The organism is Micromonospora sp. NPDC005707, assembly GCF_040631005.1.
In the GTDB taxonomy this organism is placed as follows: Bacteria; Actinomycetota; Actinomycetes; order Mycobacteriales; family Micromonosporaceae; genus Micromonospora.
Genome location: NZ_JBEXYR010000001.1, coordinates 342,639 through 454,605, shown reverse-complemented (window position 1 = coordinate 454,605; position 111,967 = coordinate 342,639). Strand labels below are relative to the sequence as shown.

General features: G+C 74.3%; 109 protein-coding genes, 2 tRNA genes and 1 pseudogene (2 of these 112 only partly in view). 60 read left to right on the top strand and 52 right to left on the bottom strand.

The window, feature by feature from the left end:
- Positions 1-1,224, top strand: the 3' portion of a protein-coding gene (locus ABZ452_RS02125; protein ID WP_357937956.1) for a pentapeptide repeat-containing protein. 1,167 nt of this gene lie to the left of the window's left edge; only the last 1,224 of its 2,391 coding nucleotides appear in the window; the start codon falls outside the window, past its left edge; the stop codon is at positions 1,222-1,224.
- Positions 1,225-1,326: 102 nt separating this feature from the next.
- Positions 1,327-2,175: an alpha/beta hydrolase gene (locus tag ABZ452_RS02120; protein ID WP_357937953.1), complete on the top strand. Its 849-nt coding sequence runs from the start codon at positions 1,327-1,329 to the stop codon at positions 2,173-2,175.
- A gap of 151 nt (positions 2,176-2,326) precedes the next feature.
- On the opposite strand, the gene ABZ452_RS02115 is transcribed toward ABZ452_RS02120, so the two are convergent.
- A complete protein-coding gene (locus tag ABZ452_RS02115; protein ID WP_357937950.1) occupies positions 2,327-3,091 on the bottom strand; it encodes an SDR family NAD(P)-dependent oxidoreductase in 765 nt (254 codons plus the stop codon).
- Between the two features lie 99 nt (positions 3,092-3,190).
- On the opposite strand from ABZ452_RS02115, the gene ABZ452_RS02110 reads away from it, so the two are divergent.
- From ABZ452_RS02110 to ABZ452_RS02095, 4 genes are all read left to right on the top strand, one after another.
- Positions 3,191-4,045, top strand: a complete 855-nt coding sequence (locus ABZ452_RS02110; RefSeq protein WP_357937947.1) for a helix-turn-helix transcriptional regulator — start codon at positions 3,191-3,193, stop codon at positions 4,043-4,045.
- A gap of 160 nt (positions 4,046-4,205) precedes the next feature.
- Complete coding sequence (locus ABZ452_RS02105; RefSeq protein ID WP_357937944.1) at positions 4,206-4,913, top strand: hypothetical protein; 708 nt, start codon at positions 4,206-4,208, stop codon at positions 4,911-4,913.
- 13 nt (positions 4,914-4,926) lie between these two features.
- Positions 4,927-5,187 carry a hypothetical protein gene (locus ABZ452_RS02100; protein ID WP_313722807.1) on the top strand — a complete coding sequence of 87 codons (261 nt, stop codon included), beginning with the start codon at positions 4,927-4,929 and terminating at the stop codon, positions 5,185-5,187.
- Entirely contained in the window at positions 5,184-5,588 is a 405-nt protein-coding gene (locus ABZ452_RS02095; RefSeq protein WP_357937940.1) for a hypothetical protein, read from the top strand. The genes ABZ452_RS02100 and ABZ452_RS02095 overlap by 4 nt, the downstream gene beginning before the upstream one ends.
- A gap of 4 nt (positions 5,589-5,592) precedes the next feature.
- On the opposite strand, the gene ABZ452_RS02090 is transcribed toward ABZ452_RS02095, so the two are convergent.
- Together ABZ452_RS02090 and ABZ452_RS02085 are read right to left on the bottom strand one after the other, a co-directional pair.
- Positions 5,593-5,913 (bottom strand): GYD domain-containing protein, encoded by a 321-nt coding sequence (locus ABZ452_RS02090; RefSeq protein ID WP_357937937.1) that lies wholly within the window; start codon positions 5,911-5,913, stop codon positions 5,593-5,595.
- Position 5,914: 1 nt separating this feature from the next.
- A complete protein-coding gene (locus ABZ452_RS02085; RefSeq protein ID WP_357937934.1) occupies positions 5,915-6,136 on the bottom strand; it encodes a hypothetical protein in 222 nt (73 codons plus the stop codon).
- 96 nt (positions 6,137-6,232) lie between these two features.
- Here ABZ452_RS02085 and ABZ452_RS02080 point away from each other — a divergent pair, with 96 nt between their 5' ends.
- Together ABZ452_RS02080 and ABZ452_RS02075 are read left to right on the top strand one after the other, a co-directional pair.
- Complete coding sequence (locus ABZ452_RS02080; protein ID WP_357937932.1) at positions 6,233-6,433, top strand: hypothetical protein; 201 nt, start codon at positions 6,233-6,235, stop codon at positions 6,431-6,433.
- A gap of 109 nt (positions 6,434-6,542) precedes the next feature.
- Positions 6,543-9,947 carry an AAA family ATPase gene (locus ABZ452_RS02075; protein ID WP_357937930.1) on the top strand — a complete coding sequence of 1,135 codons (3,405 nt, stop codon included), beginning with the start codon at positions 6,543-6,545 and terminating at the stop codon, positions 9,945-9,947.
- Between the two features lie 104 nt (positions 9,948-10,051).
- Here ABZ452_RS02075 and ABZ452_RS02070 read toward each other — a convergent pair whose 3' ends face one another.
- The 3 genes from ABZ452_RS02070 to ABZ452_RS02060 are packed head-to-tail and all read right to left on the bottom strand — an operon-like array spanning position 10,052 to position 12,494.
- Complete coding sequence (locus tag ABZ452_RS02070) at positions 10,052-10,906, bottom strand: ABC transporter permease (protein WP_357937927.1); 855 nt, start codon at positions 10,904-10,906, stop codon at positions 10,052-10,054.
- A complete protein-coding gene (locus ABZ452_RS02065) occupies positions 10,903-11,916 on the bottom strand; it encodes an ATP-binding cassette domain-containing protein (RefSeq protein WP_357937924.1) in 1,014 nt (337 codons plus the stop codon). The genes ABZ452_RS02070 and ABZ452_RS02065 overlap by 4 nt, the downstream gene beginning before the upstream one ends.
- 23 nt (positions 11,917-11,939) lie before the next feature.
- Entirely contained in the window at positions 11,940-12,494 is a 555-nt protein-coding gene (locus ABZ452_RS02060) for an NAD(P)H-dependent oxidoreductase (RefSeq protein ID WP_357937921.1), read from the bottom strand.
- A 131-nt stretch (positions 12,495-12,625) separates the two neighbouring features.
- Here ABZ452_RS02060 and ABZ452_RS02055 point away from each other — a divergent pair, with 131 nt between their 5' ends.
- Positions 12,626-13,126 carry a GNAT family N-acetyltransferase gene (locus tag ABZ452_RS02055; protein ID WP_357937918.1) on the top strand — a complete coding sequence of 167 codons (501 nt, stop codon included), beginning with the start codon at positions 12,626-12,628 and terminating at the stop codon, positions 13,124-13,126.
- Between the two features lie 44 nt (positions 13,127-13,170).
- Here the strand turns inward: ABZ452_RS02055 and ABZ452_RS02050 are convergent, their stop codons facing one another.
- A complete protein-coding gene (locus ABZ452_RS02050; protein ID WP_357937915.1) occupies positions 13,171-14,154 on the bottom strand; it encodes an aldo/keto reductase in 984 nt (327 codons plus the stop codon).
- Between the two features lie 65 nt (positions 14,155-14,219).
- The gene (locus ABZ452_RS02045; protein ID WP_357937912.1) at positions 14,220-14,969 is read right to left on the bottom strand and encodes an SDR family oxidoreductase; all 750 of its coding nucleotides are present in this window, start codon (positions 14,967-14,969) and stop codon (positions 14,220-14,222) included.
- Between the two features lie 102 nt (positions 14,970-15,071).
- Between ABZ452_RS02045 and ABZ452_RS02040 the strand changes: the two genes are divergently transcribed.
- Complete coding sequence (locus ABZ452_RS02040) at positions 15,072-15,908, top strand: helix-turn-helix transcriptional regulator (protein ID WP_357937909.1); 837 nt, start codon at positions 15,072-15,074, stop codon at positions 15,906-15,908.
- Positions 15,909-15,957: 49 nt separating this feature from the next.
- On the opposite strand, the gene ABZ452_RS02035 is transcribed toward ABZ452_RS02040, so the two are convergent.
- Together ABZ452_RS02035 and ABZ452_RS02030 are read right to left on the bottom strand one after the other, a co-directional pair.
- Entirely contained in the window at positions 15,958-16,812 is an 855-nt protein-coding gene (locus ABZ452_RS02035) for an aldo/keto reductase (RefSeq protein WP_357937906.1), read from the bottom strand.
- 128 nt (positions 16,813-16,940) lie between these two features.
- Positions 16,941-17,930 (bottom strand): LysR substrate-binding domain-containing protein, encoded by a 990-nt coding sequence (locus ABZ452_RS02030; protein WP_357937903.1) that lies wholly within the window; start codon positions 17,928-17,930, stop codon positions 16,941-16,943.
- 48 nt (positions 17,931-17,978) lie between these two features.
- Here ABZ452_RS02030 and ABZ452_RS02025 point away from each other — a divergent pair, with 48 nt between their 5' ends.
- Together ABZ452_RS02025 and ABZ452_RS02020 are read left to right on the top strand one after the other, a co-directional pair.
- Positions 17,979-18,860 (top strand): serine hydrolase, encoded by an 882-nt coding sequence (locus ABZ452_RS02025; protein WP_357937900.1) that lies wholly within the window; start codon positions 17,979-17,981, stop codon positions 18,858-18,860.
- Positions 18,861-19,015: 155 nt separating this feature from the next.
- Positions 19,016-20,005 carry an MBL fold metallo-hydrolase gene (locus ABZ452_RS02020; protein WP_357937897.1) on the top strand — a complete coding sequence of 330 codons (990 nt, stop codon included), beginning with the start codon at positions 19,016-19,018 and terminating at the stop codon, positions 20,003-20,005.
- 43 nt (positions 20,006-20,048) lie between these two features.
- Here ABZ452_RS02020 and ABZ452_RS02015 read toward each other — a convergent pair whose 3' ends face one another.
- The gene (locus tag ABZ452_RS02015; protein ID WP_357937894.1) at positions 20,049-20,588 is read right to left on the bottom strand and encodes a DUF1697 domain-containing protein; all 540 of its coding nucleotides are present in this window, start codon (positions 20,586-20,588) and stop codon (positions 20,049-20,051) included.
- Positions 20,589-20,847: 259 nt separating this feature from the next.
- Between ABZ452_RS02015 and ABZ452_RS02010 the strand changes: the two genes are divergently transcribed.
- Both ABZ452_RS02010 and ABZ452_RS02005 read left to right on the top strand, forming a co-directional pair.
- Positions 20,848-22,971, top strand: coding sequence for a hypothetical protein (locus ABZ452_RS02010; RefSeq protein ID WP_357937890.1), 2,124 nt, complete (start codon positions 20,848-20,850; stop codon positions 22,969-22,971).
- A 176-nt stretch (positions 22,972-23,147) separates the two neighbouring features.
- The gene (locus tag ABZ452_RS02005; RefSeq protein ID WP_357937886.1) at positions 23,148-25,175 is read left to right on the top strand and encodes a helix-turn-helix transcriptional regulator; all 2,028 of its coding nucleotides are present in this window, start codon (positions 23,148-23,150) and stop codon (positions 25,173-25,175) included.
- Here ABZ452_RS02005 and ABZ452_RS02000 read toward each other — a convergent pair.
- The 6 genes from ABZ452_RS02000 to ABZ452_RS01975 form a co-directional block, all read right to left on the bottom strand.
- Positions 25,114-26,253 (bottom strand): oxalate decarboxylase family bicupin, encoded by a 1,140-nt coding sequence (locus ABZ452_RS02000; protein ID WP_357937883.1) that lies wholly within the window; start codon positions 26,251-26,253, stop codon positions 25,114-25,116. The genes ABZ452_RS02005 and ABZ452_RS02000 overlap by 62 nt on opposite strands.
- A gap of 140 nt (positions 26,254-26,393) precedes the next feature.
- The gene (locus ABZ452_RS01995; protein ID WP_357937880.1) at positions 26,394-26,888 is read right to left on the bottom strand and encodes a hypothetical protein; all 495 of its coding nucleotides are present in this window, start codon (positions 26,886-26,888) and stop codon (positions 26,394-26,396) included.
- A gap of 71 nt (positions 26,889-26,959) precedes the next feature.
- Positions 26,960-27,523 carry a heme-binding protein gene (locus ABZ452_RS01990; RefSeq protein WP_357937877.1) on the bottom strand — a complete coding sequence of 188 codons (564 nt, stop codon included), beginning with the start codon at positions 27,521-27,523 and terminating at the stop codon, positions 26,960-26,962.
- A 36-nt stretch (positions 27,524-27,559) separates the two neighbouring features.
- Positions 27,560-28,279, bottom strand: coding sequence for a hypothetical protein (locus ABZ452_RS01985; RefSeq protein WP_357937874.1), 720 nt, complete (start codon positions 28,277-28,279; stop codon positions 27,560-27,562).
- Positions 28,280-28,281: 2 nt separating this feature from the next.
- Entirely contained in the window at positions 28,282-29,064 is a 783-nt protein-coding gene (locus ABZ452_RS01980; protein ID WP_357937871.1) for an ABC transporter permease, read from the bottom strand.
- Positions 29,061-29,960, bottom strand: coding sequence for an ATP-binding cassette domain-containing protein (locus tag ABZ452_RS01975; RefSeq protein WP_357937868.1), 900 nt, complete (start codon positions 29,958-29,960; stop codon positions 29,061-29,063). The genes ABZ452_RS01980 and ABZ452_RS01975 overlap by 4 nt, the downstream gene beginning before the upstream one ends.
- Positions 29,961-30,093: 133 nt before the next feature.
- Here ABZ452_RS01975 and ABZ452_RS01970 point away from each other — a divergent pair, with 133 nt between their 5' ends.
- From ABZ452_RS01970 to ABZ452_RS01960, 3 genes are all read left to right on the top strand, one after another.
- Entirely contained in the window at positions 30,094-31,332 is a 1,239-nt protein-coding gene (locus ABZ452_RS01970) for a histidine kinase (protein WP_357937865.1), read from the top strand.
- Entirely contained in the window at positions 31,329-32,006 is a 678-nt protein-coding gene (locus tag ABZ452_RS01965) for a response regulator transcription factor (RefSeq protein ID WP_357937862.1), read from the top strand. The genes ABZ452_RS01970 and ABZ452_RS01965 overlap by 4 nt, the downstream gene beginning before the upstream one ends.
- 104 nt (positions 32,007-32,110) lie before the next feature.
- Positions 32,111-32,563 carry a hypothetical protein gene (locus ABZ452_RS01960; RefSeq protein WP_357937859.1) on the top strand — a complete coding sequence of 151 codons (453 nt, stop codon included), beginning with the start codon at positions 32,111-32,113 and terminating at the stop codon, positions 32,561-32,563.
- Between the two features lie 74 nt (positions 32,564-32,637).
- Here ABZ452_RS01960 and ABZ452_RS01955 read toward each other — a convergent pair whose 3' ends face one another.
- Positions 32,638-33,414: a M15 family metallopeptidase gene (locus tag ABZ452_RS01955; RefSeq protein ID WP_357937856.1), complete on the bottom strand. Its 777-nt coding sequence runs from the start codon at positions 33,412-33,414 to the stop codon at positions 32,638-32,640.
- Between the two features lie 223 nt (positions 33,415-33,637).
- Here ABZ452_RS01955 and ABZ452_RS01950 point away from each other — a divergent pair, with 223 nt between their 5' ends.
- The gene (locus ABZ452_RS01950) at positions 33,638-34,279 is read left to right on the top strand and encodes a hypothetical protein (RefSeq protein WP_357937853.1); all 642 of its coding nucleotides are present in this window, start codon (positions 33,638-33,640) and stop codon (positions 34,277-34,279) included.
- A 31-nt stretch (positions 34,280-34,310) separates the two neighbouring features.
- Positions 34,311-34,775 (top strand): PPOX class F420-dependent oxidoreductase, encoded by a 465-nt coding sequence (locus ABZ452_RS01945; protein ID WP_357937851.1) that lies wholly within the window; start codon positions 34,311-34,313, stop codon positions 34,773-34,775.
- A 2-nt stretch (positions 34,776-34,777) separates the two neighbouring features.
- On the opposite strand, the gene ABZ452_RS01940 is transcribed toward ABZ452_RS01945, so the two are convergent.
- Positions 34,778-35,419, bottom strand: coding sequence for an NAD(P)H-binding protein (locus ABZ452_RS01940; RefSeq protein ID WP_357937848.1), 642 nt, complete (start codon positions 35,417-35,419; stop codon positions 34,778-34,780).
- Between the two features lie 68 nt (positions 35,420-35,487).
- Positions 35,488-36,720 (bottom strand): serine hydrolase domain-containing protein, encoded by a 1,233-nt coding sequence (locus tag ABZ452_RS01935; RefSeq protein ID WP_357937845.1) that lies wholly within the window; start codon positions 36,718-36,720, stop codon positions 35,488-35,490.
- 66 nt (positions 36,721-36,786) lie between these two features.
- On the opposite strand from ABZ452_RS01935, the gene ABZ452_RS01930 reads away from it, so the two are divergent.
- The 4 genes from ABZ452_RS01930 (at position 36,787) to ABZ452_RS01915 (ending at position 40,009) form a co-directional block, all read left to right on the top strand.
- Complete coding sequence (locus ABZ452_RS01930; protein WP_357937842.1) at positions 36,787-37,380, top strand: pentapeptide repeat-containing protein; 594 nt, start codon at positions 36,787-36,789, stop codon at positions 37,378-37,380.
- Between the two features lie 117 nt (positions 37,381-37,497).
- Positions 37,498-38,616 (top strand): hypothetical protein, encoded by a 1,119-nt coding sequence (locus ABZ452_RS01925; RefSeq protein ID WP_357937839.1) that lies wholly within the window; start codon positions 37,498-37,500, stop codon positions 38,614-38,616.
- Between the two features lie 119 nt (positions 38,617-38,735).
- Positions 38,736-39,614: a hypothetical protein gene (locus ABZ452_RS01920; RefSeq protein ID WP_357937836.1), complete on the top strand. Its 879-nt coding sequence runs from the start codon at positions 38,736-38,738 to the stop codon at positions 39,612-39,614.
- An 83-nt stretch (positions 39,615-39,697) separates the two neighbouring features.
- Positions 39,698-40,009, top strand: a complete 312-nt coding sequence (locus tag ABZ452_RS01915; RefSeq protein ID WP_357937833.1) for a hypothetical protein — start codon at positions 39,698-39,700, stop codon at positions 40,007-40,009.
- A gap of 6 nt (positions 40,010-40,015) precedes the next feature.
- Here ABZ452_RS01915 and dacB read toward each other — a convergent pair whose 3' ends face one another.
- Positions 40,016-41,599 (bottom strand): D-alanyl-D-alanine carboxypeptidase/D-alanyl-D-alanine-endopeptidase, encoded by a 1,584-nt coding sequence (dacB, locus tag ABZ452_RS01910; protein WP_357937830.1) that lies wholly within the window; start codon positions 41,597-41,599, stop codon positions 40,016-40,018.
- Between the two features lie 306 nt (positions 41,600-41,905).
- On the opposite strand from dacB, the gene ABZ452_RS01905 reads away from it, so the two are divergent.
- Positions 41,906-42,187 carry an iron-sulfur cluster biosynthesis family protein gene (locus tag ABZ452_RS01905; protein WP_357937827.1) on the top strand — a complete coding sequence of 94 codons (282 nt, stop codon included), beginning with the start codon at positions 41,906-41,908 and terminating at the stop codon, positions 42,185-42,187.
- Between the two features lies 1 nt (position 42,188).
- Here the strand turns inward: ABZ452_RS01905 and ABZ452_RS01900 are convergent, their stop codons facing one another.
- From ABZ452_RS01900 to ABZ452_RS01885, 4 genes are all read right to left on the bottom strand, one after another.
- Positions 42,189-43,292: a hypothetical protein gene (locus ABZ452_RS01900; RefSeq protein WP_357937824.1), complete on the bottom strand. Its 1,104-nt coding sequence runs from the start codon at positions 43,290-43,292 to the stop codon at positions 42,189-42,191.
- A 130-nt stretch (positions 43,293-43,422) separates the two neighbouring features.
- Positions 43,423-43,962, bottom strand: a complete 540-nt coding sequence (locus tag ABZ452_RS01895; protein WP_357937821.1) for a PepSY domain-containing protein — start codon at positions 43,960-43,962, stop codon at positions 43,423-43,425.
- A 57-nt stretch (positions 43,963-44,019) separates the two neighbouring features.
- Positions 44,020-45,315 (bottom strand): HAMP domain-containing sensor histidine kinase, encoded by a 1,296-nt coding sequence (locus ABZ452_RS01890; protein WP_357937818.1) that lies wholly within the window; start codon positions 45,313-45,315, stop codon positions 44,020-44,022.
- On the bottom strand, positions 45,312-46,004 hold the full coding sequence (locus tag ABZ452_RS01885) for a response regulator transcription factor (protein WP_357937815.1): 693 nt from the start codon (positions 46,002-46,004) through the stop codon (positions 45,312-45,314). Before ABZ452_RS01885 ends, ABZ452_RS01890 begins: the two co-directional genes overlap by 4 nt.
- 103 nt (positions 46,005-46,107) lie before the next feature.
- On the opposite strand from ABZ452_RS01885, the gene ABZ452_RS01880 reads away from it, so the two are divergent.
- The 4 genes from ABZ452_RS01880 (at position 46,108) to ABZ452_RS01865 (ending at position 49,337) form a co-directional block, all read left to right on the top strand.
- Positions 46,108-46,581, top strand: coding sequence for a septum formation initiator (locus tag ABZ452_RS01880; protein WP_357937812.1), 474 nt, complete (start codon positions 46,108-46,110; stop codon positions 46,579-46,581).
- Positions 46,582-46,706: 125 nt separating this feature from the next.
- On the top strand, positions 46,707-47,108 hold the full coding sequence (locus ABZ452_RS01875; protein ID WP_357937810.1) for a hypothetical protein: 402 nt from the start codon (positions 46,707-46,709) through the stop codon (positions 47,106-47,108).
- A gap of 253 nt (positions 47,109-47,361) precedes the next feature.
- On the top strand, positions 47,362-47,754 hold the full coding sequence (locus tag ABZ452_RS01870) for a cupin domain-containing protein (protein WP_154230262.1): 393 nt from the start codon (positions 47,362-47,364) through the stop codon (positions 47,752-47,754).
- A 215-nt stretch (positions 47,755-47,969) separates the two neighbouring features.
- Positions 47,970-49,337, top strand: a complete 1,368-nt coding sequence (locus ABZ452_RS01865; RefSeq protein WP_357937807.1) for a pectate lyase — start codon at positions 47,970-47,972, stop codon at positions 49,335-49,337.
- 39 nt (positions 49,338-49,376) lie between these two features.
- On the opposite strand, the gene ABZ452_RS01860 is transcribed toward ABZ452_RS01865, so the two are convergent.
- Together ABZ452_RS01860 and ABZ452_RS01855 are read right to left on the bottom strand one after the other, a co-directional pair.
- Positions 49,377-50,564, bottom strand: a complete 1,188-nt coding sequence (locus tag ABZ452_RS01860; RefSeq protein WP_357937804.1) for a threonine synthase — start codon at positions 50,562-50,564, stop codon at positions 49,377-49,379.
- Positions 50,565-50,572: 8 nt separating this feature from the next.
- The gene (locus tag ABZ452_RS01855; protein ID WP_357937801.1) at positions 50,573-51,607 is read right to left on the bottom strand and encodes a DNA polymerase ligase N-terminal domain-containing protein; all 1,035 of its coding nucleotides are present in this window, start codon (positions 51,605-51,607) and stop codon (positions 50,573-50,575) included.
- 118 nt (positions 51,608-51,725) lie between these two features.
- Between ABZ452_RS01855 and ABZ452_RS01850 the strand changes: the two genes are divergently transcribed.
- The gene (locus ABZ452_RS01850; RefSeq protein ID WP_357937799.1) at positions 51,726-52,508 is read left to right on the top strand and encodes an aldo/keto reductase; all 783 of its coding nucleotides are present in this window, start codon (positions 51,726-51,728) and stop codon (positions 52,506-52,508) included.
- Positions 52,509-52,553: 45 nt separating this feature from the next.
- Here ABZ452_RS01850 and ABZ452_RS01845 read toward each other — a convergent pair whose 3' ends face one another.
- Positions 52,554-53,690: a cellulose binding domain-containing protein gene (locus tag ABZ452_RS01845; protein ID WP_357937797.1), complete on the bottom strand. Its 1,137-nt coding sequence runs from the start codon at positions 53,688-53,690 to the stop codon at positions 52,554-52,556.
- Between the two features lie 319 nt (positions 53,691-54,009).
- Between ABZ452_RS01845 and ABZ452_RS01840 the strand changes: the two genes are divergently transcribed.
- Together ABZ452_RS01840 and ctaD are read left to right on the top strand one after the other, a co-directional pair.
- The gene (locus ABZ452_RS01840) at positions 54,010-55,116 is read left to right on the top strand and encodes an FAD-dependent monooxygenase (RefSeq protein ID WP_357937795.1); all 1,107 of its coding nucleotides are present in this window, start codon (positions 54,010-54,012) and stop codon (positions 55,114-55,116) included.
- A 128-nt stretch (positions 55,117-55,244) separates the two neighbouring features.
- Complete coding sequence (ctaD, locus tag ABZ452_RS01835) at positions 55,245-57,002, top strand: cytochrome c oxidase subunit I (protein ID WP_357937793.1); 1,758 nt, start codon at positions 55,245-55,247, stop codon at positions 57,000-57,002.
- Between the two features lie 252 nt (positions 57,003-57,254).
- Here ctaD and ABZ452_RS01830 read toward each other — a convergent pair whose 3' ends face one another.
- The 4 genes from ABZ452_RS01830 to ABZ452_RS01815 are packed head-to-tail and all read right to left on the bottom strand — an operon-like array spanning position 57,255 to position 63,104.
- On the bottom strand, positions 57,255-58,490 hold the full coding sequence (locus ABZ452_RS01830; RefSeq protein WP_357937791.1) for an MFS transporter: 1,236 nt from the start codon (positions 58,488-58,490) through the stop codon (positions 57,255-57,257).
- A 40-nt stretch (positions 58,491-58,530) separates the two neighbouring features.
- The gene (locus tag ABZ452_RS01825) at positions 58,531-59,112 is read right to left on the bottom strand and encodes an isochorismatase family protein (protein WP_357937789.1); all 582 of its coding nucleotides are present in this window, start codon (positions 59,110-59,112) and stop codon (positions 58,531-58,533) included.
- Between the two features lie 10 nt (positions 59,113-59,122).
- A complete protein-coding gene (locus ABZ452_RS01820) occupies positions 59,123-60,409 on the bottom strand; it encodes a nicotinate phosphoribosyltransferase (protein WP_357937787.1) in 1,287 nt (428 codons plus the stop codon).
- Positions 60,410-60,425: 16 nt separating this feature from the next.
- A complete protein-coding gene (locus ABZ452_RS01815; protein WP_357937785.1) occupies positions 60,426-63,104 on the bottom strand; it encodes a LuxR C-terminal-related transcriptional regulator in 2,679 nt (892 codons plus the stop codon).
- Between the two features lie 199 nt (positions 63,105-63,303).
- Between ABZ452_RS01815 and ABZ452_RS01810 the strand changes: the two genes are divergently transcribed.
- From ABZ452_RS01810 to rdgB, 9 genes are all read left to right on the top strand, one after another.
- Entirely contained in the window at positions 63,304-64,869 is a 1,566-nt protein-coding gene (locus tag ABZ452_RS01810) for a hypothetical protein (protein ID WP_357937784.1), read from the top strand.
- Positions 64,870-64,984: 115 nt separating this feature from the next.
- Entirely contained in the window at positions 64,985-65,275 is a 291-nt protein-coding gene (clpS, locus tag ABZ452_RS01805) for an ATP-dependent Clp protease adapter ClpS (protein WP_091269570.1), read from the top strand.
- Positions 65,272-65,775: a DUF2017 domain-containing protein gene (locus ABZ452_RS01800; protein ID WP_357078644.1), complete on the top strand. Its 504-nt coding sequence runs from the start codon at positions 65,272-65,274 to the stop codon at positions 65,773-65,775. The genes clpS and ABZ452_RS01800 overlap by 4 nt, the downstream gene beginning before the upstream one ends.
- A 55-nt stretch (positions 65,776-65,830) precedes the next feature.
- Complete coding sequence (locus ABZ452_RS01795; RefSeq protein WP_357937782.1) at positions 65,831-66,316, top strand: M67 family metallopeptidase; 486 nt, start codon at positions 65,831-65,833, stop codon at positions 66,314-66,316.
- A gap of 70 nt (positions 66,317-66,386) precedes the next feature.
- The gene (locus tag ABZ452_RS01790) at positions 66,387-66,749 is read left to right on the top strand and encodes a MoaD family protein (protein WP_357937780.1); all 363 of its coding nucleotides are present in this window, start codon (positions 66,387-66,389) and stop codon (positions 66,747-66,749) included.
- An 11-nt stretch (positions 66,750-66,760) separates the two neighbouring features.
- Complete coding sequence (locus tag ABZ452_RS01785; RefSeq protein ID WP_357937778.1) at positions 66,761-67,726, top strand: pyridoxal-phosphate dependent enzyme; 966 nt, start codon at positions 66,761-66,763, stop codon at positions 67,724-67,726.
- A 225-nt stretch (positions 67,727-67,951) separates the two neighbouring features.
- Positions 67,952-68,698, top strand: a complete 747-nt coding sequence (locus ABZ452_RS01780; RefSeq protein ID WP_357937776.1) for an MBL fold metallo-hydrolase — start codon at positions 67,952-67,954, stop codon at positions 68,696-68,698.
- Positions 68,699-68,821: 123 nt separating this feature from the next.
- Positions 68,822-69,547, top strand: a complete 726-nt coding sequence (gene rph, locus ABZ452_RS01775; RefSeq protein WP_357937774.1) for a ribonuclease PH — start codon at positions 68,822-68,824, stop codon at positions 69,545-69,547.
- Positions 69,547-70,164, top strand: a complete 618-nt coding sequence (gene rdgB, locus ABZ452_RS01770; protein WP_357937772.1) for an RdgB/HAM1 family non-canonical purine NTP pyrophosphatase — start codon at positions 69,547-69,549, stop codon at positions 70,162-70,164. The genes rph and rdgB overlap by 1 nt, the downstream gene beginning before the upstream one ends.
- An 89-nt stretch (positions 70,165-70,253) precedes the next feature.
- Here rdgB and hutH read toward each other — a convergent pair whose 3' ends face one another.
- Genes hutH through ABZ452_RS01740 form a run of 6 tightly spaced genes read right to left on the bottom strand, consistent with a single transcriptional unit; the run spans position 70,254 to position 78,127 of the window.
- Entirely contained in the window at positions 70,254-71,792 is a 1,539-nt protein-coding gene (hutH, locus tag ABZ452_RS01765; RefSeq protein WP_357937770.1) for a histidine ammonia-lyase, read from the bottom strand.
- Entirely contained in the window at positions 71,780-73,060 is a 1,281-nt protein-coding gene (gene hutI, locus ABZ452_RS01760; protein WP_357937768.1) for an imidazolonepropionase, read from the bottom strand. The genes hutH and hutI overlap by 13 nt, the downstream gene beginning before the upstream one ends.
- Positions 73,057-74,409 carry a formimidoylglutamate deiminase gene (locus ABZ452_RS01755; protein WP_357938175.1) on the bottom strand — a complete coding sequence of 451 codons (1,353 nt, stop codon included), beginning with the start codon at positions 74,407-74,409 and terminating at the stop codon, positions 73,057-73,059. Before ABZ452_RS01755 ends, hutI begins: the two co-directional genes overlap by 4 nt.
- Positions 74,406-75,605 (bottom strand): allantoate amidohydrolase, encoded by a 1,200-nt coding sequence (locus ABZ452_RS01750; RefSeq protein ID WP_357937766.1) that lies wholly within the window; start codon positions 75,603-75,605, stop codon positions 74,406-74,408. The genes ABZ452_RS01755 and ABZ452_RS01750 overlap by 4 nt, the downstream gene beginning before the upstream one ends.
- Positions 75,602-77,266: a urocanate hydratase gene (gene hutU, locus ABZ452_RS01745; RefSeq protein WP_357937764.1), complete on the bottom strand. Its 1,665-nt coding sequence runs from the start codon at positions 77,264-77,266 to the stop codon at positions 75,602-75,604. The genes ABZ452_RS01750 and hutU overlap by 4 nt, the downstream gene beginning before the upstream one ends.
- 12 nt (positions 77,267-77,278) lie before the next feature.
- The gene (locus tag ABZ452_RS01740; RefSeq protein WP_357937762.1) at positions 77,279-78,127 is read right to left on the bottom strand and encodes a MurR/RpiR family transcriptional regulator; all 849 of its coding nucleotides are present in this window, start codon (positions 78,125-78,127) and stop codon (positions 77,279-77,281) included.
- A gap of 129 nt (positions 78,128-78,256) precedes the next feature.
- On the opposite strand from ABZ452_RS01740, the gene ABZ452_RS01735 reads away from it, so the two are divergent.
- Genes ABZ452_RS01735 through ABZ452_RS01700 form a run of 8 tightly spaced genes read left to right on the top strand, consistent with a single transcriptional unit; the run spans position 78,257 to position 90,769 of the window.
- Entirely contained in the window at positions 78,257-79,522 is a 1,266-nt protein-coding gene (locus ABZ452_RS01735) for a hypothetical protein (protein WP_357937760.1), read from the top strand.
- 34 nt (positions 79,523-79,556) lie between these two features.
- Positions 79,557-83,129, top strand: coding sequence for an SGNH hydrolase domain-containing protein (locus ABZ452_RS01730; protein WP_357937758.1), 3,573 nt, complete (start codon positions 79,557-79,559; stop codon positions 83,127-83,129).
- A 5-nt stretch (positions 83,130-83,134) separates the two neighbouring features.
- Positions 83,135-84,283: a glycosyltransferase gene (locus ABZ452_RS01725; RefSeq protein ID WP_357937756.1), complete on the top strand. Its 1,149-nt coding sequence runs from the start codon at positions 83,135-83,137 to the stop codon at positions 84,281-84,283.
- The gene (locus ABZ452_RS01720) at positions 84,270-85,760 is read left to right on the top strand and encodes a hypothetical protein (RefSeq protein ID WP_357937754.1); all 1,491 of its coding nucleotides are present in this window, start codon (positions 84,270-84,272) and stop codon (positions 85,758-85,760) included. Before ABZ452_RS01725 ends, ABZ452_RS01720 begins: the two co-directional genes overlap by 14 nt.
- A complete protein-coding gene (locus tag ABZ452_RS01715; RefSeq protein WP_357937752.1) occupies positions 85,753-86,967 on the top strand; it encodes a glycosyltransferase in 1,215 nt (404 codons plus the stop codon). Before ABZ452_RS01720 ends, ABZ452_RS01715 begins: the two co-directional genes overlap by 8 nt.
- On the top strand, positions 86,964-88,217 hold the full coding sequence (locus ABZ452_RS01710; RefSeq protein ID WP_357937750.1) for a hypothetical protein: 1,254 nt from the start codon (positions 86,964-86,966) through the stop codon (positions 88,215-88,217). Before ABZ452_RS01715 ends, ABZ452_RS01710 begins: the two co-directional genes overlap by 4 nt.
- Positions 88,218-88,244: 27 nt before the next feature.
- Positions 88,245-89,513, top strand: a complete 1,269-nt coding sequence (locus ABZ452_RS01705; RefSeq protein WP_357937748.1) for a DUF1800 family protein — start codon at positions 88,245-88,247, stop codon at positions 89,511-89,513.
- Positions 89,510-90,769: a DUF1501 domain-containing protein gene (locus tag ABZ452_RS01700; RefSeq protein WP_357937746.1), complete on the top strand. Its 1,260-nt coding sequence runs from the start codon at positions 89,510-89,512 to the stop codon at positions 90,767-90,769. Before ABZ452_RS01705 ends, ABZ452_RS01700 begins: the two co-directional genes overlap by 4 nt.
- Positions 90,770-90,787: 18 nt before the next feature.
- Here ABZ452_RS01700 and ABZ452_RS01695 read toward each other — a convergent pair whose 3' ends face one another.
- Both ABZ452_RS01695 and ABZ452_RS01690 read right to left on the bottom strand, forming a co-directional pair.
- Complete coding sequence (locus tag ABZ452_RS01695) at positions 90,788-92,335, bottom strand: sugar transferase (protein ID WP_357937744.1); 1,548 nt, start codon at positions 92,333-92,335, stop codon at positions 90,788-90,790.
- Positions 92,336-92,444: 109 nt separating this feature from the next.
- On the bottom strand, positions 92,445-93,530 hold the full coding sequence (locus ABZ452_RS01690) for an LCP family protein (protein ID WP_357938173.1): 1,086 nt from the start codon (positions 93,528-93,530) through the stop codon (positions 92,445-92,447).
- A 111-nt stretch (positions 93,531-93,641) separates the two neighbouring features.
- On the opposite strand from ABZ452_RS01690, the gene ABZ452_RS01685 reads away from it, so the two are divergent.
- The 3 genes from ABZ452_RS01685 to ABZ452_RS01675 all read left to right on the top strand — a co-directional run bounded on the left by ABZ452_RS01685 (position 93,642) and on the right by ABZ452_RS01675 (position 95,925).
- Entirely contained in the window at positions 93,642-94,475 is an 834-nt protein-coding gene (locus ABZ452_RS01685) for a class I SAM-dependent methyltransferase (protein ID WP_357937742.1), read from the top strand.
- A 68-nt stretch (positions 94,476-94,543) separates the two neighbouring features.
- A complete protein-coding gene (locus ABZ452_RS01680) occupies positions 94,544-94,852 on the top strand; it encodes a hypothetical protein (protein ID WP_357937740.1) in 309 nt (102 codons plus the stop codon).
- 65 nt (positions 94,853-94,917) lie between these two features.
- Positions 94,918-95,925 carry an expansin EXLX1 family cellulose-binding protein gene (locus tag ABZ452_RS01675; protein WP_357937738.1) on the top strand — a complete coding sequence of 336 codons (1,008 nt, stop codon included), beginning with the start codon at positions 94,918-94,920 and terminating at the stop codon, positions 95,923-95,925.
- 73 nt (positions 95,926-95,998) lie between these two features.
- On the opposite strand, the gene ABZ452_RS01670 is transcribed toward ABZ452_RS01675, so the two are convergent.
- The 4 genes from ABZ452_RS01670 to bcp form a co-directional block, all read right to left on the bottom strand.
- Entirely contained in the window at positions 95,999-96,529 is a 531-nt protein-coding gene (locus ABZ452_RS01670; RefSeq protein ID WP_357937736.1) for a GNAT family N-acetyltransferase, read from the bottom strand.
- A gap of 64 nt (positions 96,530-96,593) precedes the next feature.
- Positions 96,594-96,680 (bottom strand) — tRNA-Leu (locus ABZ452_RS01665).
- Complete coding sequence (locus tag ABZ452_RS01660; RefSeq protein ID WP_357937735.1) at positions 96,666-97,496, bottom strand: HNH endonuclease; 831 nt, start codon at positions 97,494-97,496, stop codon at positions 96,666-96,668. The genes ABZ452_RS01665 and ABZ452_RS01660 overlap by 15 nt, the downstream gene beginning before the upstream one ends.
- A gap of 100 nt (positions 97,497-97,596) precedes the next feature.
- On the bottom strand, positions 97,597-98,067 hold the full coding sequence (bcp, locus tag ABZ452_RS01655; protein WP_357937733.1) for a thioredoxin-dependent thiol peroxidase: 471 nt from the start codon (positions 98,065-98,067) through the stop codon (positions 97,597-97,599).
- Positions 98,068-98,189: 122 nt separating this feature from the next.
- On the opposite strand from bcp, the gene ABZ452_RS01650 reads away from it, so the two are divergent.
- From ABZ452_RS01650 to ABZ452_RS01635, 4 genes are read left to right on the top strand one after another with little or no spacing between them, the layout of a single operon-like run.
- The gene (locus ABZ452_RS01650) at positions 98,190-98,909 is read left to right on the top strand and encodes an energy-coupling factor ABC transporter permease (RefSeq protein ID WP_357937731.1); all 720 of its coding nucleotides are present in this window, start codon (positions 98,190-98,192) and stop codon (positions 98,907-98,909) included.
- Entirely contained in the window at positions 98,906-99,340 is a 435-nt protein-coding gene (locus tag ABZ452_RS01645; RefSeq protein WP_357937729.1) for a PDGLE domain-containing protein, read from the top strand. The genes ABZ452_RS01650 and ABZ452_RS01645 overlap by 4 nt, the downstream gene beginning before the upstream one ends.
- 7 nt (positions 99,341-99,347) lie before the next feature.
- Positions 99,348-100,118 (top strand): cobalt ECF transporter T component CbiQ, encoded by a 771-nt coding sequence (gene cbiQ, locus ABZ452_RS01640; RefSeq protein WP_357937728.1) that lies wholly within the window; start codon positions 99,348-99,350, stop codon positions 100,116-100,118.
- Positions 100,115-100,876 carry an ABC transporter ATP-binding protein gene (locus ABZ452_RS01635; RefSeq protein WP_357937726.1) on the top strand — a complete coding sequence of 254 codons (762 nt, stop codon included), beginning with the start codon at positions 100,115-100,117 and terminating at the stop codon, positions 100,874-100,876. The genes cbiQ and ABZ452_RS01635 overlap by 4 nt, the downstream gene beginning before the upstream one ends.
- Position 100,877: 1 nt before the next feature.
- Here ABZ452_RS01635 and ABZ452_RS01630 read toward each other — a convergent pair whose 3' ends face one another.
- From ABZ452_RS01630 to ABZ452_RS01615, 4 genes are read right to left on the bottom strand one after another with little or no spacing between them, the layout of a single operon-like run.
- Positions 100,878-101,966, bottom strand: coding sequence for a hypothetical protein (locus ABZ452_RS01630; RefSeq protein WP_357938171.1), 1,089 nt, complete (start codon positions 101,964-101,966; stop codon positions 100,878-100,880).
- Positions 101,966-102,682, bottom strand: a complete 717-nt coding sequence (locus tag ABZ452_RS01625; protein WP_357937725.1) for a thioredoxin domain-containing protein — start codon at positions 102,680-102,682, stop codon at positions 101,966-101,968. The genes ABZ452_RS01630 and ABZ452_RS01625 overlap by 1 nt, the downstream gene beginning before the upstream one ends.
- Positions 102,675-103,196, bottom strand: coding sequence for a MauE/DoxX family redox-associated membrane protein (locus ABZ452_RS01620; RefSeq protein ID WP_357937723.1), 522 nt, complete (start codon positions 103,194-103,196; stop codon positions 102,675-102,677). Before ABZ452_RS01620 ends, ABZ452_RS01625 begins: the two co-directional genes overlap by 8 nt.
- Positions 103,197-103,228: 32 nt before the next feature.
- Positions 103,229-103,819 (bottom strand): sigma-70 family RNA polymerase sigma factor, encoded by a 591-nt coding sequence (locus tag ABZ452_RS01615; protein ID WP_357937721.1) that lies wholly within the window; start codon positions 103,817-103,819, stop codon positions 103,229-103,231.
- 215 nt (positions 103,820-104,034) lie between these two features.
- On the opposite strand from ABZ452_RS01615, the gene ABZ452_RS01610 reads away from it, so the two are divergent.
- From ABZ452_RS01610 to ABZ452_RS01600, 3 genes and pseudogenes are all read left to right on the top strand, one after another.
- Positions 104,035-105,717: a copper resistance protein CopC gene (locus ABZ452_RS01610; protein ID WP_357937719.1), complete on the top strand. Its 1,683-nt coding sequence runs from the start codon at positions 104,035-104,037 to the stop codon at positions 105,715-105,717.
- 17 nt (positions 105,718-105,734) lie between these two features.
- Positions 105,735-106,469: a YcnI family protein gene (locus tag ABZ452_RS01605; RefSeq protein ID WP_357937717.1), complete on the top strand. Its 735-nt coding sequence runs from the start codon at positions 105,735-105,737 to the stop codon at positions 106,467-106,469.
- 662 nt (positions 106,470-107,131) lie between these two features.
- Positions 107,132-107,347 (top strand): annotated as a pseudogene (locus ABZ452_RS01600) (hypothetical protein); the annotation flags it as partial.
- Positions 107,348-107,699: 352 nt separating this feature from the next.
- Here the strand turns inward: ABZ452_RS01600 and ABZ452_RS01595 are convergent.
- A complete protein-coding gene (locus ABZ452_RS01595; RefSeq protein ID WP_357937715.1) occupies positions 107,700-108,971 on the bottom strand; it encodes a glycosyltransferase 87 family protein in 1,272 nt (423 codons plus the stop codon).
- 68 nt (positions 108,972-109,039) lie between these two features.
- Between ABZ452_RS01595 and orn the strand changes: the two genes are divergently transcribed.
- Both orn and ABZ452_RS01585 read left to right on the top strand, forming a co-directional pair.
- Entirely contained in the window at positions 109,040-109,636 is a 597-nt protein-coding gene (gene orn / locus ABZ452_RS01590) for an oligoribonuclease (RefSeq protein ID WP_357937713.1), read from the top strand.
- A 102-nt stretch (positions 109,637-109,738) separates the two neighbouring features.
- A tRNA-His gene (locus tag ABZ452_RS01585) sits at positions 109,739-109,811 on the top strand.
- 184 nt (positions 109,812-109,995) lie between these two features.
- Here ABZ452_RS01585 and ABZ452_RS01580 read toward each other — a convergent pair.
- The 3 genes from ABZ452_RS01580 to ABZ452_RS01570 form a co-directional block, all read right to left on the bottom strand.
- A complete protein-coding gene (locus ABZ452_RS01580; protein WP_357937712.1) occupies positions 109,996-111,477 on the bottom strand; it encodes a D-glucuronyl C5-epimerase family protein in 1,482 nt (493 codons plus the stop codon).
- 95 nt (positions 111,478-111,572) lie between these two features.
- Positions 111,573-111,722, bottom strand: a complete 150-nt coding sequence (locus tag ABZ452_RS01575; protein ID WP_357937710.1) for a hypothetical protein — start codon at positions 111,720-111,722, stop codon at positions 111,573-111,575.
- 117 nt (positions 111,723-111,839) lie between these two features.
- Positions 111,840-111,967: the 3' portion of an Ig-like domain-containing protein gene (locus ABZ452_RS01570; protein ID WP_357937708.1), read on the bottom strand. 1,174 nt of this gene lie beyond the right edge of the window; 128 of the gene's 1,302 nt are visible here — the last part of the coding sequence; the start codon falls outside the window, past its right edge; the stop codon is at positions 111,840-111,842.

Genomic DNA, 111,967 nt, shown 5'->3' with positions numbered 1-111,967 from the left:
TACTCCGAGATGGACCTGGTCCACGACGCCGTCGACGCGATCATGGATCGCGAGTACAAGAAGGAGCAGTTGCAGGAAAACCTCGTCTCCCGGCACGACCTGCTCGACGTCATCAGTCACGTGGCCGTCGCCGAGCTGGAGAACGACAACCGGGGTGTGCCGATCGACGAGATCGGCCAGCTCGCCGAGTTCGTGATCCCCTCGGACCTGTCCGATCCCGAGCGCGAACGCTGCACCGCGGCCATCTGCCGCCTACCGGTCTTCCGTGCCGCCTCCGAGCGGCAGCGGGTGCGCTTCGCGCAGGACGTGATCTTCGAGCACCAGATCGGGATGCGTGCCGCCCAGTACTTCGCCGTCAATCCGGTGCGGTTCGCGCAGCTGCTGGACTGCCGCCCGTTCCCGCCCGACTCCTTCGCCCTCCGGGTGCTGTGCGCCCGGATCCGGGAACTCGCCGCCGGCGAGGAGCTGCTCACCCGGCTGTCCAGCGCGACCGCGACCCCCACGGCCTTCCGCAACATCCTCCAGGTGCTCCTCGGGCTCCCCGAGTGCGCCCGGCTGCTCATCCACGCTCCGCTGGAACGCCAGGACCTGTCCGGGCTCACCTTCTCGGGCCTGTCACTGGCCGGCGTCAGCTTCCGCGGGGCGAATCTGGAGTCGACACGCTTCACCAACTGCGTCATGACCGGCTGCGACCTGTCCGACGCGACGCTGCACGGCACGCGATTCGACGCCTGCCTGCCCACCCTCGCCGAGGCCGACTTCGGGCACCTCACCGGCTTCGTCTCCGTGGAGATCGACTCCCGGACCGCCATCGAGGACGTCGCGGACTTCGTCAAGCTGCTGGGCGCGGACGGGCGCCGGGAGCACCCCTTCGTCGGCCCCTGCCCCACCGCCCTCCAACTGCGGTTCCTGTTCCTGAAGTTCGTCCGGCCCGACGGCCACTACCGCCGTGACTCGCTGGACGAGAAGGGCCTGCTGTCGGGGCGGCGCATCGTCGATCCGGCGTCCGTGCTCAACGGTGCCGTGCGTGCCGGCTTCCTCACCGCCATCCCCAAGCGCCGCCGGTACGAACGCACGCACAGCCAGCTCTACGCGGACATGGTGGGCTTCGCCCAGAACCTCCGGGTGACCCCGGCCATCCGGTCACTGCTGGAGGACACCTGCCGGGTGGAGGGGTGCGCCCACGTCGTTCAGGAGAACCCGACCGCCGCGACCTTCGACTGAGTGTCCAGCGGTCCCCGCGCAGCGGACCGGCGAGCCGACACCGGCCGGCCGCCACCGGTGCGTGAGCGATGAGTTTGGGCGGCGGATCGGGTCTGCCCTGGCATGACCATGACCATTGTCAACGCCAATGGGACCGCCCTGGGCATCGAGTCGTTCGGTGCCGACGGCGCGCCACTCGTCCTGCTCGCCGGCGGGACGACGATGCTCTCCTGGCCCGACGCGCTGTGCGAGCGCCTCGCCGCCGGAGGGCGCCGTGTGGTGCGCTACGACCTGCGCGACAGCGGGGAGTCGACAACGACGGATCCGGAGGCGCCCGCGTACACCCTGCGTGCCCTCGCCGCCGACGCGGCGGCCCTCGCCGACGCGCTCGGCGGGGTGCCCGCGCACCTCGCGGGGATCGGCGTCGGCGGGATGGTCGCCCAGGTGGCCGTGCTCGACCATCCGGGTGCGTTCTCGGCGCTCACCCTGGTCGGCACCCGCGCCGTCGCCCCCGGGCCGCCCGACGATGACCTTCCCGACCACGACCAGGCCACGATGAGCCGCCTGTTCGCGCGTCCTCTGCCCGATTGGACCGACCGCGAGGCGGTCGCGGAGTTCGCCGCCGCCGGCGCGGAGATCCTCGGCGACGACCCCGTCGCCGCGCGGGCGATCGCCGCGCGCATCTGGGACCGCACGCCCGGCACGGCACCACCGGTCCAGATGGCCAACCAGATGGGCATGGTGTTCTCCAGGCTCGACTGCACACCACGCTGGCGTGAGCGCCTGCCCGAGATCGAGGTCCCCACGCTCGTCGTCCACGGCCGCCGCAACCGGTTCTTCCCCGTCGGCAACGGCGAGGCGATCGCGCGCGAGATCCCCGGGGCCCTGCTGCTCGTCCTCGAGGAGGCCGCCACCGCTGTCCCCGATGCGGCGGTCGGCGAGGTCACCGAGGCGATGCTCACGCTCGGCTAGCGGACGGCGGATGTCGCGCGGTCCGGCCTCCAGGCAGCCGTGGACGCCGGAGGCTCGACCCGGCCGCGCGCCCGCGATCGGCACGATTCCCACCCGAGCACTCCCGACCGCGCGACCCCCACCGACAAGATCAAGACCTACGGCCGGAGTACTACTTGCCGTGTGGGTCGTGCGCGTTGAGCGTCGCGACCACCTGGTCGTAGTCGCCACGCGCCTCGCCATAGCGGAGGAACTTCACCCGCTCGACCTGGATCTCCTTGGCATCGGGCTGCGCCTCGATCAGCGCCACGACCTCCGCCACGAACTCGTCGAGCGGCATGGCGAACTCGCTGGTCTCCTGCCCGGGCATCAGCGCGGTACGCACCGACGGCGGTTCCAGCTCCACGACCCTCACGCTCGTGCCGGCGAGCTGCAGCCGGAGCGACTCGCTGAGCATGTGGATCGCGGCCTTCGACGCGTTGTAGCTCGGGGTGACCTTGAGTGGCGCGAACGCCAGGCCCGAGGAGACCGTCATGATCGTGGCGTCCGGCTGCGCCTGCAGGTGCTCGATGAACGCGGCGATGAGCCGGATCGGGCCGAGCAGGTTCGTCGTCACGGTCGCCTCCGCGGAGGCGAGGAACGATTCGGGCCGGCGCCAGTCCTCGACGCGCATGATGCCGGCCATGGTCACCAGGACGTTGAGGTCGGGGTGGCGTGCCAGCACCTTCTCGGCAGCCGAGTCGATGCTCGCAGGGTCGGCGGTGTCGATCTCCACGGTGTCGATGCCGGGGTGCTCGGCGGCGATCGTGTCGAGCAGGTCGGTACGCCGGCCGCCGACGATGACCGTGTTCCCCCTGGCCCGCAGTTCGAGGGCGAGGGCCAGGCCGATCCCGCTCGTGGCGCCGGGGATGAAGACGGTGTTTCCGGAGATGTTCATGCTCCGAGCGTGGCCGGTCCCGACCGGCCGATGAAGAGAGCGGTTGTCGGGGGACCGGCAATCCCTGGTTGGCGCGCGACACCGGCGGATACTGAGATCATGGACCGCGCAGCCCTGGCCGACTTCCTCCGCCGCCGCCGCGAGGCGCTGCAGCCCGGGGACGTCGGGCTGGCCGCCGGCGTCCGCCGCCGCGCCCCGGGACTGCGGCGCGAGGAGGTGGCCGCCCTGGCCACCATGTCGACCGACTACTACACCCGGCTGGAACAGCAGCGCGGCCCGCAGCCGAGCCCGCAGTTGCTGGCGTCCCTCGCCCGGGCGCTGCGGCTGAGCCGCGACGAGCGCGACTACCTGTTCCGGGTGGCGGGGCACAACGCCCCGGCGTCGGTCTCCGCGGCGACGCACGTCTCCCCGGCGCTGCTGCGGGTGCTCGACCGGCTGACGGACACCCCCGCGCTCATCCTGTCCAACCTCGGCGAGACCCTCGTGCAGAACCGGATGGCCGAGGCCCTGTTCGGGGAACGGTCCGGCCACACGGGGCTGGCCCGCAGCGAGATCTATCGGTGGTTCACCGACCCGGCGGAGCGGATCCGCTACCCCGAGGAGGACCGCGAGCGGCAGAGCCGTGCCCAGGTCGCCAATTTGCGCGCCGCGTACGGGTCCATGGGGCCGCAGTCGCGGGCCGGCGAGCTGGTGCGGGCGCTGCAGAAGATCAGTCCCGAGTTCACCGAGCTGTGGGAGCGGCACGAGGTGGCCCAGCGTTTCGCCGACCACAAGACGCTGATCCACCCCGAGCTCGGCCCCATCGAGCTGGACTGCCAGGTGCTGTTCACCGAGGACCAGTCCCAGGCCCTCCTCGTGCTCACCGCGCCGCCGCGCAGCGAGGGTTACGAGAAGCTCCAGTTGCTCGCCGTGCTGGGCACCGAGCGCTTCCCCGCCGACACGACCCCCCGCTGACGGCCGCCGGCGCCCGCCGCGCGTGAATGCGGCACAGGAACGGCCATTCACGCCGCCGGGGATTCCCGGCTTTCCTGTCGGCCTCCCGTCACGGGGAGTGTTCATCTGATCCGTTTCCGTCGATAGCGTCGGTGCACTGGCCGTCGACGAAAGGCCGACGATGAACGACAACCCGTACCCGTTCTCGCGCCGGCGCCTGCTCGCCGGCGCGGCGGCGGCCTCGGCGGTCACTGTGACCGGCGTGGCCGCCGCCCCGACCGCCGCCACGGCGAGCCCCGCCCGCGCCACCACGCCGCTGGTCACCCGGGACCGGATCGCCACCGCGGCGCTGCGGGCAACCGACGGCACCGCGGCGGCGGTCGCCCTCCAGGCGGACTTCCACGCCCGGCTGTCGGCCTGGCTGGCCTTCTGGTCGGCGAACTCACCCCGCGCCTGGAGCGCTCCGGTCCACGTGGTCGGCCGGGTCGCCCCGGCCGGCGACGCCCTCACCCTGCACGCCATCCGGTACCGGCGCGACGACGAGCTGCACGCCGGCTTCGCCGCGGGGCGGCGGGACGGCAGCCACGTGGCGACGCTCGCCAGCCTGCACCACCACTTCCCGAGCGTGCGCGTCCTGCCGGACGGGGCGGTCCGGGTCGGCGACGGGCCCGCCGGGTTCACCGGCGCGCCCGGGCAGGTCGCCTTCGCGGTCGCCGCCTGCCGGGAGCTGTGGGGAGACGCCGCGGCCACCGCCGCCCGCTGGGCGGAGCACGCCGGCCGGGCGCTCACCCGGGCCGGGCAGCCGGCCGACGCCGCCTCGCACGCCGGCTGGGCGGCCTTCACCCGGATCAGCCTGCGCCGCGGGCTGGGCACCGAATCGTACGAGTGACCGGAGGTAACACATGTCCCGCAACGAGTTCCGGTTCGTGGTCGACGGCGTCGACCTGACCCCCGAGCAGCAGACCCTCATCGCCGGCGAGATCCAGAAGGCCGGCCTGGCCGCCCTCGGGACCGCCAACGCCCGGCTCACCAACCCGCTCACCGTCGGCCACGGCAACCTCAAGCTGCGCCCCGAGTGGTACGGCCTCTGGGTGCTCGACGGCCCGTTCGCCCAGGACCTCGGCCAGAAGATCAACGACATCGGCTTCTGGATGCAGCGGTGACCGAGGTCGCCGGACGTACCGGCCCGCCGGAGCGGATGTGTCCGAGCACGCCGGCGGCGAACGCCACGGTGTTCCTCGGCATGATCACTCCGGCGGGGCGGGTCGCCTACGTCACGCCGGCCGTGCCGGCCGAGGTGGCGCTCGCCGCGGCCGGCGACTCCGACGCCCCGGTGGAGTCCCGCTTCCGGCTGGCCGGCCCCTGCGTCACGTCCTCCTGCGGCTTCTGGACCGGCGAGCACTGCGGCCTGGGCGCCCGGATGGCCGCCTCCTACGCGGAGACGGCCGAACCGGGCGAGGACCAGTTGCCGAAGTGTGCGATCCGGCGTACCTGCCGGTGGTTCGCCGAGCAGGGCCCGGCGGCCTGCCCGGCCTGCTCACACGTGGTCACCGACGCGCGCTGACGGTTCAGTCGCCCGGGGCCGTGTAGTCGGTCGGCGTCCGGGTCGCCTCGTCTACCTCGGCCGGGGTCAGCAGCGGGGTGACCCGGGTCCGCAGCCCGCGGGCCGCGCCGATGCGGATCGCCAGCGCGGCGGCGGTGCGGTGGTCGGGCAGGTCGCAGAGCACGTACGTGTCGTCGTCGGCGAAGGCGAAGTGCATCGAGATGAGCTGCCCGCCGGCCTCCTCGACCAGCTTGCGGACCACCTCGGCGCGTTTGGTGCCGCCGTCGCGCGTCAGCCCGTCGATCCCGTCGACGGTGTAGACGGATCGCAGCAGGAACGCGGGCAACTCAGCTGCCGCCCTGCCGCTGCACCCGCTCCGCGCCCTCGACCTTGGCCCGGCCCTGATCCCGCTCGCTGCCGGCGGCCCCGGTGGCGGTGTGCAGCCGATGGCGCTTACCGGGGCGTTCCATCTCCCCGCCCTGGCGGCCCGGAGCGCCGCTGCCGGAATTCCGCCCCGCCCGCGCCGACTGGCCGCCCGGATCGTGCTTGTTCTGCTTGTGGCTACCCATGGGCCGCGCTTACCCGCTGCCTCCGCCGCTAGTCCTGGCCCTTGACCTGGGCTGCGCACACTGGGAGGCAGGCAACTCACCTCCGAGGAGGCCGACATGCGCTGGTTCGTCATCCTCATCGTCGTACTGCTGGTCATCGCTGCCCTGGCATTCTGGCGCCGCAACCGCCGGACGGCGGCCGACGCGGACCGCCAGGTCCGTGACCTGGCGGCGTCGGCCGAGGCTCGCCGCCGGCTGGACGACCACCGGAATCCGACCGACGGCAGCAACCTCCGCAGCAGCGGCGGCAGTCTCTGACCCAGTCGGCGGCGCGGGCGTCGTGCGGTTCCGACCACCACGAGCCGCCGAAGCCCCGATGCGCGCGGTTTTCCCCGTTGTCGGACCGGTCGACTACCGTCGGGAAGTCATGGAGCCGCGGTTCGGCGAGGCGATCATCGGGCGGGAACACCCCGCGGCGCTGCTGCGCGCCGAAGTGGACCGGGTGACCACCAGCCACGGCGGTCTGGTCCTGGTCGCCGGCGAGCCGGGCATCGGCAAGACGACGCTGGTGGGCGCGGCCGCCGACGAGGCCCGCCGGCGCGGGGCGCTGGTGCTCGGCGCGGCCTGCTGGGACTCCGACAGCGCCCCCGGCTACTGGCCCTGGGTGCAGGTGCTGCGCCGCCTGGGCCGCCACCCCGACGACTGGGCGCGGGCGCAGGAGGCCGCCGGGCCCGGGCTGGCGGCGCTGCTCGGCGAGGGCACCGGCGCCGACCCGGCCGGGGAGGAGCCGGGCGACGACGGCGGCCGGGCGGAGTTCGCCCTGCACGACGCGGTGACCACCGCGCTGGTGGCCGTCGCCCAGCACCGGCCGGTCGTGGTCGTCCTCGACGACCTGCACTGGGCCGACGCGGCCTCGCTGCGGCTGCTCCAGTTCGCCACCCAGCACACCTGGTTCGAACGGCTGCTGCTGGTCGGCACCTACCGGGACGCCGAGGTCGAGTCCGGTGACCACCGGCTCCGGCCGCTGCTGCTGCCGCTGACCGCCAAGGCCACCACCATCACCCTCACCGGCCTGGCCCGCGACGAGGTGGCCGCGCTGATCCGCCGCACCGCCGGCCGCGAACCGGGCGCCGACCTCGTCGACGAGGTGCACCGGCGCACCGGCGGCAACCCGTTCTTCGTCGAGCAGACCGCCCGGCTCTGGCACACCGACGGCCTGGCCACCACCATCGCGCCCGGCGTGCGGGAGGCGGTGCGCCGCCGGCTCGACCAGCTGCCCGCACCGGTGGTCGAGGCGCTCACCGTGGCCGCCGTGCTCGGCCGGGACTTCCACCGGCAGGTCCTCGCGGCCTGCGTACCCGGTCCGGTCGCGCAGGTGGACCGGCTGCTCGACCGCGCGGCCACCGCCCGGCTCGTGCTGGCCCGGGGCGGCGGCCGGTTCGCCTTCGCCCACGACCTGGTGCGGGCGACCCTCTACGACGGGTTGACCGGCGCCGAGCGGCGCACCCGGCACGCCGCCGTGGTCCGCGCCGTCGACGGGTCGGCGGCGCTCGCCGAGCGGCTCATCCCGGCCGACCTGGCCCGCCACGCCTGGCTCGCCGGCGGTGACCTCGACGCGGCGCGCACCGTCGAGCTGCTGGTCGCCGCCGCCCGGGAGGCCGGCGGGCGGCTGGCCGTGGAGGAGTCCGTGCAGCACTTCCGCCGCGCGCTGGAGGTCGCCGACCAGCCGGCCCGCCGGGTCCGGGTGATGCTGGAGCTGGCCCAGCTCTTGCAGCACGTCGGCACGCAGGCCGAAGCCGAGCGGCTGCTCGTGGACGCTGCGGCGCTGGCCCGCCCGCTCGACGAGCCGGCCGTGCTGGTCCGCGTCGCGCTCACCGCCCACCGGCAGGAGGCGGCGGCCCGCCGCCGCACCGGCGCCGGCGAGCTGGTGCGCGAGGCGTACGGGCGATTGATCGGTGCGCCCGAGCCCGGCCGGGAGACGAGCGCGCTGGTCACCGACCTGATCACCGCCACCGAGACCCTCGCCCGGCGCGGTCGCGACGACGAGGCGCTCACCTTCAGCCTGTGGGCCCGGCACGACACCACCTGGGGGCTCGGCACCGCCGAGGACCGGGCCGTGGTCACCGCCGAGATCCGGGAGGTGGCCCGCCGCACCGGCGACCGGGAGACCGAGCTGTGGGCGACCTCCCTGCGCTGGGTCGCCCTGCTGGAACTCGGCGACCCGCGCTACCACGACGAGCTCACCGCGTTCGTCACCGGCTGCCGGCAGGGCGAGGTCGCCCGCCAGCGGATGGCCGCGGCCATCGACAGCGGCATCATCGCCGGCTTCCGCGGCGACTTCGCCGCCGCCGACGCGCACTTCGCCGAGATGGACGGCTACGGCGAGTGGGAGCACTCCGACCACGCCTTCATGGGCCAGCACCTGCGCTGGTGCCTGCTGCTGCTCCGGGGTCGCCTCGCCGAGGCGGAGGCCCTGCTCGACGGGCCGGAGGCGGCCGGCCACCCGCAGCGGGACCTGCTCCGGGCGATCACCGCCGCCGAGCGCGGCGACGCGGAGACCGCCGTGCGGCTCACCGCCGGGATCGAGGCGGCCGGCACCACGCACCCGCGACCGGTGTCGCCGCTGTGGCTGCGGCTGCGGGCACAGGCGGCGGCCGCGAGCGCCGATCCCCGCCGTTGCGCCGAGGCGCGGGCGGCGCTGGAGCCGCACCGGGGCCGGTGGATGGCGGCGTTCTTCGGCTGCGACATCAGCGGCCCGGTCGACCTCTGGCTGGCCGCCGTCGATGCCGCCGAGCGGCGCTGGGACGACGCGATTGCCGGCTACGAGGCCGCCCGTGACGCCGCCGACCGGATGGGCGCCCGGCCGTGGTCGCTGCTCAGCAGCGACGGGCTGGTGGCCGCCCTGACCGCACGCGGGCGGGCCGGCGACGCGGCCACGGCGGCCCGGCTGCGCGCCGACACGGCGGCCGAGGCGCGGGCGCTCGGCATGACCCAGGTGCTGCACCGCCTGGGCGAGGGGGAGATTGCGGCTGCCGTCCCCAGTGGATCTGTGGCTCGACCAGCGGGTGCGGGCCTCACCGGCGCGGTGCCGGCACCCGCGGGAGCCGGCCACACCGTCGGGGCTCCGGCCGCCGGTCATGCCCTCGAGGTGTCGGCGACCGCCGGTGCGGTGCGGGCGACCGCCGGAGCTGGCCAGGCCGGCGCGTTGCTGGCACCGGACGGAGCGGGCCACGCGGCCGATTCCGGCATCGGGAGCGGTGACCGCGCGGGTGAGAGCCGGCCCGTCCAGCCGGAGTTCCGGCGGGACGGGGCCGTGTGGCGGCTCGCGTACGGCGGGACGGTCGTGCACCTGCCCGACGCCAAGGGGTTGCACGACCTGCGGCTGCTGCTGGGCCGGCCCGGCGCCGACGTGCCCGCGGTCGAGCTGCTCGACCCGGCGGCCGGCCCGGAACTCGTCGCCGCCCGCCGGCTCGGCGGGGATCCCGTGCTGGACGACGAGGCGAAGGCCCGCTACCGGCAGCACCTGCGGCGGCTCGACGACGAGATCGACCGGGCCGCCGTACGCGATGACGCACAGAGGCTGGCCGCCCTCGACGCCGAGCGTGCCGCGCTGCTCGACCAGTTGCGGGCCGCCGCCGGCCTGGCCGGGCGCAGCCGCCGCCTCGGTGACCAGGCCGAGCGGGCCCGCAAGGCCGTGACCGCCCGGATCCGGGACACGCTGCGCCGGATCGACGAGCGCCACCCGGCGCTCGGGGCGCACCTGCGGGAGTCCGTCGCCACCGGCAGCACCTGCCGCTACCTGCCGCCGGAACCGGTGCCCTGGCGGCTCTGACCGCCCGCACCAGCCGGGGACGGCGCCCGTGCCCCGGCGTCCCCGACAAGCCGGGCCGGGGGCACCGACGACGGCACCCCCGGCCCGGCTCTGACCGCCAGCCGTCAGCGGCGGTTGTAGCGGTACATGGTCAGCGTGCCGAAGACGGCCACGAAGCCGGCGCTCCACAGCAGCAGCCACATCGTGTTCGTCGCGTCCGTCGATCCGGCCATGGCGGCGCGCACGGCCGCGACCAGGTGGGTGACCGGGTTGGCCTTGACGAACGCCTGGAGCCAGCCCGGCATGGTGGCCGGGTCGACGAAGACGTTGCTCAGGAAGGTCAGCGGGAACAGCACCATCATGCTGACCCCCATGACCGACTTCTCGCTGCGCAGCACCAGGCCGAAGAACGTCCACACCCAGGAGAACGCGAACGAGAAGATCACCAGCAGGCCGATGCCGGCCAGCACGCCGACCGGCCCGCCGGCGGGCCGGAACCCGAGCGCCAGCCCCACGCCGAGGATGACCACCGCGGCGAGCACGTAGCGCAGCACGTCGCCGAAGATCATGCCGACCAGCGCGGCGGGCCGCCAGACCGGCAGGGTGCGGATGCGGTCGAAGACGCCCTTCTCGATGTCGTTGTTCAGCCCGACACCGGTGTACATGGTGATCATCACGACGCTGGTCACCATGATCCCCGGCAGGAAGAACTGCAGGTAGTCACGCGGGCTGTCGGCGAGGGCGCCGCCGAACAGGTACGTGAACATCAGCACCATGATGATCGGGAACGCGGTCACGTCGAAGAGCTGCTCCGGCACGTGCTTGATCTTCAGCATGGCCCGCCAGCCGAAGGTCAGCGACGCGGACAGCGCACCCGGCCTCGGCGGCCGCTCGCCCGGGGCGAGGACCGTCGCCAGCGCCTCGGCGGACGGCACGTAGACGGACGGCGGCCGCCCGGTCGTGGTCGCGGTGTCGCTCATCGGGCCGCCTCCAGTTCGTCGTCCCGCTCGTCGGTCCCGACGGCGGGGTGGTCGGTCAGGGCCAGGAACACCTCGTCCAGGCTCGGCTGGCCGAGGGAGAAGTCGTCCACCACGATGCCGGCCCGGGCCAGCTCGCCCAGGGCACGCGCGGCCTGCTCGCCGGCCTCCAGGTCGGTGCCGTCCTCGCCGACCCGGGCGGTGAGCGCCACCGGGTCGGGCTCCAGCTGCACCGGCACGCCCAGCGCGGCGCGCAGCACCTGCTGGGCGCGGGACCGTTCCCCGGCGTCGCGCAGTCGCACGTGGACGGTGCCGGAGCCGACGGACGACTTCAACTCGCCCGGGGTGCCCTCCGCGATCACCCGGCCGTGGTCGACCACCGCGATCCGGCCGGCGAGCTGGTCGGCCTCGTCCAGGTACTGCGTGGTCAGCAGCACCGTGGTGCCGTGGGCGACCACCGCCCGGATGATCTCCCACACCTGGTTGCGGCTGCGCGGGTCCAGCCCCGTCGTCGGCTCGTCCAGGAAGAGCAGGTCCGGGGTGTTGAGGATGCTCGCCGCGATGTCGATGCGCCGCCGCATGCCGCCCGAGTACTTCTTCACCTGCCGCCCGGCCGCCTCGGTCAGCCCGAACGCGGCGAGCAGGCGGTCGGCCCGCTGCCGGGCCGCCGGCCGGTCCAGGCCGAGCAGCCGGCCCAGCAGGACCAGGTTCTCCGCGCCGGTCAGGTCCTCGTCGAGCGAGGCGTACTGGCCGGTCAGGCTGACCCGGGCGCGGACCGCGTCCGCCTCGGCGACCACGTCGCGGCCGAAGACGCGGGCCCGCCCGCCGTCCGGTCGCAGCAGCGTGGCCAGGACCCGCACCGCGGTGGTCTTGCCGGCGCCGTTCGGCCCGAGCAGCCCGTAGACGGTGCCGGCGGGGACCTGGAGGTCCAGGCCGTCGAGCGCGCGGGTCGAGCCGAACGACCGGACCAGGCCGTCGGCCTCGACGGCCAGGCCGGTGTTCCGGTTACTCATGATCACTACCTTTCTTCGTGTCCTCAGGAGACGTACGGGCGCGCCGCGCGACCCTCGCGCAGCGCCAGGCCCCACCAGCAGAGCTCGTCGAGGAGCACCCGGGCGTCCTGCCGGAGCTGCTCCTCGACCCGCCCCGTCGGCTCGCCGTCGAGCAGGTCGACGCCGACGGTGTCGCGCACGGTCGTAGCGTGCAGGGCGGTGAACACGGTGCGCAGCTGGTCGACCGCGTGCAGGCCGACCGACCGGCAGCCGTACGACACGAAGCCGACCGGCTTGGCCTGCCACTCGTCGTAGGCGTAGTCGATCGCCTGTTTCAACGACGCCGGGAAGCTGTGGTTGTACTCCGGGGTGACCACCACGAACGCCTCCGCCCGGCTCACCTCCCCGGCGAACGACCGCATGGCCGCCGTGGGCTCGGCCGGCAGGCTGGCCGGGAAGTCGTACCCGGCGAGGTCGAGCACGGTCACCGCCAGCCCTTCGCGGCGGCGTGCCTGCGCGACGAACCAGCGACCGATCCGGTCGCCGATCCGTCCCTCCCGGGTGCTGCCGATGATCACGGCGAGCCGCAACGGCGTCATGCTCCCCTCCCGCTGGTGTCGGGCCTCACCCCCCAGGCGCCAGACGCGGACCGGCGGCCCGCCAGATCGGATCTGGCGGGCGCCTGTCGGGGGCGGCTGCTTCAATCGGCGCCGGAGAGTAGGGGGACGGCATGACCGAGGTACGCCTCGCGCGGTGGAGCGCCGACGACCTGGCGCTGCTACGGCAGCTCAACGCGCCGGAGGTGCGGGCGCACACGGGCGGCCCGGAAACCGACGAGCAGGTGCTCGCCCGGCATGAGCGCTACCTGCGCGGCCCCGGCCCGCGCAGCGGGCACATGTTCACCGTCGGGCTGCCCGACGGGACGAAGGTGGGCAGCGTCGGCTACTGGGCACGGGAGTGGCACGGCGAGCCGGTCTACGAGATGGGCTGGGCGGTGCTGCCGGCGTACCAGGGGCGGGGGCTGGCGAGCGCGGCGGTGCGGGCGCTGATCGCGGAGGCCGCGGCGCACGGCGACCGGCGTTTCGCCCACGCCTACCCGTCGGTGGACCATCCGGCGTCGAACGCGGTGTGCCGCAAGGCCGGGTTCACGCTGCTCGGTGAGACGGAGTTCGAGTACCCGCCGGGGCATCTGATGCGCTCGAACGACTGGCGCGTCGAGCTGACCGGGTGACACACGACGGGGCGGGCCGGCCGGCCCGCCCCGTCGCACGCGCGTCAGCGGGCCGTGTCCAGCCGGGTCCGCTGCTCCGGGGTCAGCTCCAGCTCGACCGCCGCGAGGCTCTCCTCAAGCTGTGCCACCGAGGAGAAGCCGACCAGCGGGATCGCCGCCACGTCCCCGCCCAGCAGCCAGGCGAGCACCACCTGGTTGACCGTCGCCCCGGTCTCGTCGGCGACGGCGCGCAGCGCCGCCAGCCGCGCCGGGGTGCTCGGCAGGGCGCACTCCTCGCCGAGCCGTTCCGGCTTCACGTAGGCGCCCCTGAGCAGCGGCGAGTACGCCACCAGGGTCAGTTGCGGCTCGGCCCGCAGGTAGCTGGCCAGGTCGGGGCCGACCCAGCCGACGTCGCCGTCCGGGTCCAGGTCGCTCGGCAGGTCCGGCCGCCGGGGCAGGTAGCTGCGGTGGTACTGGAGCACCTCGTACCCGGGCAGGCCGGCCGCGGCGGCCAGTGCCCGGGCCCGCTCGACCCGCCAGGCGCGGTGGTTGCTCGCGCCCAGCATCCCGACGGTGCCCTCGGCGACCAGGTCCGCGAAGCCCTGGACCGTCTCCTCCAGCGGGACGGTCCGGTCCTCGATGTGGGCGTAGAGCAGGTCGAGCCGGTCCACGCCGAGCCGTTCGCGGCTGCGCTCGGCCGACTCGCGGATCACCTTGGCGGACAGGCCCTCGGCGTTGTCCACGTAGCTGGTGCCCGGGGCGAGGGGACGGGCGCCGAGCTTGGTGGCGATGACCACCTCGCCGCCGACGCCGCGGCTGCGCCGCCAGCGGCCGAGCAGCTCCTCGCTCTCCCCGCCCTGGCCGCCGTTCTGCCAGAACGCGTAGTTGTCCGAGGTGTCGATGAACGTGCCGCCGGCCTCGACGTACCGGTCGAGGATCGCGTACGAGGTGGCCTCGTCGGTGGCGGTGCCGAAGAGCATCGCGCCGAGGCTGAGCACGCTGACCTCGCGCCGGGTGGCCGGGTCGGTGCCGATGGTGCGGTAACGCATGGGTTCCTCCCCGTGGAGAACGTTGCCGCCACCCTCCACCTTCGAGTGCGCGCGAAGTCAAACCGTCACCAGGGCAGCACCCCGTAGCCGCCGCCGGTGTCCATCTGGTAGCCCCAGAGCAGGCCGCTCGGCCCGTCCGCCGGCAGGGTGGCCAGGTGCACGCTCACCTCGGCGCCCTCCTCCGGGGTGCGGAAGCCGCTGTGGTGGTTCAGGTCGGTGGCGCAGTAGCCGGGATTGGCCGCGTTCACCTTGATCGGGGTGTCCCGCAACTCCTTGGCGTACATGGCCGTGACCATGTTCAGCGCGGTCTTCGAGGTCGGGTAGGGGATCGAGGTCAGCGGGAACAGGGCACCCTCCGGGTCGGTCATCACCGCGATCGAGCCGACCTCGCTGGAGACGTTGACGATCCGCGCGGCCGGCGCCCGGCGCAGCAGCGGCAGCAGCGCGTTGGTCACCGCGACCACGCCGAACACGTTCGTCTCGTACACCTCGCGCAGCGAGTCGAGGGTGGTCTCGCTGGGCAGCCCGGCGCCGTCGGCCCGGATGATGCCGGCGTTGTTGACCAGCACGTCCAGGTGGCCGTACTCCCGCTGGACCAGCTCGGCCGCGGCGGCGACCGACGCCGCGTCGGTGACCTCCAGCGGCACGACGCGGGCGTCCACCCCCTCGGCGCGCAGCTTGCCCGCCGCCTCCCGGCCCCGCGTGGCGTCGCGCGCGCCGACCAGCACGGTCATCCCGCGCGCGCCGAGCTGCCGGGCCGTGGCCAGGCCGATTCCCTTGTTGGCCCCGGTGACCAGGGCGATCGTCGTCGTCATGCGGTCCAGGCTGCCGCCGGGTGCGGACCGGCGGGAGAGGCCCGCCGAGGCTGGTAACGCCGGTACCACCTCCGGCGGCCGGCGATGCGGCAGGCTGGGGACATGAGCACGCTGCGCCGCGACGAGCTGGCGAACTTCCTGCGCACCCGCCGCGCCCGGTTGCGCCCCGCCGAGGTCGGCCTCCCCGACGGGGTACGCCGCCGCACGCCGGGCCTGCGCCGCCAGGAGGTCGCCCAGCTCGCCGGGATGTCCATCGACTACTACATCCGGCTGGAGCAGGGGCGCGGCCCGCACCCGTCCCGGCAGGTGCTCGCTGCGCTGGCCCGGGCGCTGCTGCTCAGCCGGGACGAGCGGGTGTACCTGTTCCAGGTCGCCGGGGACTGCCCGCCGGACGCGACCGGGCCCGGCCGGGAGGTGTCGCCGGGGACGCGGCACCTGCTCGACGCCATGTCGGAGACACCCGCGTACCTGGTCGACGCCGCGTACGAGATCCTGGCCTGGAACCGGCTGGCCGCCTGGTTCGTCGGTGACCTGTCGGCGGTGCCGGCCGGCGAGCGCAGCATGGTCCGCTGGATGTTCGGCCGGGAGGTGCCCGACTCGCACTGGGCCGACCCGGAGGTGCTGCGTTTCGCCCGGACCACCGTGGCCGACCTGCGGGCCGCGTACGGGCGTTACCCGGCCGACCCGGCGCTGGCCGCGCTGGTCACCGAGCTGCTCGGGCTCTCGCCGCGGTTCGCCGCGCTCTGGGCGGAGCACGAGGTGGGGGAGCGGCGCCCGACGGTCAAGCGGGTCGCCCACCCGGAGCTGGGCCCGCTGGAGTTCGAGTGCCGGGTGCTGCACGTGCCGGAGACCGACCAGCGGCTGATCGTCTACGTGCCCGAGCCGGGGTCGCCGACGCAGGCCGCGTTCCGCGGTCTCGCCGAGCGGGTCGGCTCGTGAGCCCGCGACCGGGGGCCGGCAGCCCGGCCCCCTCGGTCGCGGTGGCGGCTCAGTCCGGCACGTAGTCGAAGGTGTCCGGGTTCGGCCCCTGCCGGCCCGCCTCGCCCTTGTCCAGGCCGTTGAGCCGGTCCACGGACGCGTCGTCCAGCTCGAAGTCGAAGATCCGGAAGTTCTCCTCGATCCGGCTCGGCGTGGTCGACTTCGGGAAGACGATGTCGCCGCGCTGCACGTGCCAGCGCAGCACCACCTGGGCCGGGGTCCGCCCGACCTCCTCGGCGATGTCGACGACGGTCGGGTCGTCGAGCACCTTGCCCTGGGCGATCGGGGACCAGGCCTCGGTGAGGATGTTGTGCGACTTGCCGTAGGCGCGCACCTCCTCGTTGGCGAAGTAGGGGTGCACCTCGATCTGGTTCACCGCCGGTGTGATGTCCGCCTCGGCGGCCAGCCGCTCCAGGTGGGCCACCTGGAAGTTGGAGACGCCGATCGACCTGGCCCGGCCGTCGCGCTGCAACTCCTCCAGCACCCGCCAGGTGGAGACGAAGTCGCCGTCGTAGCGGGTCGGCAGCGGCCAGTGGATGAGGAACAGGTCGAGGTAGTCGAACTTCAGCTCGGTGAGGGTCGACTCGAACGCCTTGCGGGCGTCGTCCGGGCGGTGGAAGGCGTTGCTCAGCTTGCTGGTGACGAAGACCTCGCTCCGGTCCAGCCCGGAGGTGCGCACGGCCTGCCCGACCTCGGCCTCGTTGCCGTACATCTCGGCCGTGTCGATGTGCCGGTAGCCGATCTCCAGCGCCCTGCTGACGGCCTGCGCGGTGTCCTTCGGCTCGATCTGGAAGACCCCGAAGCCGAGCTGCGGGATGGTGTTGCCGTCGTTGAGCGAGATGTTGGGAACGCTGTTCGGGGCCATGAAGCCTCATCTCCGATCGTCCGGGGTGCCCGGGAACGCTTCCACGCGTGGTGCCGGGCCTTGCCACCCGGGTTCTCTACCCGCTCGTCCCGGCTCGTCACGGGCGCCGGTGGGGTGATCTGCGCCGCCTACGGCACCCGCGGCTGCTGACCCGCCCCGCCCTGGCCGGCCTCGAAGAGCACCGGCCAGGGCCGGGCGGCCGACGCGAGCGCCGCGGTCGCCGGTGGCGGCTCCGCGGCGGCCAGCACCTCGGCCGCGAGCTGCCCGAACATCGGGGCGGCCGGGTGCCCGGCCCGCGCCGGCCAGGCCGCCGAGGTCCGCTTGACCAGGGGCACGTCGACCAGCGGCCGCCAGGTGATCCGCGGCTCGCGGCGGGCCACCGGCTCCGGTTCCAGGGCGATCGCGCCACCGGCCAGCAGCAGGCCGAACAGGAACTCCGGGTTGCGGGCGGGCCGGACCCGGGCCGGCGCGAAGCCGTGCCGGCGGCAGACCGCCAGCAGGTGCCCGTGCCAGCCGGGCGCGGTGGCCGGCGGCGCGGTGATCAGGTCCAGGCCGGCCAGGTCGGCCAGGTCCACCTCGCGAGCGCGGGCCGCCGGGGCGGCCCGGGGCAGCAGCACACCGACCGGCGCGTCCACGGCCGGGCCGAAGCGCAGCCCGGCCTCCTCCACCGGGTGGTGCAGCAGGCCCACGTCGAGCCGCCCCTCGGCCAGCATCCGCCGCTGCTCGGCGCTGGTCAGCTCGTGCAGGTCGAGGTCGAGTCCGGGCGCCCGCGCGGCGAGCCCGTCGAGCAGCGCGCGCAGCGTCACGGCCGGGGTCTCCGGCGGTACGCCGGCGCGCAGCACGCCGAGCGCGCCCCGCCGGACCTGGTCGACGAGGTTGCGCAGGCGGCGCTCCCCGGCGAGCAGCTCGTCGGCCTCGCCGAGCAGGAGCTGGCCGGCCGTGGTGAGCCGGACCTGGCGCTGCGAGCGGTCGAAGAGGGTCGCGCCCAGCTCCCGTTCGAGGCGCTGGATCGACTGGCTCAGCGGCGGCTGCGCCATGCCCAGCTCCTCGGCCGCCCGCCCGAAGTGCAGCTCCCGGGCCACCGCCACGAAGTGCCGCAGGTGTCGCAGCAGGTCCACGACGGGCACCCTACGCCCGCCCCGGTCGCCGCTGGCTACCGTGTCGGGGTGAGCGGGGAGCGGATCGGGGAGACCTTCGAGCGGGCCGGGATCAGCGGCTGCCTGCACGTCGAGGACGTCGACGCGCCCGGTCGGGAGGTGGCGCTGCGGGCCGACGAGCAGGTGGTGATCGCCTCCGTGTTCAAGATCCTGCTGGTGCTGGAGTTCGCCCGGCAGGCCGTCGCCGGTCAGCTCGATCCGGTCGAGCGGGTCATGGTCGGCGCCGCCGACCGGCTCGGTGGGTGGGGCGTCGCCGGCTGCGCCGACGACGTCGAGGTGTCCCTGCGCGACCTGGCCTACTTCGCCATGTCGGTCAGCGACAACACGGCCGCCGACCTGCTGCTGCGCCGGGTCGGCCCGGACGTGCTGCCGATGCTCGCCGCCGAGCTGGACCTGCCGCGTACCCGGATCGTCGGCGGCCCCCGCCAGCTGGTCGAGACGATGCTCGCCGACGTGGGGGCCCGCACCGAGGCCGACTTCGCCCGGATCTTCCCCACCCTTCCTTCGGAGCGGGTCCGGGCCATGCGGGTCTTCGACCCGGAGCACACCACCTCCAGCACGGCCCGCGAGATGACCCGGCTGCTCGGCCTGATCTGGCGGGACGAGGCGGGGCCGCCGGCCGCCTGCGCGATGGTCCGCGAGCTGATGGCCCGGCAGCTCTTCTGGACCCGACTGGCCGCCGGCTTCCCACCCGGCGTCCGGGTCGCCGGGAAGACCGGCACCCTGCCCGGCCTGCACCTGGAGGCCGGGGTCGTCGAGTATCCCGACGGCGGCCGGTACGCGGTCGCGGTCTTCGCCCGCACCGAGCGGCTCAGCACCCGCCGGATCGACGTGGACCTGGCCATGGGCGAGGCCGCCCGGACCGCCGTCGAGACGCTGCGCGCCGGCTGATTTCCGCGCCGGGTGCGGCCCGCGCCGGCGCCTATGACCTGCGGTGATATCGGAACGGCTATCGAGCTTTCCACCCGTCGATCTTGGACATCGGCGGGCGGCCGGTGGTGGGGTGGGCGAACCGATCAACCTGTCCCGCACCGGGAGGACGCTTCATGCTCGACAAACGGCCCTACGACCGCCGCCGCTTCCTGCGCGATGCCGCCGTCGGCACCGCCGCCGTGTCGACCGCCGGCCTGGTGGCCGGCGCATCCGCCGCGCCGGCCCAGGCCGCCACGGCCGCCCCGGTCGCCGCCGCCGGCCCCCGGCGCTCCGGCGCGGTCAGCTTCCGCTGGTGGGGTACGTCCGGCTGGCGGATCGACATCGGCGACCGGACCGTTCTGGTCGACCCGTACCTGAGCCGCTACGACACCGGCCTGTTCAAGGGCGCGTTCAACGAGAACACCCGGCTGAAGGTGGACACCACCGTCGTCGACCCGCTGGTGGACCGGGCCGAGAACATCCTGGTCACGCACACCCACTGGGACCACTTCAACGACGTCCCGCACATCGCCGGGCGCACCGGCGCCCGGGTCGTCGGCACGCTGACCGCCTACCACCTCGGGCTGGCGTACGGGCTGCCGAGCACGCAGCTCGCGCCGGTCCGGGGCGGCGAGGTGCTCGACTTCGGCGCGTACACGGTCGAGGTGGTCAGCTCCCTGCACAGCCGCAACGCCGCCTGGTCGATGGCCTTCCCCGGGGTGCTGCTCAGCCGGCCGCCGAAGCCGGAGACGATCTCCGACCTGCCCGAGGGGGACACCCTGGCCTACCAGATCCGCGTCGACGGCGGCCCGTCGGTGTTCTTCATGGGCGCGAGCGACTTCGCCGAGCGCAACCTGGCCGGGCTGGCCCCCGACGTGGCGATGGTGGCCTCCGCCGCGAGCACGTCGACGGCCGACTACGTGCCCCGGCTGATGGCCGCCCTCGACCATCCGAAGGTCGTGGTGCCGGTGCACTGGGACAACTTCGAGACGCCGCTGACCAACCCGCCGACGGTGGCGCCGAAGGACCGCGAGCGCCTCGACGACCTGATCGCCGCCGTACGGAAGGCGTCACCGCGCAGCCGCGTGCTGGTGCCGGAGTACCACACGGCGTACCACTTCTGAGGTCGGTCGCGGAGGGGCCGGGTCACGGGGCCGGCCCCTCCGCTCAGCCGGCGGTCAGGTCGCGCAGGGCGAGCACCGACTTCCAGTTCCGGGTGGTCGCCACCACGCCCAGCTTCTTCTCCAGGTGCGCGTTCGTGAACCTGGTCCGCCCGTAGCCGCCGTCGGGGAAGTGCAGGTGCACCTCGCGGCCGTCGACCGCGAACTCCAGGTTCTCCCCGGCCGGCGCGGCCAGATCCTTGACCCGGGCCGGGCTCGGCGCGGCCGAGAGGAAGGCCACCAGCATCCGGGTCGGGTCGTCCTGCTTCCCGGCGTACGGGCTGGCCGCGGCGACCGCCGCCAGTTCGTCACCGCTGCGCACCAGCACCGGCACGCGCAGGTCCAGCTCGTCGGCGAGCTTGCCCGCGATGCCCTCGGCCAGGAGGTCGTCCTTCGTGGGCGGACTGCTGAAGACGACGTTGCCGCTCTGCAGGTAGGTCTTGACGTCGTCGTGCCCGAGGTCGGTGACGATGCGGCGCAGGTCGGCCATGGCCAGCCGGGTGCTGCCGACGTTGACGCCCCGCAGCAGGGCGGCGTAACGGGCCATCCGGGCCTCCTCGCATCGGCGTCGCTGGGCCCCAGCCTAGAACCGCCCCGGCCCGTCACCCGCGTGGGAAAGAGTGACTCGTGTTCGTGACACATTTGTTACCCGACGCTCTCTCCCGCCGCACCGTCGCAAGTGGTTGCCTGAAGACAAAATTCCCCTGGTCAGGTGCTGCCTCGGGCGGCGCCGCAGGGGCAACTGCTCACCCGACGGCGGTGGCCGGAGCTGATCACCGCCTCACGGCAGGAGGCACCACGTGCGAATGAGACGACCGAGCCGGATCGCGGCCGCGGTGGCGGGCGTGACGGCGCTCGCCTTCACGGTCTCGGCCCCGGCCCAGGCGAACGACCACGAGAACCTTCCCGGCGAGCCGACCATCACGCTGCCGATCAACGACAGCGCGGCGGGCGGCACCTACAACCAGGACTTCACCCGGGTCTACGCCAACACCACACCGGACGGCACGCCGGTCTACATCTACGTACCGAAGGGGACCCCGCTCGACGGCACCGCGCCGGTCGGCGTGGCCAGCCTCGACCCGCAGTTCGACCACAACCCGGGCGACGGCTTCGTCCCCTGCGCCACCGCCACCGCGGCGCAGTTCGCCCTCACCCAGGCGCAGATCAACTACGTCGGCGACAAGCTCGCCGGCCAGATCGTCGCCGTGGACGAGGAGCACTTCGGCCCGATGGACGCGGCCGACCCGGACGAGCCGGCCAGCGACTCGCTGGTCATGGTGCTCTACAACATCCAGGACGACGCCTACTACGACTGCGCGCAGACGTCCTACACGGCCGGCTACTTCGCGCCGGACTTCATCGACAGCAACGGCATGAACGTCATCGTGGTCGACGCCCTCGACTGGGCGAACCGGGTCGGGCCGAACGACTCGCCGTGGCGGGACGCCAACCCGGCCAACGACCGCCCCGAGCTGTACGAGGGCACGGTCGCCCACGAGCTGGAACACCTGCTGCACAACTACAGCGACCCCGGTGAGCTGTCCTGGGTCGACGAGGGGCTGGCCGACTTCGCCATCTTCCTCAACGGCCTGGACGCCGGCGGCTCGCACCTGACCAACCACCAGGTCTTCTACGAGGAGACCTCGCTGACCCGGTGGGGCAGCACCCTGGCCAACTACGGCGCCTCGTTCACCTACTTCCAGTACCTGTGGGAGCAGGCGGGCGGCAACGGCGACGGCACCTGGACGCCCGACAAGCAGTACGACGGCCGGGCCGGTGACCTGCTCATCAAGAAGATCTTCGAGGAGCAGGCCGACGGCATGGCCGGCGTGCAGAACGCCATCGACTCGTTCAACGCGGCGACCGGGGCGCACCTGCGCAGCGCGGCCGACCTGTTCCGCGACTGGTCGGTGGCGGTCTACCTGGACGACGAGGACTCGCCGGTCTACGACATCAAGGCGTTCGACTTCGGCGACCCGGCGGACACCAGCTGGACCATCGACATCGCCGACGACGTGTTCTGGAGCGGCCGGGGCCGCTACCAGGGCGCCACCCCCGAGGCCAAGTGGGCGCGGCTGAAGAACCGCCAGGACACCACCGCCGTGCCGTTCGGCATGTCGGTCGAGCGGTTCCGCAACCCCGGCCCGACCGTGGCGCTGGCCTTCGACGGCGACGACGAGACGGTGATCGCGCCGCACACCGGCGCCACCCACTGGTACGCCGGGTACGAGAGCCAGGACGACAACATCCTCGACGTCAGCACCTCCGGCGCGGTCACCTCGCTGGACTTCTGGAGCTGGTACTTCATCGAGGAGGGCTGGGACTACGGCTTCGTCGAGGCCCTCGTCAACGGCGACTGGGTGACCGTGCCGGTGCGTAACGACGCCGGTCAGGTCGTCACCACCAACGACGACCCGCACGGCAACAACGAGGAGGGCAACGGCCTGACCGGCACCTCCGGCGGCCGGTACTTCGTCGACGACCCGGCGTACCTGCACCTGACCGCCGACCTGCCGGCCGGCACGACCGACGTGCGGTTCCGCTACTCGACCGACGCCGCGTACATGGACACCGGCTGGTTCGTGGACGACGTGAAGGTCAACGGCGCCGACGCGAGCCTCACCTCGGCGGCGGGCAACTGGTTCGCCACCAGCGGCGTGCAGGACAACAACTGGACGGTCCAGGTGGTCAGCCACTGCGACCTCACGCCGGGCGTCACCTCGCCGGGTGAGACCAGCGACGGCGCCGGCAACTGGGTCTACCGGTCCACCGGCGACCAGTTCACCGCCGGCGGCCTGCGGACCAAGTGCGCCAACGGCAACCAGGACGACTTCGCCGTCCTGATCTCCAACCTGCCGACCGGTGACCTCACCTACCTGGACGCGGACTACACCTTCCGGGTGACGAACACGGGCAACGGCAAGTAGCTCTCCCACCCCGTCGGGCCCGCGCCGCACCTCGGCGCGGGCCCGACGCCGTCCCGGGCCGGGTCACCATCCCGAGCGGCTTTCACATGAACACCCTTCACCCGCGTCCGGCTCGTGGTTGATTCGGCGGGACCCGACCCGCCCGCGCCCCGCGGGCCCCGCCGAAGGGGTGCCGGATGACCGAACCGACGCCGGTGACGCCGCGCCACGCCCCACCACCGACCGCCGTCGAGCGGGCGGTGGCCAGGGCCGTCGCGCTCGCGCCCGGCCCGTGCCGGCTGCCGCAGCTCGCGCGGCTGGCCGGCCGGCCCGAACCGGAGGTCGCCGACGCGGTGGCCGCGCTCACCGCCCGCGGGCTGCTCGCCGACACCGCCGGCGGCCTGACCGCCGGCCGGGCGCTCCGCGAGCAGGTCGACGCCCTGCCGCCGTCCCTCCTGGGGCACCTGCACCGCCGGGCGGCCGAGGTGCTCGCGGGCGCCGACCCGGATCGCGCCGCCGCACACCTGCTGGCGGCGGTCCGGGCCACCGGCGAGGCCGATCCCGGCCTGGTCGACCGGCTCGTCGCCGACGGCGCGGTCGACCCGTCGGCCGGGGCGGACCTGCTGCTCGCCGTGCTCCCCGGCGCCGGTGCCGCAACGCGCACCCGGTGGCTGCTCTCGGCGGGCGACCTGCTCGTCCTGGCCGGGCGCGGCGACGAGGCCGCCGACCTGCTCACCACCGAACTCGCCGCCGACCGCGCCGGCGCGCCCGATCGCGGGCTGCTGCTCGGCCGGCTCGGATCCTGGCAGGCCGGCCGCCGGCCCTCGGTCGCGCTCGACCACCTCGACCGGGCCCGCCGCCTGGCCGGGCCCGAACACCAGGCCTGGCTCGCCGCCACCGCGGCGACCGTGGCCGCCCGCGCCGGTCACCCGCACGCCGACGCCCTGCTCCGCGAGGCCGGCCGGGCGCAGGCCGCGCACCCGTCCGCCCGAGCCGGCGTACGGCTGGCGCTCGCCCGGGCCGCCCGGGCGCTCGCCCTCGGCGCGGTGCCCGGCGCCCGGGACGTGCTGGCCACCGTGGACCCGGGCCGGCCCGCCCTGCGTGCCGAGGCCGCCGCCGTCCGCGCCGAGCGGATCGCCGTACGGCTCGCGCTCGGCGAGTACCCGGACGCGGCGACCGCGGTCCGGGCGGCGCACGACGACCTGCCCGCCGCCGGCACCCCGGCCGTGCTCGCGCTGTCCTGCCTGCGGATGCTGGCGGTGGGGGAGTTGCCCGAGGCGGGGGCGCAGGCCCGGCTGGCGCTGGACCGCCCACCCGGCCCGCTCGCCGACGAGGTACGCGCCGCGCTGCTCTCGGTCGTCGTCGAGGTCGCGTACCGCCTCGGGCGTCCGGCGGTGGCCCGGGCCGTGCTCGACCGGGAACACCCCGACCACCCCTGGCCCGACCGGATGCCGTGGACGCTGCTGCGCTGTGCCGCGGCGGCCGATCCCGAGCCGCTGCGCCACTCCGGGCTGATCCGGTGCGCCGCCGCCGACGCGGCCCGGTCGGTACGCCCACTGCTGCTGGTCGCCCAGCACGGCCCCCGGCTGGTCCGGGCCCTGCTGCTGCTCGGCGACGCGAACCGGGCCCGGGCCGTCGCCGACCGCCTCGCGGCGGTGGCCGAGCGGACCCCCGTACCCCTCTGGCTGGGGCTGGCCGGGCACGCCGACGCGCTGGTCCGCCGTGACCCGTCGGCGCTGCGGTCGGCCGTGCGGGCGCTGCGCGCCACCGGCGCCGGCCCGGCGCTGGCCGACGCGTTGCTGGACCTCGCCCGCTCGCCCCGGGTGCGGCTGGCCGAGGCCCGGCCCGCCGCCCAGGAGGCCGCGGCGCGGTACGGGCGCCTCGGCGCGGTCGGCGACCAGGAGCGGGCCGAGCGGTGGGACCGGCGGCTCGCCGCGACCCGCCGCCGCCCGGCGCCCGGCCCGCCCGGGCACGGGCTGGCGGCGCTGACCGCCCGGGAGGCCGGCATCGCCGAACTGCTCGCGGCCGGCGCCACGAAGCAGCAGGTGGCGGGCCGGTTGTACCTGTCCTTCCACACCGTGGACACGCACCTGCGCGCCATCTACGCCAAGCTCGGCATCCGCAACCGGGTGCAGCTCGCCCGGCTGTGGGACGCGCGGCCGGTCAGCGCACCACCGGGCGCTTCTCCCTCGGCAGCGCCTCGATCATCTCGCGGGGCAGGTTGATGGTGTCGGCGATCACCTCGGCCGGCATGTTCGCCATCCACTGGGCCAGCGAGATGTCCTCGAACCGGGGCTTGCGGAACATCTCCAGGAAGACCAGCGGCTCGTCGCCCAGGTTCTCGATGTAGTGCCCGTAGGCGAACGGCACGTAGCCGACGTCGCCGGCCTGGAAGTCGAAGGTGCGGGCGACGCCGGAGCTGGCGAACACCCCCATCCGGCCGCGCCCGGAGATCCAGTACTGCCACTCGTCGTCCGTCGGGTGCCAGTGCAGCTCGCGCAGGCCGCCCGGTTCGATCTCCACCATGGCCGCGCAGATCGCCGTCGACGCCGCGAAGTTGGTGGAGTCGACGATGCGTACGGTGCCGCCGGGGAAGCGCTGCGGGGCCTGGGCGTGCAGCCGGTGCTTGAAGGTGCGGGGCACGTCGCCCGTGGGGCTGACCACCCGGTCCTGCTCCAGGGGCGGCGGCACCTCGCCCGGGAAGATGTACTTCTCCTTCTCCGGCAGGCCGCTGAGCTGGTCGACGCTCCAGCCGAAGTTCTTGGCCAGCACGCTCTTCGGGGTGCGCGCGAAGAAGTCGCTCATCAGGAACGTGCTGTTCTCGGAGAAGCCGCCGTCGTCGAAGACCAGCAGGAACTCGACCCCCTCGCCGAGCGCCTGGATGTGGTGCGGGATGCCCTTGGGGAAGAACCACAGGTCGCCCTGCCGCACGTCGTCGAGGAAGTTGCGGCCCTCCTGGTCCACGGCGCCGATGCGGCAGCTGCCGTTGAGCACGTACGCCCACTCGGCCTCCTTGTGCCAGTGCAGCTCCCGGTACGCCCCGGGTTCCAGCGCCATGTCGACGCCGGCCAGCTCAGTGGCGATCGGCAGCTCGCGCTGGGTCACCTCGCGGGTCCAGCCGCCGCGCTCGATGCGGGTGTGGGAGTTGGAGAAGGAGAACCTGAGGTTGGGCACGGTGCCCGAGTCGGTGGCCGGCGGCGTGAGCAGGTCCGGGCTCTGCCGGTCGACGGCCACGTTGCGCGGGCCGACGTCCGGTCCGCCCGCGCCCCCGCGTACCGGCTGCGGCAGGGGTTGGTCGCTCATGGTCGGCTCCTTCGCGCTCGGGTCCCGTGCGGCGACCGCGGGGTCGCGGCAACCGGAACCCGATCGTCCGGCGGGACGCGCCGCCGGCACATGGCGCGATCGCGGGGTGTCCCATCGCCCCGCGTGGCGGCGGCCGCCGGTCAGGAGTCGCGGTAGATCGGCAGGCCGAGGGTGCGGCGTACCTTGTCGGCCTGCGTGCCGCCGTCGTGGGCGGCGGCGGCCCGGATCTCCCGCATCAGCGCCTCGGCGGTGCCGGCCTCGGCGGCGAGCTGCCAGTGCCGCAGGGCCACGTCGTTCTCCTTGAGCAGCGCGGCGACCGGGGCCTGTGCCGGGGCCGGCCAGACGGTGGTGCGCAACTGCTCGGCGTGGGCGGCGTTGGTGGTGGCGACCGTGCGGGCCAGGCCGCGCACCGTCCGCCACGGCCGGCGGGCCTTCAGCGCCTCCTCCAACTGGTCCAGCGCCGTGTTGTACGGCGCCACGATGGCCAGGTAGCGGCCCTTCGCCTCCTTCACGGTCAGCGGGGCGGGCGCGCTCGGCGACGGGCGCTCCCAGGCCGGCAGGACTGTCGTCTCGCTGCCGCCGCCACAACCGGCGAGCAGCAGCACCAGGGCCAGGGCGGCGGACCAGCGGCGCACGGGGTCTCCCATCCGGTGGGCACAGGGGTCACCGAGTCTAGGGGTGACCCGACGGCCGTGCCGGCCGCCGACTATTCGGCGACCGGGAGGACGACCTCGTTACGGCGCAGGAACCACGGCTTCCACGGCGGGTCGAAGCGGGCGTATCGGACGGCGCCGGTCGGGCTCAGGCCGGCGGCGGTGACCGCGCGGCCCAGCGCGGTGGCCCGTCGCTCGAACGTCCGCGCGGTCCACCGCCCGGAGAACCGCATCGCCGCCGCGAGCTGCCCCGGAATCTCCCGGGTGGTGACCAGCGGGTCCGCCGGCTCGGGCAGCGTGGCCAGGGTGAAGCCCGCCGGCATCACGAACCGCACCAGCCAGCTTCCCGGCCGGTCGCCCTCCTCCTGCAGCACGGGAACCGTCATCGCGATCCGCTCCGGGCCGGCCGGCTCCGGCGCCGCCCGCGCCGCCACCGGGACCGCCCGGCGCGACCGGTTCGCCCCGGAGAGGTACCGGGCCAGCGGCCGGAACGCCGCGTTGCCCGCGGCCTCGAACGACCCGGCGACGTGGACCTCGGCGACCAGGTGGGCCGGGTAGCGGCGCAGCTCGAAGCCCGGGTGACGGGCCACCACGCGGTACGGCTGCCGCTCGGTCATCGCGCCCTCCCGCCCTCGCCGGTCCCACCGCCGACGCTACCGCCGCGCGCCGTCCCGGTCCGGCGGACCGGGGACCAGCCGCCAGTACTGCCGCTTCCCCTCGTCCCGGACCACCACCCCGAGTAGGGCCAGCTCACCGCGCAGCTCGACCGCCTCGCCGCCCCGGTCGGCGTCGACCGCCCGCTGCCGGGCCCGCAGCAGCGCGTCCGCCCCGGCCGGCAGCCCCGGCAGGCCCTCGACCCACCGCCGGTACGCCGACTCGTACGGGTCCTGCTCGACCCAGGGCCAGCCCTGCCCCGTGAACGCCGCGCGCAGCCGCTCCGCGCTGAGGTCGGACGGCTCCCGGGCCAGTTCGCCGCCGGCGGCGTCCAGCAGCACCAGCGCCTTCCCGTCGCGGAACACCCCGGTGATCCCGGCCCGGGCGACGTCCCGGCCGTGACCGTCGCGGTGCAGCCGGACCGAGGTGCGCCCCACCGTCACGGTCAGCCGTTCCCGGGTGCCCAGGAGCGCGAGCACCAGGCCGGCCAGCGCGACCACCCCCGCCCCGACCGGGTACGACCGTTCCGCCGGCCACCGGTCCAGCAGCGCGAACCAGCCCTGGAAGGGAAACCAGGGCAGGTCGGCCACCCAGCCGGACGCGGCGGTCAGCGCCGCGCCCAGCCCCGCACCGAGCAGCGGGAACCCAGCCCACATCAGCACCAGCTCACCGGCGCCGCCGCTGACCACGACGGCCTCGCCGGATCCCCGCGCCGCCACCGTCAGGACACCTCCCGCCGGAGCGTACGGACCAGCCCGGCGGCCAGCGGGACGAGCAGCCAGACGGCCAGCGACACCCCGAGCCGGCCCCACTGCCCGGCGGTCATGTCGGGGCCGAGCAGGGGCTCCATGGTGACCGAGGTGTCCAGCCACCGGGCCGGTTCGCGCAGCGCCCGGATCATCGCGGCGAGGACGCTCCAGACGGTCGGCAGCAGCAGGTAGGTGACGATCGCCAGCGGGGTGTTCAGCAGCAGCAGGCCGAAGCCCGCGCCCATCAGCACGTTCGCCACCTGGAACACGGCCGCGTACGGCAGCAGGTGCCAGTCGAAGGTCCAGGCGCCCGCGCCGCCGGTGGCCCGGGCGGCCAGCGTGCCGGCGGCCGCGACGGCGAGGCTGACCAGCACCGAGGCCAGCGCGGCCAGCACCACCGCGGCGAGCTTCGCGGTGACCACGCGTTCCCGCCGGGGCACCAGGGCGAAGGTGGTCAGCGCGGTGCGCTGCGACCACTCCCCGGTGATGGAGAGGATGCCGAGCACCGGCAGGAGCAGCCCCACCGGGAACAGCGACGGGGTGAAGAAGGCGGTGAAGGTCTGCTTCGCGTCCTTCAGCACGAAGATCTGCACCGTCACGATCACGGCCGCGACCAGCCCGATGGTGATCAGGAGCCAGCGTCCGGCCCGGGTGTCGGTGAGCTTGCGCAGCTCCACCCCGGTCAGCCGGGCCAGCGAGGGACCGGTCGCCGCCGGGCGGCTCAGCGTGGGGGCGGGGGCGGTGACGGCGGTCATCGGACGGCCTCCTTCGTGGACGCGCCGGCGGTGAGGGTGAGGAAGAGCTGTTCGAGGCCGCCGCTGCCGGCCGGGCGCAGCTCGGTGAGGACCAGCCCGGCGTCCGCCGCGGCCTGGCCGACCGCCTCCGGTTCGGCCCGGACCACGTAGCCGCCGTCGGTGCCGGCGCTCGCCGGCAGGCCGGCCCGGTCCAGGGTGAGCCGCAGGGCGTGCTGGTCCCGGGCGCGGACCAGGGTGCCGGCCCCGGCCAGCAGCTCGTCCTTGCCGCCCTGGGCGACCACCCGGCCGCCGCCGATCACCACGAGCCGGTCGGCCACGGCCTCCACCTCGCGCAGCAGGTGCGAGGAGAGCAGCACGGTGCCGCCGCGGTCGGCGAAGTCGCGCAGCAGGCCGCGCATCCAGAAGATGCCCTCCGGGTCGAGGCCGTTGGCCGGCTCGTCGAGGATCAGCACCCGGGGGTCACCCAGCAGCGCCAGCGCCAGGCCGAGCCGCTGCCGCATGCCCAGGGAGTACGCGCCGACCCGCCGCCGCGCCGCCGTCTCGTTCAGCCCGACCAGGTCCAGCTTCGCGGCGACCCGCCCGCGCTCCACGCCCATGGTGCGGGCGGCCAGGGCCAGCGCCTCCCGACCGGTCCGCCCGGCGTGCTGCGCGGAGGCGTCGAGCAGGACCCCGATCTCCCGGCCCGGGTTGGGCAGCTCCCGGTAGGGGCGTCCGGCGACCGTGGCGCCGCCCGCGCTGGGCGCCGTCATCCCGCAGATCATCCGCATGGTGGTGGACTTGCCAGCGCCGTTCGGGCCGAGGAAACCGGTCACCGTGCCCGGTTCGCAGCGGAACGAGACATCCTCGACGGCGGTGTGCGGGCCGTACCGCTTCGTGAGGTGGTCGACTTCGATCATGCCGTCGAGCCTGCCGGGGCCACCCGGTCACCCGCTGCGGCCGGCGGTCGGGAGCCGCCGATACCTCGGTCTACCGCCAGGCGTCGACTTTGGTAGCTGGTCGGGCCCGGAACGGGCTTCCTAGCATGGGGGGATGAGCAGCGCCGTCGTACCCGATCACCCCTGGCTGCTGCCGGGGTCCCTGGCGCCCGCCGCCCGGGTCCTGCGGCGCACGCCCCGGGACTGGCTCGTCGACAGCCTGGCCTTCCTGTTCTCGCTGGCCTGGGCGCTGCTCGCCTACGGCGACTCGCTGCAGCCGGAGCCGGAGTTCGCGATGAACCTCGGGCCGGCCTGGCTGAACCAGCTCGACCTGGCCATCGGGTTGCTGGTGAGCGCCGCGCTGTGGCTGCGCCGGCGCTGGCCGGTCGGGCTGGCCGTGGCCGCCGCGCCGCTGGCCCTCTTCTCGGTCACCTCCGGGATCGCCCTGTTGATCATCCTGTTCACGATCGTGGTGCACCAGCGGCTCGCGGTGGCGCTGGCGCTGGTCGGCTGGCACCTCGTCACGACGCCGCTCTACCTGGCGATCCGTCCCGACCCGGTGCTGCCGTTCTGGGCGGCCATGGCCTGGACCCTGCTCTTCATCGGCGGGACGGTCGCCTGGGCGCTGTTCGTCCGGGCCCGCCGCCAGCTCGTGCTGTCGCTGCGCGACCGGGCCGAGCGGGCCGAGGCCGAGCAGCAGCTCCGGATGGACCAGGCCCGCCAGCTCGAACGCACCCGGATCGCGCGGGAGATGCACGACGTGCTCGCCCACCGGATCTCCCTGCTCAGCCTGCACGCCGGCGCCCTGGAGTTCCGCCCGGACGCGGCGCCGGCGGAGGTCGCCCGGGCGGCCGGGGTGATCCGGGCCAGCGCGCACGCCGCGTTGCAGGACCTGCGCGAGGTGATCGGGGTGCTCCGCGCCGAGCCGACCGCCGAGGCCACCCCGGAGCGGCCGCAGCCCACCCTGGGCGACGTGCCCGCCCTGGTCGGCGAGTCCCGGGCCGCCGGCGTACGGGTGAGCGTGGTCGACGAGGTCGCCGACCCGGCGGCGGTGCCGGCGGCGGTCGGGCGCAGCGCGTACCGGATCGTGCAGGAGGGGCTCACCAACGCCCGCAAGCACGCGCCCGGTGCCGTGGTGACCGTCCGGCTGGCCGGCGGCCCCGGCGACGGCCTGGCCGTGGAGATCCGCAACCCGTGGCCGATCAGCGAGGCCGGCTCGCCGATCCCCGGCGCCGGGACCGGGCTGGTGGGGGTGGCGGAACGCGTCACCCTGGCCGGTGGCCGGCTCGACCACGGGCGGGACGCCGACGGCGACTTCCGGCTCACCGCCTGGCTGCCCTGGGCTCCCGCGTGACCGCCGAGCCGCCCGTGCGGGTGCTGATCGTCGACGACGACGCGCTGGTCCGGGCCGCCCTGTCGATGATCCTCGGCGGGGCGCCGGACGTCCGGGTGGTCGGCGAGGCCACCGACGGCGCGGAGGTGCCCGCCGCGGTCGCCGCGTACGCCCCGGACGTGGTGCTCATGGACATCCGGATGCCCCGGGTCGACGGGCTGGCCGCCACGGAGGCGCTGCGGGCCGCGCCCGAACCGCCCGAGGTGCTGGTGCTGACCACGTTCGACGCCGACGAGCAGGTGCTGCGGGCGCTGCGCGCCGGGGCGAGCGGCTTCCTGCTCAAGGACACCCCGCCAGCCGAGATCGTGGCGGCGGTGCGCCGGGTCGCGGCCGGCGAGGCGACCCTGTCCCCGGCGGTGACCCGCAAGCTCATCGCGCACGTGACCGCACCGGCGCCGGCCCGTTCGCCGGACACCCGGCGGGAGCGGGCGCTGCGGCTGCTCGACGGCCTGACCGAGCGGGAACGCGAGGTCGCCGTGGCGCTCGGGCAGGGCCGGAGCAACGCGGAGATCTCCGCGGAGCTGTTCATGAGCGTGGCGACCGTGAAGGCGTACGTCTCGCGCCTGCTCACGAAGCTCGATCTGAACAACCGGGTGCAGGTGGCGCTGCTCGTGCAGGACGCCGGGTTGGTCTGACCGCCGGGCGGTATTGAACTGCTGCAGGCGTGCGGCCGTACCAGTGGTCGAGGATGTGGTGCGGCCGGTCCGCCGCATCGCTGCCGAGCTGCGGGAGGCCTGCCGTGCGAGTTGGTGAGCAGTCGACGGATCCCATCGACCAGATCCTGGGTGAGGTGCCGGTGCCGGCGCCGCTGACCCCCGAGGACGTCCGGCTCGCGGTCCGGGCGGTGGTGGTGCACGCCGCCGAGGAGTGGCCCGCCGGACCGAAGTGCCGCAACGACGGCTCCGCGTACCCCTGCCGGCTGCACCGGTGGGGACGGCGCGTGCTGGAGGCCCACGGCCTCAACGAGCGTCAGATCGACGCGCTGGTACGGCACGGGAACCCGTTCGTGCACGTGCCCTTCCCGTTCGTGCTGTCCGGGCCGTCGGCCGGCCGGCCGACGGCGCCCCAGTCCCCGCGCGGCCCGGCCGGCCGGGTCGCCGCACCTCCGGTGCGGCCCGCTCTCCGGCCCGGCGGTACCGGTCGGCCGGTGGCACCCCCCGCCACCCGGCCGCGCTGGCCCCGGGCGAGCTAGCGCCCCGGGGCCGCCGACGGCGGCCTCGGCGCGGGGAGCCCCCACTCCCGCGTCGGGCCGCCGTCGGCGTCGGCTCAGCTCACCCCGCAGTTCGGGACGGACCAGGTGGTGGTGTTCGCCTGCCGGTCCTGGTTGTTCTCCCGGCGCGAGTCCACGTGGACGTGGTCGCTGTGGCCGGGGTAGCCGGGGCCGAACATGCCGCTGAAGCCGTGGCTGCGGGCCGACTGGGCCACCTGGCAGAGCGTGCTGGTGCGGGAGAGCACGTCGGCCGCGGTGCCGTAGAGGTGCTGGCTGTCCGAGGCGCCGTCGACCTGCTGGTTGCAGGCGATGCTGCGGAAGCCGCTGATGACGTAGAGCGGCTTGTCGCCGAGGCTGCGCCGCAGCGCCTCCAGCTTCCACATGGCGCGCACCGCGTTCTCGCGGGTCGCGGTCGACGAGAGCGGGCCCCCGCTCCACCCGCCCTTGCCGCAGCCGTTGTCCAGTTCGGCGTAGCTGAAGTGCTTCGGCGTGCAGTCGTTGTCCTGGAGGTCGTAGATCTTGGCGAAGGTCTGCGGGCCGGCGACGCCGTCGGCGCGCAGCCCGTACGCGGACTGGAAGCGGCGGACCGCGGCCGCCGTCTCGGGCCCGTAGATGCCGTCGACCCGGACGATGTCCCGGTAGGCGGCCCAGCCGGCAACCCGGATCTGGAGTTGCTTGACGTCCTCGCCGGAGCGCCCCTGGTAGAGGTTGCGGGGCCAGGTGTAGCACCCGTCGGCGTGGGCCGCCGGCGCGGCGACGACCGTGGCGATCGCGGCCCCGGGCAGGGCCAGCGCGAACGCGACCGCCACCCGCTTGAGCATGTTGATGCGCACTGAATTCCTCCGATTGGCGAGCGATGTGGGGTTGTGACGGGACATCGACCGGGAAGTCCCGTACTTCCACCGTGGCAGTCCTCCTGGTGATTCGTGGCGAATAACCGGAATTGCTCTCGCATTCGGCCGCCGCTGGGAATCCGTCAACCAGCCACAGCCCGGGTCATGTCGCCTCGCCCCCGCCGCCCGGTAACGTCTGCCCCCGAAGCGGGGGAGGTGGGCCGTGGCGCGTGGTGGGGTCTTCTGCGTCGAGGGGCAGTGGCACCGGGACCTCAACGAGCGCGGCTCCGTCCTGCCCACCCTCGAACTGCTCGAACGGCTCGGCCGGATCCGCTTCATCCACAAGGACGCCGCGACCCGCGACGAGCTCTTCTACTTCCTCGACCGCTGGCTGCTCAAGCAGTACGCCGACTTCCGGGTCGGATTCTTCGCCATGCACGGCGAGCCGAGCCGGCTCTGCCTCACCGACTGGGACTCCGTCGAGCTGACCGACGTCGCCGAGCGGATGGCCGGCCGCTGCGAGGGGCGCCGCCTCTACTTCGGCAGCTGCTCCGTGCTGCGCGCCTCCGACGCCGCGCTGCGTGACTTCCTCGACGTCACCGGGGCCGCGCTGGTCTGCGGCTTCACCCGCGAGGTGGACTGGGTCGAGTCGGCCGCGTTCGAGACCGTGCTGCTCGACGTGCTCGCCAACGGGCAGCGGCACAACGCCGCCGAGCTGCGGATGGGCTCCGCCCACTGGGCGCCGCTCGCCTCGTACCTGGGCTTCCGGGTGATCTACGCCAACGGCCGCGCCTGGTGGCCCAGCGCGCGGCCGCGCGTGCCGGCGCAGGCCTCCCCGCGCCGCACCGCCGGCCGTCCCCGCTGAGGCGGTCCGGCCCGCCTGGTAGAACCGAGGCATGGCACGCAGCATCGCGAGCAACACCCGGGTCGACCGGGACGCCCTGATCGAGTTCCTCCGCCCCCGGCACCGGGTCGTGCTCATGACGACCCGCGCCGACGGCCGCCCGCAGTCCTCCCCGGTCTCTTGCGGGGTCGACGCCGACGGGCGGCTGGTGATCTCCACCTACCCCGAGCGGGCCAAGGTGACCAACATCCGTCGCGACCCCCGGGTCTCCGCGTGCGTGCTCTCCGACGACTGGAACGGCCCGTGGGTGCAGGTCGACGGCACCGCCGAGGTGCTCGACCTGCCCGAGGCGCTCGACCCGCTGGTCGACTACTTCCGCAGCATCTCCGGCGAGCACCCGGACTGGGACGAGTACCGCGCGGCGATGGTCAAGCAGGGCAAGTCGCTGATCCGGGTGACCATCGACAGCTGGGGGCCGATCGCCACCGGCGGCTTCCCCGCCCGACTGGCCGACTGACCTCAGTACGCGGCGGTGAAGCGGGCGTTGCCGAACCGCGGGTTCTCGATCTCGTCGACGATCGCCACCGCCAGGTCCTCGTAGGTGAGCACCGACCGGCCCTGTGCGTCGGTGACCGGCTGGTCGGTGCCGGTCCGGTAGTGGCCGGTCCGCTCGCCCGGGTGGAACTCCAGCGGCGGCGGCGAGACGTACGTCCAGGTCACGCCGTCGGCCGAGGAGCGGTAGAAGTCCAGGGCGTCGGCCTGGCCCTGCGCCGAGTCCCGGTACTCCTCCGGGAAGTCCGGCTCGTCCAGGTAGCGGGTGCCCTTCGAGGTCAGCAACGTCGCCCCGCCCCCCACGTGGATCACCCGGGGCGGGTCGGGCAGCTCGCGCAGCGTGTCGACCAGCGTGCGGGCCGCGTCGCGCCACAGCTCGCGGTCCCCGCCGCCGATGGCCACCACGAACACGTCGGCGTCCCCGGCCAGCTCCCGTACGCTCCGGGCCGAGGTCGCGTCACCGGTCACCGTGCGGACGCCGGGCGGCAGGTAACTGGTCGCCTCCGGGCGGCGCACCGCCGCGGTGACCCGGTGCCCCCGCTCTACGGCCTCGGCGGCGATCCGCGAGCCCGCGGTGCCGCCGGCGCCGAACACCACGATGTCGCTCATGCTCCCCAGGCTAGGGAGCGGGCCGCCCGACCGGTGCCGTTCCGACGAACCGGTCGGGCGTCGCGCGCTCAGTCGACCAGGGCCGAGTAGACGAGCTGGCGCAGCTGGGGGCGGAGCGGGTACGTGCTCGACGGCATGAGCTGGGTGAAGAGCAGCGCCGTGACCTCCTCCACCGGGTCCACCCAGAAGGCGGTGCTGGCCAGGCCGCCCCAGTAGTACTCGCCCACGCTGCTCGGCACCCGTGACGGCACCGGGTCGAGCACCACGGCGAAGCCCAACCCGAAGCCGACCCCGTCGAGGATCGTCTCGGCGAAGCCCTCCGGGGAGAACGAGGCCAGGTCCCGGTTGCCGGGCAGGTGGTTGCGCGTCATGAAGCGCACCGTGCGGGGGCCGAGCAGGCGGACCCCGTCCAACTCGCCGCCGTGCAGCAGGAACTGGGTGAACCGGTGGTAGTCGGCGGCCGTGGAGACCAGCCCGCCGCCGCCGGAGAGGCACTCCGGCGCGCGGAGCGCGAAGCGGCCGATCGCCTCGGCGCGGACCGCCTGGCCGGTGGCCGGGTGCGGCGTGTAGAGCGCGGCGAGGCGCTTGGCGTCCGGCTCGTCCACCCACCAGCGGGTGTCGGTCATGCCGAGCGGCCGGAAGATCCGCTCGGCGAAGAACGCGTCCAGCGACTGCCCGGAGACCACCTCGACCAGCCGGCCCAGCACGTCGGTGGAGACCCCGTAGTTCCAGCTCGTCCCCGGCTGGAAGAGCAGCGGCAGCCGGGCCATCCCGCGGGTCGCCTCGGCCAGGTCGGCGCCGGCCGGCACGCCCAGGTCGAAACCCGCCGCCCGGTAGAGGCCATCGACCACGCTGACCTGGGCGAAACCGTAGGTCAGGCCGGCGGTGTGGGTGAGCAGGTGCCACACCCGGACCGGCTCGACGGCCGGCACCGTGAACGGCTTGAGCACTGAACCCCGGTCGTAGACGCGCACGTCGGCGAACTCCGGCAGCCAGCGGCTGACCGGGTCGTTCAGCTCGAGGCGGCCCTCCTCCCAGAGCATCATGGCGGCGACCGAGGTGATCGGCTTGGTCATCGAGTAGATGCGCCAGAGGGTGTCCGGCTCGACCGCCGCGCCGGCCTCCCGGTCCCGCAGCCCGTAGGTGGCGGAGTGGGCGATCTCGCCCCGGCGGGTCACCACGATCTGCCAGCCGGCGAGCCGGCCGTCGTCCACGTACCTGCCGAAGTGCTCGTCGATCCGCGCCAGCCGGGCGGGGTCGAAGCCGATGCGGTCCGGGTCGGTGCTCACTGCGACGCTCACGACGCCGAACCTACCGGCCGGTACGGCAGGCGGGAAGTGTCGGCCGGTCACACTAATCTGGGCCGCATGCCGGAAGCCGTCGAGGACGTCACCTACCGCCACGAGGACTGGTACGCCGAGGAGCTGGTCGATCGGCACTTCGTCCGGTGCGAGTTCTTCCACGTCGACCTCACCGAGGCGGTCAGCCAGGGCGCGACCTTCACCGAGTGCGTCTTCGGCAACGTGGCCCTCAACGCCTCCCGGCACACCGACTCGGCCTTCACCCGCTGCACCTTCAAGCGGTGCAACCTCTTCGAGGCCGAGTTCACCGGCTGCAAGCTGGTCGGCAGCAGCTTCGAGCAGTGCGACCTGCGCCCGCTGCGCGTCGAGGGCGGCGACTGGTCCTTCGTCGCCCTGCCCGGCGCCGATCTGCGCGGCGTACGCATCACCGACGCGCGCCTGCGCGAGGCCGACCTGACCGGCGCCGACCTGACCGGCGCGGTGCTCACCGGTCTCGACCTCTCCGGCGCCCAGTTGCACGCCGCCAAGCTGATCCGGGCCGACCTGCGTGGCAGCGACCTGACGTCGCTCGACCCGACGGCGGTCGAGCGGGCGGGCGCGGTCGTCGACGCGGAGCAGGCCGTCGTGCTGGCGCAGGCGCTGGGCTTCGAGATCCGCTGACCGGCGTTGTCGGGAAGATGCCTCCGGTCGACGGCTTCTCGAAGATCGAGGTGTGTGTCATCCTCCCTGCGGCGGGCCACGGGACGGCCGCCGGCGCCGGTGGCCGAGGGAGGGTCGGTGGCTGAGGACGAACTCACGCAGACCGGTATCCGGGTCGGGGGGTGGCTGCCCGCCGTACCGGCCGAGCCGGCCCGCGCCCCGGAGCCGCCGCCCGGGCCCCGCCGGTTCCCCGGCGACCCCGTCGCCCCGCCGGCCGGGTCCGCCGCGCCGCCGGTCCCGGACGCCCCGCCCGCCGAGCCCGCGGCCCCGGACGTGCCGGCCCGCGCCGGTCCGGACGCGCCACTCGCGGCGCCCAGGCCCGTCGCGCCCGTGCGGCACTCCGCTCCGGAGGGCGTCGCGGCCCGGCTCGCCGGGCTGATCGCTCCGGCCGCGGCGAGGGTCCGCACCGCCGTCGGCGCCGCGCCCGACCGGCCCACCCGGGTCGGCGTGGCCCGCGCCCGGCGTCGCCGGCGGCGGATGATCCTCGCGGGGGCGGCGCTGACCGCGTTGGTGCTGGTGCTGGCGTACGCCGGTCGGGGCGCGGAGCCGGACGGCGCCCCGGCGCTACCGGCGGCCGTGCCCACGGCTGCGGCCCCGGTGCCGACCGCCGCGCCGCCCACCGTGGTGCCGGTGACCGGGAGCCCGGCCCTTCCCGGCGGGCCGCTGCTGAACCTGGACCAGGAGCCGGTGCCGCCGTCGGTGCCGCTGACCGCGCTCGGCACCCGGGACTGGCTGCACTGGGGTGGCGCCGGCGCGGCGAGCGTCCAGCGCAAGCAGCGGGGCACCGGTGAGATCGGCGACCTCGCCGGCGACCGCCTGGAGCACAACGCCGGCGTCTCCGCTCTCACCTGGACGGACGGCACGCCGACGGCCCGGCAGGACGGGACCCGGTCCGGCGTCTTCCAGCGTGGCGCGGGGAAGAGCTTCGCGCTGAGCGTGGCCGGCAGCGGTGACCTGCGGACCGTGCGGCTCTTCGTCGGCGCGTTCTCGGCCGGCGCCCGGCTCGAGGTGCGGCTCTCCGGCGGCGGCGACCCGGCCGTCCGTGAGGTCGCCCTCGCCGCCGGGGACCGCTTCTTCCAGTACGTCGTCCACTTCCGCGCGCCGCGCGGCCAGCGGCTGCTGGTCACCTGGCGGGCGCTGACGGTGGTGGGGGCGGAGAACGACGGGGTGACGCTGGAGGCGGTCACAGTGAGCTGAGCCGCCGCCGCCACCGGTCGGCAACGAAGTGGAAACTGCCCCCGTCGACATATGGCGCACCGACGCCCATGGTGGAAACGTGAACCGGCGGCCGGAGCGCGGCGGTGAGCGGAGGTTCGGTGGGGCAGCGAGACAACGGTCCGGTCGGTGACCGGACGCCGTACCCGCACGGGCAGACGCGGTCGGCGCTCCGCCGGCTCGCGCGGTCCCGGCAACGGCGGCGCTGGCTGCTGGAGGCGCTGGCCGCGCTCGCCTGCCTGGCCGCGCTGGTGGCCTATCTCGGCAGCGAGCGGCACGACACGCCCCGCGAGGAGAGCGCCGTGCTGCCCGCCGCGCCGACCGGCCGCCCCGTGCTGCCGCCCCCGGGCGGCGCGCAGGCCGGTGCCGTGACGCCCGGGCTGCACCCCCGCCAGCGCCCACCCTCACCCAGCCCGTCGCCGTCCACACCCGCGGTCCCGTCGACGCTGACCGTGAGCCGGTCCGACGTGTCGGCGCGGGTCGACCTGAGTGCGGTGGGCACGGTCGACTGGGTCCAGTGGGGGCACCTCGGCGCCCGGACGCCGGTGCGCAAGCGGCACGGCTCCGGCGACATCCGCGACGAGGGCGGCCGGGGCCAGCGGCAGAGCTACAGCAACAACCCCGAGGCGTACGCGTGGCGCGACGGCGCCCCGGCCCGATCGGCCGACGGCACCATGTCCGGGGTGTACACCTGCGACCGGGGCAGCGGCTTCACCCTGGCCGTGGCCGCCGACGGCCAGCCCCGCACCGTGCACCTCTACGCCGGGCTGTGGATGGCTCGTGCCCGCCTCGACCTGCGGATCTCCGGCGGCGGGCCGACCAGCACGGTCCGCCTGGAGGATCCGCACACCGTGCGGACCGCCGACTTCACCATCCGGTTCCGCGCGCCGGCCGGCGCGAAGCTGCTGATGAACTGGACCGTGGAGGAGTCCCTGGGCGACTGCGGCAACGTCAGCCTCCAGGCGGTCGCGCTGCGCTGAGACAGTTTGTCCGTCGCGGCCGGCGCGGGACGTCATACGGTGCCGATGTTCCCGTCCGACCATCCGCTGTGGAGGCTCGACCGATGAGCAGCAGTGTCCGCGTCGTCCGTTCCCTCCCGCCGTCCGACGGCGACGTGCTGCGGGAGATCCCGCTGCCGCCGTACGTGACCGGTGAGGACGCCCAGTTCGCGGTGCGGGCCGTGGTGGTGCACGCGCCGCGACGCTGGTCCGGGGGGACGATCTGCCGCAACGACGCCAGCCCGCACCCGTGCCGGCTGCACCGCTGGGGCCGGCGGGTGCTGGCGCTGCGGGGCCTGCCGCCGGCCGAGATCGACGCGCTCATCGAGCGCGGCGACCCCGCCGCCGAGCCGGGTCCGCCCCGGCCCGGCGCCTGAGCGGGCTCAGCAGACCGCCGGCTTCACCCAGGAGCACTCCAGGCCCTCGGGCACCCGCGGCGACTGCGGCGCCGCCGGCACCGACAGCCGGGCCGTGGTCGTCGCCTTTCCGCTGTACGAGGCCAGGGCGATCGCGATCTGGTCCTCCAGCCCCTTGACCGACGAGGTCAGGTAGTTGTTGAGCACCACGGAGAAGGCCAGCACGTGCCCGTCGGCGTCGGTGGCGTAGCCGGAGAGGCTGGACGCCCCGGTCAGGCTGCCGGTCTTGGCGTGCACGTTGTTGGCGGCCGCGGTGCCGGTCATCCGGCTGCGCAGCGTGCCGCCGACGAACCGCTCCGGGTTGCCGGCCACCGGCAGGGCCGCGTACCAGGTGTCGAACCAGGGTTCGGCGCGGACCGCCGAGAGCAGCGCGACGAACTGGGCGGGTGGGATCATGTTGCGCCGGGACAGCCCGGAGCCGTCGCGCTGGCGCAGGGTGCCGGTGTCCATTCCGGAGTCACCGACGTACTCGCCGATCGCCGACAGCCCGGCGGACCAGGTGCCGGAGCCGGAGAGCACCCGGCCCAGCTCCTTGGTGAGCACCTCGGCGTGGCCGTTGTTGGAGAGCTTGAGGAACGGCACCATCAGGTCGGCCAGCGGCATCGAGTCGTGGCGGGCGACCGGCTTGGCGTCGTCCGGGGTGGCCTGGCCGAGCACGGTCCGGCCGAGGACCCGCACACCGTGCCGGCGCAGCGCCGACCGGAAGACGTCGGCGGCGTACCCGGTGGGCTCCCAGACCGTCATCCAGTCGCTCTCCTCGGCCTGGCCGACCGCGATCTGGCCGGTGACCACGATGGTGTTCCCACCGTGCTCGCGCTCGAAGGAGATCGTCGTCTCGCCGGTGGCGACCGTCTGGGCCCGGTTGTCGATGCGCAGCCAGCCGTTGGCCGGCGTCATGGTGACCTTCGGCCGCGCGCCGGCTTGCCCGCCCGGTGCGGCGTGCACGATCACCGTGCCGGCGTCGTAGTCGGTGTCCGGGGCGACGGTCAGCGCGGAGACCTGCGCCGCGTAGTAGTAGGACTCGTCGTCCCAGGTCCAGTCCGGGCCGAGCCGGGTCCGGTCGTAGCGGGTGTCGTCGGCGACCAGGTTGCCCGTCACCACCCGTACGCCCGCGGCGGCCACGTCGGCGGCCAGCCGGTCGTAGTCCTCGGCCAGCATCGTGGGGTCGCCCCCGCCGCGCAGGTAGAGGTTGCCGGAGAGCAGCCCGGCCCGGCGTACGCCGTCGCCGGTCACGTCGGTGGTGAAGCGGTGCCCGGGCCCGAGCAGTTCCATGGCGGCCGTCGAGGTGAGCAGCTTGGTGTTCGAGGCGGGTATCAGTCGCCGTTCCCCATTGCGGTCGTAGAGGGTCTCCCCGGTGGTGGTATCGACGACGACCACGCCCGCCTGTGCCCCGGCCAGCCGGGAGTCGGCGAGGATCGCGTCGATGGTCGCGTGCAGCCGGGTCTGCGCGGGGGTGGGCGCTTCGGCCGTGGCGGTGGGAGCGCCGGCGGTGGCCGCGGTGGCGACCAGCGCCAGCACCGCGAGCGCCCGGGGGAAGAGACGACGATGCATGTTCCGATGCTGCCATGGAGCTTTCCTCCAGAGAAGACTCCACAGCGAAACTTATTGACGAAAGCTCGTGGAATACCCGCCTGGCGGCGGAAGAAACATTCCCGGCCGCCGCTTCGCCCGCCCGGTGTCGACTGACCCGGCTCTATTTGACGGATGCCCGGGCAGGGGGCACCGTAGGCCGTGAGGGGCACTCGACCTGCCCTGGTTTGCACGGCGAAGCCTGATTCGCCTTCCCGGGGTCCCGACCGGCCGCGTGGCCGCATCGACCCGCCCGCGATTCCCGAAGCAGACACGAGGAGTTCCGCCATGCTGACCATGACCGACAACGCCGTTCTGGTGATCCGCGACCTCGCCAACCAGCAGGACGTCGCCGAGGAGGGCGGCCTGCGCATCGCCGCCGACACCGACGCCGGCTCGCTCTCCATCGAGCTGGTCGAGCAGCCGGCTCAGGGCGACCAGGTGATCGACGATCAGGGAGCCCGTATCTTCCTCGACGCCGACGCCGCCGAACTGCTCGACGGCACCTCCGTGGACGCCACCGTCGACGACGAGGGCGTCGTGCAGTTCGGCTTCACCGACAAGGAGTGACTCAACCGGCGCGGCGGGTCTCACCACCGCGCTGCGGCCGGCCGGCGCGCCCCCGCTCGGGGACGTCGTGGTCGGCCCGCCACGGCCCGCCGCGCTGCTCCCGCTCGGGCGGGACCAGCGTGGCCAGCACGTGCGCCAGGTGGTGCGAGGTGCTCCAGGCGATCCAGTTCGCCGGCGAGCCGGCACCCGCGCCGCGCCGCGCCCGGCGCACGATCTCGTGGTCGCCCCAGGAGAAGCTCGCGCCTGCGGCCGGCCAGTGCGGGGCCGCGACGAGCGTGCGGCACAGGTCGGCGAAGCGGTCGTCACCCCGGCCGCCCCGGCGCGACCACCGGTAGACCCACCACGCCCCGGCCGCGGTGTAGCGCAGCGTCGGCAGCCGGTCGCCCGGCCCGTCCGCCCCGGGCACCGCGCAGCCCACGCCGTAGTCGCCGTACCCGACACCGAGGTCGGCCAGGCGCTGCCAGAGCTGCCAGTCGAAGCGGTCCAGGCGTACCGGCTCGTCCGTCGGGAGCCGGGCCAGCGTCGGCGGCATCCCGCCCGCCGCCACCGTCACCGAGCGCCAGGCGTGCCGGCGGGCCCACTCCACGAGCCGCACGATCCGGGGCTCGGCCAACCGGACGTCGGCCGGACAGCACACGTCCCCCGCGTCGACGAGCAGGTCGCACTGCTCCGGCACCAGCCGGGCCAGCCGCCACACCCGTTCCAGTGCGGCGGTGGTCGCGTCCGGGCCGGCCCGGTCCTGCCCGGTCCGCAGCCGGACCACGGCCCGCCGCGCGTACTCCCGGGCGGCCGCGCCGTGCGCCACCAACCGGCGGTCGCCGTCCGCGAGCCCGATCACCGGCACCAGCGGTACGCCCCAGCGGACCAGCTCGCCGCCCGCCGACTCGGGCAGCACCGACACGTCGACGGCCGGAAGGAGCCCGGCCGGCAGCCGGCCGAACGTGTCCACAGTGCACGGATCCACCGCGTGGACGTCGATGACCGGGGCGAGCAGCGGAGCGGTGGTGTCGTCGAGGTGGGCCAGCGCCTCCAGCTCACCCCGGCGACCGGCCAGCACAGGGCGGTAGACCGGTTCCGCCGCCCGACCGCCGTGGGCGGGCACCATACTTCAATGTAGCGACCCGATCGCGTTCCGCCACAGTCTTTCCGGACCTCGTCGACAATCCATCCGTCCTGGTGACGGGCGGCGCCGCGGGTCCGGCGGAAGCTCGCCCCCCGAACCCGCGGACCGGCGCTCAGTCGTCGTCGCCGGACCGGTCCCCGCCGTGGTCGTCGTTCCGGTCGTGCGTCCGGCTTCCGCCGGCCGTCCGCCGCTCGACCTCGACCACCGTGCCGTCGCCGCGGTGGACCTTGATCTCATAGGTGATCCCGGCGCGGGCGACCTTCACACTCCACACCGGACTCGCGTGCTCAGTCTCCGCCTCGATCTCGACGATCCGGCCCCCGCCCAGCAGGGCCAGCGCGACCTTGCCCGCCTCCTGCCGGTCCACCGCACCACGCGGGGCCGTGGTCGGGGCGCCACGCGTCGGGGCCGCGCCGGCGGTCGCGGAATCGTCCGCTCCCGGGTCGTCGTCGGCGGTGCCGGGGTTGTCGTCGGCGGTTCCCGGGTTGTCGTCGGCGCTGCCACCGGCGGGGTCGGTGACGTCGGCGGTCACGGCGGCCGGCGCGGTGGCCGGACTCGACCCGCCGGCAGTGGTCACGCCGATCGCCGCGCCGGTGACGGCCAGCACCGCGGCCCCGCCGACCGCTGCCAGGACCAGGGAAGTTCGTCGCATCGTCTCCACCTCTCCTCGTTGTGTCCCGAGGATCGGTCCGGGACGGCTAGCGGCGCGCTACCCGAGGTCTAAGGCCCGGTTAAGCCGCGCCGGCCCGAGCCGGAGGGTCACCACCGCCCCGCCGTCGGGTCCGCCGCCCAGCTCCAGCCGGCCGCTGCTGGTCCGGGCGGCCCGGTCGGCGATGTCCAGGCCCAGGCCGGTCGACCCGGCCCGGCTGGCGCCCCGCCGGGCCGATCCGGCCGGCAGGCCCGGGCCGGCGTCCGCCACGGTCAGCGCCACCTGCCCGGCGTCCTGGCCGAGCCGGACGGTGAACGGCGTGCCGTCCGGCGTGTGCGCGAACACGTTGCCCAGCAGCGCGTCCACGGCGGCGGCCAGCTCGTCGCCGGCCACCCGTACCGGCAGCGGCCCGGGCGCCAGGTCGAGCGTCACGCTCCGCCCGGTGTCCTCGGCGAGCACCGACCAGAACGCGACCCGCTCGGCGACCACCGCGGCGGCGTCGCAACCGCCGCCCTCGGCCGCCGTGCTGCGCCAGCGGGCCTGCCGGATCACGCCGGTCACCGCCCGTTCCAGGCCGTCCACGGCGGTGGTCAGCCGGGCCGCGTCGTCCGGGTCGCGCAGCGACTCGGCCTCCAGCCGCAGCACGGTCAGCGGGGTCCGCAGCCGGTGTGAGAGGTCGGCCACCTGCTCGCGCTCCTCGCGCAGCAGCACCTGGATGCGCTCGGCCAGGTGGTTCAGCGCGCCCGCGACCTCGCGCAGCTCGGCCGGGCCGGCCGGGTCGACCCGGGCGTCCAGCTCGGCGTTGGCGAGCCGGTGGGAGACCGCGCCGAGGTCGGCGATCGGCCGGACCAGGGTGCGGGCCAGCCGGTCGGCGACGGCCAGCCCCACCAGCACCAGGAGCAGGCCGAGCAGCGCGAGCACGAGCCAGGCCCGGGTCACCCCGGCGGTCAGCTCCGCGCGGGGCACGACGGTGCGGATCACCGCGGTCCCGTCCGGTCGGCCCTGGACCGCGATGACCACCTCCCGGCCGGCGGCGGACTCGACGGTCAGGCTCTGCCCCCGCGCGGCGAGGTCGACCGCCGGGGTACGCGCCATCCGCGCACCGAGCACGGTGCCGTCCGGCAGGAACACGCTCACCTCGCGGCCCGAGTCGGCGGCGAGGTGGTCGACGGTCAGCCGGACAGTGTCCGGGTCGGCCGTGCCGACCACCGCCACCAGGCTCTGCGCGTCGGCCGCGGCCCGGACCGTCGCCCGGTCCGCGGCGACGGTGCGCACCAGCACGGCCAGCGGCACCAGGAACGCGACCATGACGAGCACCCCGACGGCGGCGACCAGCAGCGCCAGCCGGCCCCTCACCGGCTGCTCCCCGGTACGTCCAGCCGCACCCCGACGCCCCGGACGGTGTGCAGGTAGCGGGGTTCCTGGGCGCTCTCGCCGAGCTTGCGGCGCAGCCAGGACAGGTGCACGTCGACGGTCTTGTCGGCCCCGCCGTACGGGATCCGCCAGACCTCGGTGAGCAGCTCGCGTTTGGTGACCACCTGGCCGGGCCGGCCGGCGAGGTGGTGCAGCAGGTCGAACTCGCGGGGCGTCAGCTCGACCGTCGCCCCGTCCAGCGTGACCTGGCGGGCCCGCGGGTCGATCCGCAGCCCACCGACCACGAGCACCGGGTCCGTCGCCGGGTCGGCGGTCGAGCGGCGCAGCACCGCCCGCGCCCGGGCGTCGAGCTGGGCCGCCGTGAAGGGCTTCACCAGGTAGTCGTCGGCGCCCGCGTCGAGCATCCGGACGATCTCGGCCTCGTCGTCGCGGGCCGTCGCCACGATGACCGGCACCGAGCTGACCGCGCGCAGCATCCGCAGCAGCTCGCCGCCGTCCAGGTCGGGCAGTCCCAGGTCGAGCACGACGAGGTCGGGCCGGTCGTCCAGCGCGTCGCGCAGCCCGTCCAGCGCGGTCGAGGCCGCGGCGACCGCGTGCCCGCGCTCCCGGAGAGCCCGGAGCAGCGGGGCGCGGATGGTCAGGTCGTCCTCGATGAGCAGCAGCCGGGCCACGGATGGCAGGCTAGCCCCTCCCGCCGCCCGGCCCCGCCCTCGTTAACCCAGCCTTAGCGTTCCCCGGAGCCTGGCCCAACCCTGGGTCGGGGAGACTCGGGGCATGGGCCGTCGTCCGATCCTCGCCGCCGCCGGGTGGCTGGCCACCACCGCCGCCGCCACCCTCGTCGGGCTGGCCGCGGTCCAGCTCGTCGGCACGGGCATCACCGGCACCCCCGGAGGCGTACGCGACCAGCGGGAGGTGGCCCGCGCGCTCGCCTCGCCCGCGCCGGCGACCACGACGCCGGGCGCGGATCCCACGCCGGGCGCGACGCCGGCGGCCGCCGCGGCGAGCCGCCCGCCGGCCGCGAGCGGAACCGAGCACACCTTCCGCACCGCCGGAGGGACCGCCCTCGCCGAGTGCGGGCCGGACGGGGTGCGCCTGGTGTCCTGGTCCCCGGCGCAGGGCTACCGGGTGAAGGAGGTCGACCGGGGCCCGGACGACCATGTCGAGGTCCGGTTCGTCGGCTCCGAGGGGGAACACGAGCTGCGCGTGCGCTGCCGTGGCTCCGAGCCGGTCGCCAGCCCGGACGACTGATGTTTTCCCAGCTCAGAGGCGTCGACTGTCCTTGATCGGACAGTGCTGTCGCTGGTTGATGGACGGTGGGCCGGAATAGCTTCGGGAGCATGCCGCCGCCCGCACCGGCGGCAGGAAGGACCCCCATGTCCAGCTCCAGATCAAGGCGGGGCTCGGCCGGCCAGCCCGCCCCCGACGTGGCGGAGGTCGCCCGCGCCGACAGCGAAATCAACTCCTGCACGCCGGCCGGCCTGCCGGTCACCGCCCGCGTGCTGTTTGCCGTGGTCAACGCGAACGGCACCCTGGTCCGCGGGCTCGGCGCCACGTCGGCCACCCGGCTGGCCACCGGGATGTACCAGGTCGGCTTCGACCAGGATGTCGCGGGCGCCGCCTACATCGGCACCGTGGGCCCCGCGGCCGGCGGGCTGGCCCCGCAGGGGGCGATCACGGTGGCGCCGCGAACCGGCATCCCCAACGCGGTCTTCGTCGAGACGTACGCCGCGAGCGGCCACACCGACCGCCCGTTCCACCTGGCCGTGCTCGCCTGACCCGGCACGGGCGCACAGACGAGCGCACGGCGCCGTCCGACCTGGGTCGTAACGTCGCCGCGCTCTGGCCGTCTCCCACCACCGCAGCCGTACGGCGGTACGAAAGCGGGGACCTGGCTCGACCGGCCCGACGTGCACCGGTCTTGTGAGCGCAGATGCCCGTCCAGAGGGGATCCAAACCCCGCTCGGGTGGGGAATTCCACCATTTGCGAGTCCCGGCGTGAGCGGCGCGGGGACCGGGTATGAGCGGGCCATGGAGCATTTCACGATCGCGACCGTCGCCGAGAAGAGCCCCGACTTCCGCCGCGTGTTGTGGACCGGGCAGCACACCCAGCTGGTGATCATGACGATCCCGCCGGGCGGGGAGATCGGCGAGGAGGTCCACGAGGACATCGACCAGATCCTGACCTTCGTGAGCGGCACGGGCGAGGCGCGGGTGGCCGGGGAGAAGAAGGAGGTCGTGGCGGGCGACCTGGTGGTCGTACCGGCCGGCACGAAGCACAACTTCGTCAACACGGGCCCCAACCCGCTCGTGCTGTACACGGTGTACGGCCCGCCGGAGCACGCCGACGGGGCGGTGCACCGGACCAAGGAGGAGGCGGACGCGGCGGAGGAGGCCGGTGAGGACGAGCCGCCCACCTCCTGACCTGCAACATTCCTGCACGTTCCAAGCATTGACGTCGATCTCTGCACGGGTCTAGCCTGGTGGCGCGGGAAAGCCCTTTCCTGGGCTCCGCTCCCTCGCCACCCCGCTACCGGAGACCGGGCCTCCGGCGGGGCGCACCGACCGTCGCGACCGTGGCCAGGCGTCGGCCCTCCAGCCGTGGCGGTTCACCACCACGTGCCTCAAGGAGGACCACCGTGCAGACCTCACGTGCCAGACTCCGACGCCCGCTGCTGCTCGCGGCGGGCGCCGGAGTCACCGTGGCGGCACTCGCCGCCGGGACGATGACGTCGGCCTTCGCCGCCACCGTCTTCTCCGACACCTTCTCCGACGGCGACGCCGCCGGCTGGTCCAAGTCCGGCGGGACCTGGGCGGTCGCCGACGGCGCGCTCACCCAGTCGAGCACGTCCAGCGAGCTGGCCCGCCAGTTCGCCGGCCAGACCGCCTGGACCGACTACCAGGTGCAGGCCCGGGTGCGGCCGACCGGGTTCGGCTCCTCCGCCGCGCTGGTCGGGATCGCGGCCCGGGCCAGCAGCAGCACCAAGATGTACCGGCTGGCCCTGCTCGGCTCCGGCCGGGCCGAACTCCAGGCGGTGAACGGCAGCCAGATCACCTCGCTCGGCTCGGCGGCGGTCGGCGCGGCCACCGGCACCTGGTACACGCTGAAGATCGAGGCCAGCGGCAGCACCATCCGCGGCTACGTCAACGGCACGCAGGTCGGTGGCGGGAGCAACAGCCTCGTGGGCGCCGGCCGGATCGGCCTGGTCACCGCGTACGCCGCCGGCAGCTTCGACGACGTGGCCGTGGACTCGTCGGTCAGCACCCCGACCACGCCGCCGACCAGCACCCCGCCCGGCTCGCCCACCCCGACCCCCACCGGCACCACACCGCCGCCGGCCTCGTGGCCGACGCCCACCGCCAGCATCAAGGTGGACGCCACCATCGGAGTCTCCGGCACCTTCGACGGCGGCATGAGGCGCTACTACGGCATCGGCGACGGCGGGCAGTCGGAGAGCCAGGACCCGATGTTCGAACTGGCCGCGGGGGCCACCCTGCGCAATGTGATCATCGGTGCGCCGGCCGGCGACGGCGTGCACTGCGAGGGCAACTGCACGCTGCTCAACGTCTGGTGGGAGGACGTCGGCGAGGACGCCGCCACCTTCCGCGGCGGCACCACGTACACGGTCGACGGCGGCGGTGCCCGGTCGGCCAGCGACAAGGTGTTCCAGCACAACGGCGGAGGCACCGTCCAGATCCGCAACTTCCGGGTGGAGAGCTCCGGCAAGCTCTACCGGGCCTGCGGCAACTGCTCCACCTCCTACCAGCGCCACGTGGTGATGGACAACGTCACCGCCACCGGCACCAAGGTGCTGGCCGGCATCAACACCAACTGGGGTGACACGGCCCGGTTCAGCCGGATCACCATCCTCAACGACCCGAACCGGTCCACCCGGATCTGCGTCAAGTACCAGGGCGTGCCGAAGGGCAGCGAACCGAAGGAGATCGGCGAGGGCGCCGACGGGGTGAACTGCCTCTACTCCGCCTCGGACATCACCTACCGGTAGGGCGGTCCGGCGCGGGCCCCTGGTCGCCGGGGGCCCGCGTCAGACCGTCGGCAGGCCCGAGACGTCCACCGTCTCCGGGTACTTGATGCCCGCGCCGGTGTTCAACACCACCACCCGCTCGCCGGGGCGGATCCAGCCGCCGGCCCGCAGCTGGCGGGCGGCGGTCAGGCAGGCCGCCCCCTCGGGGCAGAGCAGCAGCCCTTCCCGGGCGGCGAAGTCGCGCAGGTCGGCGAGGATCTCCGCGTCGTCCACGGCGATCGCGGTGCCGCTGCTCTCGCGTAGCGCGGTCAGGATCAGCTCGTCGCCGAGCGGGGCGGGCACGGTGATGCCGAAGGCCACCGTGTGCGCGTCCTCCCACGGGGTGGCCCGCGGCTCGCCGGCCGCGAACGCCCGGACGATCGGCGCGCAGCCGGTGGACTGCACGGCGACCAGGCGGGGCAGCCGGTCCTCCACCCAGCCCAGCTCGCGCAGCTCGTGCAGCGCCTTGTGGATGCCGATGAGCCCGACCCCGCCCCCGGTCGGATAGATGATCACGTCGGGCACCTGCCAGCCGAGCTGCTCGACGATCTCGTACCCCATGGTCTTCTTGCCTTCGAGGCGGTACGGCTCGCGCAGCGTGCCGGCGTCGAAGATCCGCCCGCCCGACTCGGCGACCAGCTTGGCCACCCACCGTCCGGCGTCGCTGATCAGGCCGTCCACCAGCCGCAGGTCCGCCCCGGCGGCGACGCACTCCCGCCGGCAGATGGTCGGCGCGTCGAGCGGCATGGCGATCGTCGCGCCCATCCCCGCCCGGGCCGCGTACGTCGCCCAGGCCGACCCGGCGTTGCCGTTGGTCGGCATGGCGATCCGCTCGACGCCCAGCTCGCGGGCCCGGCTCACCCCGACCGCCGCACCCCGGGCCTTGAACGACCCGGTCGGGGTCAACCCCTCGTCCTTCACGATCAGGTCCGGGATCCCGATCTCCTGCCCGTACGCCGGCGCGCGCAGCAGCGGCGTCCAGCCCTCGCCCAGCGTGGTGACGAAGCGGGGATCGGCCACCGGCAGCAGCTCCCGGTAGCGCCACAGGTCGGCCGGGCGGAGCCCGAACTGCTCGGGGGTGACCGCCGCGGCCACCGCCGCCAGGTCGTAGCGGGCCAGCAGCGGGGAACCGCACCCGCACAGGTTCCGCAACTCGTCGGCCGGATGCCGTTCGCCGCAGCGCGGGCACTCCAGGTGCGTCAGGTGCACAAGGCTCCTCAGCTCGGGTCGAGGCTCAGCCAGTGCCGGCTGCGCCGACCCGGCTCGTAGGGGGAGTCGAGGCGCTTGGCCACCACCCCCGGGAGCCCCTGTTCGCGGGCGGTCCGCAGGGCGTCCGCGCCGACCCCCGGGAACCACGGCGGAGTCTGCCAGTGCGGGCCGGTCAGCGCCAGACCGTCGAGCAGTTCCCGGCGCTGCGCGTACGGCACGTCGAGGCTGGTCACGCCCTCCAGCCAGAGCAGGTCGACGGCGAGGAACTGGCCGTCGCGCTTCGTCGGCGGCTTCACCCGCCCGCCCGGGTCGATCCGCACCAGCACGCCGTCGAGCACCGCCTCGACCGGGGCCAGTTCCTCGGCCATCGCCCGCAGCCACGGGTACGCCCCGCCGACGTCCTCGTCCGCGGCGTCGAGCAGCCGCAGGCGGCCGCCGGAGACGTACGCCATCGCCCGCACCCCGTCCCAGCGCAGCTCGTACCCCCAGGCGCCCTCGTCCTTCGGCAGCCCCTTGCCGGGGGTGGTGTGCATGGGCCGGACCAGCTCGGGCATCGGCGTCCAGCCCTCCGGCGCCGGGTCGGTGCGGCGGACCATCCAGTCCCGGCCCCGGCCACCGGTGGCGAAGAGGACGTAGCGCCCCCTCGTCCGCCGGCCGTCCAGGACCACGATCACCTCGTCGTCGCGCCACTTCTCCAGGCGGTAGGTGCCGGTGTCGTGGACGGTCATCCGCCCGCCGCCGTACTCGCCGGCCGGGATCTCGCCGTGGAAGGTGAGGTACTCCATCGGGTGGTCCTCGGTGTGCACGGCCAGGTGGTTGCGGCCCGGGTCACGGGGCAGCCCGCGCGGCACCGCCCAGGAGGCCAGCACGCCGTCGTGCTCCAGCCGCAGGTCCCAGTGCAGGCTCCGGGCGTGGTGCTGCTGGATGACGAACCGGGGCTTGCGCCGCGCGGCCCGCTTCCGCTCCGGGGGCTGCGCCGGCACCGGCTCCGGGGTACGCGCCGCGTCCCGTTTCCGCCGGTACTCCTCCAGCCGGTCAGCCACCCCCGCATTCTCCGGCAGGTCCGGCCCGCTCGCCCGGTTCCTGCCTCTTCTGCACCGTTCGGCCGCCGCTCGGCGGGTCGCCGGCATGGCGGCGGCGATCACGGGTAGAAGCGTCGGTATGGACCTCGACCAGCCCACCGTCCCGCTGACCGGCGACGTCCGGATGCCGCTGCTCGGCTTCGGCACCTGGCAGGCCACCGGCAACGCCGGGTACGACGCCGTGCTCGCCGCCCTCGACGCCGGTTACCGGCACATCGACACGGCCACGATGTACGGCAACGAGAAGGAGGTCGGCCGGGCGATCACGGAGAGCGGGCTGCGCCGCGAGGACCTCTTCATCACCACGAAGCTGCCGCCCGACCGGGTGGGCCGGGAACGGGAGACCATCGAGGCGAGCCTGGCCGCGCTGGACATCGACCACGTCGACCTGTGGCTGATCCACTGGCCGCCGTCCTCGCCCGCCGACAGCATCCCCGTCTGGCGGGAGATGCTCGCCGCCCGGGACGAGAACCTGGCCCGGACCGTCGGGGTGAGCAACTACAGCATCAGCCAGATCGACGAGCTCATCCAGGCGACCGAGGAGACCCCGGCGGTCAACCAGATCCGCTGGAGCCCGTCCCTGTACGACCGGCAGGTGCACGCCGCACACCGGGACCGCGGGGTGGTGCTGGAGGGCTACAGCCCGTTCAAGACCAGTGACCTCTCCGATCCGGTACTGGTCCGGATCGCCCAGGCGCACGACGTCTCGCCGGCCCAGGTGGTGCTGCGCTGGCACATCGACCACGAGATCGTGGTCATCCCGAAGTCCGTCACCCCGGAGCGGATCCGGGCCAACGCCGACGTGTTCCGCTTCTCGCTCACCGCCGAGGAGATGCGCGACATCGACGCCCTCGGCCACTGAGGCGGGGCGCGGCCCGTGCGGACCGCGCCCCGGGATCAGGTGGTGTCACACCCTGGTGCAGGTGGCGCCGTTGAGGGTGAAGCTGCTGGGCGTGGAGAATCCGCCGCTCAGCGTCGCCTGGTAGCCGAAGCTGGTCGAGGCTCCCGGTGCCAGCGTGCCGTTGTAGCTCAGGTTCCGCGCGGTCACGGCGGACCCGCTCTGCGTCACGGTGGCGTTCCACGAGCCGGTGATGTTCTGCCCCGAGGGCAGGTTGTAGTTCAGGGTCCAGCCGTTGACGGCGCTGGAGCCGGTGTTGGTGATCGTCACGTCGGCGGTGAAGCCGTTGTTCCAGACGTTGGTGGCGTACTTCACCGAGCAGGCCGCGTTGCCCGGCGGCGGGGTGCTCGGCGGCGGCGTGGTGGCGGGCGGGGTGGTCGGCGTGGTGCCGCCGGTGTTGACGCTCTGGGAGAACGAGTTGACCGCCAGGCCGACGCCGCCCTGCCACGGCTCGAAGCCGGCCTGGATGCTGGTCAGGTACCAGTCGGCGGTGATCGCGCCCCGGCTGCGGGTGTCGTTGATGAACGCCATGGCGTCGAAGCTCATGCTCGCGACGGGCGACGGCGCGACGTACGAGATGACGTTGTTCGAGCCGTTGCTGCCCCGCCAGACCTCCCAGGTCCGGCCGGCGATGCTGGCGTTGCCGACCACGGAGCCGATGGGCTGGATCGGGCCCTGCCGGTTGAGCCAGATCATGATCTCCATCTGGTTCACCCCGTCCCGCTTGGGCGACGGGTCGAGCCAGATGTCGTACGCGGCGTCGTAGATCGCGCCGCTGACGTAGTTGTAGCTGATGCTGGCCGGCGCGCTGCTGATGCTCTTCACCTGCACGGGCAGGTTGGTGCCGGGCGAGCAGTTCGTGTAGTGGCAACCCACGAAGACCGACGGGTACGAGACCGGCGCGCCGCTGGTCGATCCCACGCCGTCCTGGCGGGTGATGGAGAAGCCGGTGGAGGTCACGTTGATGCACTGCTGCGCGCTGGTGCCCCAGCGGTTGTTCTGCACGACGTACTTTCCGCCGATGGTGGTGGACCCGTACTGCTCGCAGATCTGGGTGTCGGCGGAGGCGGTGCCGCCGAGCGCGACGGCGATCGAGCCGGCGGCCAGCAGGCCGGCCGCGGCGAGGGCCCTCAGTGGACGCTTCATGATGCTCCGATTCGTGTCGGTGGGCGGTGCCGGGAGCGCTCCCACGCTTAGGCCAACACATTTACATGTCTGAAACTCCGGCGCAACCGTTCCGACCGGATCGATCGCACCGGCCACGCTGTGTGAACGTGCCGTGGCTGCCTGCCGCGCGGCCGGCGACCGGGTCCTCCGGTCGGGGCGGGATTCCCGCCGGTGGGAGGGCTCCCGGTCGCTGACCGGGCGTCCACGCCAGGGCCGACGGGCACTTCCGCCGCTTGGTTGCGGCGAGTAATGTCTTGCCTCCAACGCGTTCCGAACCCCTCCGGAGGCGTACCCCACGATGGGTGGTTCCCCCCTGCGCATCCTCGTCGTCGGCGCGGGCATCGCCGGTCTCGCCGTGGCCCGTGCGCTGCGCCTCGCGGGATTCCGCCCCGACGTGACCGAGAAGCTGCCCCCGACCGAGCGCGCCGACATCGGCCTCTACCTCCCGGGCAACGCGGCCCGCGCGCTGCGCCGGCTCGACCTGGACGGCCCCGTACGCCCCCTGGGCGAGGTCATCCACCGCCAGCGCTTCCTGGACGCCACCGGCGCGCCGCTCTGCGAGGTCGACCTCGACGCGCTCTGGGCCGGGGTGGGGGAGTGCCGCGCCCTGCCCCGCGCCGAGCTGCACCGGGTGCTGCTCACCGGCGCCGGCGGCGCCGTCCGGCACGGCGCCGAGGTCAGCACCGTCGAACCGCTGCCCGGCGGCGTCACGGTGGGCTTCACCGACGGCACCAGCGGCGAGTACGACCTGGTCATCGGCGCCGACGGGCCGCGCTCGGCGGTGCGCACCCTGGCCGCGCTCGGCGGCCCGCCCCGCCCCGCCGGCCAGGTGGTCTACCGCAGCGTGGTGCGCGGCGGCCCCCGGATCGCCGACTGGACCGCCCTGCTGGGCCAGCGCGCCGGCTTCCTGGTGGTGCCGCTCGGCGCCGGCCGGCTGCACTGCTACGCCGACGAGGCCGGAACCAGCCTGCCGGCCGACCCGCTCGCCCGGATGCACGAGCTGTTCGACGCCTACGGCGGCCCGGTGCCCGAGGTGCTCGCCGCCCTGGAGGCGGTGGACGCCGAGCTCACCACGGAGGTCGAGCTGGGGCGCTGGTTCCACGGCCGGGTGCTGCTCGTCGGTGACGCGGCTCACGCCACCGCGCCGACGCTCTCCCAGGGCGCCGCCATGGCACTGGAGGACGCCGTGGTGCTCGCCGAGTCGCTGAAGGCGGCCGGCAGCGTCGACGCCGCCCTCATCGCGTACGAGAGTCGCCGCCGCCCGCGTACCCGCTGGGTGCGCGACCGGACCCGGGACCGCAACCGCACCCGCGACGTGCCGCCGGCGCTGCGCGACCCGTTGCTGCGCGGACGTGGCGGGCGGATCTTCCAGGAGCACTACCGGCTCCTCACCGGCCCGCTCTGACGGGCCGAAGATCGTAGCCGCCCACCCCACGCGGCGGGGCCCACTACCGGGGACTATCCTCCTTGCGGATGACGGCCGCGCAGATGAACAGCGCGCCGAGCGGGACAACCCAGAACCGGAGGCCACTCGTGACCACCGTCGCACCCAAGCCGGTCGTGACCCGGCCCTGGCCGGTCCGCGAGCCGGTCAAGGGGTCGGCCCTCGCGCGGCTGCTGCGCACCACGGACGCGAAGCAGATCGGGATCATGTACATGGTCACCGCGTTCGCGTTCTTCATGATCGGTGGCCTCATGGCCCTGATCATGCGCGCCGAGCTGGCGCGACCGGGGCTGCAGTTCCTGTCGCCCGAGCAGTACAACCAGCTCTTCACCATGCACGGCACGATCATGCTGCTGTTCTTCGCGACGCCGATCGTGTTCGCCTTCGCGAACTACGTGGTGCCGCTGCAGATCGGCGCGCCCGACGTGTCGTTCCCCCGCCTGAACGCCTTCGCCTACTGGCTGTACCTGTTCGGCGGCACCATGGCCACCGCGGGCTTCATCGCCCCGGGCGGCGCGGCCGACTTCGGCTGGACGGCCTACACGCCGCTGAGCACCGCCGAGCACGCGCCGGGCGTCGGCGCGAACATGTGGGTGGTCGGCCTGGCCATCTCCGGTCTGGGCACCATCCTCGGCGCGGTCAACCTGATCACCACGATCCTGACCCTGCGCGCCCCCGGCATGACCATGTTCCGGATGCCGATCTTCACCTGGAACATGCTGGTCACCAGCCTGCTGGCGATCCTGGTCTTCCCGCTGCTGGCCGCCGCGCTCTTCGCGCTCGCCGCGGACCGCCTGATCGGCGCCCACGTGTACGACCCCGCCACCGGCGGTCCGATGCTCTGGCAGCACCTGTTCTGGTTCTTCGGGCACCCCGAGGTCTACATCATCGCGCTGCCGTTCTTCGGCATCATCACCGAGATCATCCCGGTGTTCTCCCGGAAGCCGATCTTCGGTTACAAGGGCCTGGTCGCCGCGACCATCGCCATCGCCGCCCTGTCGATGAGCGTGTGGGCGCACCACATGTTCGCGACCGGCCAGGTGCTGCTGCCGTTCTTCAGCTTCCTCAGCTACCTGATCGCCGTGCCGACCGGCATGAAGTTCTTCAACTGGATCGGCACCATGTGGCGGGGCCAGATCACCTTCGAGACGCCGATGCTGTTCGCCATCGGCTTCCTGGTGACCTTCCTCTTCGGTGGCCTCACCGGTGTGCTGCTGGCCAGCCCGCCGCTCGACTTCCACCTGCACGACTCGTACTTCGTGGTGGCGCACTTCCACTACGTGCTCTTCGGCACCATCGTGTTCGCCGTGTTCGGCGGCATCTACTTCTGGTTCCCGAAGATGTTCGGCCGGATGCTCGACGAGCGGCTCGGCAAGATTCACTTCTGGCTGACCATGATCGGCTTCCACACCACCTTCCTGGTGCAGCACTGGCTCGGCGCCGAGGGCATGCCCCGCCGGTACGCCGACTACCTGCCCGGTGACGGCTTCACCTTCCTGAACACGCTCTCCACCATCGGCGCGTTCATCACCGGCATCTCGACCCTGCCGTTCATCTGGAACTGCTGGAAGTCGTACAAGACCGGTCCGGTGGTCGAGGTCGACGACCCGTGGGGCCACGGCAACTCGCTCGAGTGGGCCACCAGCTCGCCGCCGCCGCTGCGGAACTTCGACAGGATGCCGCGGATCCGCTCCGAGCGGCCGGCCTTCGACCACAAGTTCCCCGAGCTGGCCGCCGGCCACTCCCTGGCCGGTCCGCCGGAGGGCGGCGCGAAGCCGCTGACCAGCGAGTCCGACGGTGGCGCGAGCTACCGGGAGGACACCGAGGGCCGGCTCGACAAGAGCTGACCCAGGCGAACGTGTACGGGCGCCGTACCCCCAGCGGGGGTGCGGCGCCCGCCGCGTTTCCGCCCCAGGTCCTTCCCCGCGGCCCGCTCGGCGCCGCGTGGCGCGTGGCGCCGCGTGGCGCGCCGCGCGCCGCGTGGCGCGTGACGCGTGGCGCTGCGCAAGCTCGGCGAGGTGGGCGTGTCCGGGCCGGCCTGATACCCCCGCCTCGGTGAGCTGGCGTCCGCTCCGGGCGACGCGATCCGCTGGTGCGGGTCAGGGGGTGGCGGGGGCGAGTTCGGGTTGCGGAGTGGGGGTCGGTTCGCGGCGGTGGCGGAGCTCGATCGGGAGGACCGCCAGGGCGACCAGCACGCCGATCGCGCCGGTGACCGCGAACCCCCAGGCCGGCGCCGAGGCGTCGATCACCGCGCCGGCCAGCGGCGCGCCGAGCGCGATGCCGACGGTGACGGCCGAGCCGTGCAGGCCCATGGCCTCGCCGCGGACACCGGCCGGCGCGAGCCGGCTCACCGCGTCCGAGGTGGAGGCGATGGAGGGCGCGCAGAGCGCCCCAGCCGGGACGAGCGCCAGGCAGAGCAGCCACCAGTGCGACCCGCCCAGCCCGACCGGGATGGTGGTCAGGCTCAGCGCCGCCACCAGGGCCAGCGGGGAGAGCGAGCGGGTGACCGCCCCGTACGCGAAGCCACCCACCAGCGAGGCGACCGCCCACATGGCCAGGACGGCGCCGGTCCAGCCGACCTCGCCGCCCTCGCGCAGCACGGCGACCACCGCGACGTCGGTGCCGCCGAGCACCAGGGTGGCGGCCAGGCTGACCGCCAGCACGGCGAGCAGCCGGGGGGTGACCCATTCCCGGCGGGGCACCCTGCGGGCCGGGCCGGCCGGCTCGTCGGCGGCGCGGGTGGGCGGGTCGAGCAACCAGAAGCAGATGCCGGAGGCGACGATCCCGGCGCCGACCGCCCACATGGTGAGCCGGGGCGACACGGCGGCGGCCATGGCCACGGCCAGCGCGGGACCGACCATGAACGAGAGCTCCACCGACATCGAGTCGAGCGCGTACGCGGGCCGGCGCCGCTCGGCGGGTACCAGCGCGGCGACCGACTGGCGGACCACCGAGAAGACCGGCAGCGCGAACAGCCCGGCCAGGAACGCGGTGGGCAGCAGCACGGCGTACGACAGGGTCGGCGCGCTGGCCCAGAAGACGCCCTCGGCGACGGTGGTGAGCAGCAGCACCGGCCGCAGGCCGCGCCGGTCGACCAGCCGGCCGAGCAGCGGGGAGCCGAGCGCGGCCCCGACGGTGGAGGCGGCGCCGACCAGCCCGGCCGCGCCGTAGCCGCGACCGAGGTCGAGCACGACGTGGAAGGTGAGCGTCACGCCGGTCGCGGTGAGCGGGATGCGCGCCAGCACCGAGATCAGCAGCAACGACCGGAGACCGGGCAGGGCGAGCGCCTCCCGGTAAGGTTTCAAGTTCACGACGGTCCGTACCTCCGGCCGCAATCCTGGGCCGGGGGTACGACACCCGCAACCGATTACCCGCTCAAGCGGCCCTGATCACAGGCTCGCCGACCATGGTGACCCCGGCGCCGTCGAAGGCCCGCAGCGCCACGTCCAGCGTGTCGGGCGCGACGGCGGCGGTCAGGTCCAGCAGCACGGTGGTCGCGAAGCCCTCCCGGGCGGCGTCCAGCGCGGTGGCCCGCACGCAGTGGTCGGTCGCGATGCCGACCACGTCGACCCGGTCGACGTCGTGCCGGCGCAGCCAGTCGGCCAGGCACTCGCCGTCGCCGGCGTGCCCCTCGAAACCCGAGTACGCGGCCGCGTGCTCGCCCTTGTGGAAGATCGCCTCCACCCGGTCGGTCGCCAGGTCGGGGTGGAACTCGGAGCCGGTGGTGCCCACCACGCAGTGCCGGGGCCAGGAGTCGACGTAGTCCGGCGGGTCACCGAAGTGCGCGCCGGGGTCGATGTGGAAGTCCTTCGTCGCGACCACGTGGTCCCAGCGCTCGGGCTCGGCGGCGAGCAGCCGGGTGATGCCGGCGGCGACCCCTGCCCCGCCGGTCACGGCCAGGGAGCCGCCCTCGCAGAAGTCGTTCTGCACGTCCACGATGATCAAGGCGTTGGCCATGTCGGTCCTCTCAGCTCGCGGGTACGACGGTCACCGGGACGGCCGGGTCGCCGCCGGAGAGCTTGAGCCCCTCCCACGGGATGGAGATCAGGCACTCCCGCAGGTGCTCCCGGGACTCGTCGAGCGTGGGCAGCGCCACCGGCTCGCCCTCGACGACGAACGAGCGCTGGAGCAACCGGTCGTTGGGCTGCCGGTCCGGCACGCCCTGCGGCACGATGACCTCCTCGGTGGCGGTGCCGGTCGGCTTGTGCCGGCGGACGGCCACCTTCCGGCCGCCGATGGTGGCCTTGTGCTCGGAGCGCTTGACCACCGGGCGCCCCTCCACCTCGACCAGCTTGTAGACCAGGCCGGCGGTGGGGGCGCCCGAGCCGGTCACCACGGCGGTGCCCGCGCCGTACATGTCGACGGGCTCGGCGGCGAGCGAGGCGATGGCGTACTCGTCGAGGTCGCCCGAGACGATGATCTTCGTCTCGGTGGCGCCGAGCGAGTCGAGCAGTTCGCGCGACTGCTGGGCGATCACGGCGAGGTCGCCCGAGTCGATGCGCACCGCGCGCAGGTCCGGCCCGGCCACCGCGATGGCGTTGCGGATGCCCTGGCTGATGTCGTAGGTGTCGACCAGCAGCGTGGTGTCCTTGCCCAGCGTGGCGACCTGCGAGGCGAACGCGGTCCGCTCGTCGTCGTGCAGCAGGGTGAACGCGTGCGCGGCGGTGCCGGCCGTGGGGATGCCGTAGCGCTGGCCGGCGGCCAGGTTGGAGGTGAACCGGAACCCGGCCAGGTACGCGGCCCGGGCGGCGGCCACCGCGGCCTCCTCGTGGGCCCGGCGGGAGCCCATCTCGATCAGCGCCCGGCCGCGGGCGGCGGTGACCATCCGGGCCGCCGCAGCGGCCACCGCGCAGTCGTGGTTGAGCACCGACAGCGCCAGCGTCTCCAGCACCACGCACTCGGCGAAGGTGCCGGAGACGGTGAGGATCGGGGAGCCGGGGAAGAACAGCTCGCCCTCGGCGTACCCGTCGACGTCGCCCGTGAAGCGGTAGTCGGCCAGCCATTGGGCGGCCCGGTCGTCCACCACGCCGGTGCGGCGCAGGAAGTCGACCTCGTCGGGGTCGAACCGGAAGTCACGGATCAGGTCGATCAGCCGGCCCGTCCCGGCGACCACGCCGTAGCGGCGGCCGGCCGGCAGCCGCCGGCTGAACACCTCGAAGACGCACCGACGGTCGGCCGTGCCGTCCCGCAGTGCGGCGCTGACCATGGTCAGCTCGTAGTGGTCGGTCAGCAGCGCGGGGCGAAGGGTGCTCACCGCCTCAGCCTAGAGTTCAGGCCGGATCCGCGCCGTCGTGGCCCGGCATCGACCGCAACGCGGCCCGCAGCTCGGCGCGGCCGGCCACGCCGAGCTTGCTGTAGACCCGCTGGAGGTGGTTCTCCACCGTGCGGGTGGAGAGGAAGAGACGCTCGGCGATCACGCGGCTGGTCACGCCGTCGGCGGCGAGCCGGGCGATCTCCCACTCCCGCTCGCTGAGCGTCGGACGGAGCAGCCGCAGCGCCGGCGTGGACACGTCGTCGCAGCGGCGGAGCAGCTCGGCGAGGCGCTCGCGGGCCGGGCCGGTCGCACCGGGCCGGCCGCCGCGCATCCGGTGCAGCGCCATGGCGGTCGCCTCGGCCGCGTAGACGGTCAGCTCCCGGGCGGCGAAGCCGTCGGCCACCGCCAGCAGGTCGTCGGGGCAGCCGTCGACGGCGGCGCGGGCGTACCGGGCGACCAGCGGCGGCAGCAGCCCGTCGACCTGCTCGGAGAGCTCGGTCAGGCGCTGCGCCACGGTTCGCCGCCCGCCGTCGGTGCAGGTCGGCCCGATCGACGCGGTGGCCTGGTCGAAGCGGACCAGGTCGAGCAGGACCAGCAGCTCGTGCCCGGCCAGGCCGTCCTCCCGCAGCCGGTCGGCGAGCGCCGTGAGGTGCTTGGTGGCCGCCGGCAGGTCGCCGACCGCCGCGTGCACCGCGCCCCGGGCCTGCTCCAGCCACGGGTAGAGCACCGCCATCCCGGGCGCGTGGGTCCGGTCCGCCTCGGCCATCGCCTCCGCCGCGTGCGTGGCGTCGCCGCGCAGCGCGGCCGCCTGGGCGCGCTCGGCGTGCGCCAGGCCGGCGTAGACCCGGCTCGTGGCGAGCACGGCGCAGGCGCCGAGGCTCGTCTTCAGCGCCTCGTCGCCGCGCCCGCGCAGCCGCGCCGCGTACGCCTGGAGGATGGCCAGATAGCCGGTGCCGAGCCGGAAGTCCCCGGCGCCGGCCAGGTCGGCGAACTCGTCGGCGACGATCGCGTCGATGCCGGCCAGGTCGCCGGAGAGCGCGAGCCGGGTGCCCCGGGCCAGCTCCATGGCGAGTTGGAGGTAGGGCATGTCGCCCCGCCAGCACGCCGCCTCGGCCTGCACCCGGGCGATCGCGGTGGCGCTGCGCCGGTACTGCCCCTGCGCGGCCTGGAGGTGCGCGAGGGTGCACCGGGCCAGCTCGCGCGCCGCCATCGGGGCCGCCGGCCGGTCCAGCACCGCCTGGGCCAGCCGGACCGCCGTGTCGGTGTCCAGCCGGTGCAGCCGCATGATCGCCTCGAAGGCGCGGACGCGGGCCTGGTCGGCGGGGTCGGTCAGCTCGGCGCCGCGCGCGGCGATCTCCTCCACCGTGGATTCCCGGCTCAGCCCCCAGTAGCTGACCATGCCCCGGGCGGTCAGCCACCGGCCGCGCCGCCGGTCGTCCTGGATCGCCCCGGCCACCTGGTCGAGGACCTCGATGGCCTCGTCCGGCCGGTCGGCGAACATGAGGATCGTGGCGAGCAGCTCCGCCGCGTCCGAACCGCCCTCGCCGTCGAGCGCCGCCCGGGCCAGCCGGGTGGCCAGCGGCACGTCGTACCGGCCGAAGGCCTGGGCGGCCGCGTCGAGCAGCAGGGCCGGGTCCTGCGCCGTGCCCGAGTCGAGCCGCCACACGGCGACCCGCAGCAGGTCGTCGCGGCGCCGCTTGCCGACACGTTCGAGCAGCCCGGCAAGGGTGGCCTGGAGGCGCCGGGTGCGGCTGACCGGGCAGTGCCGGCGCATCACCTCGCCGTAGAGCGGGTGGGCGAGGCGCACGTTGAGCCGCCGGTCGTCGCGCACCATGGAGATGAGGCCGCGCTCCTCGGCGACCTCCACGTCGGCCGGGTCGACCGCCTGCTCCAGCAGTTGCAGGCCGAGCGGCTCGCCGAACGCGACCAGCTCGACGACCGCGCGCACGCCGGGGGTGAGCTGGCCGATGCGGGTGTCGATCAGGTCGGTGAGGCTGGGCGCCAGCTCCAGCCGGCCGGTCCACTTCCAGATCCCGTACGTCTTGCTCAGCTCGTCGCCGCCGGAGGCGGCCAGCACCAGCTCGCGCAGCAGCAGCGGGTTGCCGGCGGAGAGCCGGTGCAGCCGCTCCGAGGAACCGGCGTCGACCGGCCCGCCGAGGATCGCGGCGAGCAGCCCGGTGGTCTCGTCCGGGCCGAGGGGCGCAAGCTCCACCAGGTCGACCAGGTCGTCGGTCCACAGGGCGCGGATCGGCAGCGGGATCTGCTCGCCGTTGCGCAGGGTGCCGAGCACCGTGGCGTTCTCGGAGCGGGCGACGAGGTGCACGAGGGCCGCCGACGGCGGATCGAGCAGGTGCGCGTCGTCGATCGCCAGCACGATCGGCCGGCCGGCGGCCTGCTCCTGGAGCACGTCGACCGCCCAGCGCAGGATGCCGGCGGGGGAGAGGCCCTGCGGCTGCGTGGCCGGCAGCACCTGGACCAGCCCGCCGAACGGCAGCGCGGCGGTCGTGGCGCTGGCCGCCACGGACCAGATCGCGTAGCGGTCGGGTGAGAGTGCGGCCACCCCCTCCCGCAGCAGCCGGCTCTTGCCCACCCCGGCGTTGCCGCTGAAGAGCAGCCCGCGTCCCTCCGGACCGCCGACCGCCGACAACAGACGGTTGAGCTCATCCGTTCGGCCGACGAAGTCCCACCGACTCATCGGTGCAGCATATCGATGGTGTTCCGTCCGCGTGTACACCGTCACGCAGCGAAGTTGAGTAATCTGTCGATTACTCGTGAGTACCGGATGTGTTCGCTGTCGGATCCGCGACAGCCGTAGTCTTCCGACATCCCCCTGTGACCAGGGAGTTTCCACGCGACCGGACCGCAACCCGGTCGCCCTAACGGGAGGCCGCCTGATGAAGCCAGGTCCACTCCCCTCGGTCGACGTGCCCGAACCCGGCGGCCACCCCGGGCCGCCCCGCTGTGCCCCGCTGCCGACCCGGCTCGGGGTGACCGAGCCCGGGCCCGACGAGCCGCTGGGCGTCGTGGTCACCGGTCCGGCCGGCGCCGGCCGCCGCGAGCTGCTCGCCGGCGTCCTCGACCTGGATCCCGGGATGCTCGCCGTGCCCGCCGGCAGCCACCTCCTGGTCCACCACGCCAAGGTGCCCACCCGCGCCGCGTACGTGCCCGGCTACCGCCAGCCGCACTCCTACCGCGCCGACCCGCTCGCCGCCGGCCCGGCCCTCGCGCGCCCGCCGCGCCGGGTGGAGCTGAGCCTGCCGGACCCGCTGCTGCGCCACTTCGCCGTGCTCGACACGCCGGACACCGGCACCCTCGGGGTGGCCGGCGGCCGGGTGCTGCTCGACGCGGCGGGCCGGGCCGGGGGCCTGCTCTTCGTGATCTCCGCCGACCAGGCGTTCAGCGCGGCCGAGCTGCACCTGCTGGCCGAGGTGGCGCGCACCCGGGTCGAGGTGTTCTTCGCCGTCACCCCCGGCGTAGCCGGCTGGGCGGCGCCGGCGGACGGCGCGACGACGGAGGACACGGGGGCGTCCGGGTCGTCGGCCGGCCCGTCCGGCCCGCCCGGCCCCGCCGCCCGCCGGTACGACGCCGTGGAGGTCTCCGTCGCGGCGCACCGGGCCGCGCTGCTGGCCGCGGTGCCCGCGCTCGCCCAGGCCCGCTGGTTCCCGGTCCGGCAGGGCGAGCACTCGGTGCTGCGCCGCGCGCTGGTCGGCTGGGCCGCCGACGAGGGGCTGCGCCGGGCGAGTTCCCGCCCGCCGGAGCCGCCCGGCGCGCACGGCCGGGTGCCCGTGGTGGCCGGCTCCGAGCCGGCCGACCTGACCCAGCGGATCGACCGCCAGGCCCGCTCCTGCGCCCAGCGGATCCGCCAGCACCTCGCCCTGGAGCTGGCCAACATCCACCTCCGCGTCGTGCAGGAGATCGTCTTCGGGGTCGGCTGTGCGGGCCTGCCGCAGCTGCTCGACCGCGAGATGGAGGCGCTGTCGCTGCTCGCCACCGCACGGTGCGACGAGGCGGTCCGCGGCATCGTCGACGACGCGGCCGCCCGGGTCTTCGGCGCGCCGCTCGCCGAGGGCGTACGCCGGCGGATCGTGCACGCCGTCCGCTGGGGCCTGGCCGACCACCCGGACGGCCGCGACCTGGACCGCGTGCTCCTCGTCACGAGCACCGCCGGGGTGGCCGGGCTGGCCGGCGCCGGGGCTCTCGACGCGCTGGCCGGCTATCCCGGCGGCGCGCGCGACGAGGCGCTCCCGCCCGTCGGGGTGGCCCTCAACGGCGGGTGCTGGCAGCACTGGCGGGCGCCCGGCAACGCCGACCCGAACGCGGCCCGGTCCTGGGCGCAGCGGGCGCTGCGCGAGGTCGAGCTGGAGCTGTCCCGCCAGGTTTCCCGTCGCTTCGAGGTGATCCGCCTCTCGCTCGGCGCGGTCCTCACCGATGCTGTCGACCACGGCATCCTGCTCGCCTGAGGCCGGGGCCGCCGCACGGCAGCCGCGGTCGTCGCACGCGGCCCGGGCGGGTGATCCCGACCGCCGCGCCGTTCCGGTTCATCGGTTCCCCGGATCCGGTGGCACGATGGGGGGCATGGCGGCTCCACAGGTTGCGCCGGTCGAGACGCCGGACACCGAAGAGGTGCCGGTCTCCGACCGGCCATGGGTGACCATCGTCTGGGACGATCCGGTCAACCTCATGACGTACGTGACCTGGGTGTTCCAGAAGCTCTTCGGATACAGCCGGGAGAAGGCCGAGCAGCTCATGCTGGACGTGCACCACAAGGGCAAGGCGGTCGTCTCCAGCGGCGCGCGGGAGCGGATGGAGCACGACGCGTCGCAACTGCACGCGTACGGCCTCTGGGCGACGGTGGACCGGTCATGAGCATGTTCCGCCGGCAGGGCGACCGCTACGTGGCCACCTTCGCGGTGGACGAGGTCCGGGTGCTGCGCAAGGTCGCCTCCGAGGTGGTCGGGCTGCTCACCGACGGCTTCGACCACGGCGACCCGGTGGTCGGCCGGCTCTTCCCCGAGGTCTACCCGGACGACGTGGCGGGCAGCGCCGAGTTCCGCCGCTACACCGAGGGCGACCTCAAGACCGCCAAGATCGATCAGGCCGGCGCGATTCTGGCCGCGCTGCCCGACGGCGAGGCCGGCGGCGAGGTACGGCTCGACGCGGAGGCGGCGGAGGCGTGGCTGCGCGCGCTCAACGATGCCCGGCTGGCCATGGGCGTGCGGCTGGAGATCAAGGACGGCACCGACCTGGGTGAGGAGCTGGACGACGCGGTCGCCGAGGACCCCACCTCGTCGCGGGTGTTCCAACTGTCGGTCTACGCGTACCTGGGTTATCTCCAGGAATCCCTGCTCAACGCCCTCATCGACTGAGTGGTGACGGCCGCCACCTCGCAACCCGGGACGGCCAGGGGCTAGGCTTGGCGGCGTGCTGAGCATCGACCGGTCGATCATCGACGCGATCGTGGCCCACGCGCGTCGGGACCACCCGGACGAGGCGTGCGGCGTGGTCGCCGGTCCCGCCGGCAGCGACATCCCGACCCGGCACATCCCCATGGACAACGCCGCCCGCTCCATGACCTTCTACGAGTTCGACTCGATGGAGCAGTTGCGGGTGTGGCGGGAGATGGACGACCGCGACGAGGAGCCGGTCGTCATCTACCACTCGCACACCGCGACGGAGGCCTACCCGTCCCGCACGGACGTCTCCTTCGCCGGGGAGCCGGGCGCGCACTACCTGCTCGTCTCGACCCGCGAGCCCGACACCGAGGAGATCCGCTCCTTCCGGATCGTCGACGGCGTGGTCACCGAGGAGCCGGTCGAGATCGTGGCTGCCGTGGACCCGCACGCCGTCCAGTCCTACATGTTCGGGCAGAGCCCGGCGACGGTCGACTACGAGTGTTCCGACCGCTGATCTTCCAGCGCCGGCACACCTTTTCTCTTCCCGTCACCTGGCACGACCCGAACAAGGAGCACGAGACATCATGGCCATCGAGGTTCGCATCCCCACCATCCTGCGCAGCTACACCGGCGGCGCGAAGGTCGTCGAGGGCGGCGGCGACACCCTGGGCGACCTGCTCGCCGACCTGGACTCCCGGCACGCCGGCCTGCGGGCCCGGCTGGTCACCGACGCCGGCGCGCTGCACCGGTTCGTCAACGTCTACGTCAACGACGAGGACGTCCGCTTCCTCGGCGCGCTCGACGCCAAGCTGAACGACGGCGACAGCGTCACCATCCTGCCGGCCGTGGCCGGTGGCGCGTTCGGGTTCGCCGCGGCAGCGGCGATCGCGCAGCACAGTGCCGCCGCCGCGGCGATCGCTGGTGCGGCGCGCGTAGCGCGCCGCTGAGGGCGGGCGGCATGGCACGGTACGACAGCCTGCTCGACGCCAGCGGCGGCACGCCCCTGGTCGGGCTGCCGCGGCTCTCCCCGACGGTCCCCGACGGGGCGCCGCCGGTGCGGCTGTGGGCGAAGCTGGAGGACCGGAATCCGACCGGCAGCATCAAGGACCGCGCGGCCCTGTTCATGGTCCGCGCGGCCGAGGAGGCGGGCCGGCTCCGCCCGGGTGACACGATCCTGGAGCCGACCAGCGGCAACACCGGCATCTCGCTGGCCATGGTGGCCAAGCTGCGCGGCTACCGGCTGGTCTGCGTGATGCCGGAGAACGTCTCCACCGAACGGGTGCAGCTGCTCCGGATGTACGGCGCCGAGATCATCTTCTCGCCGGCGGCGGGCGGCTCGAACCAGGCCGTCGCCACCGCCAAGCAGATCGCCGCCGACCATCCGGACTGGGTGATGCTCTTCCAGTACGGCAACGAGGCGAACGCCCGGGCGCACTACGAGACCACCGGGCCGGAGCTGCTGCACGACCTGCCGACCATCACCCACTTCGTGGCCGGCCTGGGCACCACCGGCACCCTGATGGGCACCGGGCGCTACCTGCGGGAGAAGGTCGACGGCATCCAGGTCGTCGCCGCCGAGCCCCGCTACGGCGAGCTGGTCTACGGGCTGCGCAACATTGACGAGGGCTACGTGCCCGAGCTGTACGACGCCACGGTGCTCTCCCGGCGCTTCTCGGTGGGCACCCGGGACGCGGTGCTGCGGACCCGGCAGCTCGTCGAGGTGGAGGGGATCTTCGCCGGCTTCTCCACCGGGGCGATCCTGCACGCCGCCCTCGCGGTGGCGCACGAGGCGGTCCGCGACGGCCGCCGTGCCGACGTGGCCTTCGTGGTCGCCGACGGCGGCTGGAAGTACCTGTCGACCGGCGCGTACGGCGGCACCCTGGCGGACGCCGAGGACGCCCTGGAGGGGCAGCTCTGGGCCTGACGGCTGGACGGTCGGTCCGGTCCGCGCACGCCGCTGACCGTACCGACCGTCACCACCCGGGACCGGACGCGTGCGGGTGTCACGTTGATGACAACTTCCGGCAGATGATTCTTGCCCGACCGGGCCGACGCGTAGGCTGCGCAGCGTGGCGAACGCGTCGGTAGAGATCATCGGCGGAGCGACCGCCGGCGTGTCGACTACCGAGCGTGAGATCGAGGCGACCGGATGCGACTGACCGTCCTGGGGTGCGCGGGCAGCTTCCCCGGGCCCGAGTCTCCCTGCTCCGCCTACCTCATGGAGGCCGACGGGTTCCGGCTTCTGATCGACTTCGGGGTGGGTTCGCTCTCCACGCTCCAGCGCTACGCCGGGCTGCACGCCCCCGACGCCATCCTCCTCACCCACCTGCACTGCGACCACATGTTCGACGCGGTGTCCTACGTGGTGGTGCGCCGGTACGCGCCGGACGGCCCGTACCCGCCCCTGCCGATGTACGCCCCCTCCGGCGCTCCCGACCGGCTGGCGAGCGCGTACGGGCAGGAAGAAGGCACGGTGGAGGACGTCTACCAGTTCTACGGCCTGCAGCCGGGCACCTTCCCGATCGGCCCGTTCACCGTCACCGTCGACCGGATGAACCACCCGGTCGAGACGTACGGGGTGCGGCTGGAGCACGGCGGCCGGGTGTTCTGCTACTCGGCGGACACCGCCCCCTGCGACGCGCTGCTGCGCCTCGCCCAGGGCGCCGACGTGTTCCTCTGCGAGGCCAGCTACATGGACGGCGTGGACAACCCACCGGACCTGCACCTGACCGGCCGGGAGGCCGGCGAGGCGGCCACCAAGGCGGGTGTGGGCCGGCTGCTGCTCACCCACCTCGTCCCCGCCTGGGGCAGCGAGTCGCACACGGTGGAGTCGGCGGCCGGGGCGTACACGGGGCCGCTCGAGGTGGTCCGCGCCGGCGCCTCCTACGAGGTCTGACCACGCCGCTCGGCGCGCCGCGGTGCCGGTGGTCGGGCTGGCAGCCTGGCGACCGTGACCATCGCGAGCGACCGTTGGGAGACCGCGGGCCGCGTCGATCACGCCACCGCATAGGGTGCAGGCATGGCGCGACCTGACGGGCGGCGGCCCGACCAACTCCGACCGGTGACCCTGACCCGGGGCTGGAGCACCCACCCGGAGGGCTCGGTGCTCGTCGAGTTCGGGGCGACCCGGGTGCTGTGCACGGCCAGCGTGACGGAGGGCGTGCCCCGCTGGCGCAAGGGTTCCGGGCTCGGCTGGGTGACCGCCGAGTACGCGATGCTGCCCCGGGCCACGAACACCCGTTCCGACCGGGAGAGCGTCAAGGGGAGGGTCGGTGGCCGGACCCACGAGATCTCCCGGCTCATCGGCCGCAGCCTGCGGGCGTGCGTCGACCTCAAGGCGCTCGGCGAGAACTCGGTGGTGCTCGACTGCGACGTGCTCCAGGCCGACGGCGGCACCCGGACGGCCGCCATCACCGGCGCGTACGTGGCGCTGCACGACGCGGTGACCTGGCTCGCCGAGCGCAAGGCCCTGGCCGGCAAGGTGGACAAGGTGATGCACCGGTCGGTGGCGGCGGTCAGCGTCGGCATCATCGCCGGCGAGCCCCGACTCGACCTCTGCTACGAGGAGGACGTGGCCGCCGAGGTCGACATGAACGTGGTCTGCACCGGGACGGGTGACTTCGTCGAGGTGCAGGGGACGGGCGAGGCCGGCATCTTCGCCCGGGAGCAGCTGGATGCCCTGCTCGACCTGGGCGTGGCAGGCTGCCTGGACCTGGCCGACGCGCAGCGGAAGGCGCTGAACTGATGAACACCGTGCTCCTGGCCACCCGCAACCGGAAGAAGCTCGTCGAGCTCCAGCGGATCCTCGACGGCGCCCTCGGCGCCCACCGGATCGCCCTGCTCGGCCTGGACGACGTCGAGGAATACCCGGAGCTGCCCGAGTCCGGCCTCACCTTCGGCGAGAACGCGCTCATCAAGGCCCGGGAGGGCTGCCGGCGGACGGGCCTGCCGACCATCGCCGACGACTCGGGCCTGGCGGTGGACGCGCTGAACGGCATGCCGGGCGTGTTCAGCGCCCGCTGGGCCGGCGGGCACGGCGACGACCGGGCCAACTTCCAGCTCGTGCTGGACCAGATCGCCGACCTGCCGGACGAGCACCGGGGTGCCGCCTTCGTCTGCACGGTGGCGCTGGTGCTGCCCAGCGGCAAGGAGCACCTGGTCGACGGCCGGCAGCCGGGCCGCCTGCTGCGCGCCCCGCGCGGCGACGGCGGCTTCGGCTACGACCCGATCTTCCTGGGCGACGGGCAGGAGCGGACCAACGCGGAGCTGACCCCCGAGGAGAAGGACGCGGTCAGCCACCGGGGCAAGGCGCTGCGCGAGCTGGCCAAGCTGGTCGCCAAGGTGCTCCCGCCGGCCACCTGACGTGAACCCGCGCCCCGATCGCTGACGGGCGGAGGACCGGACACGCCGCCGGGCCGGTGGCTGAGCCGTCAGCGATCGAGGCGCGGAACTCAGCCCAGCGGGCCGACCTCGCGCTCGATGGCGGCGCGCAGCCCGGGCCCGCCCACGACCTCACGCGCCGCCTCCATGAGCGGGGCGAGGAACACGTCCGGCCCCGGCTCGCCAACCGCCTCGCCGAGCGCGGCCAGGGCGGCCCGGCCGGCCGGCGACGGGGTCAGCGGGGCGCGGAGCTGGAGCCCGCGCACGGCCGCCAGCAGCTCGACGGCGAGCAGGCTCGTCAGGTTGTCCAGGACGGTGCGCAGCTTCTTGGTCGCCGCCCAGCCCATCGAGACGTGGTCCTCCTGCATGCCGCTGGTCGGCAGCGAGTCGACCGAGGCGGGTGCGGCGAGCCGGCGGTTCTCCGCGACGATCCCGGCGGCCGTGTACTGGGCGATCATCAGGCCGGAGTTGACCCCGGCGTCGGGGGAGAGGAACGCCGGCAGCTCCCGGGAGCGGGTGACGTCGAGCAGCCGGTCCACCCGGCGCTCCGCGATCGCGCCCACCTCGGACGCGGCGATGGCCAGGTAGTCGGCGGCGAAGCCGAGCGGCGCGCCGTGGAAGTTGCCCGTCGACTCGACCCGCCCGTCGGGCAGCACCACCGGGTTGTCCACGACCGACAGCAGCTCCCGCCCGGCCACCACCTCGACGAAGTCGAGGGTGTCCCGGGCGGCACCGGCCACCTGCGGCGCGCAGCGCATCGAGTAGGCGTCCTGCACGGCGTGCGCCAGGTCGTCGCGGTGCGAGTCCATGACGGCCGAGTTCTGCAGCAGCTTGTGGATGTTCGCGGCCGAGGCGGCCTGGCCCGGGTGCGGCCGGATGGCGTGCAGCTCGGGCAGGAATGGCCGTTCCGAGCCGAGCATGGCTTCGATGGCCAGCGCCGCGGTCACGTCGGCCATGGCGAACAGGTGCCGGGCGTCGTGGACGGCAAGCAGCAGCATGCCGAGCATGCCGTCGGTGCCGTTGATCAGCGCCAGCCCCTCCTTGGCGGCCAGCTCCACCGGCTCCAGCCCGACCCGGCGCAGCGCGTCGCCGGCCGGGATCCGGTCGCCGGCCGGGCCGAGCACCCAGCCCTCACCGAGCAGCACCAGCGCGCAGTGCGCCAGCGGCGCCAGGTCGCCGGAGGCGCCGAGCGAGCCGTGCTCGGGCACCCACGGGGTGACCTCGTGGTTGAGCAGGTCCACGAGGGCCTCGGCGACCAGCGGGCGGACCCCGGAGCGGCCGAGGGCGAGCGAGCGTACCCGCAGCAGCATCATGGCCCGCACCACCTCGCGGGGCATCGGCGCGCCCACCCCGGCGGCGTGGGAGCGGATCAGCGCGTGCTGGAGCTCGGCCCGCCGCTCCGGCGCGACGAACGTGTTGGCGAGCGCCCCGAATCCGGTGGAGACGCCGTACACGGGCCGGCCGGCGGCCTCGATGCCGTCCACGATGGACCGGCTGGTCGCCATCGCCTCCACCGTGGCGGGGTCGAGGACGACCTTGGCGGTGCCGCGGGCCACGGCGAGCACGTCGGCGGGGGAGATCCCGGTGGGCTGGATGACTACGGTCGACATTGCGGCACTCCGTTGTGCAGAACCTGGCGGATCAGCGGAACACCCGGCCGGTAGGCCAGGTGCAGGTGGGACGGGGCGTCGAGGATCATCAGGTCGGCCCGCGCGCCCCGCGCGAGCCGCCCCACGTCGTCGCGGCGCAGCGCCGCCGCGCCGCCGGCCGTCGCGGCCCACACGGCCTCCGCCGGGGTCATCCGCATCTCGCGTACGGCGAGGGCGATGCAGAACGGCATGGACGACGTGTACGACGACCCGGGGTTGCAGTCGGTGGCGAGCGCCACGGTGACGCCCGCGTCGAGCAGCCGGCGCGCGTCCGGGTACGGCGAGCGGGTGGAGAACTCGGCGCCGGGCAGCAGGGTGGCCACGGTGGTGGTGTGCCGGCCGTCCGGGCACATGCAGTCGACCCGGTGCGACGCGAGCGCGTCGATGTCGGCGTCGGTCAGGTGGGTGCAGTGGTCGACGCTGGCCGCGCCCAGTTCCACGCCGAGCTGCACGCCCGGCCCGGGGCCGAGCTGGTTGGCGTGCACCCGCACGCCGAGCCCGACGGCCTGCCCGCAGGCGAGGATCGCCCGGGCGTGGTCCACGTCGAAGGCGCCCCGCTCGCAGAACACGTCGATCCAGCGCGCGTGGGGCGCGGCGGCGGCCAGCATCGGCCCGCACACCATGCCCACGTAGTCGTCGGGGCGGTCGGCGTACTCGGCGGGGACCACGTGCGCGCCGAGGAAGGTGGTGTCCTCGGTGAACTCGGCGGCGATCCGCAGCGAGCGGGCCTCGTCGGCGACGGTCAGCCCGTACCCGCTCTTGATCTCGACGGTGGTGGTGCCCTGCCGCATGGCCTCGTCGCGCAGCCGCCGGACGGTGTCCCGCAGCTGGTCGTCCGAGGCGGCCCGGGTGGCGCCGACGGTGGTCCGGATGCCGCCCCCGGTGTACGGCTCGCCGGCCATCCGGGCGGCGAACTCGGCGGCCCGGTCGCCCGCGAAGACCAGGTGGGCGTGGCTGTCCACGAAACCGGGCAGCACGGCCGCGCCCTCGGCGTCGATCCGCCGGTCGGCGGCCGGCGCGTACCGGGCCGGCCCGATCCAGGCCACCTGGCCGTCCTCGACCAGCACGGCGGTGTCCCGCCGGATGCCCAGCGGCCCGCCCTCGCCGCCGGTGTCGTTGGTGACCAGTTCCCCGATGTTGTCGACCAGCAGGCTGCCGGTGTGGCGCGGTGCCGGCCGCACCGGGTCGCCCGGTCGCACCGGGCGGTGCTGCCACTCGCCCTGGCTCATGACGTCACCTCCCGGATGGCGTGCCGCAGCTCGGTGGGGATGTCCACGCTCTGGTGCCGGCCGTCGGCCACGACCGTGCGCCCGTCGACCACCACGTGCGTCACGTCGGCGGCGGTGGCCGCGAAGAACGCGCCGACCGGCGGCACCCCGGCGGTCCGGGCGCTGTCCAGCCGTACCGTCACCAGGTCGGCCCGGTCGCCGACCGACAGCCGGCCCGCGTCGCCCCAGCCGAGCGCGGCGTGCCCGGCGACGGTGGCCGCGGTGACCAGCTCGGCGGCGCTGAAGTGCCCCCGCTTCCGGGTGCGCAGGCGCTCGTCCAGCTCCACGGCGCGGGCCTCCTCGAAGAGGTCCACCACGGCGTGGCTGTCGCTGCCCAGGCTGAGCGGGCTGCCCGCCTCGGCCATCCGCCGGGCCGGCCCGATCCCGTCGGCCAAGTCCCGCTCCGTGGTGGGGCAGAGGCACACCCCGGTCCGGCTCTCCCCGAGCAACGCGACGTCGGCGCTGGTCGGGTGGGTGGCGTGCACCGCCGTGGTGTGCGGGCCGAGCACCCCGTGGTCGGCCAGCAGGCGGGTCGGGGTGCAGCCGTGCAGGGCCCGGCAGGCGTCGTTCTCGGCCGGCTGCTCGGAGAGGTGCACGTGCAGCGGTACGCCGTTGCGATCGGCCCAGCCGGCCACGGTGGCCAGCTGCTCGGCGGGCACCGCGCGAACCGAGTGGATGGCCGCGCCCACCCGGGCGTGGTCGTTCTCGGGGCGGAACGCGTCGACCCGCTCGGCCCAGCGCAGCACGTCGCCGTCGCCGAACCGGCGCTGCGTCCCGACCAGTTCCGCGCCGTCCACGCTCGCGGTCAGGTACGCGGTGTCCAGCAGGGTGAGCCGGATCCCGGCGTGCGCGGCCGCCTCGACCAGCGCGGCCGACATGGCGTTCGGGTCGGCGTACGGCTTGCCCTCCGGGCTGTGGTGCAGGTAATGGAACTCGCCCACGCAGGTGATCCCCGCGAGGGCCATCTCGGCGTACGCGGCCCGGGCCAGGGCCAGGTAGGAGTCCGGGTCGAGCCGGGCCGCCACGTCGTACATGACGTCCCGCCAGCTCCAGAAGTCGCCGCGCCCGCCGTGGGTGCGCCCGCGCAGCGCCCGGTGGAAGGCGTGCGAGTGGGCGTTGGCCAGGCCGGGCAGGGTGAGCCCGGGCAGGCGTGCCGCGTCGCCGAGCACCTCGACCCCGGCGGGCGGCGCGCCGCCGCCGACCAGCGGGGTGACCGCGGTGATCCGCCCGGCCTCGGCCTCGATGAGCACGTCGGGGGTGGGCTCGGCGTGGTCGGGCAGCCAGGCGTACTCGGCCAGCCAGCGGGTCAGCGGCATGCCAGCTCCTCCAGCACCCGCGCCAGGGCGGTCACCCCGGCCGCGCAGTCGGCGTCGGTGGCGGACTCGGCGGGGGAGTGCGACACCCCGGTCGGGTTGCGGACGAAGAGCATCGCGGTCGGCAGGTGCGCGGCGAGGACCCCGGCGTCGTGCCCGGCGCCGGTGGGCAGCACCGGCGCGTCGAGCAGGGCGGCCAGCCGGCCGGCCAGCCCGCCGTCGAAGGCCACCAGCGGGGTGGCCGACTCCTCGGTGCAGGTCAGCTCGGTGCCGTCCCGCTTCGCCCGCTCGGCGGCCTTGGCCCGGACCGCCTCGACGAGGCCGTCCAGCGTCTCCGGTTCGGCCGCCCGGGCGTCCAGCCAGCCGGTCACCCTCGACGGAATGGCGTTGGTGGCGTTCGGCTCGACGGCCACCCGGCCCACGGTGGCGTGCGCGTCGCGCAGCCGGGCCTCCTTGTTCGCCGCGAGCACCGTGAACGCGTAGGTGAGCATCGGGTCGCGGCGGTCGGCCATCCGGGTCGTACCCGCGTGGTTGCCCTCGCCGTGGAAGTCGAAGCGCCAGCGGCCGTGCGGCCAGATGGCGCTGGCCACGGCGACCGGCGCGTCGAGGTCGACCAGCGCGCGGCCCTGCTCGACGTGCAGCTCCACGAAGGCGGCGAAGCCGCCGAGCAGGCCGGGGTCGGCGCCCGCCGGCCGGTCGCCCAGCGCCTCGGCGAAGCTCACCCCCGCCGCGTCGCGCAGCCCGGCCGCGCGCTCCACCGCGATCTCCCCGGTGAGCAGCCGCGACCCCAGGCAGGGTACGCCGAACCGGCCGCCCTCCTCCTCGACGAACGCGGCCACCGCCACCGGCCGGACCGGGGTGACCCCGGCGGCGCGCAGCTCGTCCACGGCCAGGAACGCGCTCACGATGCCGAGCGGCCCGTCGTAGGCCCCGCCGTGCGGCACCGAGTCGAAGTGGCTGCCGGTGAGCACCGCGTCCCCGGTGACCGGGTCGCCCCACCAGGCGAACAGGTTGCCGTTGCCGTCCTCGGTGACCGGCATGCCGCGCTGCCCGGCCTGCTCCCGGAACCAGGCCCGCAGTCTGCGCTCCGGCTCGGTGAGCGCGTAGCGCAGGTAACCGCCACTGCCGGCGTCCCGCCCGACGGGGGCGATCTCGTCCCACAGCTTGCGGAACCGGACGGCGAGATCGCTCACGCCGTGCCCTCCGTGCCCTCCGCCATGGGCACCCGGACGCCGGTGCGCGTGGCGACCTCGCGGGCGTCGTCGTAGCCGGCGTCGACGTGCCGGATGACGCCCATGGCCGGGTCGTTGGTGAGCACCCGCTCGATCTTCTGCCCGGCGAGGGCGGTCCCGTCGGCCACGCAGACCTGCCCCGCGTGGATGGACCGGCCGATGCCCACCCCGCCGCCGTGGTGGATCGACACCCAGGACGCCCCGCTGGCCGTGTTGACCAGCGCGTTGAGCAGCGGCCAGTCGGCGATCGCGTCGGAGCCGTCGGCCATCGCCTCGGTCTCCCGGTAGGGGCTGGCCACGCTGCCGCAGTCCAGGTGGTCCCGGCCGATCACCACGGGCGCGCTCAGCTCGCCGGACGCGACCATCTCGTTGAACCGCACCCCGGCCTTGTCCCGCTCGCCGTAGCCGAGCCAGCAGATCCGGGCCGGCAGGCCCTGGAAGGCGACCCGCTCGCCGGCCATCCGGATCCACCGGGCGAGGGACTCGTTCTCGGGGAACAGGTCGAGGATGGCCCGGTCGGTGGCCGCGATGTCCTTCGGGTCGCCGGAGAGCGCCGCCCAGCGGAACGGGCCCTTGCCCTCGCAGAACAGCGGCCGGATGTACGCCGGCACGAAGCCGGGGAAGTCGAAGGCCCGCTCGTAGCCGCCGAGCTTCGCCTCGCCGCGGATGGAGTTGCCGTAGTCGAAGACCTCGGCGCCGGCGTCGAGGAAGCCGACCATCGCCTCGACGTGCTTCGCCATCGAGGCCCGCGCCCGGTCGGTGAACTCGGCCGGCTTCGTCGCCGCGTAGTCCCGGGCGTCGGCCAGCTCCACCCCCTCCGGCAGGTACGACAGCGGGTCGTGCGCGCTGGTCTGGTCGGTGACGATGTCGATGGCGACGCCCCGGCGCAGCAGCTCCGGGAAGACGGTGGCGGCGTTGCCGACCACACCGACGCTGAGCGCCCGGCGGTCCCGCTTGGCGGCGAGCGCCCGCTCGACCGCGTCGTCCAGCGAGTCGGCGATCTCGTCCAGGTAGCGGTCGTGCGCCCGGCGCTCCAGCCGGCCGCGGTCCACGTCGACGATCAGGCAGGCGCCGCCGTTCATGGTGACCGCCAGGGGCTGTGCCCCGCCCATCCCGCCGCAGCCGGCGGTCAGCGTCAGCGTCCCGGCCAGACTGCCACCGAACCGCTTCTCGGCGACCGCCGAGAACGTCTCGTAGGTGCCCTGCAGGATGCCCTGGGTGCCGATGTAGATCCAGGAACCGGCGGTCATCTGCCCGTACATGGTCAGGCCGAGCGCCTCGAGCCGGCGGAACTCCGGCCAGGTGGCCCAGTCGCCGACCAGGTTCGAGTTGGCCAGCAGCACCCGGGGCGCCCACTCGTGGGTGCGCATGACGCCGACCGGGCGGCCCGACTGCACCAGCATGGTCTCGTCGTCGCGCAGGTCGGTCAGGGTGCGGACCAGCGCGTGGTACGACGGCCAGTCCCGGGCCGCCTTGCCGGTGCCCCCGTAGACCACCAGGTCCTCGGGGCGCTCGGCCACCTCCGGGTCGAGGTTGTTCATCAGCATCCGCAGCGCGGCCTCCTGCGGCCACCCCTTCGCGGTGCGTGCGGTGCCGCGGGCGGCGCGGACGGGCTGGTGCATCTCGTACTCCTCTCAGCCGAGGAACAACTGGCGACGGGTGGCGGACGACTCGAACGCCTCGAGCCGGGCCTGGGTTTCGGCGGGGGTGGCGTCGCAGATCGCCTGGAGCACCACCATGGCCAGGGTCATGGGGGCGGTGTGCAGGTCGAAGACCAGGTCGGTGCCGACGGCGGCGGGGAGCACCACGTCGGCGTGGTCGGTGGCCGGGCTCACCGGGGAGTCGGTGATGGCCACGACGGTCAGCCCGGCGTCGCGGGCCTCGCGCAGCGCGTCCAGGGTCTCCCGGGGGTAGCGGGGCAGCACGAACGCGAGCAGCGCGCGCGCCCCGGCCGCGGCGGCCTGTTCGAGCCGGTCGGCGAGGAGGCTGCCCCCGTCGTCGACGACCCGCACGTCCGGGTGCACCTTCGCGGCGAAGTACGCGAAGTACGCCGCGAGGGGTGCGGCGGCGCGGAGACCGAGCACCGGCAGCGGGCGGCTGGCCGCGAGCAGTTTGCCCACCTCGGCGATGCGCCGCGCGTCGGCGAGCTGCCCGGCGAGCCGGTCGAGGTTGCCCATCTCGGCGTGGACCGCCCGCTGGAGGGCGTTGCCGGCGTCGGCCGGGTCGGTGGCGCCCGTGGCGGTCAGCTCGCGCAGCCGGCGGCGCAGGGCGGGGTAGCCGTCGTGCCCGAGCGCCATGGCGAACCGGGTCACCGACGGCTGACTGACCCCGGCCAGCTCGGCCACCTCTGCCGCGGACAGGTACGCCGCCGCGCCCGCCTGCTGGACCAGGCAGTGCGCGATGCGGCGCTGGGTCGGGGTGAGCCGGACGCCGTGGAAGAGGTCGAGCAGGCGGTCGGTGGGTGCCGCACCGCTTTCATTCACGGCCTGACTCTATGCATGAAAACTTTCAGGGCGCAACCTTCGGTCGGTGGTGGTGCGGCGACCGGAGGACGAGGGAGGAGGCGTCCCCTCTGTACTATCCGCACGGCGGATGAGCAGAGGAGTTGTCACATGCAGCCGGTCGGCCCGTACAGGTTCACCGAGGCGCTCGGCGTCTGCCAGGTCGGCACGGCGTGGTGGGCCATCGACGGGCAGGACCGGCTCGTGACGGTGGCCGTGCTCGAGGGCGCGGCGGCCGCCGACCCGCCGTGGCGGGAGGCCTTCGCCAACGCGGCCAACGCCATGGCGCTGACCTCCGGTGGGCAGCGCTACGTGAACGCCGACTTCGCCGCCGCCAAGCCCTGGGTGGCGTACCCCTCGGAGGAGGGGATGGGGGCGCAGCGGCTGTTCCAGACCCTCGGCATGGACCTGCACCCGGCGGAGTCCGAGACCCAGGTCCTGATCCCCGAGACCGGCGCCGTCGACGGGCCGCCCCAGCCGGTCTCCGGGGTGCCGACCTCCGGCACCCCGAGCCCCACCTCCGGAGCGCCGCTGCCCTGGGCGATGCACGCCGCCGTGCCGCACCAGGTGTCGTCCCCACCCCAGCAGGTGTCCCCGGCGCCGCAGCAGGTGTCCCCCGCGCCGCAGCCGGTCAGCGTCCCGCCCCACGACCCGTTCGCCGCGCCGGCCCGCCGGATCACGCCGTCCGAGCCCCGCCCCCGCCGCACCGGGCTCTGGATCGGAATCGCCGCGCTGGTCCTGGTGGTGATCGCCGGTGCCGGCGGCGCCGTCGCCTGGTTCGGCCCGGACGACCCCGGCAAGCCGAAGACCGAGGCCTCCACCAGCCCGGCGCTGCAGCCGGAGCAGAAGACCCCGCCCCAGTCGCCCGGCCTCGAACCGCCGAGCGCCGGCGACTGGCCGAAGGAATGGCCCAAGTTCACCCCGGGCGACTCGGTACGTACCCTCTCCGACCTGGACGGCCTGGGCTTCGCCCTGAAGGTGCCGGGTGAGTGGGACTGCACGCCGGCCGGCCGCGCGCAGGGGTTCGTCAAGTACAACTGCGGCGTCTCGAACGACAAGCAGCAGATCGGCGGCGAGCTGATCGTGCGGGAGTGCGCCGTGCCGTGCGACGCGCAGCAGCAGACCGCGATGCGCCAGGAGGAGGAGGCCTGGGGCCTGCAGTGGATGCGGGGCGGCCAGTTCGTCTCCTACGCCGACTCCAGCAAGCTCCAGCTCGACGGTGAGCGCCGGTACGGCCTGGTGCTCGTGGCGTACTGGCGCGGCGGGGACAGCGGGCAGATCGACCGTCAGGTCGTCTTCCGGATGACCTCCCCCATCGACGGCGCGGGCCGGCTGCGCCGGGTGGCCAACCACCTGCGCGACACCCTGATCTTCTGACCGCCGACCCTTCCTCGCTGCGCGGAGTTCCGACATGCCCTCTGGTAAGGCCCTGGCGCGTCGGTTCGCCGTCCTGCTCGGCGCCATCGCGATCGGCTGCGCCGCCGCCGTCCCGGGGGCGGCGGCGGTGCCGACGTACGCCCGCAACGAGCCGGCGGTCGCCGTGGCGACCCCGGCGACCGTCTTCCTCGAGGCGCGGTACGTCGGCTACCTGCGGAACACCGCCACCGGCGCGCTGGTCCATCCCGAACCGGTGGTCGTGGTGCGCCGGTGCAGCGGGGCGGTGGTGAACCCCGACGGCTACGTGGTGACCACCACGGTGTGCGTGCAGCCGAGCCGGGAGGTGCTGCTGGTCAACGCCCTCTACCGGCTGGGCCGCAGCCTCGTGCAGCGCAGCGAGCTGCCGGCGGAGCGGCTGGACGGTTACGTCGCCGGTCTCCAGGGCTCGTCCGCGTTCACCGGGGCCAGGCGCGGCTCCGCGCCGACCCTGCGGCTCACCGGCCAGTTCGGCGTGGCGACATCGGGGGACGCCGCCGTCCCGGCTGTCGCCGGCGCCGTCACGAAGGCCCTGCCCGCGGTGGACGGCAACGTGGCGCTGGTGAAGCTGCGCCGCGGCGACCTGCCGGCCGTAGAGCTCGCCCCCGCCCCCGACCTGCGCGCCGGCTCCTCCCTCGACATCCTCGGCTACGCGCTCGGCGAGGGCACCGGCGACTCCGGCACCTGGACCGTCCGCAACCGCACCGTCGAGGTCATCGGGCGTACCGGGACCAACCGCACCGGAGTCAGCGGGCAGATCGGCCCCGACTCGCGGGGCGGCCCGGTGGTGGACGCCGAGGGCCGGCTCGTCGCGCTCCTGGACACCGACACCGCCGCCGAGGGCGAACCGATCCGCGACCTGATCGTCACCGCCAACATCAACCGGCTCCTCACCCAGAGCGGTGTCGACAACCGGCTGGGCGGGACCGACCGCGCCTTCCGGTCGGCCCTGGCCGTCTACTTCGCCGGGCACTACTCGCAGGCGATCATGCGCTTCGACGACGTCCTGACCCAGGACCCCGGACACGCCGCGGCCCGGGCGTACCGGCAGCGGGCGCAGGAACGGTTGCGGCTGGACGGGGACCTCACGGAGAACGCCGCGGACTGGTGGTCGTACCTCCTGTCCGCCGCGGGCGGCGCGCTGGTCATCGGCGCCGTGACCCTCGGACAGCGCGCGCTCCGCCGCCGGCTGCGGCCGGCCCCGGTGGGCGGGCCCGACCCCGACGCGGGACCAACGGAGGTCGGCCCGCCCGGGCCGGCCCCACTGGCCACGACCGCCGCGCCGGCGCCGCCGTCCCCCGAGGACACCCTCGTGCTGACCGTGCCCGCGGCCGGCCGGAAGTACGCGCCCGCGCCGTCGTCGCCGGAGGACACCGCCGCCCCGGCCTCGGCGGACGTGCCGGCCGCCACCGACGACACGCTGGTGCTGAACCTGCCCGAGGCGGAAGCCGGCACGCCGACGGCGGAGCGGGCCGACGGCGGCACGCCGGCCACGCCCACCGACGCCGGACCGGGGACGCCCCGCGAGCGGCCGCGGAGCGCGTTCCGCCCGGACATCGAGGGTCTCCGCGCGCTCGCCGTCCTGCTGGTGGTGCTCTGGCACGCGGGCGTCCCGTTCATCTCCGGCGGCTTCGTCGGGGTGGACGTCTTCTTCGTCATCTCCGGCTATCTGATCACCACCGGCATGGCGGCCGAGGTGGCCGCCCGGGGCCGGCTGTCGCTCGGCCGGTTCTGGGCCAGGCGGGCCAAGCGCCTGCTGCCCAGCTCCGCACTCGTCCTGCTCGCGGCCCTGCTCCTGACCTACCTCCTGCTGCCGGACATCCGCTGGCGTGACACCGCGGGGGACGTCGTGAGCAGCGCGGTCTACCTGATCAACTGGCGGCTCGCCGACCAGGCCGTCGACTACCTCGCCGCCGGCCAGGCCCCGAGCATCGTGCAGCACTACTGGTCGCTCGCCGTCGAGGAGCAGTTCTACCTGGTGTGGCCGGTGCTGCTGGTGGGCGTCGCCTGGCTGGCCCGGCGTGGACGCACCCCGGACTCCCGGTTCCGCGCCCTCGCGTTCGGCGCGGTGGCCGTCGTCGGGGCCGCCTCCTTCGCCTGGTCGGTGCTGCTGGTCGAGTCCGACCCCGGCCGGGCCTACTTCGTCACCACCACCCGGATGTGGGAACTCGCGGTCGGCGCGCTGCTCGCGCTGGCGCCGACCCGGCGGCTGACCGGCGCGGTCGCCGCGGCAGCGGGCTGGCTCGGCGTCGCGGCCATCGCCGCCTCCGCGGTGGTCCTGAGCACCTCGACCCCCTTCCCGGGCACGATGGCGCTGCCCGCCACCGTCGGCGCGGCCCTCGTCATCGCCGCCGGGGCCACCGGGCGGTGGGGTCCGGTCGCGCTCCTGCGGCTGCCGCCGATGCAGTTCCTCGGCGGGATCTCGTACACGCTCTACCTCTGGCACTGGCCGCTGCTGGTGGTCCTCACGGCGCGGATGCCCGACGCGGAGCCGCCGGCCGTGGTGGCCACCGTGGCCCTCGCCGTGGTGCTCGCCTACCTGACCAGTCGGCTGGTGGAACGGCCGGTCTGGCACTCGCGTCGGCTCGCGGTGCGGCCGCGGGTGGCGCTCTCGGTCGGCGCGGCCTGCACCGTCCTGTCGGTCTGCGGGGGGCTGGCCTTCCAGGCCGCCGCCACCGCACCGGCCGCGCCCCCGGTCGGCGCGGGCGGGCGCGACGCGCCGGGCGCCGCCGTGCTGACCGCGGGGGGTGCGACCGGCGCGGGGGTGCCCGTCGACCACGCCCCGTCGGTGGTGCCCGACCCGTCGGCGGCCCGGAACGACCTGCCGTCCGTCTACGCCGACCGGTGCCACGCCGGCCCCACCGAACGCGCGGTGCTGCGCTGCGCGTACGGCCCGCCGGAGGCCACGGTCACCATCGCCGTGGTCGGCGACTCGCACGCCGCGCAGTGGGTGCCGACGCTGCGGGCGATCGCGGAGCGACGGAACTGGCGGCTGCTGACGTACACCAAGTCGAGCTGCCCGGCCGTCGACGTCGAGGTGGTCGCGGACGGCCAGCGGCCCGTCGACACCTGCGCGGCGTGGAACCGGGACCTGCCCGGCCGGCTCGCCGCCGACCGCCCGAACCTGGTCGTGACGAGCAGCTACAACTACTCCGCCTACCGGGACGGCCGGGCGCTCAAGGGGCCGGAGGGCCGCGCCGCGCTGGTCGACGGGATGCGCCGGACCTGGCGGTCGCTGGCCCGGATCGCCCCCGTGGTGGTGCTGCGGGACACCCCGGCGCCGCGCCTGGACGTCGCCGAGTGCGTGTCGGCCCACCGGGAGGAGCTGACCAGGTGCGCGGTACCGCGCGACGAGGCCCTGGCGGGCATCGGCCCGCTCCAGGTGGACGCGGCGCAGGGCCTGACCGGGGTACGGCTCGTCGACCTGAACGACGCCATCTGTCCCGCCGACCGCTGCGCGGCGGTGATCGGCGGGGTGCTCGTGTACCGCGACACGAATCACCTCACGGCGACGTACGCGCGGACGCTGGCGGCCCGGCTCGACGAGCAGTTGCAGATGGTGATGGGGTGAGCGGAATGATCAGCAGGGACGGCGACGTCGCCGGGGTCGATCCTGCTGGCGGGGGCGCGCGCGGCTCGCTGCTGGCCGGCCGGTCGGTCGCCCTGGTGCACGAGTGGTTCGGCGCTACCGGCGGCTCGGAGAACGTCTTCCTGGCCATCCAGGAGGTGCTGCCGGACGCGACGGGGTTCGTGCTGTGGCGCGACCGCGACGCGCGACGCGGCCTCGACCTCCGGGAGTCGTGGCTGGGCCGGACCCCGTTGCGGCGGTCCAAGGCCCTCGCGTTGCCGCTCATGCCGCTGACCTGGCGCACGCTGAGCAGCGAGCGGTTCGACGTGGTCATCTCGTCGAGCCACGCCTTCGCGCACACCGTGAAGTTCCGGGCCTCCCCGGACGCCCGCTACCTGAGCTACATCCACTCGCCGGCCCGCTACCTGTGGAGCCCGGACTTCGACGGCCGGGGCTCGAACGGGCTGCTGACCGTGCCCCGGCGCGTGCTCCAGGGGGCCGACGTCCGACTGAGCCGGCACGTCCACAGCTACGCCGCCAACTCCCGCGAGGTGCAGGCCCGCATCCAGCGGTTCTGGCATCGCGACGCGCGCATCATCCACCCGCCGGTCGACGTGGACCACTTCGCCGACGCCCCGGCCGCGCAGCGCCGGCAGGACCGCGGCTACCTGCTCGGGGTCGGACGCTGGATCCCGTACAAGAAGTTCGATCTGATGATCGAGATCGCCGACGCCGCCGGGATGCCGCTGGTGATCGCCGGGTCGGGGCCGGAGGAGGACGCCCTGCGCCGGCAGGCGGCCCGGGTCGGCGTCCCCGTCACCTTCGAGCGGCAGCCGTCCCGGGACCGGCTCCGCGAGCTGTACTGGGGTGCGCGGTGCCTGCTCTTCCCCACCCACGAGGACTTCGGCATCATCCCGGTGGAGGCGATGGCCTGCGGCACCCCGGTGCTGGGGCTGCGCCGGGGCGGGGTGCTGGAGACGGTCGTCGACGGCGAGACCGGCTTCCTCGTCGACTCGGACGACCCCCGGGCGTACGCCGCCATGCTGCGGCACGTCGACGGTCTGGACCGGGACCGCGTCCACGCGCACGCCGCCCGGTTCTCCGCCGCGGTCTTCCGCGCCAACGTCGCCTCGTGGGTGGCCGATGAGACCGCCTGAGACCGCCCGGCCCGCCCCGCGCCTCCGCCGGCCGGGAGCCCGCGCCCTGGTCGTGACCGGCGCGGTCCTGGCCGTGGTCACGGTCCTCGGGGTGACGACCGTGCTGCCCCGCCCGACCGTCGCCGGTGTCCTCGGCCTCGTCGTGATGGCGGTGTGCCTGACCGCGCTCTACCAGACCACCCGGTCGCCGTCGTTCAACCCGGTCTCCGTGACGTTCTGGGCCTTCGTCACGGTCTGGGTCGGCTTCGCGCCGCTGCTGCAGATCCGGGACCGGCGGCTGCCCTGGCCCGACCTGCCGCTGGACCAGTACTACGTCAGCGCGCAGGTCATCCTCCTGTTCGCGGTGCTCGCCTACTGGGCCGGCAACACCCGCCGCCTGCCCGCGCCGCGGCCGAGCACCCCGCCGCGGACCCGGATCACCGTCGAGAAGGCGCTGGCGGTCACCGCCACCGCCGCGGTGCTGGCCGTCGTCTGCCTGCCGATGACCGGCGGGCTGGCCGTCCGGTTCGGCAGCCGCGACGACCTCCAGCGCGCCATCGCCGAGGCGGGCCTGAAGAGCCGGCAGGACCTGGCGCTGCTCGGCCTGCTCAGCACCTTCCCGGCCGCCGTCGCCGCGATCGCGCTGGTGCTGTGCCTGTTCTGCTGGCGGAGCCGGAACGCCGCCGGCCCGAGGGCGCGGTGGGTGCTGCTGGGCACCACCGCCACCGCGGTGCTCCTCAACGTCGTCTACAACAACCCGCTCTCCGCGAACCGGTTCACCGCCTTCGGCGTGCTGCTCGCCGCCGGCCTGGCGATCGTGCGATTCGAGCGGCAGCGCTGGCGGACCCTGTTCTCGCTCGGCATGCTCACCGGCCTCGCCGTGCTCTACCCGCTGGCGAACCTGTTCCGCAACGAGCGCTCGCGCGGCGACCTCCGGTTGGGCCTGGACGCCTACTACACCTGGGACTTCGACGGGTTCCAGCAGACCGTCAACGCCGTCTACTACGCCCGCGTGCACGGCCACAGCTGGGGTCACCATCTCGTCTCCGCGCTGCTGTTCTGGGTGCCGAGGTCCTGGTGGGAGGGGAAGGCGATCCCGGCCGGCAACGCCGTGGCGGCCAGCCGGGGCTACTCCTTCCAGAACCTGGCCCTGCCGTTCTGGGCCGAGACGTACCTGGAGTTCGCCTTCGTCGGCGTGGTGGTGCTGTTCTTCTTCTACGGGCGGCTCGCCCGGCGGCTCGACCGGGCGTTGACGGCCACGCCGGCCGGGCTGGGGACGGCCCTCACGGTCACCTTCGCCGCCTTCCAGATCGGCCTGCTGCGCGGTCCCCTCGGCGCGCAGATCCCGTTCGTCGGCGCCGCGTTCGCGGTGCTCGTCGTGGCCGTGCTCGCACTGCCCGACCGGGGCTGGCGGCTGACCCGACCGCCCCCACCGGTGGACCACGGCTCGCCGGCCGCGGCACCCGCCAGAGCAGAGGAGATGGCGCCCCATGACTGAACCCCGGCCCAGGGTCGCCGTCCTCGCCGACTGGTGGTGGCCGGACGAGGTCGGTGGCGCGGAGCGGTCCGCCCGGGCGGCCGCGCGGGAACTCGCCGGCTTCGCCGACGTGTCGGTCTTCGTGCCGTCCACCACCGACGCGACGTACGCCGACGGCCCGCTCACCGTGCACGCCGTCCGGCGGCCCTTCGCCCGGCGGCAGCACGCGGACACCCGGATCCGGCGCGGGCTGGAGTTCCTGACCGCCTGGCTGCTGCCGCCGGTCGCGTTCCGCCTGACCCGCCGGATCCGGACGTTCCGGCCCGACGTCGTGGTGGCCACCAACATCTCCCGCACCGGTCCCTGGTTGCCGCGCTGGGTGCGGGCGCGCGGCCTGCGGTACGTCCGGGTCTTCCACGACCTGAGCGACACGTGCTGGCGCCGGTCGCGGCTGAAGGACTCGCGCACCTGCGAGACGGTGTGCGGGGAGTGCCGGGTCAAGGCCGGGATCATGCGGGGCGCCACCCCGCGCGGCGCGGTGAGCGTCTGCGTCTCCGGCTTCGTCCGCGACGAGCTCGTCGAGGCGGGCCTGACCACCCCGGCGGCGAGCCTCGTCGGCTACCCGCTGATCGGCCCGCCGGACGCGGTACGCCCGGCGCGGCGCACCGACGAGACCCGGCTCGTCGTCGGGTACCTCGGCCGCCTCGACCCGGTGAAGGGCATCGAGTCGGCCATCCGCACGGCGGGCGCCTACCGGCGGAGCACGGGCACCTCGGTGCGGATGCTGGTCGCCGGCGAGGGGCAGCCCGACTACACGCGGACGCTGGCCGAGCTGGCCCGGTCGGAGGAGGTCGCCCTGGACCTGCCCGGCCGCATGGCGGTCGACGCGTTCTGCGCCGCGGTGGACGTCGTCCTCATTCCGTCCCGCTGGATGGAGCCGTTCGGCCGGGTCGCCGTCGAGGTCGGGCGCACCGGGAAACCGATGCTGGTCGCGCCGCTCGGCGGCCTGCCGGAGGCGGCCGCCGTCTCCGGCGGCGCCTACGCGTACGCCGACTTCCAGGACCCGGCCGCGGCGGCGCTCGCGCTCGGTGAGTTGCTGGCGGGCACGGCGCCCCCGGTCGCCCGCCCCGACGGCGGCCCGGCGAGCACGCTGCCGCAGGCCGTCGTGGCCGCCACCCGGCGGGCGTGGTCCGGCGCGGACGACGTGACGGTGGGGCGGCGGCCGTGACCGGGACGGTCGCCCCGCCGCGAGCCGCCGGGCGGAACTGGGCCCGGCTCGCCCTGACCCTCGGGCAACTGGCCCTCATGGGCACGAGCCTCGTCTTCAGCCTCGCCCTCGGCTACGCCGGCGACCTGTCCGCGGTCGGCGCCACCGCGCCCGCGATGCTGGTGTTCCAGCTGACCTGCGGCGTCCTGCAGCGGTCCCTCGCCGAGGCGACGCTGCTCGCCGAGGCACACGCCGAGCGGACCGCCGCGCGGACGGACTGCCAGCGGTCGGTGGCCGCCGCGTTCACCGGCGGGCTCGCCGGCGCGGTGCTGGCGGTGGCGTCGGCGCTCGCCGTGTCCGGCGGGTCGATCGAGCTGGCCGTCGCCTACGCGGCCGGCATACCGTTCGCGATCGCGCTGGACATCGGCCGGGCCGCCGGGGTGGCGGCCGGCGCCGCCCGGGCGGTCTTCCTGGAGACGGCCGCGTGGCTGGCCGCGCAGCTTGCCGTGCTGGTCCTCGCCGCCACCCGTTCACCGCTGGCCGTCTGCCTGTCCTGGACCGTGGTGAACGTGGTGTTCCTCCTGGTCGCCGCCGGCCGCCCCGAGCGGCGGCCGCGCGTCTCCGGGCTGCCCGGCTGGGTACGGTCCCGGCGGGGCGTGATGGGCGCGGCCTCCCTGGACGCCCTGCTCGTCGGTCTCACCCCGGTGCTCGCCCTGCAGGTCACCGCGTTCGTCGCCGATGCCGCCACGCTCGGCGTCATCCGCATCACCCAGCAGCTGTTCGGGCCGTTGGCGTTCGTGTCGATCACCGTCCGGCGGGTGCTGGTCTACCAGCGCAAGGCCGACGCCGGCACGACCCGGCGGCAGGACCTGCGCGACGGGGCGCAGGCGTGGGCGTTCATGGCCGCCGGTTCGGTCGCCCTCGGGCTGGCGGTGCTCGTCGGGCAGGGACTGGTCCCCGCGCTGTCGTTCCTCCCGGTGGGTTGGGTCCTGGTCGCCGCCGGACTGGAGAAGACGGCGCTCGGGTTCTCCTACGGCTGCTCGTTGAGCCGGTTCATCCGGGGCGAGTTCGCCCTGCTCCTGCGCGCCCGCTACGTGATGCTCGGCCTGACGGTGCTCGCCGCGCCACTGCTGACCATCCAGTTCGGACCGTCCGGCTACCTCGTCGCGTCGGCCGTCGGGATGGTCGTCTACTCGCTGGTTCTCGTCGCGCTGCCGGCCCGTGACCGTCCACGACCGACAGCAGTCGCGTCGGGCACCGGTCTGTCCTGACCGGCGGCCCTCGCTAAGGTTGTCGGCATGAGCGACAGTGTCGGCCTGCTGCTGCGGCGTGCCGGATTCGGCCCGACCGCGGTCGAGCTCGCCGCCGCTCGCCAGGCCGGCTACGCCGCCGCGCTGACCGGCCTGACCGCCCCGCCCGGCCCGGACGTCGGCGCGACGGGCGCGCCCGTCCCGGACCTCGGGCCCGACGCGTACGCGGGCAAGCGCGACCTGACCTACGAGGAGAAGGTCCGGCTGGAGGACCTCCGCGACGAGCAGACCGCGCAGATCACCGGGTGGTGGCTGAACCGGATGGCGGTGGCCAGCCACCAGGCCGTCGAGAAGCTGGTCTTCTTCTGGCACGGGCACTGGGCCACCTCGGTCAAGAAGGTGCGCAGCCCCCAGCTGATGCTCAGCCAGCACCGCACCCTCCGCAGCGCCCCCGACTTCACGGTGATGGCCCGGCGAATGGTCGTCGACGCGGCGTTGAACCACTACCTGGACGGGCACCTCAACACCCGGCGGGCGCCCAACGAGAACCTCGCCCGCGAGCTGTGCGAGCTGTTCCTGCTGGGCATCGGCAACTACACCGAGAAGGACGTCAAGGAGGCGGGGCGGGCGCTGACCGGCTGGCGGTTCAGCCTCACCATGGGCCGCTCGGTGTTCGACCCGCAGGCCCACGACCCGGGCCGCAAGACCATCCTGGGCCGGACCGGGAGCTTCACCGCGCAGAGCCTCGTCGACCTGCTGCTGGCCCAGCCGGCCTGTCCCCGGTTCATCGCCGCCCGCCTCTGGTTCCGCTACGGCTCGTCCACCAGGCCCATCCCCGAGGGGCTCCAGGAGAAGATGGCACGCGCCTTCCCGGCGCCGATGGCCATGCTCCGGGTGCTGCTCGCCGACGAGGCGTTCCAGGCGACGGCCGGCACGATGGTGAAGCAGCCGGTCGAGTGGCTCGTCGGGGCGCTGCGGCAACTGGGGGTGCGGCCGGCCGGCCTGCCCGCGGAGACCCGCACGGCCGTCCTGCACGACCTGGAGAGCCTGGGGCAGTTGCCGTTCGCGCCTCCCAACGTGGGCGGCTGGCCCTCCGGCGGCTCCTGGCTGACCTCCGCCGCGGCACAGGTCCGCCTGCGGCTGGCCGGCCGGGTCGCCGAGCAGGCGCCGGTCGACGATCTGACCCCGGAGAGCCTGGCGTACCTGCTCGGCGTCGACCGGTGGACGAACCGCACCTACGCCGTGCTGCGCGGCACGCAGGACCGGCGACAGTTGTTGACCCTGGGGCTGGCCAGTCCGGAATACCTGGTGACATGACGATGGATCCACTGACCCGACGTCGCTTCCTGCTCGCCTCGGGCGTCACCGCGGGCGCCGCGCTCGCGGCCGGCGCCGGCGGGATGGGGCTCGCCCAGCTGCTGCGGTCCGCGGGGCAGGACCCGGCCGCCGCGCCGTCGAAGAAGCTCGTCCTGGTGACCCTCTACGGCGGCAACGACGGCTTGAACACCGTCGTCCCCTACACCGATCCCGCCTACCACTCGGCCCGGCCGGAGCTGGCGTACGACCCCGGGAAGGTGCTGCACCTGGACGACGCCCTGGGCCTGAACCCGGTCCTGCGGGGGATGAAGCGGCTGTGGGACGAGAAGCGGCTGGCGGTCGTCCTCGGGGTGGGCTACCCGCGGCCGGACCGCAGCCACTTCAGGTCCATGGACATCTGGCAGACCGCGTCCCCGGCCGAACCGGTGACGACCGGCTGGGTGGGCCGCTGGCTCGACGGCACGAAGGCCGCGCCGGAGGCCGCCGTCAGCTTCGAACCGGTGCTGCCCCCGGTGCTCGCGGGGGAGACCCGGGCCGGTTCCTGCGTCAACGTCGGCGGCCTCGAACTGCCCCCGGGGATCAGCGCCGACGCCGTCGCCGCCCTCGGCCGCGGGGAGCCCGGCGAGCCGGAGCTGCAGGCCCGCGCGGCCCGCGCCTACGGCGACCTGCTCCGGGTGGAGCAGCTGGTCCGCGACGCCGAACAGCACCAGAGCCCCACCCCGGGCGGCGTCGAGGAGCAGATCCTCACCACCGGTCCGGGCAGCCGCAGCGTCCTGGAGACCCAGCTGGCGCTCGTGGCCCGCTGCGTCGAGGCCGGGGTGCCCACCCGGGTCTACTCGGTGAGCCTCGACGGGTTCGACACCCACGCGATGGAACGGGCCGGGCACGAGAGCCTGCTCACCCGGCTCGACCGGGCGCTGTCCGCGTTCGTGGCACGGATGGCGCGCACCGAGGCGGGACGCCAGGTGACCGTCGTCGTCTACAGCGAGTTCGGCCGGCGCGTACGCGCCAACGCCTCGCAGGGCACCGACCACGGGACGGCCGGGCCGGTGTTCGTCCTGGGGCCGACCGTGGCCGGCGGGTTCCACGGCGAGCAGCCGAGCCTCACCGACCTGGACGACGGTGACCTGAAGGCCACGGTGGACTTCCGGGACGTCTTCGGCACGGTCCTGGCCTCGGTGCTCGGTGCCGATCCCGACCGCTACCTGGGCAGCGGCTACCGGGCCAGGCCGTTGCCGCTGCTCACCGTCGACTGAGGACGGGCGGACGAGCGCTCAGCGTCCGCCCGCCCGGAACACCTCCGCGACGGTCCGCAGGATCACCTTGACGTCCAGCCAGAGCGACCAGTTCTCGATGTAGTAGTTGTCGAACCTCGCGCGGTCGGAGATCGGGGTGTCCCCCCGCAGGCCACTGACCTGGGCCAGCCCGGTCAGCCCGACCGGCACCCGGTGGCGCATCGCGTAGTTCGGGTACTCGGCGGAGAACTTCGCCACAAAGTACGGCCGCTCCGGCCGCGGCCCGACCACGCTCATCTCCCCGCGCAGGATGTTCCACAGCTGCGGCAGCTCGTCCAGCGACGTGCGGCGCATGAACCGCCCGATCGGCCCGACCCGCCGGTCGTGCGCGATGGACCAGTTCGTCTGCGACTCGTGCTCGTCCACCGGTCGCATCGACCGGAACTTGACCACCTGGAACGGCTTGCCGTAGCGGCCGATCCGCTCCTGGTGGAAGAAGATGCCGCGACCGCCGTCGAGGAACGTGGCCATCGCGCACAGCAGCAGCACCGGGCTCAACAGCAGCAACGCCGCCGTGGCGAGGACCACATCGGAGGCCCGCTTCACGGCCCACCGCGGGCCGGAGAAGGTGGTGTCGCCGATCTTCACGATCGGGATGGCGCCGATGTGGTCGGGGTAGCCGCCGTGCGACCGGGAACCCCACAGTCGCGGCACCGCCCACAGGTCACGGGCGGAATCGGCCTGCCGGAGCAGCGTCTCCATGAGGACCGTCTCCGGGCAGTCCGGGTCCGCGATGACCAGCACCTCGCACTCCAGCAACCGGACCAGATGTTCGAGGTCGTCCAGGTTGCCGATCAGCGGGAGCGCGACCGGGTGCTGCGGCGGAGCGGTGTCGACCGAGCCCACGAAGCGCAGACCGTACTCGGGGTAGCGGCGCAGCAGGCGGGCCAGCTCCACCCCGATCGGGCCGGCGCCGACGACGATCGCGTTGTGCTCCACCCACCGGCGCCGGCGGGCCAGGAGGGTCACCTTGCGGCTGCACGCCCGCCCCAGGACCACAAGGGCGGCGGAGAGCGCCACGCCGTGCATGAAACCACTGACGTACGGCACCGAGTCGTGCCGGTAGGCCGCCACGATGGCGACCACCGCGCCGGAGGCCAGCAGCCGCCCGGAGAGGCTCGGCAGCTCGTCCAGGATGCTGAGGTGCCGGCGCGCCCGGTAGAGCCCGCCGGCCGCGAAGACGGACACCGTGAGGACGGCGTTGGCCAGCGTGCCGCGCCAGTAGTTCTGGGTCACCAGCAGCGGCGCGAGCAGCGCGACGACGTCGACCGGTGCCGTCATCATCCAGGCCCGGAGCCAGCGCGTCCGGCTCGAGGCCCGGGAACTGGCGTACGGCAGCACCGCGGTCGTGTCGAGACCGGCGCGCGGCTCCGCGGCCGGCGGCGGTCCGTTCCTCGGCCGGGCGCCGGGCACGGCCGCAGGCACACCCGTGCCCTTGTCCGTCTCCGGCCGCCGCATCGTCATCTGCGGTGACTCGTGCCGGCGAGCGGTCGCCGCCGGCTCTGTCGTGGCCGGTTGGCCTGACATGGTCGATCCTCCCCCGTGACAGCCCTCCCCGGCGCGAGCACAGTGAGGGCGATCGAAGGATATGAGTGAGCAGCCCTTATCGCCAGAGCCGGGACGGCAATCCGTCGTCCTACTTTCCGGCCGAGAGAATCTCCGGGACCGAGTCGCGGCGCACCGCGTCGAAGAGCGTCCGGGCCTTCCCGGAGTCGGCGAACACCACGCTCTCGCTGCCCACCCGGCCCGTGCCCTTCACCGGGCAGGTGTAGAACCCGAGGTTGCCGCTGCGCAGGTGACGCATCTCCATCGCCAGGTCCACGAGGGACATCGACTTGTCGACGGCCACCGAGTTCGCGGTGGCCCTGACGAACGAGTTCAGCTTGGTAGGGCTGCTCAACGTGCCGCCGGAGGCCGCCTTGTCGAGGATCGCCTTGATCACCTGCTGCTGATGCTTGATCCGGGTGAAGTCGCCGTTGGCGAAGGCGTACCGCTCGCGGGCGTAGTCCAGCGCCGTGGCCCCGTCCATGGTCTGCCGGCCCTTGACGAACTCCCGCTTGCCGCTGGGGTCGAGCGAGTGGGTCGAGGTGAAGTTCTGCTCGACGTCGATGTCGATGCCGCCCAACGCGTCGACGATCTCCTTGAAGCCGGCGAAGTCCACCATGCTCACGTGGTCGACGCGCACGCCGGTGAACTTCTCCACGGTCTGCACCATCAGCGGCACGCCACCCCACGCGTACGCCGCATTGATCTTCGCGTCCCGGCCGCCCCGGCCCTCCTTGGACCGGGGGATCGCGGTCCAGGTGTCCCGCGGGATCGAGATGAGCTGCGCGCTCGACCGGTCCTTCGGCAGGTGGGCCAGGATGATCGTGTCGCTCCGGGAACCCCCGGTGTTCTCCGGGTCGCGGGAGTCGCTGCCCAGGATCATGATGTTCATGGCGCCCTTGGCCACGACCGGCGGTCGGGCCTCCTCCGGCACCCCGGTGAACGCGTCCACCCGGTCGATCGAGGAGTTCACCGACCGGTAGTAGAGGCCACCCGCGAGCGCGCCGCCGCCGGCCAGCAACACCAGCACCAGCAGCACGATGAGGGCGATCCGCCGGCCGCGGCGGCGACGTGGCGCCGGTGTCGGGGTCTCCTCCGCCGCGCCGTGCTCCACTCCCGACGTCGGGAAGCGGGTGTCCGGGTGGGCGAGCGGCTGGCGATCTGACATGGCCGCGATGCTACTGACTCACGCTCCGTCACGGGGACCCTCGTCCGACCGGCCAGCCCCGCCCGTCCGTTCGGCGCTTTCCTCCTCGACGGTTGCCGCGAACCTGGTACAACGTCGGGGGTGGATGCAACGAAGCTCCGCCGGGCCATCGCCCGGACCCGGCTCGCGCCGGTCGCCGCCTTCCCGAAGCGCCTGGCCCGGGTCGCCCGGCACGACGCCCGGGTGCTGCGCACCTCCGCCCGGTGGCTGCTGACCTCCCGGGAGCACCACAACTACACGTACGAGCTGACCAAGCTCAGCCGGCACCACCTGGCCTGGTTCGTCAGCGTGGTCTGCGACGTCCCCGTCCGGCAGGTACGCGGCTGGTTCGCCGAGATCGAGGGCGACGACAAGCTGCGCGCCCACATCGAGGCCGCCACCGCCACCGCCTCCCGACGCGGCCTGGCCGACCGGCAGGTCCGCTACGCCCGCCGCATCGGCTGGTACGCCATCGTCCGCGCCCGCAAGCCCGCCCATGTCGTGGAGACCGGGGTGGACAAGGGCCTCGGCAGCTGCGTCCTGGCCGCCGCCCTGCTCCGCAACGCCGCGGAGGGCCACCCCGGCCGGCTCACCTCGCTCGACATCAACCCCGAGGCCGGCTACCTGGCCCGCGCCACCCCCTGGGCCGACGTGGTCGACCTCGTCATCGGCGACTCGGTCGCCTCGATCGGCGCGCTGGACCGGCCCGTCGACCTCTTCCTGCACGACAGCGACCACAGCCGGGTGCACGAGCGCAGCGAGTTCGAGGCCGTCGAACCGAAGCTCGCCACCGACGCCATGCTCCTCACCGACAACGTCACCGCCACCAACGTCCTCGCCGAGCACGCCGAACGCACCGGCCGGCGGTTCCTCGCGTACCGGGAGACCCCCGCCCGGCACTGGTACCCGGGCGACGGCATCGGCGTCGCCTGGTGAGGGTCTTGTCGCGGCTCGTCCCCGGGATCGATGATGGTCGGAACGGGCCGGTCGACTAAGGAGCCGAGATGCAGGTGATCCACCAGCCCCGGGTGGCCTGGGACATGGCCCGGGTGGTCGGCGCGGCGGCCCTCGACGAGGAGCTGTTCGCCTGGCTCCGGCACGAACTCGGCACCCTGCTCGGCAAGCCCGCCGAGCAGGCGCTCACCGAGAGCCGGGAACGCGTCCAGCGCATCGGCGACGCCCGGCTCCCGGTCGAGACCGGACTGTGGCGGGTCCGGATCGAGGACGCCCTGCGACAGCGGCCCGAACTCGGTGGCGAACTCGCCGCCCTCACCGCGGTGGCCGTCGGCCTGCTGGCCGCCCGGCGGCCGTGAGCCCGTCTTAGCTTTCGCTTAGCCCGCTTGTCCGGCGCCCCACCGGTCCGGCAGCATCGACCGGCGTGACCGACGGCAGCGCTCCCGGCGGCCCCGTGCCCACCGCGGAACACCCACCCACTTCGGCCGGCCGCCGCCGCGCCCCGGCCGGCCCGCGCCGCTGGCTCGCCGCCGGCGGCCTCGCCGCGCTCGCCGCCGTGCTCGGCGTCACCCTCGCGGTACGCGGCGGCGCCGCCCCCGCCTGCGCCGCCCCACCGCCCCGCGCCCTGCCCGCCGGGGTGCTCGCCGCCCCACCGCTCGGCGGCACCGTCCACACCGGAAAGGCGACCTTCTACGACTCGAAGGGCGCCGGCGGCAACTGCTCCCGGCCCGCCGCACCCGCCAACCGGCTCTACGTCGCCCTCGGCCCCGCCGAGTACGCGGCCGGCGCGTCCTGCGGCGGCCACCTCGACGTCACCGGCCCCAGGGGCACCGTCCGCGTCCTCGTCATGGACCAGTGCCCGGAGTGCGAACCCGGCCACCTCGACCTCTCCGCCGAGGCGTTCGCCCGGATCGCCGACCCGGTGCAGGGCGTCGTCAAGGTCAGCTACCGCGCCGTGGTCGACCCGCCGCTGCCCGGCCCGCTCACCTTCCGCATCAAGGAGGGCGCCTCGCGGTGGTGGTTCGCCGTCCTCGTCGGCGACCACGGCAACCCGCTGCGCGCCGTCGAGGTGCGGCAGGGCGGGTCCTGGCGCGCCGCCACCCGCCAGGACTACAACTACTGGCTCATTCCCGCAGGCGCCGGCCCCGGGCCGTACACCATCCGGGTCAATGACGTGTACGGCCACCGCGCCACCGCCACCGGCATCCGGATGGCCCCCGGCCAGGTCCAGCGCAGCACGGTCCGGATGTACGGCGCCGGCACCCCGGCCCGGTCGGCGAAGCCCAGCCGCTCGCCCTCGGCCCGACCCAGCCCCCGGCCCAGCGCCTCCGCCACCCCGTCTTCCAGCACGTCACCCGGCAGCCCGGCGGTTCTGGACGCGGCCGCCGCCCCACCGGCCACCCCGGCCCCGGTCGTCGCCGCCTGCGGCTGACCGGTCCTCGCCCGATCAGCCCACGCGGCTCGTGGGCCGAAACACAGGACCAGGCGCGCCGCCGAGGCGACGGTCAGGCCGCGGGGGTGCCCAGGTCGAGCCACATGAAGACCTCGTCCCGGTCGTCGCCCGGGGCGAGCCGCAGCGCGCCAGGAAGCCGACCGACCTCGCGGTACCCGAGACGCTCGTAGAACCCGCCCAGGCCCAGCCCGTCGCGGACGGTCACGTGCAGCGCCGCCAGGCCCAGCTCCCGACCGATCCGCTCGGCCTCGCGCATCAGCGCCGCGCCGTAGCCGCGCCCCTGCGTGTCGGGGTGCACCATGACCCGCTTCAGCACCCGCCAGTGCGTCTTCAGGTGGAACCGGTTGTCCGCGATGATCAGCACGCCGACGAGGCGATCGCCCTCGTAGCCGACCAGCAGCCGGTCCGGCCCGTCCGCGATCGCGGCGAAGGTCGCCGCGGCCATGGGCCGCACGTCGGCCACGGTCACCGGGGCGACGAAGCCGACCGCCCCGCCGGCGTTGGTCACGTCCACCCAGAGCGCGATGATCTGCTCGCGCAGCTCAGGGGTGAGGTCGGGGTCGAGGACGAAGCGCAGGTTCACGCCCGCCATCCTGCGCGAGTCGACGCGACGCCGACCCTGGTTCGTGATCCTCACGACACACTGCTGGTGCGGGAGAGGGGAGTCGAACCCCCACGTCCTTTCGGACAATAGGACCTAAACCTATCGCGGCTGCCTGTTACGCCACTCCCGCAGACCCGCTGAGTCTAGTGCGTCGGGCCTCCAGCGTGGTGAGCCCAGCCTCCCGGAGGATCGCCTGGACGGTGCGATGACTGATCGCCGTGCCGCCGCCGGAGGCGTCGGTCAGCGCCACGGCGATCTTCCGGGAGCCGGCCTGAGGGTGCGCGAGTGCGAAGCGAATGACGAGATCCCGGAACTGGCGCTGGACCGGCCGGTCACGGACCCGCGACGGCGGCGCGATGGTTCCAGTCGCTTCAAGTCGTCGCCGCAACCTGCTCACGTGGTCTCTTGTGCAGTCGAGTAGGTGGGCGGCCTCCACGGTTGTCATGCGGCCGGCACTGACCTCCCTGACCAGAGTGTCGGCGTTCGGCGGCGGCCCATCGTCCGATTGGAAGCGCGCCGAGACGTCCGGCGAGGCGGCCGGGTCGGGCTGCGTCCGGCCCCGGCCTGCGAAGTTCGTGGTCTGGCTGTGGCAGTTGGGACACAACAGCCGCAGATTGGGTGGCCTGTTGTCGAGGCGGTCGCCGTTGATGTGGTCGACATGGAGGATCAATGGAGCGTCCTGCCACCACGGGCCGAGGCCGCAGACCTCACATCGTTCGGGGACGCCGATGGCAGCGAGGGCGCGCCGGAGCCGAAAGCCGGGCGTTCTGGCTGCGTCCGGCGGCAGCTGGACCAGAGTGTCCGACGGCGCCTGCCGCTGACCCTGCAATCCGCGGTTGTGCCCCTGTCCGGTGAAGTGTGAGGTGTCGACGCCGAAGCGCTTCAGCTGCCGGCTGATGTGAGCGTGTGAGCCGCCGCTCATCGGTATGCCCAGCAGCCGAAGCACCTCCGCGATGCTGCGGGCCCGAGCCGCCGCTGCCGCCAGAGTCTCGGGTGAGTATTTGTAGCGAGGCATGCGCCGACGGTAACGGCGGCCTCCGACAGGCTCAGTCGAGGCCGAGGTCGCGGCGCAGCTTGGCGACGTGCCCGGTGGCCTTGACGTTGTAGAGCGCCCGTTCGATCTTCCCGTCCTCGTCGACGACGAAGGTCGAGCGGATCACCCCGGTGACGGTGCGGCCGTACATCTGCTTCTCGCCGAACGCCCCGTAGGCGGTCAGCACCGCCTTGTCGGTGTCGGCGACCAGCGGGAAGGTGATGGCGTCCCGGTCGCGGAACTTGGCCAGCTTCTCCGGCTTGTCGGGGGAGATGCCGACGACCTCGTAGCCGGCGGCCTGGAGCGAGGCGAGCGAGTCGCGGAAGTCGCAGGCCTGCTTGGTGCAGCCGGGCGTCATGGCGGCCGGGTACGCGTACAGGATGACCTTGCGGCCGCGCAGGTCGGCCAGGGACAGGGTCCCGCCGCTGTCGGTGGGGAGGGTGAAGTCGGGGGCGGGGTCGCCGGGGTTCAGGCGGTCGGTCATGGCGGAGACGATACCGCCGCCGTCGGGTTCGGGGCGGGTGGCGACGCGCCGTCCGGGTGATGATCACCATGGCTTGTTGCAAGGGATTGGCAACAGCGGTCCCGCACAAATAAGCTCAGCCCGTGGAAACCCTGGCGATGCACATCTCGAACGGGATCATCGACGGTCCCGTCGCCGCGGTGTTCGCGGCCCTCGCGCTGGCCGTGCTCACCTTCTGCGTGCTGCGCGGGCGCCGCGACCTCGACGACCGGCTGGCTCCGATGGCCGGCCTGGTGGCCGCGTTCATCTTCGCCGTGCAGATGCTCAACTTCCCGATCTTCACGGCCGGGGTCAGCGGCCACCTGCTCGGTGGCGCCCTCGCCGCGCTGCTGGTCGGCCCGTGGGTGGGCGCGCTCTGCGTCGCCGTGGTGCTGGTGGTGCAGGCGCTGGTGTTCGGCGACGGCGGGGTGGCGATGCTCGGCCTCAACATCACCAACATGGCGCTGCTCGGCACCGCCGCCGCCTACCTGCTGATCGCGCTGCTGCTGCGGGTCCTGCCGCGTACGCCGACCGGGCTCGCCATCACCGCCTTCGTCTCCGCGCTGGTCAGCGTCGTGGTGGCGTCCCAGGGGTTCGTGGTCGAGTACTGGCTGGGCGGCACCACCGACCTGGGCGGCAACCTGGCCGGGCTGTCCGGCACGATGGCCGGCGTCCACCTGCTGATCGGCATCGGCGAGGGCCTGATCACCGCGACCACCGTCGTCACCGTCGCCAAGGTCCGCCCCGACCTGGTGTACGCCCTGCGCGCCCTCAAGCCGGCCGTGCCGGCTCCCGCCGTCCCGGTCACCGGAGGTGCCCGATGAGCAAGCGTTCCTGGCCGTTCCTCCTCGGCGGCCTGCTGGTCGCCCTGCTGCTGGCCGGCGTGGTCAGCAACTACGCCTCGTCGCATCCGGACGGGCTCGACTCGTCGCTGCTCAAGGGCTGCACGGTCAACGCCGACGACGAGATCACCGGCGGCAGCTGCCCGGCCCAGCGGGCCAAGGACCACGAGCTGGCGGACAGCCCGCTGGCCGACTACGGCGTGCGCGGGGTGAGCAACGACTTCCTCTCCACCGGCCTGTCCGGGGTGCTCGGCGTGCTGCTCACCTTCGCCATCGGCGGCGGCCTGTTCTGGCTGGCCCGCCGCCGCGGCCCGGCGACCGACCCGGCCACCGGCCCGGCCAGCGGCCCGGCGGGTCCCACGAGCGAGCCGGCCGCCGACGAGCGTCCGGCGCGCGCCGCCGGCACCCGCTGAGTCCCGGATGGGTGCCGGCCACGCCCACGTGCTCTACCGCGAGTCGTCCTCGCCGGTGCACCGCCTCCCGCCCGAGGTGAAGATCGCCGCGATGGTGCTGTTCACCGTCGCGGTGGTCGCCACACCCCGGGCGGCGTACTGGGCCTTCGGCGGTTACGCCCTGCTGGTCGTCGCCGTGGCGGCGCTGGCCCGGGTGGGGCCGCGCTGGCTGCTCGGCCGGGCGCTCATCGAGCTGCCGTTCGTGCTGTTCGCGTTCGCGTTGCCGTTCTTCGGCACCGGGGAGCGGGCCGAGGTGGCCGGGCTGAGCCTCTCCGTCGACGGGCTGCACGGCGCGTGGAACATCCTGGCCAAGGGCACGCTCGGCGTACTCGCGTCGCTCCTGCTGGCGGCGACCACGACGACGCGGGACCTGATCGTCGGCCTGGACCGGCTGCGCTGCCCGCAGATCCTCACCCAGATCGCCACGTTCATGCTGCGCTACCTGGATGTGCTGGTGGGGGAGGCCCGGCGGATGCGGGTGGCCCGGATGTCCCGGGGCGACGACCCGCGTTTCCTCTGGCAGCTCCGCGGGTTCGCCGCCGGGGTCGGTGCGCTCTTCCTGCGGGCCTTCGAGCGGGGCGAGCGGGTCTACCTGGCCATGGTCTCCCGTGGCTACACGGGCCGGATGCCGGCGGTGTGGCAGGGCGCGGGCGCGGCCACCGCCGGCCAGTGGGCGGCCGCCGCGACGGTGCCGGCGATCGCGGCCACCATCGCCGCCGTCGCGCTCGTCCTGACATGATCGGGTACGTGCAGCAGCCGCCCTCCCTGGACGTCCGTGGCGTCCGGTACGCGTACCCGGACGGTCACGTCGCCCTGCACGGGGTGGACCTGGCCGTGCCGCGCGGCGAGCGGGTGGCGCTGCTCGGGCCGAACGGCGCCGGCAAGACCACCCTGGTGCTGCACCTCAACGGCATCCTCACCCCGACCGCGGGCACGGTCAGCGTGGGTGGCCTGACGGTGAGCCGGGACCGGGACACCCTGGCCGAGATCCGCCGCCGGGTGGGCATCGTCTTCCAGGACCCGGACGACCAGCTCTTCCTGCCCACCGTCGCCGAGGACGTCGCCTTCGGGCCGGCCAACCTGGGGCTGCGCGGGGCGGAGCTGGCCGCCCGGGTGGACGAGGCGCTCGCGGCGGTGGGGATGGCCGAGCACCGGGACCGGGCGCCGCACCACCTCTCGTTCGGGCAGCGCCGACGGGTGGCGGTGGCCACCGTGCTGGCCATGCGCCCGGAGATCCTGGTGCTGGACGAGCCGTCGTCCAACCTCGATCCGGCGGCCCGCCGGGAGCTGGCGGAGATCCTGCGCGGTCTCCCGGTGACCCTGCTGATGGTCACCCACGACCTGCCGTACGCGGCGGAGCTCTGTGACCGCTCGGTGATCCTGGACGCCGGCCGGGTCGTCGCCGACGCACCCACCCTGGAGCTGCTCTCCGACGAGCGCCTGCTCGCCGAGCACCGCCTGGAGCTGCCCTACGGCTTCGTACCCCGCCCGTCCTGAGTCAGCGGGCGGCGGGCGTCGCCGGGGTGCGGCGGGCGGCCCGGGAGGCGGTGCGCAGGCGCAGGAGGCCGGCGGCGACCGCGCCGAGGCCGGTGGCGAGCGCCACGGTGACCAGGACGCGGGCGAGGGTGGGCGGGCCGGCGGCCGGTGCCACCGAGCGGGACAGGACGGCCAGGTTCGTGACGCCGGCGAACAGGGTCAGGCAGGCGCCCGCCAGTGCGAGCGCGAAGTCGGCGGCCGGGCGGCGGGCCAGCGCGTAGCCGCCGGCGGCGAGCGCGCCGAGCCCGGTGAGCAGCGTCCACATCTGCCCGGTGAGCAGGTTGAGCAGCACCCCGCCGGCCCCGGCGGCGCCGGCGTCCACGGCCTTGCCGACGGTGAGCGCCACCGCCGCCGCCCCGCCCAGGGCGAGCAGCGCCCCCACGCCGCGCAGCGCGCGGACGCCGGTGGCGGTGCCGGCCGGGACCAGGCCGGCCGCGCCGATCACCAGGAGGCCGAGGGTGGCGGCCACCCACCACGGGTACGCGTCCGGCGGCGGCACCCAGTCCAGGGTGCCGCGCAGCTCGATGGTGCCGGTGCCGGCGCGCAGCGGCACCACCCAGTCGCGCACCCGCTGCTCCCGGTCCGGGGTGGCGGTCACCTGGGCCGGCGGCTCGGACTCCAGCCAGAGCGTCCGCTGGTCGTGCCAGCGGGCCGTCGGCCCGTCGGCGATCCGCCGCCAGACCGGCGCGGCGGCCGGGTCGGCTTCCGGCGGGAGCTGGGTGTCCCCGGCGAGGGTGCGGTTGAGGTAGGTGGCGGGGGAGCGGGTGTTCTCGTACACCCCGCCGGGCCCGATCCGCAGGTACGGCTCGCCGGAGTAACCGGGCACCTCGACGTCGGCGCCGGTGCGGTTGGTCAGTTCGAGGCGGGCGCCGGCCTCGACCATCCGGGCGGTGAGCCCGGGCCGGGCCGGAGTGATCCCGGTGACCTCGGCCCGGTAGTCGGTGCCGTCGGGGGCGTCCGCGCCGTGCGCGGCGGCCGGGGTGGCGAGGGCGAGGAGGGTGGCGAGCGCGGCGGTGACCACCAGCGCGGCCCGCCGCAGCGGTGCGGGGATCACCTGCCGGCCGCCTCCACGGCCGCCCGGAGCCCCTCCGGGCTGCGGTCCTCGAGGTCCTTGCCGTTGATCCGGATGGTCGGCGTGCTGCTCACGCCGGCCTTGCTGGCGTCGTCGGTGACGTGCTCGGTCCACGTCTTGTACTTCCCGTCCTTCACGCAGGAGCCGAAGTCGTCCCGGTTGAGCCCGACGCCCGCGCCGATGTCGATCAGCTCGTCGTCGCTGAGCCCGGCGCTGCCCTCGGCCGGCTGCCGGGCGAAGAGCTGGTCGGTGAACTCCTTGAACTTGCCGCCCTGTGCGGCGCAGCCGGCGGCGGCCGAGGAGCGGGTGGAGTATTCCGTGGTGGAGAAGCGGTTGAGGAAGGCCACCGGATGGAAGTTCACCCGGATCTTGTCCTCGTTGAGCAACTGGTTGATCGTCGCGCCGCTGGTGTCCTGGAACCGCTTGCACGCCGGGCAGAGGTAGTCCTCGTAGAGGTCGACGGTGACCGCGCCCTGGCCGAGGACGATGGCGCTGCCGGGCGGGTTGGCGCCGGGCGGGGTGGTGAAGGTGTCCGACTTCTGGCTGGAGAAGACCGTCCAGCCGATCAGCCCGGCGATCACCAGCACCACCACGGCGGCGACGGAGGTCCAGATCGTGCGGGTGCGCCGCTTCTCCCGGGCGATCTGGGCGCGGACCACCTGGGCCGCGTTCTTCCGCCCCTTGCGACTACTCATCGTCGACCTCCACGGTGTCGCCCGCCAGCCAGCCGTCCAGCGAGAACGGAGTGCGGGGCCAGGTCAGCAGGAACCCGGCCAGTACCAGGAATCCCAGGTCCCGGAGGATCTCCGGGAGGTAGCTCGGTGCCTGGCCGGCGGCGAGCTGCCCGCCGCTGCCGAAGCACCCGCAGTCGATGGCCAGGCCACGGGACCAGGCCGAGGTGATGCCGGCGATGAAGACGACCAGCAGCGCCGCGGAGACGCCGGCGGCGAGCCGGGTGGCCAGCCCGACGAACAGGAGCACGCCGAGCGCCAGCTCGACGAAGGGCAGCGCGGCGCCGATCACGGTGGCCAGGTCGTACGGCATCACCTGGTAGGCGTTGACCGCCCGGCCGGAGGCGGCCAGGTCGCCGACCTTGGCGGCGCCGGCGATCAACCAGACGGCGGCCAGGCCGAGGCGGGCCGCGATGCCGAGCCAGGGCCGGACGGCGGGCCATCGGCCGGCCCGGGTGGGGTGTGCGGTCACGGTCATTGGTCGCTGCGGACCCGAGGAAAGTTCCACGATCAGCCGGTCAACGCGTCGCCGGCGGCCTCGACCAGCTCGTCGCGGGCGCGGGCGACGCGGGAGCGGATGGTGCCCACCGGCACCCCCTCCACGGCGGCGGCCTCGGCGTACGACAGGCCGAGCAACTGGGTGAGCACGAACGCGGAGCGCCGTTCGGCGGGCAGCCGGCGGACCAGGTCGGTGGCGCCGAGCTGCCCGGCCGGGTCGGGGTGGGGCCGGTCGGTGGCCGCGTTCGCGGCGAGCCGCGCGTCCAGGCGCCGGCGGCGGACCACGGTGCGGAGGTGGTCGGCGCAGGCCCGCCGGGCGATGCCGAGCAGCCAGGTCCGCGCGGTGGACCGCCCCTCGAACGCGGGCAGCGCCCGGAACGCCCGCAGGTACGTCTCCTGGGTCAGGTCGTCCGCGCTGTCCGGGTCGACCAGGGCGGCGGCGAAGCGCCACACCTCGGCCTGGGTGGCCCGGACGAAGGCGGCCTGGGCCATCGGGTCCCCCGCCCGGGCGGCCAGCGCCCAGTCGGTCGCGGCGTCCCGCGCAGCGTCGTGCGCCGGCGCCGCGGGGCGGCCGGCGGAGGTGTCGCGCGGGGCGGGGATCACGACAGACGAGGTTACGCGGCGTACCTGTGCCGGACAGGGTCCTTCGGCCCATTACGTGGTCCCGCCCACGCCGGGAACTTTTTCCGCACGCCCGCCGACTACCCGAACGTGACATGCGACGACGCGCGTGCCGTCGGGCTGCCCGCGGCGACGGCGCCGGTGCGCGGATGAGGCCGGCTCGCCGGGGGCCGGGCGGTTCGGGAACCATGACGGTCATGACTGCTGCCGTACGCCGCCGCCCCGTGGCCGTCGCCGACCGTCCCTGGGCCGCCCGGCTGGCGACCGCCGCCGGACTGCTGGTCACCCTCGTCGCCCTGCTGCTGGCCCCGGCCACCTCGGCCAGCGCCCACGCGGTGCTGGTGAGCAGCAGCCCCGCCGCCTCGGCCGTGGTGTCGGACGCGCCCACCGAAGTGGTGATCACCTTCAGTGAGGGGGTCCGCAAGGTCCCCGACAAGGTGCGGGTGATCGCGCCGGACGGCTCCCGGGCCGACCGGGGCGAGCCGACCTTCAAGGGCGCGGTGGTCACCATCCCGGTGGACCCGTCCGGCGCGCGCGGCACCTACCTGGTCAGCTACCGGGTGATCTCGGCCGACAGCCACCCGGTCTCCGGCGCGTTCACCTATTCGGTCGGCGCGCCGTCCACGCCGCCCACGGACACCGGCGCGGACACGCGGGCGAACCCGGTGGTGGGCAACGCGGTCAAGGTGGCGAAGTACCTCGGCTACGTCGGGCTGTTGCTGCTCGTCGGCCCGGCGCTGGTGCTGGCCGCCCTCTGGCCCCGCCGGCTGTCCCGGCGTGGCCCGGCCCGGCTCGCCTGGTCGGGGCTGGGCCTGCTGGCCGTGGCCACGGTCGCCGAACTGTGGCTCCAGGTCCCCTACACCAACGGCGGCGGCCTGTTCGACGTCACCGGGGCTGGCCTCGGCGACGTGCTGGGCAGCACCTACGGCGCCACGCACCTGGTCCGGCTCGGCCTGCTGGCCGCGGCGGCGTTCCTGCTCCGCCCGCTCTTCGCCGGGCCGGTCGGCCGCACCGACGGGCTCATCCTGGCCATCCTCGGCGGGGCGGCGCTGTTCACCTGGCCCCTCGCCGGTCACCCGGCCGCGTCGCCGGCGCCCGCCGTGTCGGTGGTGGTGGACGCCGTGCACCTGGGCAGCATGGCCGTCTGGCTGGGCGGCCTGGTGATGCTCGCGGTCTTCCTGCTGCGCCGGGCCGACGAGCGGGAGCTGGACGCGATCCTGCCGATCTGGTCCCGCTGGGCCGCGCTGGCGGTGGCCGCGCTGCTGCTCGCCGGCACCGTGCAGGGGCTGATCGAGGTGGCCACCCCGAAGGCGCTCGTCGACACCACGTACGGGCGGCTGCTGCTCGCCAAGATCGTGCTGTTCGCGCTGGTGATCGGGGTGGCCGCGTACTCCCGGGCGCTGGTGCGGCGGCGTGCCGCCGCGGGCCGTCCGGGGTCCATGCGGCGGGCGGTGGTGGCCGAGCTGGTGATCACCGCGGTGGTGCTGGGCCTGTCGGCGACGCTGGTGCAGACGACCCCGGCCCGCACCGCCTCCGGCACCGTGGCCGGCGCCCCGGACAACTTCTTCTCCACCACGCTGAGCAGCCCGCTCTACTCGCTCCAGGTCGAGCTGGACCCGGCCGAGACGGGCAGCAACTCGCTGCACCTCTACGCGTACACCAAGGACAACCGGCCCCAGCCGGTGCAGGAGTGGAAGGCCACCGCCGCGCTGCCGTCGGCGGGCATCGAGCCGATCACGATCCCGCTGCTGCCGCTGACCGACAACCACGCCTTCGGCGAGATCAACCTCCCGGCGGAGGGGCAGTGGCAGCTCCGCTTCACCGTCCGCACGTCCGAGATCGACCAGGCCACGGTGACCGCCACCGTGCCCGTCAAGTAAACGGAAGGCTCGCCCACATGACCCGTCTCCGGCGTCCCGCAACCGCCGCCGCGCTCACCATCGCCGCCGTGGCCACGGCCGTGCTCGGCCTGGCCGGGCCAGCCTCGGCGCACGTCACCGTCAACCCGAAGGAGGCCACGCAGGGCAGCTACGGCCGCTTCGCCTTCCGGGTGCCGAACGAGAGCGACACGGCGTCGACCACCAAGGTGGAGGTGAACCTGCCGGAGAACGCCCCGGTCGGCTCGGTCTCCACGATGCCGGTGCCGGGGTGGACGGTCGCGGTGGAGAAGCGCAAGGTCGACCCGCCGATCGAGGTGCACGGCAGCCAGCTCACCGAGGCGGTCTCCAAGCTCACCTGGACGGCCGCCCCGAACGGCGGGGTGAAGCCGGGCGAGTTCCAGGAGTTCCCGGTGTCGATGGGCCCGCTGCCGCAGGTCGACCGGATGGTGTTCAAGGTCCTCCAGACCTACTCGGACGGCAACGTCTCGCGCTGGATCGAGGAGCCCACGCCGGGCGGTGAGGAGCCGGAGAACCCCGCGCCGGTGCTCACCCTGGCCGCCGCCTCGGCGTCCGCCTCGCCGGCCGCGAGCGCCCCGGCCGCCGCCGCTCCCTCCGACGACGATGACGACGACGCCGACACCGGGGCCGCCACCGCGTTCGGCGTGGCCGGCCTGGTCGCCGGCCTGGCCGGCCTGATCCTCGGCGGGCTGGCCTTCCTGCGTACCCGCCGGGAGCCCGCCGCGAAGTCCTGACCTGCGTTGTCGCTCCGGCCCGTCGGTTCTTCCGGCGGGCCGGCGGTCTTTCCGCGGTCCTTCGGGCGCTTGCCGTGGATATCCGGCGAATCGTCGGTCGGCGTCGGTAAGGTCGGCCGGGTACTTCGCTACCGAGGGGGACGACGCGAATGCGTTTCGTGCGCACGATCGCCGGCATGCTGCTGTTGACCGTGGGGATTCCGGCCCTGCTGGCGGGCGCGGGGCTCTGGCTCGCCGCCCGGCACGCCGACCCGGACGGCGGCTTCGGCGCCCGCTTCGAGACGATCCGCACCCCCGCCCGGGCGGTCGTGGTGACCGACGTGGACGCCCTGCTCCGCGCCGACGCGCCGATCGCCCGGGCCGGGCAGACCCGGCTGCGGCTCACCGCGCGGACCGCCGACGGCCCCGCCTTCCTCGGCCTCGCCCCGACCGACCAGGTGCGACGGTGGCTGGCCGACGTCCCGCACACCACCATGCGTCGGGTCGCGCTGTCCCGGGGGCCGCTGCCGGTCCGCCTCGACCCGCCCACCGCCGGCGCCGCGGCCGCCGTCCCGCTCGGCCAGGACCTCTGGGTACGCCAGGGCGTCGGCGTTCTGGAGTGGAGCCCGGGCGAGCTGGCCGACCGCTCGCTGAGCCTGGTGGTGATGCGGCCGGACGGGCGGGCCGACCTGGCTCTGGACCTGCGCGCCGAGCTGCGCGCCGGCTGGTTCCCCGGCGTGGCCTGGGCGCTGCTGGCCGGCGGGACGCTGCTGGTGGTGCTCGCCGTGGTGCTGCTGCTGCGCCCGGTCCGCCCGCGCGAGGTGGTCTTCGTGGTCGAGCCGGACCAGGTTCCCGTGCTGGCCGGCCGGCTGGGCGTCAGCTCGCTCAGCGGGCTGGGCCAGCGGGCGGAGCCGGCCACCCTGCCCGACCGGCAACTGGTCTCGGTCGGGTCGGCGCCCGCCGAGCGGTCCCGCGCGGCGATCGGCCCGGTGCCGAGCCGGCGGCCCGAGAGCCTGGCCGACCTGCCGGCCGACCCGGACTGGTCGTGGCCGCCGGTGACCACCACCGGGACGCCCCGGCCGGTCCGGCCGGCCCCGCCCGTCGACGAGTGATCGACCCCAACGGCGGTGGCCCTCCGCGCTGCCGACGCGGAGGGCCACCGTCACCGGGGGATCGGTGCTACCTGGGAGAAACCTGAGGTAGTTGAGACCAGATTAGCGCTGAACGGCGCTTCTCGCGAGGTCTGTCCAGTTAGTGCCTGTTTCCGGCGGGCACGGCGGCACGCTCCGGCGCCGGCCGGCGGGTCGGCAGCACGGCGAGCAGCAGCAGGCTGAGCAGCACGTACGCGTTGCGGACGACGAACTCGACGGGGTCGTCGGTGCGCGCCGGGGCGACGCCCCAGTCCTGGAAGGTCACCACCCCGTAGACGATCACGAAGCTGGTGCCGACGGCCAGGACGAGCAGCCACCGCCGCCGGCGGGCACCCTCCACCGCGGTCCGGTCGGCGTCCAGCGCCGCGTCGAGCAGCACCACCACCGCCGGGATGAACCAGTACAGGTGATGTGTCCAGGTGATCGGGCTGACCAGCCCACCGACCAGGCCGGTCAGGGTGAGGCCGGCCAGCGCGTCCCCGGCCCGCGCCGCCCGGGCGGCCCGCCACAGGCCGTACCCGGCGACCAGCAGCACCAGCAGCAGCCAGGGCAGCTGGCTCGGCTTGTCCGGCGCGGTGATCCGGCTGAGCAGGCCGAACAGCGATTGGTTTCCGGTGTAGTCGGTCCGCCCCACCCGGTCGGTCGCCCACAGCTCGTGGGTCCAGAACCGCCACGAGTCGCGGGGCGCCACCGCCGCCGCGAGCAGCGTGGCCAGCGTCGCGGTCACCGCCGCCACCACGGCCGCCCGCCAGCGCCGGGTGGCCAGCAGGTAGAGCACGAAGATGCCGGGGAAGAGCTTGAGCGCCGCCGCCAGCCCCACGCCCACGCCGGCCCAGCGCCGCCCCTGGGGTACGGCGAACAGCAGGTCCCCCAGGATCAGCACCACCAGCAGCATGTTGATCTGCCCGAAGGTGAGCGTTTCCCGGGTGCTCTCCACGGCGAGGACCAGCAGCACGGCGACCGTGACGCTGAACAGCTTCGGCAGGTCGTGCCGCCGCACCAGGGGCAGCACGAGCCAGCGGGTGGTCACCACCACCCCGACCACGGTGAGCACCGTGAAGATCGCGATGGTGACGCCGAGGCGCGGAAGCGCGAACGGCCACAGCACCAGTCCGGCGAGCGGGGGATAGGTGAAGTACAGCAGGCCCTGCACCCGGTCCGGCTGCACGTAGTCGTAGAGCGGGTGGCCGGCCCGCCACCAGTCCATCGCGCTCATGTAGATCTTGAGGTCGAGGAACTTGTGGTTGAGGCCCGGACGGTAGAGCGCCGGCAGCAGCGCCGCGAGTGCCACCACCGTGACCAGCCGACGGGCCGTACGCCCGCCCGGGTCGTCCTCGGTGACGGCTGGTGGCGCGACGGGTTCGGCTGGCACGGGGAAACCCTAGCGGTCCACCTCGGCGAGGGTGCTTCAGGCGCGGGCGGGTCGGCGGCGCGTAGTCTGTGGCGGTGGCTGATCTTCTCGTCTGGATCGACTGTGAGATGACCGGGTTGGACCTCGGCAAGGACAAGCTGATCGAGGTCGCCGCTCTCGTCACCGATCCCGACCTCAACGTGCTCGGGGAGGGCGTCGACGTGGTCATCCACGCCGACGAGGCGGCGCTGGAGGCGATGCCGGAGATCGTGCGCACCATGCACGCCAAGTCCGGCCTCACCGAGGAGGTGCGCCGCTCCACGGTCACCCTGGCCGAGGCCGAGGACATGGTGCTCGACTACGTCGCGAGCCACGTGAAGGACCCGCGTACCGCCCCGCTGTGCGGCAACTCGATCGCCACCGACCGGGGCTTCATCGCCCGGGACATGCTTCGGCTCGACGCCCACCTGCACTACCGGATGATCGACGTCTCCTCGATCAAGGAGCTCTGCCGGCGCTGGTACCCGCGGGTGTACTTCGGTCAGCCGCAGAAGGGGCTGGCCCACCGGGCGCTGGCCGACATCCGGGAGAGCATCCGGGAGTTGGAGTACTACCGGCGGACCGTCTTCGTGCCGCTGCCCGGCCCGGACGTGGAGAGCGCCAAGGCCATCGCCGCCCAGCTCTGAGCCCCGCCGGGCGGGCCGCCCCGAACCCGCTGGACGGGGCCGGCAGGGGTGTGGCTATTATTAGTCCGCGCCCCGCCCGGGTCGACCGGCGCGGAGAGCATGGTGGCTGTAGCTCAGTTGGCAGAGCACCGGGTTGTGGTCCCGGTTGTCGTGGGTTCAATTCCCATCAGTCACCCCGCCAGTGGATCTCCGTATCCGCAGCTCAGGCCCCGTCCTCGGACGGGGCCTGACGCGTTGTGGGGGAGCCGACGGCGGATCACACACACATCCACCATCAGCCGCTCGGCCGCCTGCCGGCCCCCCGCCAGCACACCCGGCAGAACCGACGCCGGAGCCGGGCCCGCAGGAATCGGCATCGCCTACCCCCTCATCGCCGCCTTCGAGGCACCAACCGACCGCACGCCACTCACAGAAGCGGGCACATCCGGCAGCCACAGTCCCGCCCGCGCCGGCAGCCAGAACCCCACATAGGTGCCGGCGGTAACCCGGTAGTGCAACTCACCGTTGATCACCGCGCTGGCACCCAGCGGGGCGCTCGACTGCCGTGGAAACGTGACCGTCTTCGACCCCGTCACATTCCAGAACGAGTCGAACGTGTGCCCCGTGTAGGTGCCGGGCTCGACGGCAAGCAGCCGCGTCGGCGTATACAGGTGCTCAACCACCTTCGCGGCCAGCCACCGCCGGCCTGGCTCCTCGGCCACCAGGTAGCCGGCGAGCGCCCCGTCAACGATCCGGTAGTGCACGTCCCGGCCGCGAACCCGAACCCGCTGGTCGGTGTGCGCCATCGACGCCCGCCCCAACGTCATCGTCTTCGACGCCACCACCTGCCCGGCGCTGTCAAACCGGTACCCGACGTGCACACCGGCCTCGAACACCACCCGACCACTCACCACCGGATACGGGTAGTCCGCGCGCAGCACATCCGCGTATGCGGCGAACAACCCGGCGTGCGTCAACCGGTGCAACATGGTCATCTGCACCGTGTGGTCCTGGTGGTAGTTCGCGTACGACACCGGGCAGCCGATCCCGTAGCGGCTGGCCCACCCAGGCACCCGCATCCCCGTCGGCACGTACCGGCGCACCGTGGTGGCGGTGCCGTCGAACAGGGCCACCGCCCGCGGGTCGCCGGTCAACCGCCAGTAGTCGTACACCCCGTACGAGGCGTAGATCATGCCGTTGAACACCTGCTCGCCCCGCACACCGGGCGGGCTGTCCGGGTACTCGTCCAACCACAGGTAGCCGTCAGGGTCGACCCACGTCACCCACGGCCCGTCAGGGTCCGGGCCAAGCGTCAGGCTGTCCAGCGTCCGGTCCGCGGCCTCCCGCCACTTCGGGTCGTCGGTGACCCCGTACAGCCGCACGAACAGGCTCAGCAGCAGCCCCGGCGCCATGCCACTGAACCACGGGGCGGTGAGCACCTGGCCGGTCCCGCACCGGGTCAGGTCGAACCCGTACGGATACCACCACGCCCCACGCGACTCGACCCGGCGGTCCAGGTTGCGTTGCGCCTGAGCCGCAGCCCGATCCAGGAAGAACTGGTCGTGGGTCAGCTCGTAGGCGTTGATGTTCTCGAAACCCCACGTGACCTGCACAACCGGGTGATCCACCAGGGTGCCCTGCCAGTTGAACAGCCGCACCCCCTGCTCGTCATGCGGCTGCGGGTCGACACGCGGCGCGGTAGCCGACCGCCACGTCGGCGACACGCCGCCGGGCAGCGGGTGCAGCTGGTAGCCGTCGCGGGCGTAGCCAGCGACCGTCTCCTGCCGCAGCGTGTCGGCGCGGGCGGGAGCGGGACCGGCGGCGACGAGGACCGCCACCATGATCAGGATGAGTGCCTTCACAGAGCCTCCAAAATGGGGGAACTGTGGGGCATCCTCCCAGCCGGCCACCGCACCGGGTGGTAGCGCCGCTCCGCTGCGTCACCGGACGCGGCAGCTCACCCGGGCTCGAACATCTCGTACGCCACCGTGGTGGCGTCCGACGCGCTCGTCGACGTGATCACGAACGACGCACCGGCGACGCGGGCCGACACGGCGGGCGAGCTGGAGACGTCGGGGGCGTAGGGGAGAGGTAGGGGAAACCACATGGGTCCTTATGGGCCGCCGGGCCCCCTTCTCTGGGAGGGGGCTTGCGTCGTTTCCGGTCCACGAAGCGGGAAACGGCCCCCTCCCGGTGGGAGGAGGCCGTCGAGTTGCCCGTGCGATCAGGGGGTCGGCTCGACGCTCGGCGCGTCCGCGGCCGGGCTGGTGTCGTCGCCCGGCTCGGCCGGCGGCTCGTACGGCAGGGCGCTGCCCTTGACGTACTCGTCCCAGCTCATGTTCCAGTCGGTCC

Coding starts and splice junctions, on each gene's coding strand:
- ABZ452_RS01975 (WP_357937868.1), bottom strand. CDS start 29,960: ATGATCGAAGTCGACCACCTCACGAAGCGGTACGGCCCGCACACCGCC.
- ABZ452_RS01645 (WP_357937729.1), top strand. CDS start 98,906: ATGAGCAAGCGTTCCTGGCCGTTCCTCCTCGGCGGCCTGCTGGTCGCC.
- ABZ452_RS01945 (WP_357937851.1), top strand. CDS start 34,311: ATGGCACGCAGCATCGCGAGCAACACCCGGGTCGACCGGGACGCCCTG.
- ABZ452_RS01880 (WP_357937812.1), top strand. CDS start 46,108: ATGGGCCGTCGTCCGATCCTCGCCGCCGCCGGGTGGCTGGCCACCACC.
- ABZ452_RS01875 (WP_357937810.1), top strand. CDS start 46,707: ATGTCCAGCTCCAGATCAAGGCGGGGCTCGGCCGGCCAGCCCGCCCCC.
- ABZ452_RS02065 (WP_357937924.1), bottom strand. CDS start 11,916: ATGAGTAACCGGAACACCGGCCTGGCCGTCGAGGCCGACGGCCTGGTC.
- ABZ452_RS02050 (WP_357937915.1), bottom strand. CDS start 14,154: ATGCGTTACCGCACCATCGGCACCGACCCGGCCACCCGGCGCGAGGTC.
- ABZ452_RS02035 (WP_357937906.1), bottom strand. CDS start 16,812: ATGGCCCCGAACAGCGTTCCCAACATCTCGCTCAACGACGGCAACACC.
- ABZ452_RS01810 (WP_357937784.1), top strand. CDS start 63,304: ATGAAGCCAGGTCCACTCCCCTCGGTCGACGTGCCCGAACCCGGCGGC.
- ABZ452_RS01785 (WP_357937778.1), top strand. CDS start 66,761: ATGGCACGGTACGACAGCCTGCTCGACGCCAGCGGCGGCACGCCCCTG.
- ABZ452_RS01990 (WP_357937877.1), bottom strand. CDS start 27,523: ATGACCGAGCGGCAGCCGTACCGCGTGGTGGCCCGTCACCCGGGCTTC.
- ABZ452_RS01725 (WP_357937756.1), top strand. CDS start 83,135: ATGATCAGCAGGGACGGCGACGTCGCCGGGGTCGATCCTGCTGGCGGG.
- dacB (WP_357937830.1), bottom strand. CDS start 41,599: ATGCATCGTCGTCTCTTCCCCCGGGCGCTCGCGGTGCTGGCGCTGGTC.
- ABZ452_RS01705 (WP_357937748.1), top strand. CDS start 88,245: ATGAGCGACAGTGTCGGCCTGCTGCTGCGGCGTGCCGGATTCGGCCCG.
- ABZ452_RS02010 (WP_357937890.1), top strand. CDS start 20,848: ATGAGACGACCGAGCCGGATCGCGGCCGCGGTGGCGGGCGTGACGGCG.
- ABZ452_RS02000 (WP_357937883.1), bottom strand. CDS start 26,253: ATGAGCGACCAACCCCTGCCGCAGCCGGTACGCGGGGGCGCGGGCGGA.
- ABZ452_RS01930 (WP_357937842.1), top strand. CDS start 36,787: ATGCCGGAAGCCGTCGAGGACGTCACCTACCGCCACGAGGACTGGTAC.
- ABZ452_RS01575 (WP_357937710.1), bottom strand. CDS start 111,722: ATGTGGTTTCCCCTACCTCTCCCCTACGCCCCCGACGTCTCCAGCTCG.
- ABZ452_RS02105 (WP_357937944.1), top strand. CDS start 4,206: ATGAACGACAACCCGTACCCGTTCTCGCGCCGGCGCCTGCTCGCCGGC.
- ABZ452_RS01695 (WP_357937744.1), bottom strand. CDS start 92,335: ATGTCAGGCCAACCGGCCACGACAGAGCCGGCGGCGACCGCTCGCCGG.
- rph (WP_357937774.1), top strand. CDS start 68,822: ATGGCGCGACCTGACGGGCGGCGGCCCGACCAACTCCGACCGGTGACC.
- ABZ452_RS02110 (WP_357937947.1), top strand. CDS start 3,191: ATGGACCGCGCAGCCCTGGCCGACTTCCTCCGCCGCCGCCGCGAGGCG.
- ABZ452_RS02080 (WP_357937932.1), top strand. CDS start 6,233: ATGCGCTGGTTCGTCATCCTCATCGTCGTACTGCTGGTCATCGCTGCC.
- ABZ452_RS02015 (WP_357937894.1), bottom strand. CDS start 20,588: ATGGCCCGTTACGCCGCCCTGCTGCGGGGCGTCAACGTCGGCAGCACC.
- ABZ452_RS01720 (WP_357937754.1), top strand. CDS start 84,270: ATGAGACCGCCTGAGACCGCCCGGCCCGCCCCGCGCCTCCGCCGGCCG.
- ABZ452_RS01715 (WP_357937752.1), top strand. CDS start 85,753: ATGACTGAACCCCGGCCCAGGGTCGCCGTCCTCGCCGACTGGTGGTGG.
- rdgB (WP_357937772.1), top strand. CDS start 69,547: ATGAACACCGTGCTCCTGGCCACCCGCAACCGGAAGAAGCTCGTCGAG.
- ABZ452_RS01825 (WP_357937789.1), bottom strand. CDS start 59,112: ATGGCCAACGCCTTGATCATCGTGGACGTGCAGAACGACTTCTGCGAG.
- ABZ452_RS01840 (WP_357937795.1), top strand. CDS start 54,010: ATGGGTGGTTCCCCCCTGCGCATCCTCGTCGTCGGCGCGGGCATCGCC.
- ABZ452_RS01845 (WP_357937797.1), bottom strand. CDS start 53,690: ATGAAGCGTCCACTGAGGGCCCTCGCCGCGGCCGGCCTGCTGGCCGCC.
- ABZ452_RS01815 (WP_357937785.1), bottom strand. CDS start 63,104: ATGAGTCGGTGGGACTTCGTCGGCCGAACGGATGAGCTCAACCGTCTG.
- ABZ452_RS01895 (WP_357937821.1), bottom strand. CDS start 43,962: ATGCGACGAACTTCCCTGGTCCTGGCAGCGGTCGGCGGGGCCGCGGTG.
- hutH (WP_357937770.1), bottom strand. CDS start 71,792: ATGTCGACCGTAGTCATCCAGCCCACCGGGATCTCCCCCGCCGACGTG.
- ABZ452_RS02075 (WP_357937930.1), top strand. CDS start 6,543: ATGGAGCCGCGGTTCGGCGAGGCGATCATCGGGCGGGAACACCCCGCG.
- ABZ452_RS01625 (WP_357937725.1), bottom strand. CDS start 102,682: ATGAGTAGTCGCAAGGGGCGGAAGAACGCGGCCCAGGTGGTCCGCGCC.
- ABZ452_RS01790 (WP_357937780.1), top strand. CDS start 66,387: ATGGCCATCGAGGTTCGCATCCCCACCATCCTGCGCAGCTACACCGGC.
- ABZ452_RS02070 (WP_357937927.1), bottom strand. CDS start 10,906: ATGAGCGACACCGCGACCACGACCGGGCGGCCGCCGTCCGTCTACGTG.
- hutI (WP_357937768.1), bottom strand. CDS start 73,060: ATGAGCCAGGGCGAGTGGCAGCACCGCCCGGTGCGACCGGGCGACCCG.
- ABZ452_RS01900 (WP_357937824.1), bottom strand. CDS start 43,292: ATGGTGCCCGCCCACGGCGGTCGGGCGGCGGAACCGGTCTACCGCCCT.
- ABZ452_RS01800 (WP_357078644.1), top strand. CDS start 65,272: ATGAGCATGTTCCGCCGGCAGGGCGACCGCTACGTGGCCACCTTCGCG.
- ABZ452_RS01730 (WP_357937758.1), top strand. CDS start 79,557: ATGCCCTCTGGTAAGGCCCTGGCGCGTCGGTTCGCCGTCCTGCTCGGC.
- ABZ452_RS01680 (WP_357937740.1), top strand. CDS start 94,544: ATGCAGGTGATCCACCAGCCCCGGGTGGCCTGGGACATGGCCCGGGTG.
- ABZ452_RS02055 (WP_357937918.1), top strand. CDS start 12,626: ATGACCGAGGTACGCCTCGCGCGGTGGAGCGCCGACGACCTGGCGCTG.
- ABZ452_RS01970 (WP_357937865.1), top strand. CDS start 30,094: ATGAGCAGCGCCGTCGTACCCGATCACCCCTGGCTGCTGCCGGGGTCC.
- ABZ452_RS02040 (WP_357937909.1), top strand. CDS start 15,072: ATGAGCACGCTGCGCCGCGACGAGCTGGCGAACTTCCTGCGCACCCGC.
- ABZ452_RS01635 (WP_357937726.1), top strand. CDS start 100,115: ATGATCGGGTACGTGCAGCAGCCGCCCTCCCTGGACGTCCGTGGCGTC.
- ABZ452_RS01940 (WP_357937848.1), bottom strand. CDS start 35,419: ATGAGCGACATCGTGGTGTTCGGCGCCGGCGGCACCGCGGGCTCGCGG.
- bcp (WP_357937733.1), bottom strand. CDS start 98,067: ATGACCGACCGCCTGAACCCCGGCGACCCCGCCCCCGACTTCACCCTC.
- ABZ452_RS02020 (WP_357937897.1), top strand. CDS start 19,016: ATGCTCGACAAACGGCCCTACGACCGCCGCCGCTTCCTGCGCGATGCC.
- ABZ452_RS01610 (WP_357937719.1), top strand. CDS start 104,035: ATGACTGCTGCCGTACGCCGCCGCCCCGTGGCCGTCGCCGACCGTCCC.
- ABZ452_RS02085 (WP_357937934.1), bottom strand. CDS start 6,136: ATGGGTAGCCACAAGCAGAACAAGCACGATCCGGGCGGCCAGTCGGCG.
- ABZ452_RS01620 (WP_357937723.1), bottom strand. CDS start 103,196: ATGACCGTGACCGCACACCCCACCCGGGCCGGCCGATGGCCCGCCGTC.
- ABZ452_RS02115 (WP_357937950.1), bottom strand. CDS start 3,091: ATGAACATCTCCGGAAACACCGTCTTCATCCCCGGCGCCACGAGCGGG.
- ABZ452_RS02060 (WP_357937921.1), bottom strand. CDS start 12,494: ATGACGCCGTTGCGGCTCGCCGTGATCATCGGCAGCACCCGGGAGGGA.
- ABZ452_RS01850 (WP_357937799.1), top strand. CDS start 51,726: ATGGACCTCGACCAGCCCACCGTCCCGCTGACCGGCGACGTCCGGATG.
- ABZ452_RS02045 (WP_357937912.1), bottom strand. CDS start 14,969: ATGACGACGACGATCGCCCTGGTCACCGGGGCCAACAAGGGAATCGGC.
- ABZ452_RS01735 (WP_357937760.1), top strand. CDS start 78,257: ATGCAGCCGGTCGGCCCGTACAGGTTCACCGAGGCGCTCGGCGTCTGC.
- ABZ452_RS01780 (WP_357937776.1), top strand. CDS start 67,952: ATGCGACTGACCGTCCTGGGGTGCGCGGGCAGCTTCCCCGGGCCCGAG.
- hutU (WP_357937764.1), bottom strand. CDS start 77,266: ATGCACCAGCCCGTCCGCGCCGCCCGCGGCACCGCACGCACCGCGAAG.
- ABZ452_RS01700 (WP_357937746.1), top strand. CDS start 89,510: ATGACGATGGATCCACTGACCCGACGTCGCTTCCTGCTCGCCTCGGGC.
- clpS (WP_091269570.1), top strand. CDS start 64,985: ATGGCGGCTCCACAGGTTGCGCCGGTCGAGACGCCGGACACCGAAGAG.
- ABZ452_RS02100 (WP_313722807.1), top strand. CDS start 4,927: ATGTCCCGCAACGAGTTCCGGTTCGTGGTCGACGGCGTCGACCTGACC.
- ABZ452_RS01870 (WP_154230262.1), top strand. CDS start 47,362: ATGGAGCATTTCACGATCGCGACCGTCGCCGAGAAGAGCCCCGACTTC.
- ABZ452_RS01980 (WP_357937871.1), bottom strand. CDS start 29,064: ATGACCGCCGTCACCGCCCCCGCCCCCACGCTGAGCCGCCCGGCGGCG.
- ABZ452_RS02005 (WP_357937886.1), top strand. CDS start 23,148: ATGACCGAACCGACGCCGGTGACGCCGCGCCACGCCCCACCACCGACC.
- cbiQ (WP_357937728.1), top strand. CDS start 99,348: ATGGGTGCCGGCCACGCCCACGTGCTCTACCGCGAGTCGTCCTCGCCG.
- ABZ452_RS01915 (WP_357937833.1), top strand. CDS start 39,698: ATGAGCAGCAGTGTCCGCGTCGTCCGTTCCCTCCCGCCGTCCGACGGC.
- ABZ452_RS01905 (WP_357937827.1), top strand. CDS start 41,906: ATGCTGACCATGACCGACAACGCCGTTCTGGTGATCCGCGACCTCGCC.
- ABZ452_RS01605 (WP_357937717.1), top strand. CDS start 105,735: ATGACCCGTCTCCGGCGTCCCGCAACCGCCGCCGCGCTCACCATCGCC.
- ABZ452_RS02120 (WP_357937953.1), top strand. CDS start 1,327: ATGACCATGACCATTGTCAACGCCAATGGGACCGCCCTGGGCATCGAG.